This window comes from Psychromonas sp. SP041 (genome assembly GCF_000470315.2).
Lineage (GTDB): Bacteria > Pseudomonadota > Gammaproteobacteria > Enterobacterales > Psychromonadaceae > Psychromonas.
This window is the reverse complement of record NZ_CBRF02000011.1, coordinates 1-115,343: the sequence shown is the minus strand read 5'-3', so window position 1 is coordinate 115,343 and position 115,343 is coordinate 1. Positions and strand designations below refer to the sequence as shown.

The window sequence follows — 115,343 nt, the reverse complement described above, 5'->3', positions numbered from 1 at the left end:
TATTAGCTCTGGGCTTCGTTCATTATCTAGCATCTTAAGGACGGTTTTTTGTACGTCTAACTGCTCAATAAATAACGGTTCTTCTATTAATGTTGCCTCGTCAATTTCTTCATCTGTTTGTAACTCTATAAAGCTAGCTATCGTTGCAAAGCTCGTTTGGCTTGCATTTAATGCTTCTTCTTTAGACTTACTGGTGAACGAATTGAAAATACAATTGGTAATCACGCAATAATCGACAGCGGGATAAACACCATAAAATTCATGGTCACTAGCCTCTGGAATAATCGCATCAAAATTTTCTTCTTGGATAGTAAAATTGATTTTTGCACCTTTTACCGTCAGCTTTTCCCAAAAAAGCTGCAAGATATTTTCCGCTATAACATCATGTTCACTTTCTATTGCTTGACTGAACATTTTAAAGTGAGTGATATTTTGCTCAGCTAATGCCATACAAAATACGCTTTGTTGCCAAGCCTGTAAGTTTGTAAGTTGATCATTGATGGGAAGAGATAGCATAGTTGTCCTGTTTGCACCTTTAAAAGAAGCTAAGATTATAGGCTAATTTAATAACTGTCTTTAGATATTTAAGTATTTCTTTTGTTTATCAAAAGATAATGTCAATTATATTAAGTTTATGGGGATTTTCGATGAAAGGTTTAGGGATTTTTAATGTTTAATGCAATCAATCTTAAATTTTTAAGTATGACGATGACTAAACCCGTTGATATTTGAATGCGTTGCAATGAATGATGACATGGATAAATTGCAGGCATAAAAAAAGCGACTCATAGAATCGCTTTTTTATATTTTAAATAGCGGTAGAGCTTAGCCCATGCCGTATTTTTTTAATTTTTTACGTAATGTTCCACGGTTAATACCTAACATGGTTGCTGCACGTGTTTGATTACCACGAGTGTACTGCATAATGATATCTAACATTGGTGCTTCAACTTCAGCCAATACTAATTCATATAATTCAGTTGTATCTTGGCCGTTCAATTTTGCCACATAACCAGATACAGCTTGACGTACTGAGTCACGTAGTGGACGTTGAGTTATTTGCCCTGTAGCAGGAATACTAGTCGTTGTTGTCAGTGCTTCTTGAGAAATATTTTGTTCAAACATGGGTATTAACTCTTTTAATTACAATTGATTTAAATAAGTTTCTAATGCATTTAGTTGCTCGCTAGAGTTTTCTATTGCATTAAATTTACGCTTAAAATTACCTAACCTGTCTTGCTCCTGTAAATACCACCCGACGTGCTTCCTAGCGATTCGAGGGCCCATTACATCACCATAAAAACCGTGCAAAGCTTGCACATGATTCAATAGTATTTCTGTAATTTCCATTTGTGCTAAACACGGAGCATATTGCCCTGTCTTTAAGTAATGGTTAATTTCATTGAATATCCAAGGTGCACCTTGTGCGCCTCGTCCAATCATAATGGCATCTGCTCCTGTATGATCCAGCACATACTTGGCTTTCTCTACTGAAGTGATATCACCATTCGCAATCACAGGGATTGTTATACTTTCTTTAATTGCTTTTATTGTGTCGTACTCGGCTTCACCTTTAAAAAGGCACTGACGTGTACGACCATGCACTGATAGTGCTTGGATACCTGCTTGCTCAGCGATCTGTGCAATCTCTAATCCATTTCTATTTTCTGGATCCCAACCTGTGCGAATTTTCAAAGTCACGGGCACATCAACTGCATCAACAACACTTTCTAGAATAGCTTTCACTAATTCAGGATGTGGCAATAATGCTGAGCCTGCTTTCTTCTTATTCACCTTTTTGGCGGGACAACCCATATTAATATCAACGATCTGAGCACCTAGCTGTACAGTCAATTGTGCAGCGTTGGCCATTGCTAACGGATCTGCGCCAGCAATTTGTACAGAACGAATACCTGATTCGTCATGGTAGTCCATTCGTAACTTAGATTTAGTGCTATTCCAAACACGAGGATTTGATGACAACATCTCTGACACTGCTAATCCAGCACCTTGCTTGCGGCAAAGTTCTCTGAATGGGCGGTCGGTGACACCTGCCATCGGCGCTAAAATAAGATTATTGTCTAATTGATACTTTCCAATGCGCATATTCTAAGCGTTCTCTAAGTTAAGGCGGCGTAGTCTACGCATTTTTTCAACCAGAATAAAGGTTAATAATTAACCATTTTGAAATTATTTCGCTTGCAAACTAAGCAACACTTTGTTCTCAGTTATTTAGAACGGCTTTAAGCGTGCTTAATTCCAGACAAACGAGCCCATTCATCTTTGATTTTTGCTGAATCCATATCAAACCATTGGCCATAAACTGTCAGTAATTCATCTGCTTGTTGTTCTAAAATACCTGATAACGCTAATTTACCATTGGCTTTAACTAGGCATTCAATACTTGCTGATAATTCACGTAATGGACCCGCTAAAATATTAGCAACCACGACATCGGCAATAATACCTTCTGGTGCATCTTCAGGTAAGTACAGTTCAAGTTGGTCTGATACATTATTGCGTTGTGCATTATCGCGGCTAGCAGTGATTGCTTGTGGGTCAATATCAATACCGATAACACGTTTTGCACCTAATTTAAGAGCTGCAATGGCTAATATGCCTGAACCACAACCAAAATCGATAACCACTTTATCTTGTAGATCTTGTGCATCTAACCAAGCTAAACAAAGTGCGGTTGTTGGGTGAGTACCTGTACCAAAAGCAAGGCCAGGATCTAACATTACATTCACTGCATTCTCGTCTGGAACAGGTTTCCAACTTGGACAAATCCATAAACGTTCGCCAAATTTCATTGGGTGGAAGTTATCCATCCATTCACGAACCCAATCTTTATCTTCTAATTGTTCTATTTTAAAAGCAAAATCATCTGCTAGTAATTCACTGCCTTTTAATACTGCAATAACAGGTAACATGTCAGTTTCTGCTTCATACAATCCGGTCACGTCAGTATCACCCCATAAACGAGTTTCTCCTGGCATAGGTTCAAAAATAGGCGTGTCTTGCGAATCAGTGAAGGTTGCCGATAGAGCTCCATTGTCCATTAGTAATTCGCCAATTTCTTCTGCATTTACGTTATTTGCATTTAATTTAAGCTGGATCCAAGGCATGATTTTCTCTTTTTTTATTGGGGTAGATAGATAGGGCGCAAGAATACAGGGAATTAATAAATTAATATAGCGATTGAAAAAGTATTCTGGTGGGCATGTATTAGCTCAAAAATCGTATTTTTTGTTCTTTTTTTGCAAAAGCTTTCTACTTTTAGGTAGCTCTTTTTTTGTTTATATACCGTAAAATAATAGAAAGGTTATTTTCATTATCAGTAGACTATTTTAATAAGATTATTACCATAGCTTACTTAAAGACTTGTTTTATTTTATAAAAATTTAACAAATAGTTTGCTCATAATTCAGTATGATGAATAAGTATTGAACAGTATTAGTAATATCATTAAAAATGACAACTTGTTACGAAAAGGGTATTTCGATGAACAAAATAGTGATTATTGATGATCATCAGTTATTTTTATATGGCTTAAAGTTAACCTTAGAAAATGAAAATAATGCGGTGACAACGTTTGATAACCCAATTAAGGCATTGGCTGAAATAAAAAGCATTCAACCAGACCTCATTTTGATGGATTTATATATGCCTGAAATGAATGGGTTACAAATGATTGAAGCATTAGTAGAAGCAGAAATTGCTTCTCCTGTGGTTGTTTTATCTGCCTGTGAAGATTATCAGGATGTACATTATGCTCTGCAAAAAGGTGCGATGGGATTTATTCCAAAATCTTATGCGCCTAATGATATGCTGGCCGCTTTAGAAGATATTTTTACAGGTGAGGTTTTTGTCCCTGAAAATGTTTTATTAGCAATTGAAAATATTGTGCTGCAAGAAGAAAAAAATAAGCAAACGTGTCATTTGTCTGAAAGACAAACACAAATTTTGCAATTGATTCATGATGGAAAGAAGAATCGAGAAATTGCAGACGAATTATGTATTTCACAAGACACGGTTAAATTTCATCAAAAAGGCTTATATACAGCATTAGAAGTGTCTGGATCATCCAGCCGCATCAAAGCAGTTGAAAAGGCTCTCTCTATTGGTTTGCTTAAAGGTTAAGAGCCTTTGAACCTTAGATTCGCTAAGGTCTTACAGTGAAAGTAGCAGAAAGGAACGCAGAAAGGGTGATTGAAATGTCTCTTTAAGAGAATTCTTATGTCTTTGCTTCGATACTATAAAGCTTTGGCATTGTAAATTCTTGTGTAGACACTTATTAAATATATATTTGAACAGTATTATTTAATAAGTGTTACTTTCAACATAGCTGCTTTATGAGCAACTCTCTTCGTTTTTATCATCTTAATCTTTATCATTTTAGCTACAATTATTTTAGCGTTTATCACTTTAATAACTGCTTTAATAAAAATCTTAATGAGGCTGGTTTCACTGGTTTATTGAGAATTTTATAATTTATTTCTTTACCTATTGCTTGAACTTCTTGTAATTTACCTGGATCGGCTTCTCCTGTTAATAAGACGGCAGGGATATCACCTTGTTCTTTAATCTTTTTAATAATATCTAATCCGGTCTTTTGATTCGGCAGACGATAATCAGATATAACTAAATCATAATGACTTGAATGGAATTTCTCTAATCCTATTTCAGCCGTATCAGCACATTCAACGGTATAACCCCAGTTTTCAAGCAACATGCTTAATGCGTTAAGAATACCTTGGTCATCGTCAATTAATAGTATTTTGTAGTCAACTGAGTGATTCGATAGTTTATTTAAATCAATAGGTTTCTTAGTATTTTCTACTATATCCACAGCAAAGCTAAAACGACTACCACGTTGATTACTGATCACTTCAATTTTGGTATCGCACAGCACCGCTTTGCGTTGAGCAATAGGTAACCCTAAGCCAATACCTTTGCTTTTATTGTGCAAAGGATTATCAGCCAATAATATTTCATCAAATAAATCATCAAAAAGAGAGGACTCAATTTGTGGACCTTGATTCCACACTTGTAGTAATGCTTTACCTTGATGATGGCGAACACTCAATAATATCTGTGTCCCTTTTTGTTGACTGCCGTGAATAATGGCATTATTGAGTAACGTTTCTACTATCTCTATAAATAATCGTTTATCGGTTTTAATGGTTAAATCGGGTAAGCGAGTAATAATTTGGATCCCGAGTTCGAATGCTTGAAATTGATATTTTTTGATCGAAGGTAATAATGTTGATGTTAATGTGAACTCACTTATTTTGGGGTCAATGGTACTGCTGTCCATACGCGCTAAATCTAACAAACTAGATAACCATCTATCTAACTCTTCTGAGGCTAACTTAATATTTTTAGCTAATTGTAGTTCTGGAGTATCTGTAAGCTTATTTTCTAATAAATGGCCGTATAAAGATAAGCTACTCAAAGGTTGTCTTATATCGTGAATAATGCGTTTTAAATAGTCTCCAGTTTTGTGGTCAATTATGTTTGACTGATCGTGCTTTATTTCTACTGGCTCTTTACTTCTTTTATTACTGCGTAATTGCGTGAAAATAGTGAGATAACATACGGTCATTAAGAATGTGCTGTTGAATAGAAAGACCAGAGAATCGGTATTACCAATGATTGAAGCAAATATATAACAAATCACTAAAAACATATTATTAATGATTAAATTTTTTGTGCTGTAAGCAAATAAATAAGAGTAAAAGAGTGGTAGTAATAGCACTAAGTATAGAAAGCTACTCACGTATAAATGTTCTTGAAAGTGACTATTGACTGCAACAAAGAAGGTAATTGATAAACAATTAAAGGGCATTAATATTTGTACTACTTTATCTTTTTTAGCAATGACGCCCATTAAATTTATTATCGATATTAAGAGAATGATCGCGGGAATAAATAATGGCGTTATAAATGTCGGAGAGGCATCAAATACAGTGTAGCTTTGTCCTATTCCAATGATAAAAAAGAAAACAAATGAGCAAAGAATGATGATATTAAAGGGGCGTAACGATTGCCATCTTAGTTGGCTTTTTATTGGTGTTGCTTCCTGCATTACGCTCTCTATTTGAAAATATTAAGTAAGTGATACATTTATATACCTATATTTAGTCTGATTTCCAAGTTTTAAGGTCTCAATATGAGGTATTAATGGGGATAATGATTGAACTGCTTAATAAACTGCAGACAAAAAAAAGCCTAACAAAGTTAGGCTCGCCTGTAATATGTCTTTTTATTACAAATTTGAATAAAAAATCCATTTAAATTGGCATTAAGTTGGGTGTACTACTATGCCTCAATTCCTTAAGACAGATATACAATGCCTCAAGCCTAATAATAAAGTAACTACCCGATCGGGTAGTTTTAACTCTTACTACTCTTTTTAGGCATTGTTTGATTGTTTTGTGAGCGCTTCAATCTTTTGAGGTAGTGAATTGTGCGGCACTTTGTAAAGCAAATGAATAGCCTTTAGCGCCCATTCCACAAATGACTGCACATGCAACATCAGATAAGTATGAGTGATGTCTAAATTTTTCACGTTTATGAATATTAGACAGATGTACTTCTACAAAAGGAATAGCAACGCCTAATAAGGCATCACGAAGTGCTACGCTAGTATGAGTAAAAGCAGCTGGGTTAATAATAATGAAATCAATCTCTCCAGCACTTTCATGAATTTTCTCAATGAGTTCATATTCGCGATTAGATTGAAGGTGTGATAATTGAATATTTAAGTCAGCGGCTTCTAAGTGAAGAGATTCAATAATATCTGTTAAGGTCTGGCTACCGTAAACTTCTGGCTCACGTTTACCTAGTAAATTAAGGTTAGGTCCATTTAATACTAATACTTTCACTTTCTGCTCCTGTTGAACTTAGGCCACATAAAAAAACGCCTCGATAACAGAACCGTTATCGAGGCGTTTAGTATAACCAGAAAAATCACACTTAGTTAATTTCTTGATTCTCTTTGATTAATTTATCCACCACACTTGGATCGGCCAATGTGGATGTATCACCAAGTTGATCACTTTCTCCCGTTGCAATCTTACGTAATATACGACGCATGATTTTACCTGAGCGCGTTTTCGGTAAACCCTCTGCCCAATGTAAAATGTCAGGTGTTGCAATCGCGCCAATCTCTTTACGTACCCATTGTTTTACTTCAGCATATAGTTCAGGAGAAGAGTATTCACCAGAGTTTAGCGTGACATAAGCATAAATACCTTGGCCTTTGATTGCATGCGGCACACCCACTACGGCTGCTTCTGCAATTTTAGGGTGTGAAACTAATGCACTTTCTATTTCAGCAGTCCCCATTCGGTGCCCAGATACGTTTAATACATCATCTACGCGACCAGTGATCCAGTAATAACCATCTTCATCGCGACGTGCACCATCACCGGTAAAGTACATATTCTTAAAGGTTGAAAAGTAAGTTTGTTCAAAGCGATCATGATTACCATAAAGCGTACGCATTTGACCCGGCCAACTATCAAGCATGACTAAGTTACCTTCAATCGCACCTTCTAGAATGGCACCTTCGTTATCAACTAATGCAGGTTGTACCCCAAAGAATGGGCGTGTTGCTGAACCTGGTTTAAGATCAGTCGCACCAGGTAGTGGGGTAATTAAAATACCACCTGTTTCTGTTTGCCACCATGTATCAACGATTGGGCATTGTTTGTTACCAATTTTATCGTAATACCACTGCCATGCTTCAGGGTTAATTGGTTCTCCTACCGAGCCTAGAATACGAAGTGAGTTACGATTGGTGCCTTTTATTGCTTCATCACCTTTTGCCATCAATGCACGAATTGCAGTAGGTGCGGTATATAGTAAAGTGACTTGATGCTTATCAACCACTTCACTCATACGTGCTGGAGTAGGGTAGTTTGGTACACCTTCAAATAATAGGGTCGTCGCACCATTTGCTAATGGACCGTAAACTAAGTAACTATGTCCAGTGATCCAACCTACATCTGCCGTACACCAATAAATATCACCTTCTTGATAATCGAACACATATTTGAAGGTCATTGCGGCATACACTAAATACCCGCCTGTGGTATGTAATACACCTTTTGGTGTACCAGTAGAGCCTGATGTGTAAAGAATGAACAGTGGATCTTCAGCATTCATTGCTTCTGGTTCACAATCCGTTGGTTGTGATTGTGTAACTGTTGTCCAATCTAAATCTCGACCTTCAATCCAATTAACATCACCGCCCGTATTTTTAAATACGATGACATGTTCAACACAATCGGTACCGTCACGTGTTAACGCTTCGTCAACATTGGCTTTTAATGGCACAGTACGACCACCACGTCGACCTTCATCGGCTGTGATCACTAATTTTGAACTACTATCGATGATACGGCCTGCAATGGCATCAGGAGAGAAACCACCAAAAACAATAGAATGTACAGCGCCTATACGTGTACAGGCTAGCATTGCCACAGCAGCTTCCGGTGTCATAGGCATGTATAAACAAACGACATCGCCTTTTTTAATACCTTGTTCTTTTAAAGTGTTAGCAAACTGACATACCTGTGTATATAACTCTTGATAAGTGATTTTGGCATCTTGGTCAGGAGAATCCCCTTCCCATAATAGTGCGACTTGATCTGCTTTGGTTGCTAAGTGACGGTCAATACAGTTAACAGAAACATTTAATTGACCATCTTCGAACCATTTAATATTAACATTGCCTGGAGCATAAGAACTGTTTTTGACTTTAGTGTAAGGTTTAATCCAATCTAAAATTTTACCTTTCTCACCCCAAAATGCGTCTGGATCTTCAATAGATGCTTTATATTCAGATAAATATTGGTCATTGGTTAGCAAGCTTTTTGATGCTAGTTCTGGTGAAACAGGGTAAATATTATTTCTGCTCATTGTTCGCTCCGTTATTACATAATAATCAATTGCTCATATTTTTATTGTTTGTATCGTTATTAATAATGCTGTTACTGGTGTTGCTATGGTTCTGTTTAATAAATCATCATTTTATTCTAATTGAGAGATTAAATCGTTATTGTGAGGAATGCCTCTGTTGTTAAATAAATGTTAAAACTCACCTGCTTAGCTGTAATTTTGAGATCAACATCAATAAAAAGTTAATGATTGCTAAAAATATTATTTGTATTTTTATTAACGTTTTTGATTTTTACCACTAAGCTCTAATGACACCTTTAGTTGCTGTAAAGTTGTTTTAGCGGAGAAAACCTAAGGGCGTTAGTTTGTATAAACAAACTAAAGTGTGAGGGGGAAGGATGAAAAAACAACAGCAGCAGGGTTTTGCCGTATTAACAACGGTAGTTATATTAAGTATCGCGAGTATTGCTTATACGACGCACATGGCATATTTACAATTAATCGATAACAAAGTGTTGGCTAATTATTATCGTAACAATGAAGCTTTTGCTAATGCAGAATCTGGCGTTAATTTAATTCTAAGTAAATTAAATACGGTGACTATTGCTACAGAGATGATCGACAACCTGCCTTTTACGTATCCTAATCAAGTCATTTCTACGACACCTTATCAAGTTACAGTCAGTGCAATAACAACCAATAAATTGCAGGTCTCTTCTATTGGATATTCAGAAGATGGTTCTGCATTACGTAACATATCTGTCGAGGTTTATTATTATATTGATTTTGACACACCCATTGCGCCACTTCTTAGTAACGGAAAGTTAAAAATTAATGCTTCAGATTCGATTAATGATGGATGTGGTGGATTATCTGCCTCTGAATGTCGTGCTCCTGGCAATATTGCCAGAAAAGTAACCGTTAGCCATCCCGCTTCTAGTCCAATAACTTCTAGCCAAGCAATGCCTAATGAATCCATTATTAATGAAGCTGATATGGATGTTGTTAGCCTAATTGACTCCAATACAACAGCGATCTCTACACTTTGTTTGGGTGATATTGAAGGTACTGGAAATAGTCTTAATTTAAATGCGATTTATGGCCCGCTTGTTGATGAAGAAGGAGCAACTCGATTTCAGGAGGTCAGCGATAATCAGTGGGGAGCGGTTGCTTCAATAACCAGTCCTATTTTTGATGAGATCGCTTTAATCGAAGATGCCACTCATGCAGGATCTTTGTTTGAAAGTACCTTTGGTGTAACTTGGGAAAGTGCAAAAACGCAATTTATTCATTCAGAATCTGTTGCATATATTGATATGACGAGCATAAATACAGTGAGTTGTTCTGAAGAGCTACAATATATTGATGATGAAATTAATCTTATTTATATCAAGGGTGATTGCGTTATCGATCCACTAGATACTCTAACGAGCAATGCTTCTGGTATGACGGCGGATAATCATTTTACGATTGGCTCAACGGATAACCCTAAAATGATCTTCATTGAAGGTGGGGCATTTGTTGCCCCAGTTAATATAGCCAGCACAGTGATTGGTATGTTGTATCTAATACCTGCTACTTACGATGTTGTAGATACTAATGGCAATGCTGTTTATATTGATGGCATTAAACAAACTCAACAAGAGCAAGATATTGATATCGCCGGTATGCATGTCAATGGTTCTTTATTGAGTGAATATAATTGCACGGCAAGCGTTGCTGACAATGTCGATAATGGAATTCAAAAGCACTTCTCAACTCGTTATGATAAACATGTTTTAAACTCATTATATAAACAGTTAGGCATGACACCTTCAGAAAGTCACTCTCAATTAGTGGCTGGAACATGGAGGGATTTCTAATGCGTTTAAAAGTAAAAGGATTTACATTTATAGAGGTTTTAGTGTCATTAATTATTGTGAGTTTAACTGCGGTGAGTATTAGTGGCTTGCAAATAAAAGTGGCAGAACAACAAGGTCATAATATTGCTCATGCTTCAGCCATTTCAATGGCGACAGCCAAGATAGAGAAAATGATCAGCATTATTGATCCTGATGATCTAATCGCATTACATGAGACGTCAGAAACTAATGTACAAATAGCGAATACAACATTCTCCATCTTATGGAATATTAATGACGTTATTGGTGGGCACAATGCGGGAGATGATTTTAAACAAGTTAAAATGAATATTTCTTGGGTTAATAATCAAGGAAATCTGCAACACTTTGTTCATCTGCAACAAATTGACTTAGGAACTCTATTATCAAATGCTAGTGAATTATTTCCTACTATTATTACCACTGACTTATCGTCTGATGAAATTATTTATTTTGATCCTAAAGTAGAATATCAAGAAGGAGCATTTGTTATTTATGATAGTTATTTGTATCAAGCAACATCTGACTATTTAATTGGGAATGAACCACCTGAAGCTGTTGTCGATTCCTCCACTGGATTGTTTATAAGTCATGCTGGTTGGCAAAGCTATGGTCAAATAGACGGTACTAATTTAATAAATAACAATGGCTTAGCCTCGTTATTTTAAAAATAATAACAATGTTATGATTTTGTGATAAATAAGCTATTATCACTGTGTTATTATTGAACTATTAAAGAGTAAAGATGCCCTTAATTTATATATCTTATTTGAAGGAATGTTTGGCCAATGATTGAAAGCCAACTTATTATATTACAACAAGCTAAGCATTATTTGGCCTCTGTCTCGCAACAACAATATACAGAAGTTATTACGCCAACTTTTATGAGTTCTGCGGGCGCGCACATGCGTCATATTTTAGACCATTATTATTCGGTGATAAATGGTTTTCCTGAAGGCCTAATTGATTACGACAAACGTAGTCGTGGTGGTGTTGTCGAAAGCAGTCCAAAAGCGGCACAAGAAGCCATTGAAGCGATCTCTACTTTTTTAAAATCACTAACTACTGAACAACTTCAAAAAACAGTAAAATTATCCACTGAAATATCAGTAGTTGATAAACAAGTTGCCATTGTTGATACAACACTTGGTCGAGAAGTTATTTTTGTTGGGAGCCATGCAGTTCATCATTTAGCAACAATTAAGCATATTGCACAGGCACAAGAAGTGAAAGTAGAAGGTGACTTAGGTATTGCACCTGCAACGGCGACTTTTTTACGCACAGGTTAAATAACCTCAGTTCTGGATAAGCAAAGCGATATAACACCGCTATTTCCGCGGATTTCTGCGTTAAATTATCTCGCAATAACCCGTTATTGCTTCAATAATTCTCCTTGAACGACACAAAACTAACGGCACTATATAAATAAGAAATAATAGTATCTTATGATTTTAAATATAATTCCGCTTTCGTTAACCAGAATTGAGGTTAAGACATTATGTGTACATTAACTTTTCGTTTAACCGAGCAAGGTTACCAACTCTTTTTTAATCGAGATGAACAACGCACTCGACCCCAAGCTATTCAACCAACTAAAAACACTTTATTAAAATCTGTTTATCCTATCGACCCTACTGGTGGTGGTACATGGATTGCCGTTCATGAAAGTGGAGTCAGCTTAGCGTTATTAAATTATTACCAAGCCCAAATAGACCCTAGCGTCAAAAAATTTGTTAGCCGTGGTGTTATCATTCCTCACTTGTTATCTCATATTGATGATATTCATCAGCAATTATTAAATATGGACTTAAGTGTTTATCAAGCTTTCCAGTTATGTGTGTTCAATCATGACTTATCTGTTCAAGATAATAAAATGGAACAGGCTTGCCAATATGTTTGGGATGGACAGCAACTTACTTTCGTAACATTATCCGCTGAAACGTCACTACCGATTACTTCATCTGGGGTCGATTTTGAAACAGTTTCAGCTTATCGACAACAACAGTTCAATCATTTAATTAGTGCAAAACAAGCAACAGCTGCTGACTATATCAATTACCATCAGCATCAAGGAGAATCAGGGAAGTGTTCAGTTAAGATGTATCGAGAAGATGCAAAAACAGTGAGTTTTACGCAGATTGAAGTGAACCAAGAGATGAGCTTAGGCAGTAAGGTTAACGTTGAATACGTCGATTATCTAACATCACTTCCTAATCAGGTTTTATCACTTACTCTCTAAATTTATTTAGTAGAGAGTAAGTTACTTGCATTACAAGTACAGTATAAAAGAACCGTTAACTCTTTCTTCTTTAATAATGCGGTGGGCGCATTTCTTCTTTTTCAGAAGCGAGTTGGTTCGGCTCACTTTCTTTTAGTTTAACCGCTAATAAAGCAACTTGTTCAATAAGCTGCAGAGTACGTCGTTGTTGTTCAAAGATTTCTTTATTCAATGTATCGATATTATCTTCTTGAAACGCTATTTTCATTTCTAATTGCTCGATACGCTCTTCTAATTCTACTTGTATGCTATTCATTGTCTCTCTTATAAAGGCGCTAACGGCCAAATCTCTAATAATCCTGCAGAACTTTCAGTTACAATCGCTGAATCGTCCCATAATGTTGCAGAGTATACTACAGCTGTTTTAGGGCGTGTTTCTTTTCTTGGGGTAACCATCCAATCTTGTTTTTTTAAGCCTGTGTTGGTATCCCATAATGTAACTGACTTAGTGGCATTACCGGTTAATAAATATTGACCGTCTTTAACAAAGCGTACCGATGAAAAAATCGATTGGCGTTGATTATAAATAAGCGAACTTTTAAGTTTACCCGTTTTTAAATCCCATATTTGCGATGCCTTTTGCGTGTCTGCAATAAAAGCAAAGCGCCCATTCTTTTCTAGCCTCACCATGCTAATACGTTGATCAAATTGAAATTGTTGTATGACCTGTGCTGTTTTTGTATCCCATAAAAACGCTTGATGATCATTACCGCCAGATAAGACATAACGACCATTGCTCGACATATCAATACTGTTTATTTTTTCTCGATGTAAAGGCGCTTCTAAACGTCGCCCGTTACGTAGGTTTATATGAACTAATTTACCGTTGACCTGTCCATACACTACATATTGGCCATTCTCAGATAATTGGATATCACGTATCGGCGAGTCAGATACTTTATAAAAGCCTAGCGATTTTCCTGTTTTTGTATCCCAAAGGGCAAATTCATTACGACTTGCAGATAAGGCTACGCTATTATTTGACGATAAACGTACAATAAATACATCATTAACTTGATTGTTATGGTGATACCAATTAAATAGTAGTTTATTGTTACGGTTATCCCATAGACTGATACCGTGGCGAATGGAAGAAATAAGCGAATAATCTCCATTTTGAGATATATCGGCACTAAACGCGCCCTGAACAGCATGTTCAAACTGCTGTGAAGGTTGTGGGTATTGCTCACAAGCAGATAATAATAGGGTGCTTACGAGTAAAAGGGATTTAAAAGTATTAGCTAATTGCATGATTAAATTGTCTTTGTTGATAAACAGCTTTAAGGTTAGTATAAGTTAACTGTTTTAGATACTGCTTTACAATTTTTTGAAGTGAAATCAAAGCTATTTGTTTTAATTTAATATTTGGAGTAACAATGAAAAACATTTTTAAAGTTTCTTTATTAGCAGCCGCTGTTGCATTAACCGTTGGTTGTAATGAAAAAGAAGAGCAAGCTGCACCGACTCAAGAAGCTGCTGCCGCAACATTTAAAGATGCTAACGAAAAAGCAGCCTATGCAATTGGTGCTTCATTTTCTCGTTACGTTTCGACTACATTAGAGAAACAAGCTGAATTCGGTATGGCATTAGATAAAGAAATTATCCTACAAGGTATTACAGATACTTTACGTGATAACTCTAAATTAACTGATGAAGAGATGATCGAAACATTAAAAGCTTACGATACAGAAGTAAAAGCAGCTGCTGCAAAGCAACAGCTTGAATTAACTGAAAAATCAGCAGCTGAAGCAAAAGCATTTTTAGAAGAAAATGCGAAAGCAGAAGGCGTAACAGTCACTGATTCTGGTTTACAATACTCAGTGGTCACTGAAGCTGAAGGTCCAAAACCTGCTGCAGAAGATACAGTAACGGTACATTACGTAGGTACACTACTTGATGGCACTGAGTTTGATAGCTCAGTTGCACGTGGTGAACCAGCTAAATTCCCACTTAACCGCGTAATTCCAGGTTGGACTGAAGGTGTTCAATTAATGAGTGTTGGTGAGAAGTATAAATTTGTTATCCCTGCTGACTTAGCATACGGAGAGCAAGGTGCTGGTTCAATTCCACCTGATGCGACACTTATCTTTGAAGTTGAATTACTAGGTATCGAGCCAAAAGCTGATGCTGAAGCTAAAGAAGAAGCAGCTAAATAATTAATAGCTAACTATCTTCTATTAAAAAAGGCCACTGATGTGGCCTTTTTTATATCTCATTTATTTTTAACATTAGATGGATGAGAATAAATTTTTGAAAAGCCAAATAAAAAACAGCATAAATCTATTTCTATCTCTATCTCTATTAATCTATTTCTCTTAACCTATTACTATTAAGAAAGATCATTACGTTCGATACTTTGTAATACCCACTTTCCAGATTTAAATGATAAATGACAGACACTGGCATTATGAATATTAAATTGACGAGGGGCATCTACCGGAATATGTAGAATCTTTTTAATTAACATCACAATTGATAAGCCATGTGTTATCACCGCAATAGATTGACCTGAATGTGCCGCTTCAATTTCATTGATCTTCTTAAATAAACGCATTTGCACTTCTGCTAACGTTTCGCCTTTGCCAATCCGATAATTTAATTCAGCCGAAAATAAACGTGTTAACTTATGTTTATCTTCTTCTGTTAATTGGCGTTTAGCTTGTCCATCCAAATAGTCATAACTAATTTCTCGTAATCTAGGGCAAGTTTGTAGTGGTAGTTTTTTTGCATCTGAAAGCGGTGTTGCAGAGATTATTGCTCTACCTAAGTCACTACAATAAAGTTGCTGTAATGGTATCGCCTTAAAGTAACTCACTAGACTTAAAGCTTGTTGCTGCCCAACCTCAGTTAATGGACTATCTGAATGACCTTGAAAGCAACCAAGTTGATTAAATAAGGTTTCACCGTGGCGAATTAAATATAAATCAGTCATCACTTTCCTTAATATAAATGAGCACTAATATTAGCACCTAAAAAAAGCAAATAGTGTATCCTATGCGATAATTTTTAGTGCGACGTTTACAAGGTTTTAGGTGGATAATGTGATTGGTTTTGATGTGATTATTATTGGCGCAGGTGCGTCTGGTTTAATGTGTGCAATTGAAGCGGGTAAACGTGGACGTAAGGTCTTGTTAATTGAACATGCAAAGCGCATTGGCCAAAAAATAATAATGAGTGGAGGCGGGCGTTGTAACTTCACTAACTTATATGTTGAGCCAAGTAACTTCCTATGTAGTAATCCACATTTTGTAAAATCAGCACTAAGCCGTTACACACAATGGGACTTTATTGCGCTGGTGGACAAACATAATATCGCTTGGCATGAGCGTGACCACGGGCAATTATTCTGTGATGATAGCGCAAAGCAAATTGTAGGCATGTTATTAGATGAAGCGAAAGCCGCTAACGTCACCATCAAAACACAATGCGAAGTAACGGAACATCAGCAAGTCGCTGATAATCATTTCACCGTGAAAACCACGCATGGTGAGTTCGAGTGCCAATCGTTAGTCGTAGCAACCGGTGGATTATCTCTTCCTAAACTAGGCGCAACCCCTTTTGCTTATCAGTTAGCTGAAAAATATAATCTACCCGTTAAACCAACTCGTGCAGGGCTCGTTCCTTTTACACTACAACCTGTACTCAAAGACAAGCTAACAGAACTTTCAGGTATAAGCCTTCCTGCAACCGCTACAGCAATAAAAAAGAATGCGACAAAGAAAGGCTCTCCAATGAGTTTTAGTGAAGCACTTTTATTCACACATCGCGGTTTAAGTGGGCCTGTTATTTTACAAATATCTAACTATTGGCAAGCGGGCGATACTATCTCAATTGACCTTTTACCAGGTGAAGATCTAAACCAACTACTTACTCAAACACAACAATCACGACCTGAGTTAGCGCTAAAAACCGTTTTATCACAACATTTACCGAAACGTGTAGTGGAATGTTTATTAGGCTTCGCTGAAATCGAAAGCCGCCCATTAAAACAGTTTAATGAAAAAGAACTATTACAAGTGGTTGAGCTCTTCCACCAATGGCAACCACTGATCAATGGCACCGAAGGCTACAGAACAGCAGAAGTGACGTTAGGCGGTATCGATACTGATGTTATCTCTTCTAAAACCATGGAATGTAAATCGGTTAAAGGATTATATTTTGTCGGTGAAGCAATGGATGTAACCGGTTGGCTCGGAGGCTTTAACTTCGCATGGTGTTGGAGCTGCGGCTGGGCTGCTGGGCAAGAGGTTTAGTGTATTCGTGGAATTAAAACGAAGGCACTTGGAATAAAACGAAGACAATCTTTTAGTTAGTAAAATAGCTAAACCATTTTATTTAATAAAAAGGTTTACTTCGTTAATATGGAAAAGAAAATAATGTAAATGAATTAGAATGATAAGCTAACTACTAGAGCTTTGTAGCCTCTATGAAATATTGATCTACTTTATCTAACGAATCTATCGACCTATAATTAAGCTTAATTGCTTTACTGACATCATCCATTGAAATCTCATTTACATCCTTCAAATAAATCTTTATTTTTCAATCGTTTGATGCGGAACAGGCATTTCGTGCAATGCTGCATAACCCGTTGTAAGCTTTTGAAACTCTAGAACATTGGTTAACGAAGTGTAATGGTAATCATCTCGATAATTTTATAGGTGACTAAAGTGAGCTGTAATACTTTACACCTAACCACAGTTTCAAAAGGTAACTAACTACTCTTTTTTTGGTTGACGTGATTAAAACAATTGAAGTAAATCTTTATAAGTTTCATGGGTTACAATTGTTCTATTTTCTAACTTTAGATGATGCTGAAGGTAATGATAAATAGAGATATCATTAGCGATTTTGTGAGCTAATTGCAGTGGTGTTTTACCATCAAAATCCTCAATGAAGGCCAACTCTGGAAAGTGTTTTAATAATATCCTTGTAATATTAACTTCACCGAGTCGAACAGATGTATGTAGTGCAGTTGATCCTTCAAAATTAGCTATAGCTCCATCAATACCATTTTCAATCAGAAGGTTCGCTGATTTTGAACATCGACTTGCACAAGCTGCGTGCAGAGCCGTTCTTCCCGTTATGTCTTTTAAATTAGGGTTGGCTTTTGCATTTAATAATACTTCAACTGTTTTGTAATCTTTGTAATTTGCAGCAAGCATAAGAGGTGTTTGCTGCTTGAAATCAGAAAGATCCACAATTTCTGGCCATTCTTGAATTACAGCTCTAATTACGTGGATACTTTTCTTAAAGATTGATTTAGCTTCTAACATGATTTCTTGTTGAATGTTAATTCTAGTTTCGTGCTCCTTAAATTTAGCGAACATATCATAGCTGACTTTCATTAATAAAAAGATAATACTGTCGGATTGAGGGTGTTTAAGTTGTTTGTTTTTTAAATGTTTATGTTTCTTTAATACTTTATCGATAGCCGTGCCAGCCTTGATATGAGGTGCAATATCATTTAAAAACAGTTTAAAGTCATTCTGTGAGTTAGAAAATAATGGAGTGTAATTTGGATAACACTTATATAAGTTATTCCAAAAGTATTCATGAAGTTCGCGTGAAACATCAAAAATTGAAGGAAGACTTGCATTACTTGATTTTGGAGCCTCTAAACCACCCCAAAAAATTATATCTCTGAAATATTTTTCATGGTTATTCGGAATAAGCTTTTGGTTCGATATTGCAATAGCAAAAGCATCTCGTGCCAACTCACCACGGAGGGGGCCAAAGTTAAAGTTTTTACACTCATCCATCGCTTGATTGAAAAGTCTTTCAGCCTCTTTGAAATTGTTTTTCCCAATATGATGGTATGCATTAAATCTCAGTAAGGTGGGGCTCCAAAAATCATACTCTGTATTCGTACTGGCTTGCTCTAGAAGAATTTTCACAGAATTTTCGGTACTGTTATTGAATTTTTTTATTGTAAATATTTCGTTTAATTCAAGAATTATTTTTTTTATTTTATGGGTTTCTGTTAGTGCTAGTTCTGACAATCGTTTTAAAATTAATGGTTTAATGTTTGGGTTGGAATAACTTGCATTAAATGTTTCATAGACTAAATCAAAATCATTTATATTTTTGAGTGTTTTGAACGGTGCTTTATTCTGTTGTAATATATCTGTTAATTCATTGCATTTTTTTTCAAAAAGCACGTCTTGTTTTAAATTTTTTCTGTATGTTTTATTGCTGAGTTCAATGCCTTCTTTAGAAGTAGGAAATATGTCATCAATCCTCTCCTCCTCTCCTTTTTTTGAAAATTTTTTATTTAATAATGGCGCAACTAACGGAATAGTTGGATATTTCTCATAGCTGAAACAAAGTAATAAGTCATATCTTAAAAGTGGAGGCAAATGCTGGGTAAAATATTCATTTTCGGCCTTTTGTCTTAAATGATAATCTTCAATATAAGTTTCAACGTGCGCCTCCATTGTTTTGTTGTAGACCATTTCATATAAATGTATGAGTTGTAAGGTTTTGTTTTTCTCAAAATCTACATTGAATTTATCAATTTTTGGGGTTAAAAATTTTATTAACCGTTGATAACCTTCTTGTACTGCTCTAGCAACTAACAACCTTTGTCGAATCGTTTGTGACGAAGGTTTTTGATATCTTTCCTGTAATTTTAAAGTAAATTCTATTTTATCATGTTCAGAGCATTCTGATTTTAATATTTTTTTTAAATCTTTAAGATTAATGTCTATCTCATGCTGAAGTATTTCTGCGGAAAGGCCTTTATTATTAATAAAATTCAATGCTTGTATAAAATCTGGCTCGGTTCCTTTTAGTATAAAGCTGCCTTTAAATGTTAACTCTACTTCATCTGGAAATGTATTTTTTATTGAAGATATTTCAGGCATGTTTTTAGCTTTTTGCCAATTGTGAAGGTTTCTGAGAACAGTCCCTGAATTACTATATATGCGCAGATCAGATTCAATTTTTTTCGCTACATTTGCTCTTGGTTCTTCAATTAAATCGATTAACCATTCTAATACATGTTGAACAGGCAATTGAATTTTTTTATCGCTATTGATAACAGGTAAGTACCAAAATCGCCCTCCTGGCATACCTGTATCAACCTTTGATTCAATTTGCCAAAAAACAGCATGTCTGGCTATGGTCGGTATGAATATTCTTACAAGGTAGTTCCATAGTATTTTTTGTTTTGAAGCTTTAAAGGTAAAAATCTCGAGTTCAATGATTTTATGAATTTGAAAAGAATGTTCTATATTTACTATTAAATCATCTGCTACTTCTTGATTTAACCCTAAGGCATTTGAAATATCACTTAAAATGCTTTTCCATGTTGAATGCATATTCTCCAGTGACATCTCAGTATTTTTGAATTTTTGTTTCTTCTTGGTCTGTATCCCTTTATTTACCCCTAACGCACTGGCAATTTCAATTAGAACCGATTCGAATGTTGGAAAAGTAGCCATATAATTCCTTGTTTTATAATTTACTTTATCGTTTTAAATAGGGGGGGGGGACGGCACTTTTCATTTTTTAGTTGGGTCAGGTTATTGATACTTAGGCACCAACTAAAAAGGAGTAAAAAATGACAATTAATAATATTAAAGCAAATAAGATTAAAGAGTTAGTCATAAATTGGCATATAACGGAAGCTTGTAATTATAAATGCAATTATTGTTTTGCTAAGTGGGGAAAACCAAATGAGTTGCATCGTTCGCTTAGTGCTGTTGATAAATTACTCAGTAACTTATCAGAATATTTTATAAGGAGTGATTCTTCTTTAAAGGCAAAGCTAAAATATGATGAAGTGCGAATTAATATTGCTGGAGGAGAACCGATGATGTTAGGTGATACATTTTTAAATATTTTACGATTAGCAAAAAAGAAAGGATTCAAAACATCGGTCATTACTAATGGTCATTATTTGTTAAATAATAAAATTAATCTTCCTGAGAATATATTAGATATGGTCGGAATAAGTTTCGACAGTCAAAACTACGCAACAAGGCAATTGATTGGTAGAGCTGATAGAAAAGGAAATTCATTAGGTGCTGATGATTTAAAAGTTGTTTTAATGGAGCTAACTCGGACACAAAAAGGTATTAAAACTAAAATTAATACAGTGGTAAATATACATAATTGGCAAGAAAATTTTACTGAATTAATTTCTGAAATAAAACCCGATAAGTGGAAAGTGTTACATGTTATGCCCTATGGCTCTGATGAACTTCTTATTTCAGATGAGCAATTTAATTCTTTTATTGAAAAGCATCGTAATGAAAGTTTATCTATTTATGCAGAGTCAAACCTAGCAATGACCGAGTCCTATTTAATGATAGATCCCAAAGGTTGTTTTTATCAAAACGTTTCTAATATTTCTGGTTATAAATACAGTGAAGCTATAAATGATGTAGGGGTTGAAGTTGCTTTAAAACAAGTCAATTTTAATCAAGCCGTTTTTAGTGCTCGTTACTTTCCAATTGAAGCAAGCTTATGCGAAATTTAGGAGAGTATAAATGAAAAGTGATACATGTTTTGGAAAAAAATCTGGGCAACATTTAAATCAATATTATGATGAGTATGAAGCCATTGATGCCGCTAATTATTCAAGGGAGCAATACAATAATTATTTGATTCCTTATCAATGTGCTAAATGTAGTTTTTGGCATTTATCACCTAAAGCAAGAATAACACCCAGTAAAAAGTGCAATAAATGCACTGCTGGAGATGGGACTTTCAAAGATACTTATAGAGTAAAAAAAGAAGCGTATGTTAGGGCTAATATTATTTATAACGAGCATGGAATTGACCTGCAAGTTTATGAATGTAGTTTTGGTAATGGCTGGCATTTAACTAAACGTTTTTAATGCACTTATGTAATTTATTTGGTTATTTAAGACGCATATAGCCAATGATTAAAATGGAATATTATATTATGAATAAATTGAATTTCGCAGTACTTGTCGATGGTGAGAATGCTTCTCATAATGATTATGCTTTAATTTTAGAAGAGGTAGAGAAATATGGATTAGTTGCTATTAAGTGGGTCTATGCTGACTGGACGTCCCCCCAACAAAGTGGTTGGATGAATATCCTTCGTAATACTGCTTCAAGTCCTAAGCAACAGTTTCATTATGGCAAAGATGCAGCTGATCACGCACTCGTTATGGATGCTATAGAATTAATTAATAAAAATTCTAGAATTAATGCTGTTTGTATAGTCTCTAGTGATGGTGGTTTTTATAGTCTAGCGCAGCGAATTCGTGAGCATGGACTTCATGTCATGGCGATAGGACAAGAAAAAACACCTGAACGGTTTCGAAAGGCTTGCCATAATTTTGTGTATACAACAAATCTCTTAGCTCCTGAAGAAGTGCTTGAAAAAGAAGATGATATCGATTCGTTGTTAATTGCTGCATATAAAAAATGTGCACAAGTAAATGAACCGGTGTACTTAGGTGATATGGGAACAATGCTTAAAATACTCGATTCATCATTTGATCCTCGAACTTATCAATGCACTAGTTTAAAAAAATTAATCAAAGATAAGGATGATATTTTTAATATTGTTGATGAACAAATTGACCGATGTTTTATCGAGTTGAAAAAGAAAGATCTAACTTCAGGGTATAAACTGCTACAAGGAAAAGTTCGTAAGTGGGAACGTTTAAAGCAATTTGGCTTTATTGATACTGCAAAAGGAAGTTTCCATTTTAATTCTAATGAACTGCAAATGAATGAAAAGGATATTGCTGTTGGGCTTATTGTTAATTTTAAAGCCGTTGTTGAACAAGGGACTAATAAAAAATCAAATAATAAGTGCCCATCAGCATTTGATATTTCTCTATAAGATGCCAACCCCTCCTGCTTTTATGCATATTTGTTATGGAATCAGTGGGAGCATAACAATGAAGTACGAAATTCTATGCTTATGGTGATTATTTAATTAAATCAGTATTTTGGGATTGTCTTCGTTTTGATTTCATTTATAGGTGTTTTATAACACTATAAGATAAGGGCTTGTGAGGAATCTTTATCTTCGTTTTTATTTAACGAATACAATAATTTGTAAGAAAGTCTTATAAAGCTTTATTCTCAATCAGTATCATGGTTTCAGAAACTGAAAAATAGACGTTGAAACTAACACTCAAAATTTTAAAGAAGAGCTTGAGCATTTAACATCTGGCGTTAGTAATGATGGTGCGCCAGATGATTTAGATTTTTAGCTCAAGCTCCCTTTTGTTTATAGTCGGCTATAGATTAAATCCATCATATTAGTAGCAGTATTGCGAACGTCTTCGATACTCATTTCCATTAATACGTGCATTGGTGGGTTGAAAGTTGTTCTGAATGAGTGTATTTCTTGCGCGACTGCTTCTGAAATTACGTTATTGTCTTTCAGTGTATCAATGCACACAGAAAAGTCCGTTCTCAGAGTTGCTCCATTGGCTCTAAGCTGGTCTTTATATCTATGACGAAGTTCTGTTTCCAAGAATGGTCTTAGCTTGAGAATCTTGTTGTCATTGACTTCATTGTTAACAAACGCTGTAATTTCGTTGTAAGCGTCGTCATGCTCTGTAGCTGTCATCTCTGCTTCTGTGGTGCGCGCAAAGTCCGAACCGTTCGCCACTTTTACTATTTTTAGCGCACTTGTATTTGCGAACTTCTTAATAGCAGTAGCAGCCATTCCACGGTAGTGGGTTGTTATGAAAAGTTGTTTTATTGATGGTGAAATCTCATAAAGTTTATTCAAAATGCTAGAGATTCGTTCATTGTCAAAGCTAGTAACAGGGTCATCCATTACCAGTATAGCTTTGGCTTTGTCTTCATCCGGCAGCTTGTTAATTTTAGCTAGGTAGATGCATAGCGCCAAAGCGCGTCTATCAGACTCACTGAATAAGCAGTTCATTTTGTTTCTTGGAACCGGTGTACCGTTGAAACTGACCTCTAAGTCATAGACAATTTTTCGGCCGTTATTATTTTGCTTTCTGCTAATGTTGAAATTTCTAGAGCCAAGATTTTGGAATAGCAGGTTAATCTCATCAAAGTAGATATCTAGAAATGCTTCTTGAGAATCTTCTAATACTGTCTTGTTGTTATCGTAGGTCTCTTGGTCTTGCTCAACTTGAGTGCTTAGTTGTCGATATGTCGCACATTTTTCTTCTAGGGTATGACGTAGCTTTTTACTCTCAAGTGCTTTCTGATTTACGTTCTCTGTTGCTTTGTCAGTAGTTAAAGCATCCGAATCGAGGCCACCTTTAAATTCAGTAAGCTTTTCATTTACCGAGTTGATAACGACCTTATAGGCTTCTTTAGCTTCATTAAACGAGTCAATAGCCAACTGTAGAGGAGAGAAGTCAATTGCTTCAATAGAATTGTATGCTGTTTCGATTTTTACATTTAGAAGCTCTAGAACTTGAGGTTTCAACTCTTCATGCTTTTCGTTCAGTTTTTCAATGGCCGACTTAACCACCTCATGCGTATCATCAATAAGTTGCTTATTATCAGCAGTTTGCTCAACAACAACCTGCTCTAGATATAGCTCAAGCACTCTCTTGTTTTCTTCATGGAGCTGGTTGATAGCTTGTTCATCAATAGAAATCAATTGCTTCGTAAGCAGTTGTGTAGCACCCGCTTTAGTTTCTTTAATGAAGTTGGCGAAAGCTTCATTGAATGCAACTTTGTAGCTATTAATTAGCTCTAGGGAATCTCCCTCAAACTCTTGACCACAGAATGGACAGTCATCTTCTAAATGAGCTAAGCCGTTAGAGACCCATCCTTTAAAGCCGTTTTGCTCTTTCAGACGTGCCATGTGCTCTTGTACCAGAGCCTGCGCATCGGTGTGAGCTTCTTCCATGCTAGTTTCTAAGCACTCATTAATTTCATTACTTGTATCTGTGATATCAAAAGAAGTAGAAATTTCTTTTAAGTTGCATCGAGCTTTAGATTGAGTGACGTTGCCAATTTGCACGGTTAACGAATCTTGCTCAGCGATAGATTCTGCAATCGCTGTATTCAACTCATCGATAGACTCTGTTGGAAGGTCAGAAACAACATATGTAGCTACGTCGTTAACCCCACTCGCCTCTAGCTCGGTTTTGGCGCTCTTAAGGTTTGCTTTAGTAATAGTTAGAGTTTCTTTTTCAGTTTTAAGGGTCTCAAAAAGCTCAGTGTTGTCTTCGCCTAGAATAAAGTTTGAAATGTTCTCTGAGTTTTCTCGATTGTTGACAGTGCCACTCATTACATTTCGATGAATGAAGTTGTGGTCAAAGATATGTAGCTCACAATCGGCGGGTAATGCAGTCGCCCAAGTTTCGTTTGAAAAAACACAGGTTGGTGCATTAGCGAATTGAAACTCGACTTTCATAGGGTTAGCCGCTGTACCTTGTCTTGGTATCGCCTTGCGGTCTTTGATTAATTCAGGGTTATTAGACGCAGAGAATAGAAAATGTCACACAGCGTACTTTTACCGTTACGGTTTTCACCATAGATTATATTCACGTCAGAAAATTGCGTGTCACCAGCTCTTGCGCTGTGATAGCTACCGATACCTTCAATTTTTTGTATTCTTCTTAGCATTATGAACCCTATTTAATCGATGATGATTCATGTTACCACAGGCACAGATATGGAATGCGGTGGTTGGTCAATAATAAACGATAAAACAATAACAATCAGTAGGTTGGCTAATTGAAATGAAGCTATAGACAGTTTGGGCATAACGCCACTGTATTTTCAATACAATCAAGTCCACCAGCAGAAAGCATCTTTATATGATGTACTTTAAGGTAAGGGCTGTTGTCTCGCTTACGCGCAAATGGTGCTTTGGCCTTGCAGTTTTCACATACACCTAGTGCTCTGTATAGAGTTTTAGCTACCACGTCGGGATTGCGTCGGTAGAGCTTGGTTCGTGCCTCAATTAAAATAGGTTCTTTAGGTGCAGATTCTAATCTTAATCTTCTGTTTTCTGAACTGTCATTACTTGCAATTTGAACCGTTTTTTCTAAGTCGCTTTGTACCCCCAAGCGCCTTAGTTAATCAATTTCACGCACGTTCAATTCGCGGGGATGTTTAATTATATTTGCTGTTTTTCAATGAGTGATTCTATTCAAGTGTGGTGGGCAACTAATTTTCGCCACTTAGTTAGAGAATAATCACAAACATCATTTTTTAGAAAACAGGCTAGTTATGTAAAAAGGTAAAAAGGTAAAAAGGTAAAAAGGTAAAAAGGTAAAAAGGTAAAAAGGTAAAAAGCTAAAATGAAAGACTCTGTGAAGTTTTTATAATGCCCAAACAAAAAAACGCAGCGTAAGCTGCGTTTTAAGAGGGTTCTTTAATAAAGTAGGTTAATTTTAGTTAATTTCTTCTTCTACTTCATCCGTACTTTCAGGTTCAATCAGTTCAGGCTTTTCATGTAAATCTGCTTTTAATTGACCTTTACGGTGTTTTAACACGGTATCTAATTTTTTAGCGGCACTTGTAATAGCAGGGTACATAACTGGGTCATTACCTTTAGCAGCAAGGCTAGTTCCTTCATAATTGGTGCGAATTTCAACATTAAACTCACCATGCTCTTTGGAAATGATAATATCGAGCGAGATAAGCGAGGGAAAGTGAGTAGATACTTTAGCGAATTTTTCTTCTAAGTGCTCTTTAATGCTATCAGTAATATCAACATGGTGACCGGAAGTATTTATTTTCATAGATTGCCCTTAATAGGTTTAACGTACACTACCCCTGTATACTTGCATAAATAAAATCTCTATACAAATACAAACATATATAATTAGAAATCAAATAAATAGATTGTCTTATCCTACTCTACGTCCACACTATTAACATAGTGCCCATAGTATTAATTAAAAAATAAGAGAGCCAATAGGACCTAAAAATATCTCAATTGGTAAAATCAACATGATCTCTTTTCTCAAAAGCAAGCTTCACATTGGTAAATTAACTTGGTCACTATCTTTATGATTTGTAAGTCGTGATATGCTCGACATCCACTTAGATTATTTCGAGAGCATAGTTCAATGCCAGTCTTATAATGGTTAATGGATTCAGATGGGTATCTGAAGTTTCTAAACAGGTATTAGGGGAAAAGTGAGTTACTCAATAAGCTGTTAAAGTTTGCCTTCGTTTTAATTCCATCAAATTCATTACCTTAGCTCTTAGTGTTTTTTAAAAGCCGCCTTTAAATTTTTTACTATGCCAATACACTACCTCATGTGAAAGGTAATAATGGGTATTCTTCAACATTGCGATGACAAAACTTAAACCGTTAATATTAGGTTAGTATTATTAATTTCTATTAAACATGATGCTAAATAAAAATATTAGAAGCGATTAGCCAGAAAATTATTACCATTTTACTTTTTACTTTTTACTTTTTTTAGGGATTATTGGCGGCTTGTGACAACAAACTTCTTTGTGATCTTTTTGCTCCATAATATTTTGATCAACAAATTTATAGTAACTTTCCTTTGTTCGATTCCACCAATTTTTTGTTACACTGATATCATGTACAGATAGTATATTCTCAATTGTGATTAAATTAATATGGGTGGCGTCATAACTGATATCTAATTTATTTGAGAGTAAATCTATACTTATCCTATCTACCCCAAAAGTCTTGTTGATTTCAGCATAAATAAAAGAATAATTTTGTTCATTAACCCCTGTTAATTGTAATTTTCGGTTGACGATATTTTCTTCATTAACACCAACTCTGTGATTGAAGTTATTCATATTTTAACTCCTAAATTTAATGATGATGTGAAAATTTCCAACATATTAGGACTAAATGAAAAGCTAATAATAATTTAAGTTATATTGATTATTTGTACGCTAGCTTATTAACAAACTAAATCATCTGCTCTATATTTTCATCGTTTATTGAAAGGGTCTGAGAACGTATCAGCGATGTCTCTTATGATAGTTATATCGTGACTCTCTATCGCTGTTTATTCTTATCTTTCTATTGTATTTATATTGCTCAATAAAAATAACCCTTACCCTAGGGGGATGGTCAAGAAAGTTTCAATAAAAAAATAAATTTTGAATATGACTCTTTTGTCATTTTAATGACCTAAAAGCGTCAGCTAAGTATTGTTATTCTGGAAGGGAATTAAAGAGAGATACAATCAAACATACCATTATATTTTAAGGATATACCATGAAAGCTATTATTACTGCATTATTACTAACGTCAAGCCTATCTCTAATAAGTACACAAGCATTGGCTCATACACAATTTAATAACAGTCATTATTCAACTCGTAACAATGATAGACAGATAATTACTCCTTTTGTGAGCAGTAAGTCAGAAGCTTATGAAAATGGTTACAATAAGCTACAAGTATTAATAAAAAAATCTAGTGTTGAATTAGGTCAAGAATTAAAAGTATGGAATGCTTTACAATCAAGTATTCATTTAGATAACTCTTATGTTTCGGTAGATGAATCGATGAATAAAAATGGCCAAATTGTTTATCAGGGAGTTGTTAACACTAAATTCCACTACCAAGAAAAAGATTAATAAATTGATAAATTAGAGAGTATTTATTGAAGTACTCTCTTTGTTACTCAATTAATAACTCATTTTTAGTTATTACATTTTTAACGTGAATCTAAAATACTTCATTGAGAACAATAATACTGACTAGCCCTTCATTTTCTGTCTTTGTGTAAGTAACCCTCATTATTTTTTGCCATTTTATATGACAGAAGAATGCGTTATATGAATATATCCGTTTGTATCTGTTCATATAGAACATTTCTACTATAAAAATTTAAATATTCACTTTTTCTACTGAGTATATGAATAACACTAATAAAGTGTAGTTTTTCTGTTTATTTTTATATCTTCGCCTCAATAAAGTGAAAATGACAACATTGTCATTTTGCTGTCACTTTATAGAAGGGAAACACTCTTTAATATTAGTAAAACATAATGCTATTGAATAAATGTGTCGGTGATCAATAGTAGTGTTTAGCTTCTAAACTTTTAACTCGTTGGACAAAGGGGCTAAGCTAATAACAAAGATAGTATGACGGTAGTTATTGACAATAAATTTGAGAGCTTCGGTACTATTGAAGTTACTTTAAATGGCATTGCTCGTTCAAGACCTATACTCATTATGATAGTGCTATTGTATTGAATACATGCGGTACTAAAATAAGGAGCCTAATTGTGAGTTTAATAAAACTTGAATCTGTCAAATAATAATAAGGCATTTTCTTGTTTATGATCAGGACAATCAGAATCAGCTCTGAAAAGGAAACTTTTCATAATAAATATATTATAAAAGAGCCCATAAAAATAATGTATGAAAGGAATGATTGAATGAAGATATTAATTGTCGAAGACGAATCTAAAACAGGCAAATATCTACAGCAAGGATTAACAGAATCAGGGTTTGTAACAAACTTAGCAAAAAATGGAATTGATGGTTTATTTTACGCTTCAACTGAATCTTATGACTTAATCATACTTGATGTCATGCTTCCGGATATTTCTGGTTGGGACATTCTTGGAAAGCTTCGAAATAAAGGTATTGAAACACCTGTTATATTTTTAACTGCACGCGATAAGGTTGAAGACAGGGTTCGAGGTTTAGAGCTTGGCGCTGATGACTATTTAGTAAAGCCTTTTTCTTTTTCAGAACTGCTTGCACGTATACGGATCATTTTAAAAAGAGGCAATAATAGTAAAGATGTAAATATATTAACGATTGCAGATTTAGATTTAGATCTATTACGTCGCCGAGTCCAACGAGCAGGTAATAACATTGCATTAACAGCGAAAGAGTTTGTTTTATTAGAGTTATTTATGCGCCATCAAGGAGAAGTATTATCTCGAGCGTTGATCGCCTCAGAGGTCTGGGATATGAACTTTGACAGTGATACAAATGTTATTGATGTTTCAATTCGTCGTTTACGTAATAAAATAGATGCACCCTATGAAACTAAGCTATTACAAACTATTCGTGGAATGGGGTATGTCCTAGAGACACAAGAAAGGATTTAATCAATGTTAAAGCATTCTCTAACTTTACGTATTAGCTTTTTTTTTAGCCTTGCCATTATTATTGTATTAACGGGTATTGCATTCTTGATCAACAACGCTATTGAAGACCATTTTGTTGAGCAGGATAAGTTAGTACTTGAGGATAAAATTAGCACTTTAAAAGAATTATATAATGAAACTGCTGAAGATAATCTTTTTAGTATTATAGATAGTATGCAACGTCATGCAGGGCTTGTTATTTTAATCAAAAATGAAATGCAAACCTTATATAGTAGTGAAGGAGTGAATTTTGTTCAAAGTAATTTAGGTTTAAAAATTAATATCCAAAATAAACAAGCGACTACTTGGGAGGATGGTGGAAATCATTATCTAAGTGTAAATTTCATATTAGAAAAGTCAGGTGAGTTTAATAGAATGTTAATTGGAACATTAGCGATTAATATTAATCATCATCAACAATTTCTGGGAGTTTTTAATAATATATTAATTAAATTCACTATTTTTGCTGGGGTAGTGAGTGCATTACTAGGGTGGTTAATTACTCGCCAAGGCTTATTACCGCTTATTAGATTAAGTGAACAAGCATCGATTATTTCAATGAAAGATCTTAGTCGACGTATGCCAACTAAGCAGTTACCAATTGAAATTCAATCATTATCATATACATTAAATAATATGCTTGAGCGGCTAGAAGTTGCGATTGAAAGGCTATCAAATTTCTCATCTGATATTGCACATGAGTTACGATCACCTGTAAATAATTTAATGACACAAACACAAGTTTGTTTAAGTAAAAATAGAACGAGTAAGGAATATGTAGATATATTAGCATCGAATTCTGAAGAGTATGAACGCTTATCTAGAATGATAACGGATATGCTATTTTTAGCTAAATCAGATAATCATCATTTAATGCTAACCAAAAAAGAGCTTAAAATTGAACAGGAAGTTCAGGATCTTTTTGATTTTTATGAGGCGCTTGCAGAAGATAAAAATATAACTCTAGTAATTAGTGGCTCTGCCAAAATAATTGCCGACCAATTAATGCTGCGTCGTGCATTTAGCAACATACTTTCTAATGCAATTCGACATAGCTATGAGAATAGTAAAATACATGTAAGCATCTTTGACTTACCTAATTCAATCTCGATTGATTTTGAAAACCAAGGTAATACCATTGATAAAAAAGATTTAATCCATTTATTTGAGCGCTTTTATCGGGTTGATAAATCTCGTACTCATGGGAAACATGAAGGTGTAGGTTTAGGGTTAGCAATTACTCGCTCTATTATTGATGCTCATAACGCTACATTATCAGTATGCTCTGAAAATAAACTAACGACATTTTCAATTAAATTTATTAAAGATAAGTTAATTTTAAAATGAAATTATTACATTATGTTAATCAATAATATAAGTCGTATGTTCATCTTAAAATGCGTGTGATTTACAAATAAGATAGGAATTATGAGGCCCAAAATGAAAAAAATCAGAAAAATATTATTAATCGTTTCTTTTTTTAGCACTGCAGCAGTAGCTACAGAGTTAACCGTATATAAATCTCCTTTTTGTGGTTGCTGTACTGCTTGGGCGGAACAAATGAAAGACGCTGGTTTTAAAATAATTATTGTTGAGCAAAATAATAACAATGAAATAAATAAAAAGCTTGGAGTTACACCTGAGCTTGTATCTTGCCATACCGCTGTTATTGAAGGTTATACAATTGAAGGACATGTACCCGTTCAAGATATTAAACGACTATTGCGAGATAAGCCTTCTGTTGCTGGGCTTGCTGTTCCTGGAATGCCTGCGTCTTCTCCTGGTATGGATGTACCTGGTAATACGGACTCATATCAGGTGATTGCATTTAATATGGATGGTAAAAATCAAGTTTATAGTCAATATCATATCAATTAGTACCGATTAAAGAGGGCTGTTTTTATGGTATTTAGTAATAAACCTTGAGCCTTAATACAAGTTCTATTTTCAGCTCTCTCAGATAAGCCCTCCCATTAAAAAATTATTTAAAGGTTGATATAAAAACGCCCTCACCATTGGATTACTAATTGAAGATGTATTTTTTTAATTAGTATATCTCACCTCTTGATTACAACTTTGTCATGTTAACGTCATGTTCAAGACATGTTGCTTCTCTATATTTACTCTATATTTATTATACATACAAAGGAGTAAGGAAATGGGGTATAAAAAATCATTACAACATGTTTCCACGCCACGAAGACGATTTGTTCAAGGATTAATTGCAGGTGGTGTACTTGCTGCTTTCCCTAGTATATTAAATGCTACATCATCTCTAACATCAGGAACAATAACAGGCACTGTGCCCGAACTTAGCGGTAAAGTCATTGATCTGGTTATAGATGAATCGCCGGTTAACTTTACTGGCGTAGTACGTATGGCGACAACTATCAATGGGTCTATTCCCGGCCCTACCTTGCGCCTCAGAGAAGGTGATGACGTTACTATTAGAGTAACAAATAAGTTATCAGTACCGAGTTCAATTCATTGGCATGGCATTATTTTACCGTATCAAATGGATGGCGTACCAGGTATCAGCTTTAAAGGCATTATGCCGGGCGAAACCTTTGTTTATAAATTTAAACTACAACAAAGCGGTACATATTGGTATCACTCACATAGTGACTTTCAAGAAATGACAGGTATGTACGGTGCCTTAATTATTGAGCCGCGAGAAAACGATATTATTAGTGCAGATAACGAGCATGTTATTCAATTATCTGATTGGACTGATGATGACCCAATGGCGCTGTTCCGTAAATTAAAAGTACAGAGTGATGTATTTAACTTCAATCAACCCACTGTTCCAGAGTTTTTCGATGACGTTTCAAGCAGCAGTATTTCAAATGCTCTACAGCGCCGAAAAATGTGGAATCAGATGCGAATGAACCCTACAGATTTAGCTGATTTATCTGCATCAGCAATGACTTTTTTAATGAACGGTAGTACTCCAATGGCAAACTGGCGTGGATTATTTAAAGTCGGTGAAAAGCTTAGGTTAAGGTTTATTAATGGCTCTAGTAATAGCTTTTTTGACGTGCGTATCCCCGAGCTAAAGCTCACGGTTGTACAAGCAGATGGGCAAAACGTTGAACCAGTGACAGTTGATGAATTTAGATTCGGCCCTGGTGAAACCTACGACGTAATTGTTGAGCCTAAAAATGATGCCTATACGATTTTTGCTCAAAGTATGGATCGCTCTGGTTACGCAAAAGGGACTTTATCAACCTCGCCTAATATTGATGCGCCAGTACCTGCACTTGACCCTGTTGAATGGTTAACGATGACCGATATGATGGGCAATATGACCCACGGCGGTGAGCATTCTGCAATGGCTGGTATGGCAGACATGTCAGGTATGAACTCTAAAGAAATGGATCATAGCGCTATGGGGCACGGTGCAATGGCGATGGATCATAGCAAACATGGAATGTCTGAAAACCCATTGGCGGTTGCCAGCTCTAAAGTGCGTCATGCAAAAACGGAGTATGGAGCTTCAGTTGATATGCGCGTTGATATGCCTAGAACAAATCTTGATGATCCCGGTATTGGTTTACGTAAAAATGGTCGCCATGTTTTAACACTTGCAGATTTACACTCACTTGAGGGTATCGCTAACCAGCAAGAGCCAGAAGCTGAAATTGAGCTGCATTTAACCGGCAACATGGAGCGTTATAGCTGGTCATTTGATGGCTTAGAGTTTGGTAAAAGCTCGCCAGTACACATGAAGCATAACCAACGTTTAAGAGTTATTTTGCAAAACGATACCATGATGACACACCCTATGCATTTGCATGGTATGTGGAGTGATTTAGAAAATGAGCAAGGTGATGTACAAGTTCGACGCCATACGATTCCTGTTCAACCCGCACAAAGAATCAGCTTTTTAACCACCCCTCACGATGTGGGGCGCTGGGCTTGGCATTGCCATTTATTATTCCATATGGATGCGGGTATGTTTAGAGAGGTAGTCGTATCATGAAACAATTAAAACTATCTAAATCATTAAGTTTTTTAATGTTAACTGGAGCTTCATTAATTAGTTTCCCTTTATTAGCGCAAAATGAAATGGCACAAATGAATAGCGCTATGATGCAACCACAAGCAGGAGATGCACCTGAAGATGCAAGAGACCCTCATGCTTACTCTGCGGGAACAACTTTAACAGAAGGCCCATATGCGCTTGAAGGTAACGAGCGATTAACACTCGCTGATGAGCATCTATTTTATGCATTAATAGGGGACCGCTTTGAATACAACGAGCAAGCCAATGCAGGTGTATTTGACTTACAAGCATGGTACGGCACTACCTTTGACCGATTGGTAATTAAAACCGAGGGTGATTTTAGCGAAGGAAGTCTTGAAGAAAACCAAACCGATATTTTATGGGGACACGCCGTATCAGCATATTGGGATACTCAAGCAGGTGTTCGCCTTGATTACAATAAAGAAGGTGAAAATCGTCAATGGTTGGCTTTTGGCTTACAAGGTTTAGCGCCCTACTGGTTTGAACTTGATATGACAGCGTATGTCGGTGAGGGAGGCAATACCGCTCTTACGTTGGAAGCCGAATATGAGCTACTACTCACGCAAAAGCTAATTATACAACCACGTGCTGAAATTACGCTATATGGCAAAGATGATAAACAAAATGATTTAGGAAGCGGTTTATCATCAAGTGCACTTGGCTTTCGGATGCGTTATGAGTTTACTCGTCAATTTGCACCTTATGTAGGTGTTGAATGGACAAATATGTTCGGCAGCACCGCTGACTTTGCCAAAGAAAATGGACAAAGTAGTCACGATACCGCTCTCGTTGTGGGTCTTAAATTTTGGTTTTAATTATTTTTAAATAAGAGGTAAATATGAATTTTTTTAATATTACAGCAGCAACGTTAGGTTTAGCATTAACTTTTTCGGCGTCAGCGCATATATCACTTAAGGAGTCGGTACCTGCACAACAGGCAATGTTAATGCAAAGCCCTGAGCAACTTACATTAACTTTTAGTAGCGATATAAGATTAGCAAAAGTCACTATTAACAACGTAAATAATCAACCGGTTAATTTTGGTTTTGAGCCAAGTTCTACACCTAACAGTAAGTTTATCTGGTCATTACCAAGCTTAGAGCAAGGTAATTATACCGTTAAATGGATAGCTTTAGGTGATGATGGTCATAAGATGTCTGAGACGTTTGGTTTTATGGTACATAAGATGGAACCTAATAAAAAAGGAATGCATGGGCAATCTACAGCACACAGCGCGCACAGTAATTAAGACGTAATATGATGCAATTAAATGAATGGTCAGTGCTTTTGCTTTTGTTAAAACTAGCAAGTTATTTTTCAACCGCAACACTGGCGGGTACTTTATTAATACGCTTTATGAGCGCTAGATGTAATATTGAGCAAAAACAAGCAACCAGCTTTTATCAATATTTAAAGCGCTATCAGATTACGTGTTTGGCAATTGGCAGTATTTCTGTTTTATTGCAAGTACCGATAGAAGCTGGATCAATGGCTGAGTCAGGCTTTGTAGGAATATTTGATCCTTTTATGCTTGAAATGACTTGGGAGTCGGTTATAGGTGAACAGGCAGCCGTTAGAATCCCAGTATTTATTGTTGCTTTAATTGTTACATTTATGTGGAATGTTGAAACTAAAAGTCATTTTTCCAGTTATAGCAACAATCTTATTATGCTAATAACTCTTTGCATTATGGCTTATACATTCACTTTTACAGGACATAGTGCTGGAGAAAATAATTTAATAAAAATCATATTAATTTTTCATCTTCTTGTTGTTGCTAGTTGGGCTGGTTCATTGTTGCCCCTTTATAAAACCTGCACGTTATTGCCTGTTAGAGATGTAAAACGTTTAATGCATTATTTTGGTAAATTAGCTATTGGGATTGTGTTTATATTAATCATTTCAGGCTTAACTTTACTGTGGAAGTATTTACATTCATTTTCAACCTTATTTACTTCAAGCTATGGGCAGTTAATTTTATTAAAGCTACTGCTCGTTAGTCTTATGCTATTGCTTGGCGCATTACATAAGTTCTTGTTAGTTCCTAAAATAACTGAAAAAAAACATGTGGATAAATTGAAGTTATCTATTGGGGTGGAAATATTTATTGTGTTTTTTGTACTTATTATTACCGGCATATTTACAACGTTTGTTGGACCGCCTAATTAATACCAACTCCGATAAATAGCTGATCTATTTTGCTTGTTAAAACAACTCACTTCTTTGTTGTAAATTTGGTAAAAAAGAACAACCATTTACTTCAATTTACGCCTCGAATTGTATTGTTTTTTCTGCGCTAAATTTAGATTTCTGCAATCGTAAAAGGATTATCAAACCTTTTGATTTAGTGATGTCACCGATAACGGCTTTGGGTGATAAATCAGTAGGTATAGCCACTGATTTACACCGTTATTTTGTGAAACTGACAGAAGTCTTGTTAGATAACTACTGGTGATTTATTACTATTGTAATAAATAAAGTGCCATTGAGTCATTAATCTGTTTGTTTTTTAGCGGCTAAAATAGCGTCTACCAATTGGTTTGGAATGTCTGCTTTATCTGTATCATTTGCAAATATGGATTTACTTAATTGGATACGGTACTCATAATTTTTTAAATATACTCTACAAGCCGGGCATTCATTTAAATGATGTATAAAAATGCGTTTTTGGTTATCTTGTAAGTTATCGTCTATATAATCAACGATAAAGGTGTCGAAGCTTTCGCAACTAATCGAATGCTCTTGTGATGGATAACTTGATTTATCTTCTATATTCATAATAGCTCAACGTAATTGATGTTCGATCTTTTTCTTTAATAATAATCTTGCGCGATGTAAACCCGTTTTAACTGAAGGTAAAGAAATATCCAATAATTCAGCTATTTCTTTTGTGCTATAACCTTCTATATCCTTTAATAATAAAAGGTTTTTCGCCATTTGAGGAAGCTGAGTTATTTGGGTTTTAATATATTCTCGTTGGCTATCATCAGCCATTAATTTTTCCAGTGATAATGTGATTTCAGTCTCTGTTTCAATTCGTTTACCATTAGCATCAAAGAAAGAAGCATTATCATCGATCAACTCAACAAGTCTACGTTTGTTTGAACGTATCTTCATTAAGGAAATATTAATGACAATTCGATGCAACCAACTTTTTAAGCTAGAACGTCCTTCAAAGGTTACAATAGCACTAAACACGTGTAAATAAGTATCTTGTACCGCATCCTGAGCATCTGCTTCACTGGTTAGATATCGTTTTGCAATGATTAATAAATAGCCACCGTATTCTCTTACAATAAATTCAAAGCTGTCAACATTGCCTTTTTTTAGTTGAACTATTAATTCATCTTCACTTAAATCCGTATTAATTCTTTTAGACAAATCCATTCGTTTATATAGCCAATTTTAATGATAATAAAAGTTTAAGTTTATTATGGTACACAAAAACTTTAATTATACATTCGATTATTATTGTTAAAATGCTCAACTATCTATTTTTATAATATTAAGTCACAGAATCAATAATTTTTATCCATTAATTAAACTAACTTTTATGGAAAAATCCAGAAACTAAGGTATACAAGAAAGCGCTGTTGGGAGTGTTGTGACTATATAATCGATGAAATTATTAACTTCATGACATTAAGGATAAATATTAAAATTTTAAATTGTTTTTTAAAGAAACTAACAAGAGAGGAAGCTAAGCCTTTATTAAAAAGACTTAGCTGAATAACTTTATTTAATTTTAGCTGAACCTAAAGAAACGCTAAATTGGTCACACCAAATAAAAACTTCGTCAAAGTTATTAACATCAACAGATGCAGGGATTATATAAGCTGATTGTCCATTGTGAGAAATCAACTTTCCTAATAGTGCTTTTGGATCATATTGACCATTTTTACCTAAACCAACTTTAGGATCTGGAGCACCATCAAGCGAAAAATCAGAACCTAAAACGACTGCATAACCTTCAGGTGTTTGCACAAGGCTTACTTGGCCTGTAGTAATATGATCATTAGCGCCACTAAATTCACCGGTTTTTACAGCTGTTGCTGCATTACCCATTAAAGAAAATGTCATTAAAGATAGTGCAACTAAAAAACCTGCGACCGTTTTAATTTTTAATAAAGATTTCATTGATAACTCCAAAATAATAAATAATTAATTAGCAACTAAAGTGTTGTTATGTATTAGATGCCGCTCGTTAAAGTTTGGTTACAATTAATTAGCATTTATTTTTAAATTATTTTTAATCAGATTAAAAAACATGAAAAATTTATTCAATGAAGTGCCAAAGTTGTATTGGTTTTCCTAAAGCGAACACGTTTTTTCATTGACGTATTGCTCGACAGAATCCAATTTTATTAGCCTTAATAATGTTTACTTTTTTAATAGTAGTGCACTTTTAAAAGTTAAATGACCGTATGGTAGCTTAGTTATCTATCAGAATAAGGTAGTCCAGTAATTCAACTCACTGTAAATAGACCAAAAATTATTAATTGTAATGTCTGCTCTATCGGATTTCCTGTCATACTTTTCAGTCTAAAAATATAATTTATTTTTTGGTTGTCATTTTATCGTGAGAGCTGCTCATTTATTGAAATGAATGTTTTCACTCTTTTCAAATCGTATCTGAGCATTTGAAAAGAGTGAAACACGATGTGGTTATTTTAATATTGCTTGAATATCTTGCCAATCAACTATTTTGAAGTTCTGATTTAAAGGTTGGTATTGATCACTTAGATTGTAAAAATCTTGGGCAATGAATACACCTTGTGGATAATCTGAGCCTAAGTTGTATGAGGCAGCGTGAATACCATCAGTATCACTGGTGCCATCGACTCCTTTACTATCATCACCAATAATCGCGAAGTGGCTGATAAATTTTCCTTGGTTATTAAGGTCAAAAGCCGCATAGGTATTATTACCTTGGCTAGAAGCTAATAACAGATTTTGCTTTTCTGTTTGGTAAATAGTTAACCCCTCGATATCGTCCACAAGATGGTCACCATCAACACTAGCAAATAAGGTGGCTTCAGAGCTGCCTTGCTCTGTTGCATCAAACTCCCAAATTGCAACGTCTTCTTCACCAACGTAAAGTTTTTGTGTTCTATCATCGACGACACATCCTTCAGGTTGGCTCGATACCTTTAACGTTCTAACTAAAGTTCCGGTCGCTTTATTGTTATTAACGGTAATTTTCCATTGCTCTATTGCACCATTCTTACTGTTAATAAAGACATACGGGACACCTTCTGGTGATTGCCCCATACATAAACCATAAATGTCTTCCATTGAAGAGGTGATTTCAGGCGCTTCGTTATGACGATTTTTACCGACAACCTCAAGTATGCTCATTAGTTTATTATCTGACGAGTCGTTCTTAGTGGCATAAGGTGTAATGGCATAAAGCGCAATGGTGTTAAGTGTTCGATTAGAGGCCGCAGCGATATCATATAAACGACCATCTTCACCTTTGATATTTTGGCGAACATCAACATTATTGACTTTACTGCCTTTGATATATTGCACTTCTTTACCGTGGAGATCGTAAGCTAATAAACCGCCTTTTTTATTGGTTGCAATGATAAGGCTCTGTTCTGGTTGAGTTTGGTTGTACCACAGTGCTGGATCATCCGCTGCATCCCCGCCTTTATTAACCTGATCGGTTTCACCTGAGGCTTTGACCATTTTTAGATCTGAGGTTTTAAGTTCTGCATTATTGAGCCATTCGGCACTCTGTTCATACTGAGTATGAGCCAACCCAAGCTTAGCTAATGCTTGAAAAGATAATGTCTGATAAATTGGATTATCTAACTCTGTATTACCAATCCAAAGTCCGTTGTTTGATACGGTAACGAGTTTTGCTTCTTCTATACCATCAATATTAAATTGATTAAGAAAAGCTTTACTGCCTCGGTCATAAAGTAAAAAACCTTCTTGTTGATCGGCGACAATAATTAACCCCTTACCGTCCTTTTGGTAAGCAATATCAATGCTTTCTATTTCACGTATGTGTCCAATAGGTTTTGTAACATCGAGTAAGTTACGCTCTTTTACATCTTCAGGATCTGCTCCATATTCCCATATACCGAGATTTTGCTCCGCTAAATAAAGTGTTGAAGTACCGTCATCGACAACACAAGCACTTAATTTACCACCTACTTTAGTTGACCTTACTGGTAGTGGTTGTCCGTCATTCTCTATCGCACTGTGAATGGCTTTACCATCGTATTTTAATTTGAATTGTACCCAGTCACCTTCAGCGGAAAAACCATTGACGTAAACATCACCAGTTGTAATATTTTTGGCTAAACAAACACCTTCAAGCTTTATCGACGCACTGAACTGTCCAATTTTATGCAGAGGCTTATTACTGTTTGAATCAATTTGGTAAAAAGCAAACGCGTTTTCATCCACTAAAGCGACAGCCGCAATATCTATTTTATGACCATCGCTTGCTGTAATGCCATAGCGCACATCAACACCTGCGACATTATTCGAGGTGATATGTTGGACTTGTTTGCCTTGATCATTAAAGACTGCAATACCATCTTCTTCTAATGTACTTATAAGCTACGAGGTCTCGTTATTACTAGACTGCCAATGAGCGCTGTCTGCAATATCGTCATAACTCGTATCCGTTACGGTTGCATAACTCATTGTTGATGCCGTGACTGCAATGGCGATTAAACTCATTTTAAAATAATTCATATATTTCTTATCCTTTAAATAGCGACTTAATAGTTAGGTTCTTTTTTGATTGGAGACTTTAAAAGTATTAGATTACATTTTAGTGACAATTTATTTTTTTTGAACATTACAACACAATTTATGAAAATTTAGAGTTATGTTTATTAAGTCGACATTTTATTTAATGAATAAATCGATCGATAAAATTTCAAACGAATAAGCTAAACTTGAAATAAGTAATACAATGCAACATCCGAGGTTGTTGAAGTTAAATGAACAATTAATGATTTATTGTGATTTGAATAATTAAGTGTGAGTTATATTCAATTAAGTAATGAGGTTGAAAACCGTTATAAAGATTGAATCTTGTCATTCTTTATTAGTAAACCCGCTAAGTATTCGTTGGTTATATAATATCAATCTCACGAATAAAGCTAATAAATTGACGAGTTGCTTTGGTTAAATACCTCCCTTTTCGTACACATAATACAGTCGTGCTTTTTGGAAAGACGCCTTCATTAATGTTAATCACCTTCATACTATGATTTTGAGCTTCCGTGATTAAGGAATAATCCGGCAAAATAGTGGCTCCATTAGTCGATAAAACAAATTGCTTAAGTATTTCGATATTATCTAATTCGAAAGTAATGTTAAATGATAAGCCATTACGAGTGCTTAAGGTATCTAATAAATGCCGGGTATGAAAGCCTTCACACAGCATAGCTAAAGGAAAGGGAGCTAACTCTTCTAGCTCTAATGTGTCACGATCAGCTAGCTTATGATTAGGTGATAATGCGATTTTAAAGCCTGTTTTAAATCGTTTAATAACGTCAACTTCATGAGGGATATCATGTTCTAGTGCGATGCCAAGATCAACCTGATCTGTTGTTAATGATTGATAAACAGTATCAGAGGGATATATTCTTCCATTGAATTTAATGCCTGTATAACGGGTTTGAAATTCAGCAATAGCAGGTAACATCCATGAATCAAGTACTCCTTCTATCGTAGAATAGTTAATTGTACCTGTTAATAAACCATGTATTTCATCAATTTCTACTTGCGCTACTTCCATTTCTCTCATCGTTCTACGCATGTGTTTTTCTATAATGCGTCCTTCTTCTGTCAGCGTCATACCTAACGCTTTACGTTCAAAGAGAGTTGATTTGAAATTGTGCTCTAAGTTTTGAATTTGCCTACTAATCGCTGATGGGCTGACATGCAGATCCTTCGCAGCTTGGCGAACAGAGCCTGTTTCAGCAACGGCTAAAAAATATTTAAATGAAGAAACTTTCAAATCAATGTCCACCTGTTTTTAGATCGATATCCATCATACACACCTGTTGCATTATTGAGAACACTATGTGCTAATAATTAATATATTCGCAACATGGTAAAGCAAGTAGTATAAAAAATGAATGGAATCACCTTCACTCTATTAATCAACCTACCTTAAGAGGTTTAGCAATGAAGACAATAAGAGTACTTATATGGATAATTATGTGCGTATGTTTAATATTAACTTTTATGCCATATTTAGATATTTTTAACGCACCAGTCATGATCGCTGGTTTACCTATGCCATTAGCTCTAACACTTGGCTGCAATCTTATTTTAACGTTATGCGTTATCGCTCTCTACCCACTGTATTTCAAACCTTTTATGAAAGCGTTAAAAAACAAACCAATCAGTGAGGAGAAATATAATGGGTAATGTCATTACTATTTCAATATTAGCCGTATTCATTGGCGTCTTTATTTTTATTTCTTTCCTATCTAAACGTAATGCTAAGCAATCTGAAAATGATGCTGCAGAAGATTTTGTTATTGGCGGTCGTAGTATGGGGACCGTTGTATTATTACTTTCAATGGGGGCAACTTATTTTTCAACGTGGACATTATTAGGCTCTTTTGGTGCTTATTATCGAGAAGGTGTTTGGTTTATTGGGTTTGCCGTGTGGACTATTTTCCATGCTGTTTTTATATGGCTTTTTGGTGCAAGAATTTGGCTAGCAGGAAAACGCTTTGGTTTTATTACGCCAGGGCAAATGGTTGAACATTATTATGAAAGTAAACGCTTACGAACCTTGGTAGCAGTGATTGGTATCTTTGCATTAGTGCCAGTGATGTTAATTCAAGTAAGTGGCGGTGCGCTTGCTTTAGACACGATGACCGACGGTGCTGTGCCTTATGTGGTGGGTGTTGTTATTACTTCAGTTATGGTTGGTGTCATTGTTTTATGGGCCGGCTTTAAAGGCACTGCATGGACAGATACCTTTATGGGTGTTTTCTTTGCCACTATTTTAATTTGTACTGCTATCTATGTTTGTAATTTAGCTGGCGGGTTTAATATGTTTGCAAATGTTGCAGCCTATAAGCCTGAGCTATTAGTGAATAATGGCAAGCCAATGAAGATGGTTGAAATATGGCTTGGTCTTGGTTTTGGTGCTTGGGTTCTACCACATATGTGGCAAAAGTTTTACTCTGCGGCTTCACCTGAAGTATTAGGAAAAGTGGCTGTAATGACACCTTTTTGGAACTCATGGATGATGGCTATCATACCTTTAGTGATAGGTACTGCTGCTGTTATTCCTGGTATTGCACCAGGTGTCAGTAAAGAAACAAGTGACACAATTTTACCGTTGGTTTTTGCCGAACATGCTCCTATCTTAGGTGCTTTTGTGGTGGCAGGTATTTTAGCCGCTGCTATTTCAACGATTAATAGTCAACTTTTATCCTCTGCCAGTATTGTCGCTGAAGATGTTGTTAATAGCTTACGTAGTGAACCACTTTCAAGCACTCAAAGTACCAAGGTGACGCGTATTGTTGTGGCAAGCTTAACGACCTTAATACTTGTATTGGCACTTGCACCTGGTGGCGCTGGTTTATTAGTCCCTATTGCTGCATTAGGCTTTGGTTTAGGTTTACAACTGGTTCCATCTGCTCTTGGTATGTTGCATTTCCGTTTTGTCACTGAAAAAGGCGCTTTCTTTGGTTTGATCGGTGGCGCTGGTTTAATGATTATTATGGCAATATTTAAACCAGATATTCCATTAGGCCCTGGCTTTGCAGGTTTTATGTTTAATATTCTTGTCACTTTATGTGTGAGCCGTTTTACCTCTTCTGTATCGGCTAAGTCACTTGAAAACTATCACGATATGTTTGACGAATATATGCGAAATAACACTTCTTCTGATAAAAAACCGTCTTTAGTAACGACAAAATAAAAGGAAAGTAACCATGAAATCACAATGTAAAGTGGCTGTTGTTCAAGATAGTAGTATTCCCTTTGATGCAATCGCAACGGCAAAAAAAACCTGTAAATTAGCAGAAGAAGCAGCAAATAACGGTGCTGAATTAGTTGTTTTCCCAGAGGCGTTTCTCGGAACTTATCCTAAAGGTTTGAATTTTGATGCGCCTATCGGCAAGCGTTTGCCAGAAGGGCGCGAGGACTTTATGCGTTATTACGATGGCGCTGTGGATATGGATGGCGAGGAGTTACGATCAATAGAAGAATGTGCAACTCAACATAATATATTTATTGTGTTAGGCATTATTGAACGAGGCGGTTCAACGCTCTATTGCACTGTTGTATTTATTGACCCTAAAAAAGGTATCGTAGGCAAACGCAGAAAACTGATGCCGACAGGTTCTGAACGCTTAATATGGGGCTTTGGTGACGGCTCAACTTTAGATGTAGTGGATAGTGAGCTAGGTAAAATAGGTGCAGTTATTTGTTGGGAAAATTATATGCCTGCATTACGCTCTGCTATGTATGCTCAACACGTTGAAATATATTGCACACCAACAGCTGATGACCGAGATACTTGGTTATCAACCATTCAACATATTGCGATGGAAGGACGCTGTTATGTGCTTAGTGCTTGTCAGTACATTACAAGAGATGAGTTTAGCGAAGATTATCGCAGTGTGTTACCTGATAACCCTGATGGTGTAATGATGCGCGGTGGTAGTGCGATCATCGGACCGCTTGGTGAGGTTATCGTTGGACCTGTTTTTAATGAAAAAACGATTGTGTATGCTGAGTTAGATAGAGCAACATTGATTAAAAGTAAAATGGATTTTGATCCTGTTGGCCACTATTCTCGCCCTGATGTATTTTCAATTTCAGTTGATAAAGAAGCGAAAGAAGCGGTTAAATACTGAAGCTTTAAGAAAGTAATATAACAATAAATAGCAACATTTAATATGTGCTAACGAGCTATAAATAATACCTTTTTATATATTACTAAGGTCAAATTTTATTGTTTGTTAGTGCATTTTTTTTGCTGAAATTTAAGAGATGTAATAATAGTAAATTATGTTGTTAATCGATTCAGGCTAGAAGTTATGGTTTACAGGATACGGTAATAAAGTCCTGTTTGAGAGAATTCATTGCAAAGCGTCTTGATAAAAAGCCGATAAACAAGCTTTAACTGGTATAAAGCTCATTTATCGGTAAAAACTTACTGCATTTGTAATTGAAACTGTTCGATAATCTGTTTGTGTTTTTGTGCTAATGCACCTGCTTTAACTGGAGGAATCCGCGTTAAATCTACTTGTTGATTAGTTTTAGAAAACTCACTGGCAAAATGTGCTGCTAATTCATGTTTACGGCTTTGTTGTGACAAGTCTGCAATCTCTGCAATGTCGATAGTCGGATCAAAACGATGAAACCCTTTATAACTGAAATGCTTATCTACTTGTAGATCGCTAAGGCGAACAAACTCGTCCATTAAGGCACGACTTAATGTGTTTAAAGATATCTCTTCAAGCATTAAATAAAGTGTCACATCAGTCATTTCAGATAAAGTACTGCGTTCAGTCTGGTGTATTTTTATATCAACTAACCATAGACCATTCGGACGTTGTTGCACGTCATCAAGGCTTAAGTGGCTATGATCGTAGGTGATTTTTTCAAGTATATTATTAATATTTTCTTGAGTGCTTATTTCTGTTTCATGTTCTGTTGTGCATTCTTGGTTATTGTTAACCTTACTTTCGTAACCTTTACGCTCATTGCCTTTGCTATCGTAGCTTTTGCTATCATAAAACTCGGCCATTAACGGTAAATCAATATGCGTATTAAAAGGCGTTGTTGTGCTGTGGTTAAGTGTTAATTTAAATAACTCACGGACTTCATGCTCACGTGATTTTTTAATGGCTAGAAAAACACTTTGAATAACCTCTGATGTTGGTAATTCTTTTTCTACACGCCATTTACGACCAAATAATAGCTTTTCTTGATTTGGTTTCTGTGATGATTTTTTATGGTAGTTATCATGCCCTACAACGCCGACTTGGATATAAATATCACCTAGATCTTGGGCGGCAAAAACAACGTATCTTGGATCATATTCAATATCGCAAATAATCGCCTCCACACTTTGTAAAGTATGGTGATAAGTTAAGTAATGTTGAGGGATACAGTAATTACCATTACTCAGTAAAACCTTTGGTGCTTCAGGCATTACCTTTTCCCCTAAGCGCAACGGAATTTCTTTTACCATCTGAGAAACCTTATTATATTTATTTAAAATTAATACGTAGTTCAAACCTGTAAGGTTCACTCATCTAGAAAAAAGACCAATCCGATCAACAAATAATTTCATTCTTTGAAAATTTTTTATAAAAAAGCCAACCGTCATTACTTTATCGAACGATACCTTTTGTGCCTCTTTCTTGCTAAAGGCGAACAGGTGAAGAGATGAACAGAATATAAGGAATCAATATTATAAGTTTATTACGATGTTCAATAACCGAAACGGGTTGCTTCAAAACGGTTTAATAACTGATGTATCGTGCGACATAAGAATAAGGTCAAAACAATCGCGACTGCAATACTACTGATACGGTAAAAAGCACTAAATATTAAATCATTATCGGGTGTTAAATATTGTCCGAACAAAATACCTAATGTTGTCATAGCCCCGAAACCAATACTTGAACCTCCACCTTCACGCACATGAAACTGGCTAAATAATAAAAGACTAATCCACAATAAAGGAATAACTAACAACAACATGCTCGACCATTCGTAGAGTAAAAATTGTAATGCTATTCCAACGGAAACTCCAAGTATCGTACCGATGGCCCGTTTCCGCGCATAATCAATTACACCATTCCAATGCATAGGAAAAAGAATCAATATCGTACTGGCTTGTGCTGACATCGAATCCTGTAAATCTAATACCTGAAAAGCAATGAATGACATAGTGGCGATAGTCGCTCCTAACAATGTTTCATGGCGCATTCTATGCGGTGCTTTAACGCCTGGTGTTGGAGGTGTTCTTGGGGCTACATCAGGACAGAGGATCGTCATTAAATAAGCAATAAAGACAGATAATACCGTTGCCCAAAAGTTGCTAAACAGTAAGTCATTTAAATTAGTATTAGGGTAACTCGCATAATGGAGCATGATACTCAGCATGAGTACACCATAGGCGCCAAATAGGAAGAGACTACCTTTTGACATCGCCGCAAAACGATATAAAAACAAACAAAATACAATTGGCAACATCATGCCTGGTGAACCTCCCAGTAAGCTAGTGAGTAACCCAACCTCTAAGATTGCCATTGTTGATGCTGCTATTATTTGTTTCATTGCTTGCATATTCATTACTGGGACAAAGCCAAGTAATAGCATCGGTGTGACGGTAAAAAATACACCATAATGCCAATCGAATATTTTACATAAAGTAAAACCGATTGTTGCACCCGTAGTAATACGAATACATTGACGTAAGTCGTTTGCGGTTAAAGGGCGGTGGTTTGCTAACATGCTTATTACCTTGATTACTTTTAAATACAGATGAACAATATCCATCGTTATTCGTTATAAACGATGGATATTGAGCCTTTGTTTGGAGTCGTTAATATATTTCTCGCTGAAGCGTTTAATATATTTAGCAGGATCGTCTAATATATTTCGCTGAAGCGTTTAATATATATAGTGCAGAAAACTGATGAGCTTAATTTGCGCTACTGCAAATAGATTAAAGAAAATATTATCAGGTAATAGTTGAACAGTGGCTCTCGCGCCAGCCGGTAAGTTATGCATGGCAGCATCGTCTAAAGATAAATGCAGTCTTAATCTTTGCGCATCTCTCACCCATCGAGTTGATTCTTGCGGTTCCGCTAAACGTCCATTTGCATCAAATTGTCCCGCACTAACACCTGCATCTATGTTGCTTACGGTGGCAGAATATAAATCACCAGGCACACCATCAAAGGCAATTAAGGCTGAGGATGTCGCCTTTACATTTCGTAGATTTTTCTCTCTAAAATCAGCAATAATATCGACTTTGTCAGATATCACGGCAAGAAGGGGCTGGCCTACGGTCGCAAAACTACCGACTTCTAACTGTAAGTTGGTGACTATGCCATCTTGGTCTGCGTGTATCTCTGTGTAAGATAAGTTGAGTTTAGCTTGTGCTAGATTATTTTGTGCTCTACGTAATTTAAGGTTTTTCTCACCATAGCTTCCGCGGCTGACTTGAAGTTTTTTTAAACGAGCATTAGCCGATAAAAAATTTGCATTTGCAGTTGCAGCATCACTACTCGCCTGATCTTTTTGTTGTTGCGATATACCATGAGAAGCATAAAGAGAGTCAAGGCGTTTAGCTTCACTACGCTTTTGTTGTGCTGTTGCTTTACTGGCGTTTATATCGGCTTTTGCAGCTAATAAAGACGCATCTAATTCAGCGTTATCTTGCCTTGCTTGTTCTAACGCTAATTGTGCTTCAGATATTGCTAATTGGTAAGGGGCAGGATCGATTGCAAATAACAAGTCACCTTTTTTAACTGGCTGATTATTAGTGACCGCTATTGTTTGGATTTTACCTGATATTTGCGGTGTTACTTTTGTGACAACGCGTGTTGCCATTGCTTGAGGTGTTAACGGGATAATATTGTCAGCAAGTAAAAAGTACCCAAATAATATAACGAATCCAAAGGTAGCGATTCTTACTAGGCGGGTAAATTGTTGATCTGGTGTCATGTTATTTCTCATATAAGGTGTGTTGTTGATATGTCTAATTTTGTTAGTTTTTTATTGGCATTATCACTAATGATGTTCATTACTCGTTCAAGTTCAAAGAGTTCATCCATACTGACGCCTGCCAGCAACTCAATACGTACTTCAATAATACGAGCTTCTATTTTCTTTAATAAATCCTTACCGGTTTTCGTTAACGTAACAATTCTTGCGCGCTTATCTTTACGACAAGCGTGGCGCTCAATCAGTCCTTGTGATTCTAATTGCCCTAAGGTACGCATTAGCGAAGCAACCTCTATTTCTAATGCATTAGCTAAGACCTTTTGACTTACGTTGTCACCCAAACGTAAAAGCTTCCACAGTGCGGTCCAACGCGGATAGGTCAATTCCAATGGACTTAGTTCAACATCGACAACATTACGCCAGATACGATATAAGCGTCCGAAGTCTTCAGCTAGCGATAGTTCCTTTAATTGCTCTATGTCTTTTGGCATTTTTCTTACCTATTGGATTTATTTAATTGAAATTATCAGTTATTACTTAGCGTGCTAAGTATTTTACTTGCTTAGCACGCTAAGTAAATAGGAAATAGAGCATTATTGCTTAAATGGTTTTAATTAATAGGAATAAGCCATTAGTAAATAAGCGATTTGGCTTTCTTATACCAATGGAATTAAATAAGTGATTAGAAATTGCGCAGGAAAAATTAACACTAATAAGGCGTGAGTTGTAGAAGATAGTTGTTCTCACTTCAAAACTCAAAACTCAGAACGCAGTTAGGGGTGATTTTAACCAGCAAGAATGATCACCTTATTAATTCTTTTAGTATTATAAAGGAGGAGGGGAATGAATAGGATATGAAAGATTATTTTGTTCAGTGAAGTTGATTGAGTATTAGAACGATTTATTCAGCGCTTAGTGTGATTAATGAGTTATTCGCGTATTGTCTGAGTTATAAAGGAAGGTGTAGATGCAAATAATGGCAATTAATTCGCATCTACATTTATATTTACATCTACATCGATACTTATATCTACATCTATACCTTTACATCTACTTAAACCAGTACCGTTTTTATTATCGCCTTTCGACCATCTTGTTTTTTGTTAGAGCTTCATTTTAGCTGTTTGTTTTTAAAGGATTAACGCGCAATGAAAGTACTATTTTAATTTAAAGTAACTGACAGAAGTAAGTAGTTCCTTACTGAGATCTGAAAGTGAAGAAGCGGATGCCATCGAGACTTGCGCTCGGTTACTATTTTCTTCGGCTACTTGGTTAACATCATGTACGTTGGTTTGAATTTCATCCAACGTATTGGTTTGCAAAGATGAGACTGCTGACGTTTCTTTAGAAATATCTTTAATCTGTTCAACAGAAACATTAATCTCATCGATTACATGGCCTGTATTCGACACATATTCAACACTTTCTAATGATTTACTGTGGCTGTGATTGATCACCGATACGGCACTTAATGTACTGCGTTTAAGGGTTTCTAATGTTAATTGAATTTCACCTGTCGCATCTTGTGTTCGTTTTGCTAAATTCCTTACTTCATCTGCTACAACGGCAAAACCACGACCTTGTTCGCCAGCGCGAGCAGCTTCAATTGCTGCATTTAGGGCTAGTAAGTTAGTTTGATCGGCAATACTTTTAATCACTTCAACTATATTGGTAATGTTATCGGCTTCGGTATCGAGTTGTTGAATCGCGGTGACTGAGTTCTCAATCTCACCCGCTAATCCTTCAATAGAATGAATCGTCGCGTTAACGATTTCTTTGCCTTTTTGTGCCGACTCAATAGCACCGTCTGATTTTGAAACTGCATTATCTGCATGTTCAGAAAGTTGTGTCGAAACAGCGTATAACTCATCTACTGAGTTTGATAATTTAGCCATTTGTGAGCGTTGAAACTCGGCATCATTAATACGTTGTTTATTATCGCTGAGTAAACCATCGGTTGAAGTATCTAAGTTATTCGCTAATGAAATGAAGGACTTGAAAATGCTTTTTAGATTGTTGGTCATGCTGAAAATGGATCTTTTTATTTCACTAATCTCATCTTTATTCTCACCGACTTCAATGGTTCTGCTTAAGTCTCCTTTTGCTAAAGAAGAGGTCACTGACACAATAGAAGATAAGTCTTTTTTGAGCTTTCTGAGCATTAATACAGAAACAATAATAACAATGATAAAGATACTGATAGCTAAAATAGTTGATTGAACTTCGATTTTATTTTCTTCCGCTATTATTCTTTCTGAGCGTAAAGCGACTAATGTGTCATGCATATCGTTGATGTTATTAATGCTGTCGTTAATAGGTACAAAAGCTTGGGAGACCTCTTTTTCTGCTTTTTTTCGTGCGACAAAAGTCGCTTGGGTTAACCAAACATTAGTGAGTGAAGATAATGCTTTGTTAAGCTGATGCACTTCTTTTATAAGTTGATCTCTGACTTGAATAAGACCTTGATTTTCTTCGAGTTCGAGAGTTGTATTCCATTCACTTTCCAAATTTTCACTGGTTATCGATAAGCTGTTGGCATAATCATCAATAAGTGTTTTTGTTTGATTAGTGGCATCTTCTAAGTCTTGTTGTTCGATTGCTCTCGCTGAAAATAACATGCCTATATCTTCTGATAGTTGGTAAGACTTGTTAATGTTTTTCCATTTATTATTAACGTTTGCATAAAACATACGAATATCTGAGTCTAATGTGACGTTATCTACGATCGTTCGACTATTGGTGACAAGGTTGATGGACATAAATAGCAGGGCACACAGCAGTAGTATGACAAGGCTAGAAATTTTAAATGATAGCGTTAGGTTTCTAAATAAATTCAAACTAAATCCTTATAGTATAAACATTATTGTGGAAAGTGACTTTTCGACTGTAGCATTGCTACCTATAAAGTGTGAGTTCTATTTTGCAAATAGAGAGCAAAAAAATAGCAATTTTATGTATAAAGCTCGTACAAACCGTTCAATAAAGATCCATTAATTGGTTTAGTAATGAGCAGGTGAACAAAATGCTATATCACTGTTTTATAATATTTTGTTTTTCGAATATTTTATTTTGTAGAATACAAGCGTTGAATATTTTAAGTGTCATTTTTAACCGTGTGCGACGGTTCTTTATTCACTTATGAATTATGTTGAGACAAAGCTTAAATTAGTGAGGCAATTTGAAGTAAGTGAAGGCACATGCGCCTTCACTATATCGGCTTTAAAGACAGGAACTTAACTACTTTATTTAACTGTTTTTGATTAAACCTAAATTGATAGCGTGAAATCGTAAATGCGATTCAATAAAACTGCTGATGAAGTAATAACTGTGGTCATATCCTTCACGCATATTAAGTTGAAATATATTTAGCTTAGAATCGGCTATTGCCGTTAAGCTTTCTGGCTTTAACTGGTCTTGTAGAAACGAATCATTACTACCTTGATCAATTAAAATAGGTTGATGCTTTTTGTGATTAGCTAATAACTCACTGCTGTCATAAGCTTTCCACTCTTCAATATTATCGCCTAAATAAGCGCTAAATGCCTTTTGGCCCCATGCACAATTGATCGGGTTACAAATTAGACTGAATGCACTCATTGATTGGTATAAATCAGGGTTACGTAAACCAATAGTTAATGCGCCATGACCGCCCATCGAATGCCCACTAATAACGCGTTCTTTAGTGACAGGGAAGTTAGCTTCTATCAATTGTGGTAATTCATTCACAATGTAGTCGTACATTTGGTAATGTTTATTCCACGGAGCTTGCGTTGCATTAACATAAAAACCAGCCCCTAATCCTAGGTCATAAGCTTTGTTGTTATCGTCGGCAACACTCTCACCTCGTGGGCTAGTGTCTGGTGCCACAATCGCAATACCTAACTCTGCTGCTAGTTTTTGTGCGCCAGCTTTTTGCATAAAGTTTTCATCGCTACAGGTTAAGCCTGATAACCAGTACATTACTGGAACAGGTGTATTACTGCTTGCTTGTGGAGGCAGGTAGATAGCAAAGCGCATTTCACAATTAAGCACACTTGATGAGTGAGTATATTGTTTATGCCAACCTTCAAATAGTTTATTACTGCTGATATTTTCAAGGATCATCATGTTGTCCATATAGAAGTTGTTCAGTTTGAATGTAAGCCATTCAGGTGGAGTTATTACTCGTATTGAAAATGGCTCAATTTGAAAGCAGTCAGATTAAGTTTCTACGCCTAATCTGACTAAGCAGGTCAGTCTATTTATGGTCGAAGTGAATAACACTACGAATACTTTCACCGCTATGCATTAAATCGAATGATTTATTGATATCTTCAAGTGGCATAGTATGAGTAATAAAATCACTTAATTTGAATTCACCCGCTAAGTATTGTTCAACAATCGCAGGTAACTGTGAGCGACCTTTAACACCACCAAATGCCGTTCCACGCCAAACACGCCCAGTCACTAGTTGGAATGGACGGGTCGAGATTTCTTTACCTGCACCAGCAACACCAACAATCACTGATTCGCCCCAACCTTTATGACAACATTCAAGTGCACTTCGCATCACATCAACATTACCGATACATTCAAACGAGTATTCAACACCGCCATCAGTCATTTCAACAATCACATCTTGGATTGGCTTATCGTGGTCTTTTGGATTAATACAATCCGTTGCACCCAGTTGTTTTGCTAGTTCAAACTTACTTTCATTGATATCGATACCAATAATCTTATTGGCGCCAGCCATTTTTGCACCGATAATCGCTGACAAGCCAATGCCGCCTAATCCGAAGATCGCAACGTTATCGCCTTTCTCAACTTTAGCTGTATTTAATACCGCGCCCATACCGGTTGTAACACCACAACCTAATAAACACACTTCTTCAAGCGGTGCATCTTTATTAACTTTCGCTAATGATATTTCTGGTAACACAGTATATTCAGAGAACGTAGAACAACCCATGTAATGGAAGATTGGTTGACCGTCTTTGTAGAAACGACTAGTACCGTCTGGCATTACGCCACGGCCTTGCGTTTCACGTACTGCGCTACATAAGTTAGTTTTACCTGAGGTACAGAACTTACAGACACCACATTCAGCAGTGTAAAGCGGAATAACATGGTCGCCAACGCTCACACTAGTGACACCTTCGCCGATTTGCTCAACGATACCGCCACCTTCATGACCTAAAATAACTGGGAATAAACCTTCAGGATCTTGACCTGATAACGTAAATGCATCCGTATGGCAGACACCAGAGGCAATCACTTTAACTAATACTTCGCCTTTTCTAGGTAGCATTACATCAACTTCTTCAACCACTAATGGTTGATTTGGACCCCACGCTACAGCCGCTTTTGATTTAATAAATTTATCCGTCATATCTACTCCAATTATGTGTGTATGGCATTTTTATGTATCTATTATATTTGTTTCTACAATAATGATAATCTACCTAAAATGAAAATTACTTTTACCAGGTGGTAACAATGAAGTGGCTGGGCATCAACGAATTTGTAGCAGTAGCTGAAAATCAAAGCTTCTCATTAGCCGCTAAAAATCTCAAAATTTCTACTGCACAAGTGAGTCGTCAAATCAGTGCACTGGAAAAGCGACTACAGGTAAAGTTATTTTACCGTACCACACGCAAAGTATCGCTAACACAGGAAGCGCAGTTGTTTTATCAACATTGCCGTCATTTGTTAGATGGGCTAGATACCGCTGAACAAGCCATCACCAACCTACAGAGTAAACCGCAAGGTAAAATAAAGCTAACTGCACCTGTTACTTATGGAGAGCAGAAAATCTTACCGTTAATCAATGATTTTGTTGCTTTGAACAGTGATATTGAAGTAACAACTGAGCTAACCAATAACCGAGTCGATTTAATTGATGGCGGTTTTGATGTCGCTATTCGCCTAGGGCAGTTGCAAGATTCAAGTTTGATTGCTAAAAAGCTCAGCCAACGTTCTAACTTTGTTTGTGTCTCTGAAAACTACTTACAAAAACACGGTGAAGCACATTCACTATCCGAGCTTAAACATCATAATTGTTTATTAGGTACGCGTGACTATTGGCGTTTCACCGAGCAAAATAAAGAGAAGAACATCAGAGTTAAAGGTAATTTACGATGTAATAGTGGGCTCGCACTAGTTGATGCCGCATTAAAAGATATCGGTATCGTGCAATTGCCAGATTACTACGTGCAATCCTATATAGAGTCAGGTCAGTTAGTGACTATTTTAGATCAGTTCAGAGAACCTGCGGAAGGTATTTGGGCGGTGTATCCTCAGAATCGTTATTTGTCACCGAAGATAAGGTTGTTGATTGATCATCTTGCCGAGCATTTACAGTTATAAAGTTTTTACTTTCCTTGTATTGATACAAAACTTAATATCGCGATTAATGAATAACTTGAAATTTTTTTGAATTTTTATCGATTGTGTCATGGTTTTAATAAAAATTAACAGCCTTCTTAATATTATTAAAAATCGTCAATAAACCTCTTAACTATTTGTTTTAAAATATAATAAATAGTTATTAATTGATCGTGAATTTAATTAACACCATAAAAACCATAAGCGCCATTGATTCATCGCGTTTAATTGTTTCGTCTCACATTTCCATTCCTAGCCTATCAGTATGCTTACAAAATCAGTTCATTCATTTAACAAATAAAACACATTTATTTAACGCATCAAATGAATACTAGGTTTTTACAAAGGATCTATTCTGAGAATAAAAATAAAACGAGGGTAAGAGCTATTCGCTCAATACTTTTTATATTTAGGAAATAAGCAAAGGATGTAAGTTGATGATTAAATTAAAACAGCTTTTAACAAGTGCCGTGATTGCAACCACTACACTTCTCTCGGTGAACTCTGCGATGGCAGCAGATTATCCTCCTCATACTATTAATATGGTTGCGCCTTCAGGGGCTGGTGGCGGTTGGGATTTAACCATTCGTACCGTAGGTAAAGTGTTAAAAGATACAGGTCTCGTTGATGCGAATATGCCTGTAGTGAATCGTCCCGGTGGTGGTGGTGCTGTTAACTTAGCTTACATGCAAACTCAAAAAGGCAAAGGTGATCTTATTTCAGTATATTCTCCGCCTATTTTGCTAACGAACCTAACGGGGCTGACTCAATACAGTTATAAAGATACAACACCTATTGCACGTCTTATCACTGACTATGCTGCTTTTGTGGTACCAGAAAATTCAAAGTACAAAACGATTAAAGAAGTCATGGACGCGCTTAAAAAAGATCCTAAATCGGTCAAGATTGGTGGAACATCTGCCGCAGGATCGATGGATCATATTCAATTCTTATTAGTTGCTAAAGCTGCGGGTGTTGAGAATCTTCGTAATATTGATTATATCTCTTTTCAAAACGGTAGCTTAATCGCACAAGCGCTAGGTGGTCATGTTGACCTTATTTCTACTGGTTTAGGCGATGTTGCGGGACTGGTTGAAAGTGGAAAATTACACGCGTTAGCACAAACGGCAGACAAGCGTATTGGTAGTGGCTTAATCGCGGAAATTCCAACAGTAAAAGAAGAAGGCATTAACGTTACGTTTGAAAACTGGCGTGGTTTATTTGGCCCGAAAGATATGCCAGAAGAAGCGGTTGCGTATTGGCGTGATGCTTTACAGAAAATGGTTGAAACAACTGAATGGAAAGAAGCACTCAAACGTAATGGTTGGGACAATGCTTACCAAAATGACCAAGACTTCACCACGTTCTTAGGTAAAACGAACGAACAATATAAAGGATTGATTAAAGAAGTATTTGGTCGATAAGCCTCGATATTAATTAAATGAAAGAGATTATTTATGTAAACAAGTAAGTGTTCTTTCATTAAACAGGTTTGATATCAGTACTGAATTTTTATAAATCAATAACGATTCTATTTTAAAAATACAATAAAGCTTTGTGTAAAAAGCAAAGCTTACTTCCTTATGATTATGCCAAGAAACAAAGTCGTTTTAGCCACCGTTTCCATATAAAAAAAGCATAACTTAATAAACTCGATTATTTGGTAGAGGTGTAACGTGTCAAATATAAAATCCAATTGGGATGGCCTGACAGGACTATTTAGTATCACATTTGGTCTAGCATACGGAGGCTATGCATATAGCTTACCTCAGCCGATGTTTGGTAATCCATTAGAAGCTATTTTCTTACCACTTGCGGTGTCGGCCATTGCTATTTTTATTGGTGTATTACTGATCTTTACTGGTGGGATCTCACCTTCAATAATGGCTATCAAAGCATTATTGAATGAAAGCTCACAACGAAAAGAGGATCGCAGAAAAATAGCTATTACTTGTGTTATTTGCATTTTTTACGCGATGCTATTTGAACATGCTGGTTACGTGATCAGTACTTCTTTATTTATGTTTTCGACGTTGACGGTGACTTGCGGCAAAGGTTTTTGGAAAAAAAGCGCTTTAATTTCAATTATTTTTGCTGGTGGCATTTTTATTACTTTTAATGAATTGCTGTCAGTTAATCTCCCTCCATTCCCATTTTTTAATTAATAGAGCTGAGCATAATGGATATTTTAACGAATTTAATGAATGGCTTTAGTGTTGCTCTTCAGCCTTATTACTTATTTTTAATCTTAGTTGGCGGTATTTTAGGGACTGTGATTGGCATGCTTCCGGGGCTTGGGCCTGCAACTGGTGTCGCTATTTTATTACCAATGACATTTTCAATGGGGCCAACGGCTTCACTTATCACTATGATGGGCGTTTATATTGGCGCCATGTTTGGCGGGTCTCGAAGCTCAATTTTAATTAATACCCCCGGCGATGGTGCGGCACTGGCTGCAACCTTTGATGGGTACCCCATGGCAATGAAAGGCAAAGCAGAGTCCGCACTTGCTATATCTGCTATTGCGTCATTAATTGGCGGTACTATTGCGGCTGTATTAATGACATTAATGGCTGAACCTGTTGCTGGTTTGGCTGTTAAATTTGGCCCTGCTGAATACTTTTTATTAATGGTTGCTGCGCTTTCTATGACGGTTTCTATGTCGAAAGGAAATATGCTGAAAGGCTTTTTATCGATGTGTATTGGACTCGCGATATCGACCGTGGGGATTGACGGACAGTCAGGTTTACAACGTTTTACTTTTGGAGTGTTAGAGCTTCAAACAGGTATCGATTTCTTAGTGGTTATTATTGGTATTTATGCTTTAGGTGAAGTATTTAAAAGTTTCCGAACCTTGAGTGAAGGAGGCAAAAAAGCACAAACTAAGTTTAAGCGAATTTGGATAAGCAAAGAAGAATGGAAGCGTTCAAAATGGCCGATTCTTCGTAGCGCACCTGTTGGCTTCATTATTGGTGCACTGCCTGGTGCAGGCGGTACGATGGCATCGCTGATGTGTTACAACAACGAAAAGCAACTATCTAAAAATAAAGAAGAATTTGGTCATGGCGCAATTGAAGGGTTAGCAGCACCAGAGTCAGCAAACAATGCGGCTTCTATTGGTGCAATGATTCCAATGTTATCACTGGGTGTGCCGGGTTCGGGAACGACTGCGGTAATGATGGGCGCACTATTAATGCTTGGCATTCAACCTGGGCCACTATTGTTCGCGCAGCATCCAGATACGGCTTGGGGACTCATTGCGAGTATGTTTGTTGCTAATGTAATTTTGGCTATTGTGAATATTCCACTTGCAGGTGTATTAGTACGCTTATTAGCGATTCCGCCAAAAGTACTTTATCCCATTGTACTTAGCTTAGCTTTTGTAGGTTGTTATGCGATCAGTGCTTCTGTTGTCGATTTCTACATCTTAATCATTTTAGGTGTTGCTGGAGTTATTATGGGACGTCTTGATATTCCTACTTCTCCAATGATTTTAGCTGCCATTGTCGGTGGACAAATGGAGCAATCTTTCCGTCAGGGTTACAGAATATCGAACCAAGACCTAAGTGTTTTCATGAACTCTGGTATCGCTAAAGGATTATTAGTCGTTATATTACTCTCGATATTGTTACCTATTATTAGCGCTATTCGAGCCAAAGCCGCTAAAAGAAAGGTAGCAGCTTAAAATATCAGTTACTCAAGTTGCTAAATTAATCGATTACCCAAGTTACCCAAATAACGTAAGTTGTAATGACGATGCGTTATTTGGGTTCTTTTTTATGTCTAAAAGTGAACAATTACGTTGTACACATAAAACACTGTTTTTATTAGAAAATATTCATTAATAGGTAATAAATAAATTCTAAAGCGAGTAAAGCGTCACTGTCTTTATTCTTATTTTAATTTAACATTTACGTTTCAAATCAGTTACAAATTAAACTCACTACTTCTGACTCATTACTCAGTATTCACTTCGGTTAGACTTTATGAAAAACACTTTTTCTTCTTTCTGTAAATTGACCTTTCGTATCAAAATATTTTTATTACTATTTGGTCTACTTATGCTGCAAATGCCAGTGATGGTATGGCATTTTGAAAGTACATTATATAAATCTATCAAACATCAAGTGGGCACTCGCGCACTTATCCAAGCTAAAGAAATTTCTAGTGATCCCGTGCTCATTAAACAAATTGTGTCAAAAGATCTGGTCGCTCTAAATATCAATATCAATCGATTATCAGCGATATCAGATGCCAGTTTTATTGTGATTGGTGATGAAAATGGCATTCGCTTATCACATCCGGTAGAGGAGCGTATCGGTTTTCCAATGAGAGGAGGTGATAACGCCGGTGCGCTAGAGCGTGGTGAGTCTTATATCTCCTTAAGGGAGGGAAGTTTGGGTTATGGTGTGCGGGGAAAGGCACCTATTTTTGATAGTCATCATAATATTATCGGGGTTATTTCTGTTGGTTATTTACTGAACCGTTTTGACCAATGGCTTGATGTGTATATGACTCCCTTACTTATCGAGGTGTTCAGTCTTTTTGCGCTGACTTTAGCGGCTGCTTGGGGGTTTTCTCATCATATTCAAAAGAAAATGAATAATATGGAGCCAGAAGAAATTGCACTTGCATTGAACTTACAAAACACAATTCTAAGCTCAGTGTATGAGGGAGTCATTGCTATTGATCGTGAAGGTCATTTTCTCACTATGAACAAATCAGCTCGTAAGTTATTGGGCGCTGAGTATGATATTAACTACCTAAAAACACGGAAAATTTTTGAATATGTTTCAAACTCAGAATTCTTTTTTCGCCAACCACTGAATGAAAGCCTAAAAGATGAAATGATCCGTTTGAATGAACACAGTTTAATTGCCAACCGCGTGGCCATTTTTAAACAAAATGAATTGATTGGTTGGGTCGTTAGTTTTCGTGAAAAAAGTGATATTGATTCTCTGACCAATGAACTTACTCAAGTTCAGCAACATACTGATAGTTTACGAGTATTACGACATGAGTTTTCTAATCGTTTGGCGACCATCTCTGGTCTGATTCAAATGGGGAGATTAGATGAAGTACAGCAACTGATTGCACAGGAAAATACCAGTAAACAAAAATTGCTAGATTTCATTCATCAGCATATTCATTTGCCACAAGTCGCAGGTTTACTATTAGGGAAGTCATTACGCGCAAAAGAGCTGAACATTTCATTGATGTTTGACTCGACTTGCCAACTCCACCCGCTTAATTCTACATTAAGCGAAACTGAACTGTGTGCCATCCTCGGTAACTTAATTGATAATGCCTTCGATGCGACCCAACGTAACCCTGATAGTAACTGTATTGTTAACGTTTTAATCACTGATGCAGGGGACGATTTGGTGATTGAAATAAGCGATAACGGTACTGGTTTAGCGGCTGATTTAATGGATGAAATCTGGAAGAAGGGCGTCTCTAATAAACAAGACCGTTATAACCATGGCATTGGCTTATATTTAGTTCACCGCTATGTCACTCATGCTAATGGCTTTATACTCGCTGATAATGCTGAGCCACAAGGTTGTATCTTTTCTGTCTTTATCCCCAACAACTGTAAAAACGACCCAATCAATATAGAAGGTAAACTAAATGGATCTCATTGATGTATTAATCGTGGAAGATGATGCAAGAATTGCACAAATTCACAGTCAAATTTTACGTCAAACGCCTCGTTTTAACCCTATAGGGATTGCTGAAAATCTACAAATGGCAAGAACGATGGTAAAAATACATAAACCGAATGTCATTATCTTAGATAACTATTTACCTGACGGTACTGGTATTGATTTATTCCGCGAGATCATTGCCGATAAAACGACCCATAAAACCAGTGTGGTGCTAATTACTGCTTCAGATGATATTGATACGGTTAAAACGGCAATGAAGCTAGGTTGCTTTGATTATTTACTTAAACCAGTGTCATACGAACGCTTGCAAGAAACACTCAATCGCTATTTAACATTAAACACGGCAATGGATGCATACGATAACCTTGAACAACGTCAAATTGACGAACTCTTCAATATCCAACTGCGTGACAAATACCAGCAATTATTACCGAAAGGAATAGAAAGCATTACGTTAGAAACAATCAAACGGGTATTTTCTCAAAATGTTGGCGTAAAATTTACCGTTGATCGCTTAGTTCAAAAAACGGGTATTAGTAAAACCACCGCTCGTCGCTATTTAGAATACTGCTCTGCCAATGGTTTATTAACCGCAGAAAATGAGTATGGGAAGGTCGGACGACCAGAAAGAGTGTATTTAAAGCAAAGTACTTAAAAATTAATTAGTTAAAAGTTAAGTCGTTAAAAATTCAATGGCTAAGAGTCAAATTGATAAAAATTAAAAGAATAGATTCAGAGCCTTTAATTTCTATCAATTTATAGTTTATAAATTCATATCCTATGAGACATAGTTTATAAAGCTATGCTTAATAAATTTAAACTACAAAAATATGTTTGAATCAGCCTTATACCAATGGAATTAAATAAGTGATCAGGGATTGCGCAGGAAAAATTAACACTAATAAGGCGTGAGTTGTAGGAGATAGTTGTTCTCACTTCAAAACTCACAACGCAGTTAGGGGGGATTTTAACCAGCAAGAATGATCACCTTATTAATTTTTTTGGTATTACTTCAATACTTTTTGTAGCCAAGTTGAAATATCTGCTAACTGCTCTGCGACTACAGAATGTGGCATCGCATAAGATTGCCATTGTGGTTGATAACCTGCACCCATTAATAACGAATTCGCCATGCTACCTGCACTAATAGGCACGACTTCATCTTGCTCACCGTGATGTTGCAAAATCGGCGTTTTTTGATTTGCTGGTGATAGATCTGTAGGCAGTGCATCTGGGTTTGGTAGGTAACAAGACATCGCTAGAATACCGGCTAATTTTTGTGGATATCTTAATCCTGAAAATAAACTAATTACGCCACCTTGGCTAAAACCGGCTAACACAATTTTGTCCGCTGGAATGCCACTGTCAATTTGCTCTTGTATTAAAGCATGCAATCTTTTTTCTGATGCCATGACACCACTAAGATCCGCGCGATTATGTAGGTCCATGCTTTTAATATCATACCAAGATCGCATCACTGCACCTTGGTTGATAGTGACTGCTTGCTCTGGTGCATGCGGAAAGATAAAACGGATCTGATGATCTTTTGGTAGATTTAATGCGGGTACTACAGGTGAAAATCCCGCACCTGAATCGCCTAAACCATGTAGCCAAATAACACAGCTTGTTGCGTCTGAAGATGGGTTAATAATGATTTTTTCTAATGCTACTGACATGTTCATATCCTTTATAAATTGCTCTGTAAATAAGTTACTTTTTAAGTGAATGAGTCTAATAATTAAATGATCTTACTCTTATTTTATTAATCGAGCGGTAATGCTGTTTTCTTAATGACCTCACGTAAAACAAAACTAGAGTGTACGCCTGTTACGCCTTCTAGTTTGGTGATATGACCTAATAGGAATTGTTCATAATGTTGCATATCCCGTACGATCACTTTTAATAAAAAGTCAGCCGATTGGCCTGTCACAATTAAGCACTCTAATACTTCTGGTAATAGGCTAACTGATGTTTGGAAGTTTTCAAAACGCTCTGGCGTATGCCTGTCCATACTAATACCTATCATGGCTGTTAGGTTTAAACCTAAAGCAGAAGGTTTTAATAGGGTGACATGTTTATCGATAATGCCTGATTCTTCTAAGCGTTTAACACGACGAGAGCAGGGGGTTGGTGATAAACCAACACTGTCGGCTAATTCTAAATTACTAATGCGAGCATTGGCTTGCATCAGTTGCAATATTTGCTTATCTATACGGTCTAATTTTACGATTGATTGCATAGTTATTTCTCAATATGTATTTAATCACTACGTTTTTTTGTTTTTGTAGTTATTTGTTGCAATATTTTGCAATTATAAGGGTAACTTTGCAACCATTCTCTCATTATAATTCGCTATAGTTTACAGCATGAATAGCGAGCGAAGTTTCTTACCGGAAATGGGTGGCAATAACCTTATCATGCTGAGCCAACTCGCTAATTCGTATAAACTACGCTTTACTGTTGCTTTATCGTTATAATGATAACAATCATATCAAAAAATAGTTTTAGGGAATCTCTTATGCCAGTGAATAGCAATCAACCATCTAGTTTTAATCATAAAAAATACCGTGCTTTTGCGCCTATTCAAAAAACCGATAGACGTTGGCCTAACCATGTTATTAGTGTTGCACCCGATTGGTGTAGTGTTGATTTAAGAGATGGTAACCAAGCACTTATTGAGCCAATGAGCCCAAGCCAAAAACTAGAAATGTTTAAGCTATTAGTTGATGTTGGTTTTAAAGAAATTGAAGTAGGTTTCCCTGCAGCCTCTGCACCTGACTTTGATTTTGTTCGTCAATTGATTGAAGAAGATCTAATCCCTGACGATGTAACAATACAAGTGTTAACACAAGCAAGAGAGCCGTTGATTGCACGTAGCTTTGAGTCATTAAAAGGCGCTAAGAAAGCGATTGTTCATTTATATAATTCAACGTCTACAGTACAACGTGAACAAGTTTTCAAAAAATCATGTGAAGAAATTAAAGCCATTGCCATTCAAGGTGCGCAATGGGTAAAAGAGATGGCTTCTCAACAGCCTGATACACATTGGTCTTTCCAGTATTCCCCTGAGAGTTTTACGGGAACAGAAATGGATTACGCACTAGAAGTGTGTGATGCCGTGATTAACGTATGGCAACCAACGCCTGATAATAAAGTGATCATCAATCTACCTGCAACAGTCGAAGTGTCTACTCCGAATGTTTATGCCGATCAAATTGAGTGGATTAATGACAATATCAGTCATCGTGAAGCCGTTAGAATTAGTTTACATACTCATAATGACCGTGGTTGTGGTGTTGCTGCTGCTGAGCTAGGTGTGTTAGCAGGTGCTGACCGTATTGAAGGTACATTATTAGGTAACGGTGAACGTACGGGTAATATGGATATCGTGACCATGGCGATGAACATTTACAGCCAAGGTATTGACCCAGAATTAAACTTATCTGATATGGACCGTATTATTTCTACCGTTGAACGTTGTACTCAACTAGCCGTTCATCCACGTCATGCTTATGCTGGTGAATTAGTCTTTGCTGCTTTCTCTGGTAGCCATCAAGATGCGATTAACAAGTGTATGAGTATTGATGCTGAGCAACGTAAAGAAGACCCTGATGCGCATTGGCAAGTGGCTTACTTACCGATTGACCCTCGTGATTTAGGTCGTAGTTATCAGCAAGTGATCCGCATTAATAGTCAATCAGGTAAAGGCGGTGTCGCTTATGTACTTGAACAGGATTATGGCATTCAAATGCCGCGTTGGATGCAGGTTGATTTCAGCCCGCATATTCAAGCGTTCGCTGAGAAAAGTGAAGCAGAAGTAGGGCCTCAAGTAATACATGAAATATTCTCAAACACCTACTTAAATCCAGTACATGCAGTTAATATTGAGAGTTACCAGCTTAACCGCGAAGGTAGCGTTGATACGTTACAAGCACAGTTGACAACACAGAACCAAACACTTGAATTAAAGGGTAAAGGTAAAGGTGTGTTAGATGCATTCGTGAAAGGCTTAAGCGCCGCCATTGGCCATGACATTGTGTTAATTGATTACACAGAGCATGCGTTACCAAGCAAGTTAGGTGCTGAAAATGAACAAGCTGAAGCAATGGCTTATGTGCAAATTAGTATTCAAGGAAATCGTTACTGTGCAGCGTCTACTTGCCACGATATCTTAACGGCTTCTATGCAAGCGGTATTGAATGCTTTAGGTCGTAGTGACGTTAATGTGGCATCGTCTATTTCATTATCTGCTTAATCGTTTTTAATGATTAGTTATGAATACTTACTAATTAGTTATAAATAATTAGCCATAAATATGGTTTCATGAAGCGTAAAGTCATGAAGCCATATTGACATATTTTCCACTTATCCCTTTTAACTAATTCTTTTAACTAACTCCTTTAACTTCCTTTAACTAACTCTCTTCAAATAAGTTTTTAGCTAATTCTCTTCAATTAAATTTTTAATTAATATTTTCATTAAGTTTCATAAATTAAATTCCTTTCAATAGCTGATTAATTTTACGAATTAAAACAGTTATCTAGTGCATTTATTTTTTATAAAAATAACCAAGTATTTACATTTCGCTTTGTCTTTTATTTATTTTTCTACGTGAATTTTTACTGGCAAGCTGAATCGTAATGTTATCACTTTTAAAACACGACAAAAAATAAGTCAGATTAACAACCAGTAAACGCAGAAATAAGTAAAAGATTTATCTGATTGTTACCAAAGAGATATTGATAAAGTTAACCCTTAAAAGTAGAATACGAATCATTATCGTCCAGGGAGGTTGTTATGTCTTATATCGTGGTGGTTAGTGATAATCTGCAAAGCAGAAGGTTATTAACACAAGTGCTCACTAAAGCTGCTCATCAGGTCACTTGTCTTAGTGATGCTAAAAGCACTTTAACTCACTTACAGCAGCAAGGTGCTGATGTTGTCATATTAGATAATGAGTTTTCTAATGACTCACTGATGGATACTTTCACTACTAATACGTTATCTTCTAACGTTGAAAATGCTCACGATCTGTCAACTAATCTTTCAAGCAAGAAATCTTCTGATAGTCATCAATCTGATGCTTATGTGGTCGCTAAAGAAACACACAAATTAATTTCAACAATATGTAAACGTTTCGCTACACCTATCTTATTATTGAGCGAAACTGGAGATCAAGAAAATCTATTAGATAAGTTAAAGGCAGGTGCAGATCAATACCTTAACAAGCCTTATTCAGAGCAAGCTTTATTAGTACATATCGAAGTGCTCTTACGTCGTGTAGCATTAGAAAAACAACGTGCTACATTTGATAATTGCACTGAACGTTTTTCATTTAAAATATCGCGTCTGCCATTAACAGATACGGAAGTGCAGTTAGTGCAATATTTAAGCAAAAATGACGGTGATATTATCTCTAAAGCAACGCTACAAAAAGAAGTGCTGAAAAGAGAGTTATCCGCTTTTGATAGAAACTTGGATGTTCATATCAGTAATATTCGTCGTAAAATGTGTAATGCGGGTTTATCCAAATTACATATAAAAACAGTACATGGTAAAGGTTACGCTTTCAGCGAGAAGGTTGCACAATTGTCTTGTATGCTTATGTGCTTTTTAACCTCTTCAAATTTCCTACCTTCATTTTTCATCTGATTTAATCCTCAGTTTATCTCAATGTTACTTTTGAATACGTTTGTTTAGTTTTAAATATTTGCACTTCTCATTATTTTTCCTTAACAAATGTAAAGAATGTAATTTTATTGTTATTGATAACTATTACCATGTAATTTTGAACTTTGTATCTATCAGCTAATGCGATTCATCACTCAAATGGAATTGCTATAAATAATCATTAATGCAAAGGGAGAAATGGGAAATGTTTAAAAGAAGTCAGTTGTCTATGTTAATAGGTGCGACGCTTGCCTCATCTATAATTTATGTCAATGCTGCTGAAAATTCAGGTATCGAAGCCGATCCTGAAAAGTTAATGGTAGTGACTGGTGAACGCGCTAATTATAAAGCAGACAGTAATACTGGTTCTATGCGCATGGAGATGACTCAACTTGAAACACCGGGGCAAGTCACGGTGATTGATGAGCAATTAATTGATGAGCAACGTGCAACCAAGTTGAGTGATGTATTAAAAAATGATTCAAGTGTTTCAGCATTAGGCGATAGTCGTAATCGTGAACGTTTCGCTTTACGCGGTTTTGAACTAAGCAGTAGCTCTGGCTACTTGCGAGACGGCAAACAACATTGGTCTCATTATCGCCAACCTGTTGAATTATTACAATCTGTTGAAATATTGAAAGGCCCTGCTGGTTTGCTATACGGTCAATCAGCACCGGGTGGTCTTATTAACATGGTGACTAAAAAACCAACGGCAGAGACGCATGTTGTCTTTAGCCAAGACTTAGGTTCAAATAATTCGACTCGTAGTACATTGGATATTAGTGGTGCTTTAAATAATGAAAAAACATTACGTAGTCGTTTAGTGTTATCACAACAAAATTACGACTCATGGCGCAATTATAGTGATGGCTCATCACCTTCAACGGATCGTTTTGTAGGCGGTCTATTTGTTGATTACGATCTCAATGATGCCGTGACTATTTCTGCACATTATGACCGTACAACAGATGACGGCGGCGTTGACTCTGGTGCTTATGTTGTTGCTGGTAAGTCAGTTTTAGGCGATAAATATATTTGGGATACACAGTGGTCAAATATCGATAACGAAGTTGAGAATGTCGGTGTTGGTATTGATGCTCAGTTAAATGATAATTGGTCATTAAACGTGAGCTATAACCATCAAGACTTTAAACGTCATGATGTTGAAAGTTATCCTGTTGAAACAACTTTTGATGGCACAACGTATACACAAGCCGGTAGTGATCGTAGTGATAACTGGATCTTCCAAACAGCAAGTGCCGATTTAGTCGGTGAATTCAAAACAGGCGATATCGGTCATAAAGTCTTAATCGGCAGTAACTGGTTGGGTTATAGTTATGAGCGCGAACAGTATTCATTAGTTGGGTCTACAACGACAGTGGGTGAACCAAACTCATCAGCGACGATTAATACATCTGCGAATGTGGTAACAAGTGATAGTACGTACAACAGTTATGGTTTCTATGTACAAGATATGGTGACTTTTAATGACCAATGGCAAGCACTTGCTGGTCTACGTTATGATTTAAAAGTAACGCCTGGTGATGATGGCGAATCAGATGAAAGATTAGATGCAATAGTGCCTAAAGTTGCTTTAATCTACCACCCAACAAGTAACGGTTCTATTTACTTAACTTACTCTGAAAGCTTTGAACCTCAGTCTGATGTATCTGATAGTAATGCTACAAATGATGGCGCATCACTTGACCCTGTGAACGGTAAACTTTATGAGTTAGGCACTAAATGGGAATTGTTTGATAAACAATTATTTGCTTCTGGTGCCGTTTTTGAAATTACTGAAGAAAATTCAACGATTAATGTGGGTAGTGCAGATTCTTATGAAGTCACACAAACAGGTGAACGTGTTCATCGTGGTGTTGAATTAGCATTCCAAGGTAACATTACTGATGATTTTTCATTAAGTGGTACAGGTACTTATCTTGATGCTGAATACACAACAGATGCTAATTACCAAGGTAATCGTCCTGCTGACGTGCCGAAGTTCGCTGCTAGTCTTTGGTCTCGTTACCAAGTAACTCATAATACTGACCTTAACTTAGGGGCTACTTATGTGGGGTCTCGTTATGGCGATGCGGCAAATACCTTTAAGAAAGATGGTTATACTCGTTTTGATTTAGGGCTTGCTCATCACTTTCAATATGATCAAAACCTAGAAATGGTATTTCGCTTTAACGTAGAAAACCTACTTGATACTGATTACTACGCTGGCGGTGGTTCAACAGGTGATGACTACGCAACAAATGGTGCACAAAACGTTGTTGTTGGTGAAGGTCGTAACTTTATGGCAACAGTTCAAGTTCGTTATTAAAGTCGTTTGATTTATTAACTGCTATTTATAAATAATGTAACGGCTAGGAAACTAGCCGTTTTTATTTGCTAAACCCATTGTTATTAACACTGCTATTTTATTCTTCTTTTGTTCTCCTTTTAAACTCTAACGTTTTGTTTATTGCTTTTCCTAATCTCCTTAGCTTACTTAATTTTCATAACTTGAATGTTTTTCATACTTCAAATGTAAAGATTGTAATTTAATTTTGAGTGATAATTATTCTCATATAAGTTGTGCGCCTTTCTTAGACCATGAGTGTTATAGCGGGACAGATAACACGATAGTCACAATAAAAATAACAATAAAAATAAATGCGTTGGAGCAATGGAATATGTTTAAGAGAAGTCAATTAGCGATATTAATTGGGGCAACCTTTGTATCATCAAATATTTATGCAGACACCACTGATAATGAGGCGATTGATCCTGAAAAGTTAATGGTGGTGACTGGTGAGCGCGCTAATTATAAAGCAGATGCGAACACTGGTTCTATGCGTATGGAAATGACACAACTTGAAACGCCAGGACAAGTAACAGTACTTGATCAGCAATTAATTGAAGATCAACGAGCAACGACATTAGGTGACGTATTAAAAAATGATTCGAGTGTGTCTACCGGTAGCTTAAACAATAACTTCGAACGTTTTTCTATACGTGGTTTTGATCTCAGTACCAGTTCGGGTTACTTACGTGATGGCAAGCAGCATTTCTCATATTACCGACAACCTATTGAATTATTAGACTCTATTGAAGTATTGAAAGGACCTGCTGGTTTATTATATGGGCAATCAGCGCCCGGCGGTTTAATTAATATGGTGTCTAAAAAACCAACTAAAGAAACGCATATTGTTTTTAGTCAAGACCTTGGGTCTGACAATGAAACGCGAACCAGTATAGACGTAAGTGGTTCATTAAATGAAGAAGAATCATTACGTGCACGCTTGGTTTTATCTCAACAGAACTATGACTCTTGGCGTAATTACAGTGATGGATCAAGTCCATCAACGGATCGTTTTGTAGGCGGATTATTCGTTGAATACGATATCAATGACGATGTCACTGTTTCTGCTCACTATGACCGTACAACCGATGATTCTGGTGCTGACTCAGGCTCTTATATTGTTGATGGTGAAACGGTACTTGGTGACGATTATATTTGGGACGCACAGTGGTCGAATACATCAATTGAAGTTGAGAATGTTGGAGTGGGTATTGCCGCACAACTTAATGAAACTTGGACTGTAAAAGCGAGTTTTAACAACCAAGATTACAAACGTAACGATGTAGAAAGTTACCCCGATGAAACGACTTATAATGCTGATACTGGAACATACTCACATGCAAGTTATGCCAGCGATCGTACTGATAATTGGATCTTTCAAACAGCGAGTGTTGATTTAGTTGGCGAATTTAAAACAGGCAGTATCGATCATACATTGTTAATTGGGACAAATTGGGTCGGTTATAGCTATGAGCAAAGCAAATACACACTCTCAGTAGAAGACACGACAGTAGGGGAAGCAACTGCTGCAGCGACTTATCCTGATACACCGTCAACGAGTAGCAGTAAATATAATTCTTATGGTTTATATGTACAAGATATGATGACCTTTAACGAACAATGGCAAGTACTGGCCGGTCTGCGTTATGACATCAAAGTGACGCCTGGTGATGACGGTGAAGCAGATGAAAAGTTAGATGCTATTGTGCCTAAGTTTGCTGTTATTTATCATCCTGTCAGTAATGGTTCTATTTACTTAACTTACTCTGAAAGTTTTGAACCACAATCAGATGTGTCAGATAGTTCAGCGACGAACTTTGGTGCAGAACTTGACCCTGTCACAGGTACGCTTTACGAGCTTGGTAGTAAGTGGGAACTAATGGATGACCAATTATTTTTGTCGGGTGCTTTATTCCAAATTACGCAAGAAAATTCAACCATTGACTCTTATAACTCCGATGGTACTTATGAAGTTGCACAAATAGGTGAACGAGTGCATCGAGGTGCTGAAATCGCTTTCCAAGGTAACCTAACTGATGATTTATCATTAAGCGGTAGCGGTACTTATCTTGATGCTAAATACACAGTCGATGAAGATTACCAAGGGAATCGCCCTGCCGATGTACCTGAGTTTTCTGCTACGTTGTGGTCTCGCTATCAAGTAACAGAAGATACTGATGTGAATTTAGGCATTATTTATGTGGGTTCGCGTTACGGTGATAAGGACAATACCTTCAAAAAAGGTGCTTACACACGTTTTGATGCAGGTATTGCTCATTCTTTTCAATATGACCAAAACTTAGAAATGGTTTTTCGTTTCAATGTTGAAAACCTACTCGATACTGACTACTACGCTGGTGGATCTACAACTAATGGTGATTACGGATTAAATGGCTCACAAAATGTAGTGATTGGCGAGGAGCGTAATTTTATCGCTTCTGTACAAGTTCGTTATTAAACATTTGAATTTAATTATTCATCACTTATTAATTATTATTTATTAGTAGTGTAACGGCTAGGAAACTAGCCGTTTTTTATTCCCTACACTTCCTCTTCTTTTATTAATTCCATTTTATCTCATTTTCTTTTTTATAATCATGATGTCATTTATTGATTTTCTTTACTTACCTGAGTGCTATTCATACTGCAAATGTAAAGAATGTAATTTAATTGGTATTGATAACTATTATCACTAAAATCCTTTTCAGATTTTCTTCCTCACTTTTTATAAATATTTTTATGAGATTAAAACAAATTGTCTGTGAATACTTAAATCAGCAAATATATATTTGTCGTTTTTGATATGTTGAAAATAAATAGCGTTATGTACTTAAGTTTGTTGTGCAAACTTATCTAAAAGGAAATATTAGAAGATGTCTAACAAGTTTTTAAAAAAATCAAAGCCAATCACTAACTTGGCGATTGGATCAGCATTAATTACTGCTTTATCGCCTGCTTCATTTGCTGCGGATATAGAACCTGAAGTAACTAATATGGACGTAGTGACGGTGACTGGGAAGTCAGAGCAAGGAATTAATGCCGTCGATAATACCGCTACAAAAATGAATTTATCTTTGAAAGACACTGGTCGTTCTGTTGTAAAAGTAACAAAAGAGCAAATCGAGGATATGTCTGCAGAAGATGTTAAAGATATTGCTGAGTACGCGACTAGTATCAATACCAGTAGTTCTGCTGATCGTAACGTGATTATTCGTGGTATATCAACAAATCTTGATAACTTCATGGTGAATGGCTTACGTTCACTTCAAGGTGGTGAAGCAGGTTCTGGTTCTCGTTCTCCTAGTACTTATAACGTAGAGTCTGTAACAATACTGAACGGTTCTGACGCTATCTTATATGGTTCAGGTGTTGGTGGCGGTATGGTTAATATCATTACTAAAAAACCTCAAGAAGAATCAGAAACAACATTAGGTTTAAAAACAAGATCTTATGTGTCTGGTGATACGGCTAACTTTAAAAGAAACCAAGTATCAGTCAGTATTGATTCAACTGGTGAGTTAGTTGACGATAAAGTGTTATATCGAGTTAATGCAGAATTAACACCTGATGGAGAAGAGTACCAAGAAGGGCGCTCAACAGATGAACAAGCTATCGATGTTTCTTTGACCTTTAAAATTGGTGATAACACACGTATTACACCGCGTTTTGAATATATTAATCGTGAGACGACGGGCGGTAGTAGTTATGGCGATGGTGTTTACACCACTAACCTTGCTAATGGCACATTAGGTAATACGACAGATAGTTTTGGTAGCATTCTTAACCGTAGTTTTTATTATGGTAGTCCGTTAGATAAAGGCGCTAATAAATCAACCACTTTTGAATTAAGCGCTGAACATCAATTACAAAATTGGACGTTAAATGCAACTGCTGCAGCGGTCAATACTAAGTCAAGCGCGCAAGATCTCTATGCCAGCAGTAGTAGTGGTTTAGGTAATGCTATTGGTGATTCAACATTAGAAAGAAAGTGGGTTTATGCTCAAGGCGAAGACCAATATTTTTTACTTGATACCAATACTGAAGGGAAATTTGAGACGGGTATTTTTAAACATCATTTATTAACGGGCGTGAATATCCGTAATAAAAAAGTTAAATTTATGCGTAACTTCCAAGATAATGAAGATGCAATTGGCAATAATACAATCAATGTATATAACCCAGATGATCAAATTTATACTCAAATGCCCGACTCTTTAAAAGACGGCAACTATTCAACAACAACCGATAATGAAATCAATTTATATTTAAAAGATCGTATTAGTCTTGGTGATTTCACATTAGCGTTAGGGCTGGGGTATACAAGATTTGAAGGCGAAGAAACGAGTTCAGATGATTCAGATTATGATCAAAGCACTTCTAACTTTATCTATGATGCAGGTGTTGTTTATAAACTAACTCCAGATGTGAATCTATTTGCGTCTTATAGCCAAGCTTATGAACCGATTGATACGTCGACGTTGGTACAATATGGCCAAGATGGTGTTAGCTACGATCCAGAAGAAAGTGATAACTATGAACTAGGCTTTAAAGGTGACTTTTTCGATGATAAGTTAAGTACTAGTGTGACACTATTTTATATCAATACTAAAAATCAAACAGAGTATGAAACGATTGATGGTGATAGAGCGTTAGTACAGCGTTCAGGTGAAGCGTTCAGATCGACAGGGGTTGAAGTTAATGCGTTACTTCATATCACAGACCAAATTTCTAGCCGTATAAGTTACGCATACACTGACGCGTCTGATACTTCGGGTGACGATAAAGGCGTACAAGCAGATTACACACCTTATAACTCTCTTTCTATTTGGAATAGTTATAAGATGGATAGCGAACCAGTTCGTTTTGCATTAGGTATGAGAGCTGAATCAGGTAGTAATGATGGTGATTACAAGGTACCTGGATATGCAGAATTTGATTTTGGAACTTACTATGAACTAGAAAATTGGGATATCTCATTAGTGGTTCGTAATATGTTTGATAAAAGTCGCGTTGCTTCAACACCAAACTGGGTGTTGGCAGAAGGGAATGACCCTCGCTCTCTTAACTTAAATTTTAAATACCGTTTATAAGTGTCTTGTTATAAACACACTAAATAGTATTTTTAAATAACGATAAAGCGGACATATTAGTGTCCGCTTTTTTATAGAAAGGTTATTCGTTAATGATCACTATTCTTGAAAATGTTCTTTCTGAAGATGAACTAAAACAAATACATCAGACTTTGAGCCGTGGGACATTTCACGCAGGTGATGAAACGGCTGGTTGGGCTGCTAAGTCAGTCAAAAAGAATCTTCAATGGTATGCCGATCCTGAGTTAGAAACTGATCTTTCTAACACGATGACCACTAAATTAGTCACACATCCTGATTTTGCAACGACAACTTACGCTAAAAAAATTGCACCTTTCTTATTTAGCGAGAGTAAAGATTCTGGCGGTTATGGAAATCATGTTGATGATGCGCTAATGGGCGCTGATTCTATTATTCGTTCTGATATCTCTTGTACGATTTTCCTTTCTGATCCAAAAGATTATAACGGCGGAGAGTTGGTGTTTTCTATTGGAGCGCAAGCGTTAAGTTATAAATTGTCTGCAGGCCAAGCTATTATTTATCCATCTACCACACTGCACCGCGTAGAACCTGTGACAGAGGGGGTAAGAAGTGTTGCCGTTACTTGGTTAGAAAGCTATGTGCGTGATACTGAGAAACGAGGGATTCTTGGTGACCTTGACTTGGCTCGACGAAATATAATGACAACACAAGGTAAAAATTCAGCCTTCGACCAAGTGAGCCGCTCTCATGCAAACCTGTTACGACTATGGGCTGAAACCTAATCATTAAGCAATCACTCTAATTATTAGCCTCGCTATATAAATCTATTCAGCTAAAGCAAATGTAAAGAATGTAAGTTTCATTATTTTTTAAATGAGAATGAATTACATTTGCATCTTTATTGTCAACCTCGTTATGAATATGTCTAATATCGTTACCAATTCGCTCAAAAATAAGAAAGTACAGTTATGGGCTCGCCGTTTACATATTTATGTTTCGATGGCGTTATTACTGGTGGTGTTGTTCTTTTCACTGACAGGAATCACCTTAAATCGTCCGCATCTTTATGTGAGTGACTCTCCGAATGTTGATCGTAATATTTTATCAATACCAGACCGATTCTTTGTATTAGAACAAGGGAAGTTCAGCGTTGATAAAACACCATTATTAAATTATTTAGCCACTGAAGGAAAGTTGTCAGGAAAGCCTTCAGCGATGCAGATGTTCAGTGAAGTTGAAGAAGGCGAGCTAGTCGAAGGAGAGCTTTCCTTAGATTATAAAGGACCAGGTTATAACAGCACTGTTTTCATCGATATGGTGACTCAAGAAGCTGAAATTGAAATAACACATTACGGTGCAATCGCAGTCTTAAATGATCTGCATAAAGGCCGGAACAGTGGTGAAGTTTGGGCTTGGTTTATTGATATTAGCGCCTTACTCATGGTGTTTTTTGTCTTAACGGGTGTGTGTTTATTAGTGCCTAAAAAGAAGAGTTTTAGCTTGGGTCTAAAATGGACGGCTTTTGGTTCGATGGTCACGCTATTGATTTACCTGTTTGCTGTGCCTTAGCTTGACCGATTTAAAAAAAACCGAAAAAGAATCAAAAAAAAGAGCCTAAAAACAAGAACCTAAAAACGAGAGTCTACCAATGAAAGTTAAAAATTTAACGTGTTTACTGTTTAGTTTATGTATCGCTTTACCAAGCTGGGCTAAAAGCATTCCAGAAACAGCAACCATGGATATTGAGTTTGTTATACCGAATATCGAAGCGAGTATTTATGCACGCCCTTACGTTGCCGTTTGGATTGAAGACAAGCAACGTAAACCTGTCCGCACCATACAACTGTGGGTCGGTGAAGACGAATGGTTAAAAGACCTTCGTAGCTGGTGGAGAAAGGTGGGTCGTAACGATCGCGCGGTGGTTGATGCTGTTACTTCTGCAACAAGACCTGTCGGTCAATATCGCTTTAGTTGGGATGGGTTAGATCAACAAGGTAAACGTGTAGAGCAAGGTGATTACACTTTTTATGTGGAAGTGGTACGAGAGCACGGTGGACGTAATTATATACGTCAAAAAATACAGCTAGCAGAAGAGGGCTTTAACATGCAGTTAGAGCCTACTGAAGAAACAGGGTTAATCACCTTAGATTATCACCTGTAGACGTTGCTGAAACACTGTTTTTGAAATGTACGATGAAGTTATTTTGATTACCCAATTTTATTTTAAATTAGTTATTAAGAGAGAGAGAAATGTTGAATAAAAAAATAAACACACTGATTGTCCTTTGTTCTATTCTAGCTGGAAGCATGTTGTCTAGTGTTGCTAACGCACATCCTCGATGGGTATTGCCCTCACACTTTACTATTTCTAAAGAAGGTGGTGATTGGTTGACCTTTGATGTAACGGCATCTCACGGTACTTTTGTAATGGATAAACCAGCGGGTAGTGAAACGGCACAAATCATCATGCCTGATGGTCGTCAAGAGCGTCCTGATTTTGTATTACGTGGCAAACGCCGCTCAGTGTTTGATTTCTTCTTTTCTGAAGAAGGGACACATCGAGTGCAAATCAATAACGTACCAGGTTACGTAACACATTATAAAGCGGGTAAACGAGACACGGTAAAAAGAATACGAGCGAACAAAGTGGAACGTTCAAACTTATTACCTGAAACATCACGAGATATCAGCACAACGGTTATGTTCACTCGTGCAGAAACGTATATCACAGTCGGTAAACCAAGTGATAAAGCATTCCCATTAGAAGGCAAATTCTTAGAGTTACAACCTATTACTAAACCTGCTGATATTGTGGCTACTGAACCTGTTCGTTTTCAATTTTTCTTTAATGGCAAAGCACAAGCTGGTGTAAAAGCTGAAATTACACGTGACGGTACTTTATATCGTAACCAACAAGATCAAATTGATGTAGTCAGTGATGAGCAAGGTTTTATTGAGTTTACACCAGAGATTGCTGGTCGTTATATTCTAAAAGCGTCTCATACTGATAAGTTAGCTGACAGCCCATTAGCCGATAAAATGAATGCAAGCGTACACCTTACTTTCGAAGCAATACTTCCGTAGTGGGGGACTTAGCAATGACCTTTAAAAAGTCTTTTAAAACCTATTTTAAAACCTTAAGTGGCGCTGCGTTATTATTCTCAAGCAGCGCAGCCTTCGCTCACTTTCCTTTGATGCATTGCGTATCTGTTGGAGAGGCTATTGAGTGTGAAGCAGGTTACAGTGATGGTAGTAAAGCGATTGATTCTCGAGTCAGTATGTTTGATTACGATGACAACTTAATTGCTAAGGTAAAAACCGATAAACGCTCTGTGGCAACGTTTAAAAAAACAGCCGAAGAGTTTTATATTGTCTTTGATTCTGGACATGAAAGCCCTGTTGAAGTTGACAGTGTTGAGATAACAGAGAAATGATAATACAACAGACCGTTGTAAGTGAAAATAGGGGACATGAAGGCTATTGGATTGCTTTTTTATGTGCCCTTATTTTAATGATTGGCGCGCTGTTATTGCCTTATAACAGCGTTAACCACCAACATAATAACCTTCAAGCACATCAAGTGTTGATTACAGAATTAACACCCCCTCCTTTATCAATGATTGCAGAATTACGCCTTGCCTATGAAGAGATACATTACTTTCATGAAGCGAATCAAGCTTGGTTATCGGTACAGCAGTTAGAAGCAGACTGGATTGCACCTTTTGTAAAAGATAAAAGTTGGGCGCACCAAGGTGAACATCAATGGTCGCAAATAGCCCCTGGTATTTATCAAAGTAAACCGGCACAGGGCGGTCCTCGTTATTTATTAAATAGCCAAGATCAGGTGCTCGATATTTGGATTGATTTTAAAAACACAACACCACAAGCAAGCATTGTTAAAGTAAACGTTAATGCACAAGCTAATAGCGATGTTAAAGCAGAAGTTGCACGACCTAACACGCTTGATACAACATCATTAATTAAAGCAGGTTGGACTCAAGTGGTTTTTGAATCAGAACAAAACACATCCGAACACGGTCATTAACATCATTCACGAGACTCTCTATCATGTTTAAAACATTCTCTTTAGGTTTACTATTGATGTTAAGCAGCAGCTTAAGTCAGGCAGAAAAATTAACCGTTGGTATTACATTACAACCTTATTACAGTTACGTAAAAGCCGTAGTCGGAGACCTCGTTGAGGTATTACCGTTAGTTGATGAAGGTTTTAATCCTCATAACTATCAACCACAAGCAAATGATTTACGCCGTTTAAATATGATGGATGTCATTGTTATTAATGGCATTGGGCACGATGACTTTGCATTAAAAGTGATTAAAGCGGCTAACCGCGATGATTTGATTATTATAAAAGCCAATAAAGACGTGCCGTTATTACCTGCAATGGGGCAATCAGTTGGCAGTGGCGTAGTGAATCCACATACCTTTGTTGGTGTTTCAACCACCATTCAAAAGGTTTATACGATTGCTAATGAGATGGCAAAAATAGACCCTGATAACGCCAAGCAATACCGAGCGAATGCGCGTCAATATGCGTTAAAGTTTAGAAAGATGAAGCACCAAGCAATGCTGGCATTAAGCGATATTGATACTGCTGGCATGAAAGTAGCAACCACACATAATGCTTACGGCTATATCTTGCAAGAATTTGGTGTCGAAGTCAGTGCAGTTATTGAGCCTGCACATGGTGTTGAACCGAGTGCGAGCCAACTACAAGAAACCATTGAAAAAATCCGCGCCTCAGGCATTGATGTATTGTTCTACGAGCTTAATATGCCGAATCGTTATGTTGATACGATTGAGAAAGAAACAGGTATAAAGTTGTACCGTTTTTCTCACATGACTCATGGTGCTTATGAGGAAGATAAAGTAGAAGTCGAAATGTGTAAGAATTTAAATACCTTAGTGGAAGCGATGAAGTTTACTGCACAGCAAAAAGGCGGTGCGTAGTGGGACCTTCAATTTCATTGAACGATGTTGGTTTACGTTATGAAAATAACATCGTATTACAGGATATTTCTGTTTCACTTGATGCGGGAAAATGTCACGTGATCATGGGGCCAAACGGCGGTGGTAAAACCTCTTTATTACGCTCAATCTTAGGGTTAACGCCTTTTAAAGGTGAGATAAATGTTAATTGGACCGATAGCAAGGGGAAGATCGGTTATGTGCCACAAAAGGCGACCTTTGAACCGAGCTTACCGTTAACCGTACTTGATTTTATTCTACTCAACCAAAGTCGTTCTCCGCTATTTTTTAACTTTAATAAAAAACACAAAGTGAAAGCACTAGCACAATTAGCACGTTTGGGTATGGCAGACCGCGCTATGTTTCGCATGGGGCAATTGTCAGGCGGTGAACAGCAACGTGTTCTGTTTGCTCAAGCATTATTAGACAATCCCGACTTACTTATTTTAGATGAACCCACCAATGGCATGGACGATCAAGGAGTACGTTACTTTGAGTCTTTGATCAGTGATTTAGTGAAAGAGCAGAAAACAATTCTTGTGGTACATCATGATATCAGTGCAGTGCGCCGTTTAGAGGCAACTGTACACGTGGTAAATGGTGTATTAATTGAAAGTGGTGACGCGAGTGAGGTATTGCAAACCAATAAGATAGAGCAACTCTTTAATCATTATCGTAGTACGCCAGTGGCCGATGTTGTTAATGACTCAACGGTTAATAGTGAGGTGGCATAGTGGATACGTTACGTTTATTAGCAAGCCAAGGCGCTGAAGCCGGTTGGTTAAGTGAAAGCTTCTCCTATGCGTTTATGGTAAATGCATTAGTGGCGGCATTATTAGTTGGGCCGCTATTAGGTGGGTTAGGCACCTTAGTGATTGCCAAGCGCTTAGCGTTCTTTTCAGAAGCGGTTGGTCATGCAGCTTTAACGGGTATTGCGATTGGTGTGTTATTAGGTGAACCTCCTGAGAATCCGATCATTGGTTTGTTTTGTTTTTGCATGATTTTTGCGTTGTTATTACATTTTGTGCGCAACCGAACGGCTGTTCCTTACGATACGTTAGTCGGCGTTTTTCTTGCTGTTGCATTAGCTGGTGGGGCGGCATTACTGATGTACGTTGCCCGTAAAATTAATATTCACATGTTAGAGAATGTTTTATTTGGTTCTATTTTAACTATTACTGATTTTGATTTATTAGTGTTAGGCGTCAGTTGTTTACTGATTATTGTTGGTCTTATGTTTACGTTTAATCGCATTTTATTAGCATCGATTAGCCCTGATATTGCGAAGGTACGCGGTTATAACACGCATTTTTATGATTACTTATTCGTTATGATGATTACCTTAGTGACCATTGCAGCGGTTAAAATTGTAGGTGCTGTATTAGTGGGGGCATTATTGCTTATTCCGGGGGCTACGGCGCGTTTAATGACAAAAAGCATGGGTAGTTTTGTGCTGTTATCTTCGTTATTAGCGACTCTGAGTTGCTTGATTGGTACGTTATTACCAATGGAGTTAAAACTCCCTATTCCCTCTGGCGCATCGATCATTTTAGTCGCTGCTAGTTTCTTTTTAATCGCGACTCTTTATCGCATTATTGGTGGGCGTTCATAATGAAAAAAGTACTCAACTCATTTATACCTAAAGCATCTAAAACCTCTAAAATTTCTTTATATAAAACATTCAACAGACTGAGTAAGTTATCTCGCTATGTTGTTATGTTTGCTGGGCTATTCGTACTATTACCAAGTCAGTTAATGGCCAAGGATATTTTAACCACCACACCGATCACCTATCTGTTAGCGACCCAATTAATGAAAGGTTCGCCAATCACTACCACTTACCTTGCTCCAAAGCGTTATGGCTTGGAACGATTAAATAATTGGTATGCGACTAAAGGAGAGGCGAAGGCATTAGAGGCAGGTAAAACAGCAACGGTTGCGATTACGCTAAAGGCATTATGGCCACAGGATCCTCTCTTTGTTTATGCGCGACAGGGCAATATTAATTTAATTGAAATCGATGCATCACAATCTATTTCACCACGTGCGCGCGGCATTGCAAGTGTGCAATTAAGTGATGGTAGTAGCTCTATTTATGCTTGGCTTAACCCGAATAATATCGGCACTATGCTTAGTATTGTGAGTGAAGATCTAAAACGAATTTGGCCTGAATATAGTGGTTTAATTGAGAAGAATCAGCAGCAGTTATTAGTTGATACTCGTTTGCTTATCAATCAACAACAGCAAGCTTTATTCGATAAAGAGATTGATTCAGTGGTGCTATTATCCGACCAATTGGAAGACTTTGCTTCAGCTAATCAACTGTTTGTTGTGCAGCGCTTATTCAAAGCAGAGTTAGAATGGACTGAACAAGATAAGTCTGCACTGAAAGCATTATTACAAGAGTCACCGCATTTATGGTTATTAACCACGAAGAAAGTATCTCAACAACTTAAGCAATTATTACCTGATTTCTCAAATATATTAGTGGTTGATAGTATCGATCGTTGGGGTGGTTCAGGCATCAAGCTAGAGAAACCATTACAACGTTGGTTGTTTTAAAAGTGGCATTGATTGCGTTAAAGCGACATTAATGATGAGCGCGTTAAAATTAACTTAAGGAGTTATTAACTTAAGCACTTATTAACTTAAGTATTTATTAATCTGGCCATGATTAAACAAAAATGCCGTTTAGCTTTAATAAGTTAAACGGCATTTTTATAGGCTCAGAAAACATTAAGCATTAAGCATTAAACATTAAAGGCGTCGTTTAATATGCATTAAAGAGTACAGTGTCGATTGTAATTTCTTATCTGCTTTATCTTTAATTTTCGCTTCGCCTGCTTTTTCTATTTCTATAATCCCTGAGCGGTTTAAAGTGATCCGGTAACGTTCAAATTGTGCTTGATACTGACCTTGGTCTAAGGCAACAATCACGTTAATTTGGTAACGTCGTTCAATCGACGTCGTTTGGATCTTTTCTCTATTCGCCGTTGTATCTAAACGTTCATAGACTTTACCTGTACCACCTTCTGCATAACGTGTTAATGGACGTAAACTAAAGAATATGTTTTCTTCCATCGTATCGTAACCCGCTTGGAAACCTTGCTTACTGACTCGCGTTTCAATACGGTAATGCAATAGCTGCGCACTTTGTTTGTTTTGAGAGTGACGCTCTGCTAGTAAGTCTTTACTCTGTTGCGGTAGTTTTTTACTGATGCTGTAATCTAACCAGACTTTCTGCTTTGCTATCTCTACTTGGCTAGTTGAATCATATAAAGTACGCGCCCATTTAGGTTTTCCTCGTCGTATCCATCGCCATAATATGTTTTTAAATTCATCTTTAAAGACTTCACGTACCCCATAAATGATCGCTAATAAGAAGATCATTAAAGTGGTTAATTGGCTGAATGCACCTTGAGTTTTAATGATCAACACTAATACCACACTCATTAACAAAGCAGTCGCAACACCCGTCACCATTTTCTTAGTGTGATTGCCGAGTACGAGTGTTTTACTTTTAAAAATCACCCCATATTCAATCAAGCGTCGTAATAAACGCATTTTGTTGGCAATACGGTTAGGATCCTTTAAAGTAGCTTCAGAGTTATAACCTTTTTTCTTGCGGTATTGACTCTCTTCATCACAAATAGCGAGTAACGCTAAACGTGTTTCAGAAAATTCGCTTGGGCGTGACTTTTTAACCAACATGCGCATAATGGTTTGTTCGGTATACCATGATAAATAGTTATCTACATTGTCATAGATAGAGGTTAGTTTGGCGCTTTTAGGTTGATGGCTACGATGCTTTTTTAGAATGTCTAAACAGTGCTCAGTCAATTCAACGGCAGCATCATAAAAGTCCGCTAAACTCTCGCTATCATTAATCGCTAATACTTCATTAGCATCAGTATCTAATGCTGAGATATATTGGTAAGCAAATAGGTTTAGGTTACTTTTATACTCTGATGCTGAGCGTTTCATACGGCTTGCAAAACGACGGTGTAATAGAGGCAAATGTAAGCCTTTAGTATGGTAAGCGCGACGCCCATTGATACCCGCATTGAAGTAATCTGTTTCCGATAAGGTATCTTTATTTATGCCCATCTCTTTTGGTAATGAAAAATATAAATCAATACGCCTAAACGTCCCTTGTTTCATGTGATGGGTCAATTTAATTGATAATTTTTCGTCTTGCTTTAAAGTGAAGTTGGGCAATTTTTCCTCCTTAGTTGGCAGCAGTATATCTGTATTGTAAAGCGTTGTAATGATCAAGAACGTAATTTTCTAAAGTTTTCACATACTCATTTATTGGTTTTTTCTTATTTAAAATAGATATAGAAATAAAACCTTTGTTATTGATTTTATGACTTTTAATAACCCTACTTATTGTAGACATTAACTGCTTTATATGAGTGCTTAATCACACCATTTTATGGCATGTTTATTAACATTAAATGAATGCCCTTATATTGATCCCCATTAAATTAGTACTTTAAGGTTGGCATGATTTTGGCTATATTACCGATGCTTTTGGTGATTTTCGGTTGTTAATAATAAAACGCTTGAAACAAGGACTCAGTTATTGTGAGTCAAAAATCATAGTTGTCATTTAATTTGACGTTATTTAACGCAACCTGAATAAATCTAACTATGGGCATTCTTTATGATTCAACAATCAAATACAGTTATTCGCGCCAGCTTTTTACATTTTATTAACGATCCAGCCAAAGTAGAAAATATTGACGATGCTTATCAATATATTTCTGATGGTTTACTGGTTATTGAAAATGGCAAAGTAAAGTCATTGACACCATTTAATGATAAAAGTGCAGACTTATATCCTCACCTTGAAGATAAACGCGGGCAATTAATCATGCCTGGGTTTATCGATACGCATATCCATTATCCACAAACAGAAATGATTGCAGCCTACGGTGAGCAACTTTTAGAATGGTTAGAGACTTATACGTTTCCAACCGAGAAACAGTTTAAAGATAAATTATATGCACAAAAAATATCGCAGTTTTTTATTAACGAACTATTAAAAAATGGCACCACTAGCGCATTAGTTTTCGGGACGGTTCATCCTGAATCTGTTGATGCGTTATTTGAAGAAGCTGAAAAAATAGATATGCGCATGATCGCCGGTAAAGTGATGATGGATCGCAATGCACCGAATTACTTATTAGATACTGCGCAATCAAGCTATGACCAATCTAAAGTATTGATTGAAAAATGGCATAATAAAGGGCGTTTACAATACGCTATTACCCCACGATTTGCACCCACCTCAACACCAGAGCAGTTAACATTAGCTGGCAAATTAAAAGCAGAATACCCAGATGTGTATGTACAGACTCATTTATCTGAAAACATAGATGAGATCGAATGGGTTAAATCGCTTTTCCCTGAGCGAGAAGGTTACCTAGATGTGTATGAGCATTATGGCCTAACAGGTGAAAAATCAGTCTTTGCACATTGTATTCATTTGACTGATAAAGAATGGGATACATTAGCGAAAACTAAGTCAGTGATTGCATTTTGCCCAACTTCTAATTTGTTTTTAGGCAGTGGTTTATTCAATTTAGATAAAGCAGATGAGCATCATGTACCTGTTGGTCTTGCGACTGATGTGGGTGGTGGTACGAGCTTTTCACAATTACGTTCATTAAGTGAAGCTTACAAAATAATGCAGCTACAAGGTAAAAAATTATCTGTTTTTAAAGGGTTATATTTAGCGACATTAGGCAGTGCACAATCACTTAGTTTAGACCATAAAGTGGGTAACTTTGAAAAAGGAAAAGAAGCAGACTTTATTGTATTAGATTGGGCTGCAACGGAATTACAAACATTACGTCTTGAAAATTCAAACAGTTTACAAGATAAATTATTTGCCTTAATGATGTTAGGTGATGAACGAAATATTCATTCAACTTATGTTGCAGGGAAATTAGTTTATAGCGTCGCTGATTAAGTCTATTTGCTCCGTTCTCCTGCCTATAATCGAGTGAAGAATTTAGTTATAATCAGATTCAGATGTTATAACTAATTTTATAATCAACTTTGTTACAGGTAGGAAATTTCATGAAATTAACTCAATTATCGACTGCTATTTACGAAAAATTGTATGCCGATATCACTCAGTTCAGAGAAACCTTTGATCTAGCTTGCGCCGCGCCAGAAACGTTAGATGATAAAGCGGATGAGTTACATACTTCATTAATTATCGAAGAGCTCACAGAGTTAGCAGAAGCGCCTTGTAAGGTTGAGCAGGCTGATGCGATTGTTGATAGTGTTTACGTATTAATGGGGCGTTTAGTGCATTTAGGCGATACTAAAGTTGAAGATAACCTTGCCATTAGTTACCTGATAGATTTGTTCTTAAATGTAGCGAAACAACGCAAGATTGATTTTATCACTTGTTGGGATGAAGTACATTCAAGCAATATGAGCAAAGTATGTCGTAATCAACAAGAATACACAGATACTGTTGCGTTTTATGCAAAGCAAGGCGTGACGCTAACTGAAAGTATAAAAGGTGAGTTTATCATCGCTAAATGTGCTGAAGACGTGCAGATGGAAAGTAAATTAGTGCGTAAAGGTAAGGTATTAAAATCTGTTTATTATCGACCTGCTGACTTAGCGCCTTTAGTTAATCTATAAGCTGTTAGTAAAAATATGCTATTAAGCGTTTAGCTAAACCTAAAACGATTACCTTTAAGTTATGCTTAAGTGATGTCTAAGTTTAGCGGAGCGCTTTTTTGTTAACTGCTACCAAGCTATTTTCTATATCAGCTATCTTCTATAAAAATAAACGTATTTGAATCGTGTTTTTAATGATCAATCATTACGAAAAATCAATCTCTACATAATGCCCATCGTCTGTTGCTATATTCTTATATTGCCAATCATAGTGTTGTATTAAACGTTCTGTTAGCTCTAAACCTAAACCAAACCCTAGCTCATTTTTGAGTTGGTTTTCTGTTTTTGGAATGTCATTAATGTCTTGAGAATCAAACTCTCGATTATTAATGATTAAGTTACTGCCTGCTTGAATAATACAAATTTTACCTTCCGTAGTATGCTGTAGGGCGTTACGAAGTAAATTACTAATGACAATACGACATAAAGCTTGAGGTAATAACAACATAGTTTCATCTGTTGTAATCTTTACTTTTACACTTTTGCCATTGAGTAAATAAGACAGTTCTTCTAATAATTGTTCTGTGAATCCACCAATAGAAATACTTATTAATGGAATAGATTTATCTGTTTTTCTGTTTAACCATAATAGAGTCTCAGTGAGATCTGTCATATTAAAACTAGCACGCTCAATACGTTCTAATACCTGTAGCTGCTTATCTACACTGATATCTTTTTCTATCATTTTACGTAACAACTCAGTATTCGTACGAGTAACCGCAATTGGTGTGCGTAATTCATGGCTCGCATAACCTAAAAAGCGATGCTCTCTATCTAAACTTTCTTGTACCGAACGTAAACTAGATTGAACAATATTAGCTAAACTATTGAGCTCACTAAAGTGGAAGTCAGGTATTGGCTGCATTAGTTGTTCTTTATTTAAATTTTTAGTCCACGCCATTAATTTTTCAATGGGATTAGCCACTTTTCGTATCATTAAATAGGGGACTAATGCAAACAATGCCATTAGCACTAAAGCAATTAAAGAGAGATATAAAAATGGTGGTATTTGCTCTTGTTTAGTCTGTTCAATATCTTTCCACTTTGGGGAAGTAAACATAGAAGAAACATAACGTACTTTATCTTCTCGTGTTACTTTCAATACAAAGTAGCCAGCTTCAGGCGCTGAAAATATTGGATTACCATCAATACTTTTAAGTAACAAATTATCGATAAGATCCTCTTGATTCAGTCTCTCCTTTATTTTCGGTGGTAAGTCTTCCCAGCGAGAGGCGACAATAAAATCATGAATCTCTACAGGGTGCCCATCTGATACTGGCACTTTATAAGCTTGTGAACGCATCGCATTGCGCATAGAAAAGTCGATACCCGTTAAAAAGTAATTGAAACTCACTGCTGACATGATCGAAATAGTCGTCACGCCAGTAATAATTATCATGATCAAAAAATATACTTTTAAGCTTGGTCTTATTTTCATACTAGCTGCTCGTTTTTAATACAAAACCATGGCCTACTAAGGTATGGACTAATTTTTGATGGCTTGGTTTATAAGTATTATCTAAATTACCATCGACGACTTTTCTTAAATTAAACATGTGTACTTTTAAGCTATTACTATCAGGTTGTTGATCTCCCCATACACTTTGTATGAGTTTATCTCTACTGACTGGATTTGGACTGGCTAATATTAATGTTTCTAGAATTTTAAAGCTGGTTGGAGATAACTTTAAAGGCACTGAATCACGCGTAATCATTTGTTGTTTACAATCTAATTCGAGTCCACATGCATTGACCTTTTTCGTTTCCCCGCTGCGTCTGCGCGATAAAACCTGTACACGAGCAATCAACTCTTCCATTGCAAAAGGTTTAACTAAGTAATCATCCACTCCTTTTGAGAAACCCTGTAATTTATCGTCGAGTGTGTCTTTAGCTGTTAGCATTAAAATAGGTACATCAATACCTTGTGAACGTAATGTTTCACATACTTCTAAACCATTCATTTTTGGCATATTTAAATCTAAAATAACCACATCATAGTTATTTGATTTGATTAGATTAAAACCAGATAAACCATTTGCAGCATGATCACATTTTATTTTTTCAAGTTCAAAATAATCAATAACGGCAGTCGCTAAGTCAATGTCATCTTCGACTAATAATAACTGCAGTTTATCTAAATCCATGCTCAAATCTCACTTATAATGTAGGTACTTTATTTTATTGGAATAAATTAACAATAGTTCGGTTAACGAATGGTTAAGTTATTTTTATTATTTTTTTGAAATATATTGGTGGTTATCCCTTTCTTCTAAAAGCACTGTATCGTTTAAACTAATATTGTCATTCAATTTGCTAATCTAATGGCGAGAATGAAATCGCATATTTATATGTTATGTTAAAAATAGTTGATTATATAGAAACCACATTAATGACGGGCTATTTGTAAAAAGTAAACTTTAGAGGAGATTACATGATTGATAACACTGCGGATAATATGTTTGAAAGTATTTTTGAAGATAATCAAACACAACAAAAAATTGACGAGATTGCTAAAAAGTCAGGCATGAGTTCAATCTTAGTCATGAAGTCTCATGATAATGAAATGGAAGTGGTATTAAGCGGTGGCGATACCGGTAAAGAAATTTATCATGCCCGAGATAAAGGGAAAAAGAGCACTCACTCTGAAGGAAAGCATGCGTTATATTGTGAACGAGTGGTTAATACCAATGATGTACTAGAAGTACAAAATGCCGCTAAAGATCTTAATTGGAAAGATAACGAAGATTTAACTGAGTTCGGATTGGGCACTTATTTAGGTGTACCTATTGAAAAAGATGGCAAAGTTGTAGGTACCGTGTGCGCTTTGAACAATGAATCTATCGATTTTGAAAATGAACAATACAATGTATTAGAGCAGCTACAAAAAGTGAAAGGTGATATTGAAAGTAAAATTTGATTTATTGCTTAAAACACCGTGCTAAAAATCACGATTAAATAATGATGTTAAACATGTCTTTTGGTTGTGAGAGCATCAAATAAAGAATAAAAAAAAGCGATTCAATGAATCGCTTTTTTAATATATGCAGATTGCTTAAGCTAGTTATACTCTAGCTTTTATTTTTTATTAACGTACACCCACCAAGATTAGTCCAGGTAATATGAAGAAAGTACCAACAACATATCCTAAAGCTAATAATTTATTTTTTGTACCTACGTCTGCTAACTTCTCTGCTCCTTTTAACGGTAATTCACGTAAGAAAGGAATACCGTAAATAACGACGACTGCTAAGAAGTTAAACAAAAAGTGAACTAAAGCAATGGTTAATGCGGCTTCAGCCATTGGACCTGAAATAGCGGTTGCTGCTAACAATGCTGTTATTGTTGTTCCAATATTTGCACCCAGTGTGAAAGGGTATATTTGACGTGTTGTAAACATGCCGCTACCCGCTAATGGAATCATTAAGCTGGTTGTTGTTGATGAAGATTGCACCATCACGGTCATTAATGCACCAGAGGTAATACCAGCGATTGGACCTTTACCTAACGCATTATGCAATATCGCTTTAGCACGACCGACTAATACTTTTTTCAGTACTTTACCTAAGAAAGTCACAGAGAATAAAATAAGCACAACACCGGCTACAACCATCGCAATACCGGCCATTTTACCTGGGACAATTGATGCCATATCAGAAATAATGTTGACGCCTGGTTTAGTTAAAGGCTTCATAAAGTTAAAACCTTTCATCGACATATCAGCACTACCTACAAGCAAGTGCGAAGCTGCGCCTGCCATTTTTTCTAATAAGCCAAACATCAATTCTAACGGTAGGAAAATGAATACCGCAATTAAGTTAAAGAAGTCATGAACTGTTGCTGCACTGAAAGCACGTTTAAAGTCTTCATTGTTACGAACGTGACCAATTGAAACAATCGAGTTTGTAATAGTAGTACCAATATTTGCACCCATAATTAATGGAATGGCAATTGAAACAGGTAAACCGCCAGCGACTAAGCCGACTGTTACTGCTGTTACAGTCGAAGAAGATTGTACTAACGCTGTTGCTAATGTACCTAAAATCAATGCAACTAGTGGATTACTTGCAAACTGGAATATTTCAGCGGCGCCAGCTGCACCACCTGAGAATAATTTAAAGCCACTGCTCACACTACTGACAGCGACTAACATGCAATACACTAAAAAAACGACAGCAGTCCAATTAAAGAACTGATTCATTGTTGTATTATTATTTGGAGTATTCATTTTTAAAGCCTATTCAATTAAGCGACTATTACGCAATGATGTTAATTATTTAAGTACGGTGATTAAAACAGAGTTTTGTTACAGAAATATTTCAATTGTCATAAAAGATTCGTTAAACTGAAATAATTTTTGTTTTATTAAGTTTTTGCTCTGAATGTAGAACCGAAAAAATTAACTTAGTTTTAATTAACTTAGCTTTAATCAACTTACTTCTAATTAATGAAGGTTTAGTCGCCAGAGTCGGCATGTTGATTGGTAATATTTATCAGTAATATTAATGAGTGATGTTTATAAGCAAGGTTAATACGCGATATTGGTTAATTAGGCTAATAGAGCAAAGTAATCGGTAAGAGTAGAAATTAGAACAACAAAAAAGGGACAAAATGTCCCTTCATATATTTACTCGTTGAGCCAAGTTCAATAAGCATCGTCGGTTATTTATAACTGTTCTTTTAGTTCATAAAGCATTGCTAATGCTTGCTTAGGCGTTAACTCGTCTGGATCGACTCCTTCAAGTAAAACCACCGCTTTATGTTTTTCAGACTCTGAGAAGTTTAAGCTACTTTGAACTTGAACTTCGGCAATATTGTCTATCGTTTGCTGGTTATTTGTTTGGTTTTCAAAAGATTGAGACTGTTTAGAGGACGCTTCTAATTGCGCAAGTTTTTGCTTTGCGTTATCTAACACTGATTTAGGAACACCTGCTAATGCAGCTACCTGTAACCCATAGCTTTTATTCGCAGCGCCTTCTTGTAATGCGTGTAAAAAGGCAATGGTATCGCCATGCTCTACGGCATCTAAATGCACATTTACTAATTCTGGAATCGTTTCAGGTAAACGTGTTAATTCAAAGTAGTGTGTTGCAAATAAAGTATAGGCTTGAATTTTTTCAGCCAATTGCTCTGCACAGGCCCAAGCTAACGATAAACCATCAAAAGTACTGGTGCCTCGGCCAATTTCATCCATTAGCACCAGTGAGTTAGGCGTTGCATTATGTAATATATTCGCTGTTTCAGTCATTTCTACCATGAAGGTTGAACGGCCACTGGCGAGATCGTCTGATGCACCTATACGAGTGAAAATACGATCAATAGGGCCTATTTTTGCACTTTGAGCAGGAATGAAACTACCAATGTGTGCCATCAATACCATTAACGCAACTTGACGCATATAGGTCGATTTACCACCCATGTTAGGGCCAGTGATAATCAGCATACGACGTTGGTTATGTAAGTTAACAGGGTTCGCAATAAAAGGCGTTTTACTCACTTGCTCAACAACAGGATGTCGACCTTCTTCAATCTCGATACCGTTTTCTTGTTGTAACACCGGGCGAACATAATTTAAGGTTAACGCGCGCTCTGTTAACGTATTTAATACATCCAATTCTGCTAATGCTTTTGCCGTGAATTGTAAGCTTTTTAAATGTGGCAATAACAAATCAATTAATTGCTCGTAGAGTTTTTTCTCTAATGCGAGTGCTTTACCTTGGCTAGATAATACTTTTTCTTCGTGTTCTTTTAGTTCTGCAATGATGTAACGCTCAGCACCTTTAAGTGTTTGGCGACGTACATAATGCTCCGGTACATGCTCAGATTGATTTCGGCTTATCTCAATAAAGTAACCGTGTACTCGGTTATAACCGACTTTTAAAGTGCTAATGCCAGTACTTTCACGTTCACGTTTTTCAAGTGCATCTAAGTAGTCCGTTGCGCCTTTTGAAAGGTTACGCCAATGATCTAACTCTTCGTTATAACCCGCTTTGATCACGCCGCCGTCACGTATTAATACAGGTGGGTTATCGATCACTGCCGTTTCTAATAAGGTTAATAGTTCAGGATAGTTACCCATTTCTTGGCTTAATGTCGACACGAGTTCAGAAGGTAATTCTGCAATTAAATGCTGTAATTCAGGTAACAAAGAAAAAGCACAGCGTAAACGCGTTAAATCACGAGGGCGTGCAGAACGTAATGCTAAACGTGCAATTACGCGCTCAATATCACCAATCTGTTTCAGTGGCAGAGAAAGTGCATCAGTTAAATCAAAATCCATTAACGTTTGGATCATGGTTTGACGGTAATTTAAGACCGTTAAATTACGAATCGGCTGATGTATCCAACGTTTTAATAAACGGCTACCCATTGGGGTTACTGTGGTATCTAATATTTGCGCTAGCGTATTATCGGTCCCGCCTGCCAAATTAAAGGTTAACTCTAAGTTACGGCGTGTGGCCGCATCTAAAATAACCGTATCAGTGCTTTGCTCTAATGTAATTGATTGAATATGGGTAAGCACTGTACGTTGAGTATCTTTTAAATATTGTAATAACGCACCAGCAGCACAAATTGCAAAGTGTGCTTTTTCAATACCAAAACCCACGAGATCTTTAGTACCTAATTGCTGAGTTAATAGTTTTTTGCAGGTACCTAACTCAAATTCCCATTCAGGGCGACGACGAATCGTAGGTAAATGTTCAATTAGCTCCAAACATTCAAAGTTATCTGGGTATAAGAGTTCAGCTGGATTTAGGCGTTGTATTTCTGCTTGTAAAGATTCAGCTTTGTTTAACTCATTAACAATAAAACGACCACTGCCAATATCTAGTGAAGCAATACCAAAGGTGTCACCCTGTTGGTAGACTGAACATAATAAGTTATCTTGTTTATCATCTAATAACGCTTCATCAGTGATCGTGCCAGGGGTAATGATACGTACTATCTTACGTTCAACAGGGCCTTTGCTTGTGGCAGGATCGCCAATTTGCTCACAAATCGCAATCGATTCACCAAGGGCAATCAATTTTGCCAAGTAGCCTTCAACACTATGGTAGGGAACACCGGCCATTGGAATGGCATTACCGCCAGTTTTTCCACGTTGAGTAAGGGAAATACCTAATAATTGTGACGCTTTACGGGCATCATCAAAAAACAGTTCGTAGAAATCACCCATACGATAAAAGAGTAAGGTGTCTGGCACTTCACTTTTTAAGGTTAAAAACTGTTGCATCATCGGAGTATGTTGTTTTAATTCTTGCGCTGTTGGCTTCATAATGAATACACTTAATAACTATTTCTAAAAAAAGGCGGAAAATGATGTTTACTGAAAAAACCGTTAAAGAATTGGCGCAAGTATTAGGCGAAAAACTGACTAATGCTGGCTTGGTTGCTACAACCGCTGAATCCTGTACCGGAGGTGGTGTAGCATACGCTATTACAGAAATTTCTGGAAGTTCGCTGTGGTTTGACCGTAGTTTTGTTACTTATAGCAATGGTGCTAAAACACAGATGTTAGGTGTTGAAGACCTGTTGATTCAAGAGTTTGGGGCGGTCTCCAAAGAAGTGGTTAATGCTATGGCTATTGGCGCCATAAAAAATTCAGATGCCGATATTGCTGTTGCAATAAGCGGGATTGCAGGACCTGATGGCGGCAGCGAAGAAAAACCAGTTGGTACGGTTTGTATTGCTTGGTATAACGCACATAGTGGACATAAAACTGAAACCTATTTATTTGTAGGTGATCGCTCTGAAGTGAGAACACAAGCAATTCGTTTAGCACTTTTAGGGCTAATAGATAACGTTGATATGCTAAACTAAATAAATATCATCATATTTTTAATAAAAAACTTGATACTGTATAAATGAGCAGTATACTGCATGCATATACAGTAAAACATAAGAAAAACACTGGAGAAGACATGAGTCAGGACGCAAATAAAGATAAAGCATTAGCAGCTGCATTAGGCCAAATTGAGAAACAATTTGGTAAAGGTTCAATCATGCGTCTAGGAGACGGTGCTGCAGCAATGGAAATTGAATCTGTTTCAACTGGCTCATTAGGTTTAGATGTTGCTCTTGGAATAGGTGGTTTACCGTACGGTCGTGTTGTTGAAATATACGGTCCAGAAAGTTCTGGTAAAACGACGCTAACATTACAAGTTATTGCTGAAGCACAAAAACAAGGTAAAACTTGTGCGTTTATCGATGCTGAGCATGCGTTAGACCCTAGCTACGCAAAAAAATTAGGTGTTAATGTTGATGATCTTCTTATCTCGCAACCTGATACTGGTGAGCAAGCATTAGAAATCTGTGACATGTTAGTACGTTCAGGTGCTGTTGGTGTAGTGATTGTCGATTCTGTTGCTGCCTTAACACCAAAAGCGGAAATTGAAGGTGACATGGGTGATTCACACATGGGTCTTCAAGCACGTTTAATGTCTCAAGCATTACGTAAACTAACCGGTAACATTAAACAAACGAATACGATGGTTATCTTTATTAACCAAATCCGTATGAAAATTGGTGTTATGTTTGGTAACCCAGAAACAACTACTGGTGGTAATGCATTAAAATTCTATGCATCAGTTCGTTTAGACATTCGTCGTATTGGCGCTGTTAAAAACGGTGACGAAATCACGGGTAATGAAACACGCGTTAAAGTAGTTAAAAACAAAGTATCACCACCGTTTAAACAAGCTGAATTCCAAATTTTATACGGTCAAGGTATTAATAACTACGGTGAGCTGATCGATTTAGGTGTTAAGCAAGAGCTAGTTGAGAAATCTGGATCTTGGTATTCATATAACGGTAATAAAATTGGCCAAGGTAAAACTAATGCATGTAAATTCTTAGATGAAAATCCAGTTTCAGCTAAAGAGTTAGATGCTAAATTACGTGAAATTTTATTAGCAAAACCAGAAGTTGTACCTGAAACTAAAGATGTAGAAACTGAAGCGCCTGAGTAAGTTAATCTATAAAGCTAAAAGTACCTTTGTACTAATGATAATATCAACTATTTTAAATAAGCTGTGTTAAAGAGGCTATGTTAAATAAGCTATTTTAACCAGTAAAATAGCTTATTTAATTAGTGCGATTGATATAATTAGCTAAGATAAAAACCGATGCCTACAAGCATCGGTTTTTTTGTCTGTTTTTTTTGAGTTAGTCTGCACGAAAAGATTGAAGCCTCTTAAGCAATTAATAACTTCAACAGTAAAAAAACTAACATACCAAAGAAGATCGTTTTTAATAAACTCTTAGTCACCAGGCTGATCACGACACTAATAATTGCCGCTAATAAATAAACATTAGTAAAGCTTATATCCATATCCCCATAGGGCATAACGACTGCGGGCACTATGATTGCTGTTAATACTGCTGGAGGCACAAATTTTAATGATTGTTGCATCCAAACTGGAAAAGTGATTTTCCCTGCAAAAGCAAACATAACAAAACGAATACCAAATGTAATGGCAAACATACCTAAAATTAACCAGACTTCATTCATATTTTCTTCTCCTGATTATTAATAGACATTTTTTGCATACGCATCACTGATAAGCCTGCGCCAACGCCTATTAATGCACTAATAATGAGTCCAAGCTTATTAGGTAAATAAGAAAAATATAAAGAGGCTATTGCAGCACTGAACGTTGCACTTAACATTGCTTTACTATTTACATAAGGCACTACCATACCGATAAAAGTAACGGACATAGCAAACTCTAGCCCCCAACTTGTCATATCAGGAATGATGTTACCAAGTACTAAACCGAGAGCAGTGGCAGAAGACCATGTTGTATAAAAACTGAATATAGAACCAATATAAAAATAATGAGCGTATTGATGATCATTACCTAATGGCGAGTCAGGTTGATAACGTTGACTCATGTTGGCAAAGGTCTCGTCAGTTAAGCCAAAGGCTAAAAAAGCACGTAAAGCTATCGGTAAATGTGCAACCCTAGGCACCAATGCCGTTGCGTATAACAGGTGGCGTAAATTAACAACAAATGTAGTTAATAAAATAATTTCTAATGGTGCTTGAACAGCAATTAATGCAAGTACAATAAATTGAGCTGAACCAGCAAAAACAAATAATGACATTGCCATCGTTGCCCATACCGAAAGTCCACTGGTGGGGGCTAATGTTCCAAATAAAATACCAAAAGGGATCGCACCTATTATCAATGGAATGGCGGCTTTGCAACCCGCTTTAAATTCGGCCTTTTTAAGCTGTTGATGATTGATAATACTCACCTTCTTTAAGTTGATAAAATAATGACAGTATTTGACCACAGCTGAATGATTTAATAAAACTTTTTGAATAAATTATCAATTTAATTCGTTTTGATTAATGACATTGACCTATCGATACTAATACCAAAAGAATTAATAAGGTGATCATTCTTGCTGGTTAAAATCACCCCTAACTGTGTTCTGAGTTTTGAAGTGAGAACAACTATCTTCTACAACTCACGCCTTATTAGTGTTAATTTTTCCCATTGAAAATTGGTGCGATTGGAATATTTATATCGACCTGTTGTTAGAGATAAGTGACATAAATCATAAGCAGTTAACGAATATTGTTTAAATAATAATTTATGATGCTAATTTGAATCTGCGAATTAAAAAAATAAATAAATTAAATGAGATAGTGGTAGATAGTTTTACACTTTAAAAAGGAACATAAATGACAAACCTGACTATTGTAGCGAGTATTAATGTTAAACAAGATAAGATCGACTTTGTAAAAGATGAAATGATTAAGCTGATAGGTAAAACGTTATTGGAAGAGGGATGTGTTCAGTATCGTTTACATCAAGATAATAACAATCCAGCTCACTTTCTATTTTATGAATGTTGGGAGTCTCGTGAGTTATGGCAAATACACAGAGAAAATACACATATGGTTGCATATCGCGCGGTGGTTGAAGGTGCTATTGAATCCTTTGATGTCAGCGAAATGACTGAATTAAGCTAAGCTAAAGTGAGTTAAACCTATCTATATCAGTTGTATTCTTCTCAGGAGGAATACATTACTACCATTATTTATTAATACCAAAAGAATTAATAAGGTGATCATTCTTGCTGGTTAAAATCAACCCTAACTGCGTTCTGAGTTTTGAAGTGAGAACAACTATCTTCTACAACTCACGCCTTATTAGTGTTAATTTTTCCTGCGCAATTTCTGATCACTTATTTAATTCCATTGGTATAATAATCTTTCGGTTAAGCATTAATAATTTTTGGGTTGAATTTTGTTAAACCTTCGACCAAATATAATTGCCCCTTCGTTTACTGCATTGTCATTTTTATTGTAGGTTATCCCACAGCGGTTTTTGTGCAAATTTCTCACTGATAAAATCGATCAATAAACGACAGCGTTGTGATAAAAAACGAGTCTGAGGATAAACCGCATAAGCATGAAGAGTCGGTAATTGATGATCCGTTAATATCGGCACTAATTGCCCTTGAGTAATGGCTTGATGAGTAATAAAAAGCGGTAAAGCGACAATACCCTGTCCATTAATTGCGACCATTTTTAAAAAATCGCCATTGTTGGCCTTAATTTTTGCAGTAACATCAAGTTGATGTTGTTTTTGCTGAGGGTCTGTAATGTGTAATTTATGATGATCATTTTGTGTGTATTGCAATATACGGTGTTGGCTCAATTGGTCGAGATTGGTAGGTTGACCATGTTGCTTTAAATAATCTGGACTCGCACATAAAAAATGACGAATGCTGGTCAGACGCTTGGCTTTTAACGTCGAGTTTTTTAAGTTTGAAATACGAATCGCTAATTCATAACCTTCTTCAACCAAATCAACATGACGATCAGAGAAGTCAATATCAATGCAGAGGTTTGTGTGTCGTTGACTAAATTCATCAATAATTGGTGCAAGGTGTGTTAATCCAAAAGACAAAGGCGCAGTTAGCTTTAAAGTGCCTTCTATATTGGTGCTAATACCACTTGTTTGCGCATTTAACTCTGCGACATCATTTAAAATGGTTAATGCTTTTTGATAATAAATACGGCCTGCATCAGTGAGATGAGACTGGCGAGTTGTACGAGAAAGGAGTTGGGTATCAAGTTGTTTTTCTAGTTCGACTAAGCGCCTACTTACCGCAGATTTGGCAATGTCTAATTGTGCTGCTGCTTTACCGATACCGCCAGCCTCTACGATCCTAACAAAGAGCGCCATATTTTCCATTTGCCCCATCTATTGTTCTCCATTTAGCAATTATAAATTGAAATTATTGCTGTTTATTCTCCATAGTTCAACAGCTATGATTTGTTCATCTCAATAACTGAGAGCAATACCTGAGATAAATAACTAAGAACAATAACTAAGAACAATAACTAAGAACAATAACTAAGAACAGTAACTAAGAACAGTAACAGAGGTGAAATATGAATCATATAACAAATACCGCAATGCATAACGCCCTGCAAAGCTCAGTAAAACCGAGTGAGCGTAGTGTTAAAAAAATTGTTTCTGGTGTTAAAACTTCTGATGGTGACGGCGTTAAGTTAACGCGTATTATAGGCTCTCCGCAGCTGGAGATGTTGGATCCCTTTTTGTTACTAGACTGTTTTGAAAGTGACCAAGCTGAAGATTATATTGGTGGTTTTCCAACGCATCCTCATCGAGGGTTTGAAACCGTGACTTATTTACTGAATGGAAAAATGCGTCACAAAGACAGTGCTGGCAATGAAGGTGTCATTGAGCCGGGTGGTGTGCAATGGATGACCGCAGGTAAAGGTATTTTGCATTCAGAAATGCCAGAGCAAGAAGATGGTTTATTAAAAGGTTTTCAGTTATGGGTGAATCTACCGAGCCATGCAAAAATGAATGAACCTCAATACCAAGAATTTTTACCACATTCGATGGCGTGCGAACAATTAACGAATGGCGGCCAAATAAATGTTATTGCAGGGACAACCAATCAAGGCACGATAGGCGCTGTAACCAATGTTCATAGCGAACCTTTATATTTGGATGTTCATTTATCTGCAGGGCAAGTGTTAACACAATCGATTACGCTAGATCATAATGCATTCATCTATGTTATCGAAGGTGAAGTGACTGTTCAAAGTGAACAAAGCAACACTGCTATAGAAGCACAGAAGTTAGCTGTTTTAACTAACGGAGAGCAAGTTTGTTTGCAAAGCGGGGTAGAGGGAAGTCGATTTTTGTTAATTGCTGGCAAACCTTTCAATGAACCTATTGCGCGTCATGGCCCTTTTGTTATGAATACAAGGGATCAACTATTGCAAGCTTTTGACGATTTTAATCAAGGTAAATTTGCTTAAGTTAATTTAAGCAAAAGCCAATGAATTGGCATGTATATGAAATATAAAACTCAGTGTGCATTTTTAATTTAAATGTTCAGAAGTTTTAAATGGTCAGAAACTTTAAATGATCGAGTGATTTAAATGGACAGAAACTTTAAATGATCACTGAAGTGTTATGAAAAAACAGATAGTGAGGAGTAAGTCATGGGGTTATTAGTAGACGGGCAGTGGCATAACCAATGGTACGATACCAAATCAAGCAATGGTAAATTTGTGAGGAGTGAAGCACAATTTAGAAACTGGATCACAGCAGATGGTCAAGCAGGGCCAACGGGTAAAGCCGGCTTTAAAGCAGAAGCAGGGCGTTATCATTTATATGTTTCGTTAGCTTGTCCTTGGGCGCATCGCACTTTGATCTTTAGAGAGCTAAAAGGTTTGCAATCAATGATTGATATCTCTGTCGTGAATTCTCTAATGGCTGAGCAGGGTTGGACCTTTAAGCCGGGACCGGGTGTTATTAAAGATACTGTTAATCATGTTTCATTGGTTTATGAGTTATATACCTTGGCAGATCCCACTTATTCAGGGCGTGTCACGGTACCCATTTTATGGGATAAACAGCAACAAACGATCGTCAGCAACGAGTCGGCAGATATTATTCGTATGTTTAATAGTGCATTTGATGGTGTTGGCGCCTCTGAAGGAGATTATTATCCTGAACATGCTCAAGATGAGATTAATGAAGTAAACGATTGGATATACCGAGATATTAATAATGGGGTTTACCGTGCAGGTTTTGCTACCACTCAAGCGGCTTATGAAGGAGCTGTTGATGCCGTGTTTGAGGCGTTAGATAAAGTAGAGTTGCGTTTAAGGACACAGCGTTATTTGTTGGGTAAGCAGTTAACAGAAGCTGATTGGCGTTTATTTACTACTTTAATACGTTTTGATGCTGCCTATGTTGGGCACTTTAAATGTAATAAAAAGCGAATTGCTGATTATCCCTCTCTGTCGAATTATGTTCGTGATTTATACCAACATGAAGGCATTGCAAGTACCGTCGATATTGATTATATCAAAGCGCATTATTATGGTTCACATGAAACCATTAACCCAACTCGTATTATTCCTGTTGGTCCTGTAGTTGACTTTATGCAAGCGCATGATCGGTCTCGTTTTGCTTAATATTTTGCATCACATTTTATATGTCATTTTACATAATGCGCTGCGTTAATCATTAAAACCGTTACTAGGTCGGAATGAAATAGTAACGGTTATTTTTCTGAAAAATCCATGGAAGTCTAACAATAAGCTCTTTAGTGAGGGCTAATTACTCCATAAAAATGGTTAACAATTCATTTAAGTATCGATGCCCGAAAGGAGTTACTTGGCACGTATCCTCTGCAACGGTTATTAAATTTTTATTGATCGCTTCTTGTAATTGCTTGTCTAATACACTGCGCTGTAAACCGGTGTAATCTTCAAATTCTGAAAATGGAATTGCTTCCATCAAGCGCAATCGATTCATCATATATTCAAAGACAAGATCCTCTTTTTGCACGGTATTATAATCATCCATATAAGCGCGTTGTGGATCTAAGTATCCTTTAGGGTGCTTTATCTTTGTCGTTCGTAATATCTTGTTTTCTAGCGGTAATGATATTTTGCCGTGTGCACCACAACCAATACCTAAATAATCACCAAAGCGCCAATAATTTAAATTATGCTGACATTCCCAGTTCTCTTGACTATAACCAGAAATTTCATATTGTTGATAACCATGCTCAGCTAATAGTTTTACCCCTTCCAGTTGTATAGCCCACAGTGTTTCATCATCAGGCAATGTAGGAGGGTGTGAAAAATATTGGGTATTCGGTTCAATGGTCAGTTGGTACCATGAAAGGTGAGTGGGTTTTAAGGCAATTGCCGTTTCTAAATCGCTCATCGCATCTTCTAGGCTTTGGTCTGGCAAGCCATGCATCAAATCAAGATTAAATGTTTTCATGCCGACATGATGTGCTTGTTTAGCCGCTGTTTTTGCTTCTTCTACACCATGTATTCGGCCTAGTTTAGTCAACTTTTCTTGCTGAAAACTTTGAACGCCAAATGAAAAACGATTAACGCCGGCTTCTTTAAAATCAGCAATTTTTTGATTCTCAATCGCACCTGGATTTGCTTCTAGCGTTATTTCAATATCGGCCTTAAAGGGAATCAAGTTCTGAACGTTTTCCAGCAACCATTTAATACCCGCAGCAGATATTAAGCTAGGCGTACCTCCTCCAATAAAAATACTGAATAAATCACGTCCTTGAACAAAACTGAGGTCTTGTCTTAGGTCATCAATAAGCGCGGTTAAATATTCTTTCTCTGGGATTTCACCGCGTAGTTTATGAGAGTTAAAGTCGCAATAAGGACATTTTTCAATGCACCATGGAATATGAATATATAAACTGAGAGGGGGTAGCTGTAACATGATTTATCCAATCTAAAAAGCGACCTAAATGGTCGCTTCAAAATGTAATGCAATTAATAATGTAAACTGCAAAGTGTAAAGAAAAAACAATAGCGCTAAGCTGATAACTGTTCTTTTAACAAATTAACTAATTGTGTTAATGCTTTACCGCGATGACTTAATTCACTTTTACGTTGCTTGTCTAATTGTGCTGAAGTAGATTGCTCGCTTTCAATCCAAAACACAGGGTCATAACCAAACCCATTCTTACCTTCAACACTTTCAGTAATACTGCCTTCCCAAGTACCTTGGCATATAATCGGTGTAGGATCTAACGCGTGACGTAGGTACACTAGAACACATTGGAAGCGTGCTTTACGTTGTTCTGGGTTAATACCTTCAAGCTTATTAAGTAGCTTATCAATATTGTCTTGGTCTGTTGCTGTTTCACCTGCATAACGAGCAGAATAAATGCCCGGTTGGCCATTCAGAAAATCCACCTCTAACCCTGAATCATCAGCAATAGCTGGTAAGCCCGTTAATTTTGATGCATGGCGAGCTTTGATAATCGCATTCTCTACAAAAGTAGTACCTGTTTCAGGGACATCTGGCACATTAAATTGGCTTTGTGGTAATACTTCAATTGAAAAGCTGTTTAATAGCTCACTCATCTCTTTTACTTTGCCTTGATTGCCGGTGGCAAGTACCCATTTTTGTTTCATGTGTTTTCCTTAATCAACATAGAATTTATGTTGAAATTTAAGCGTATTCGATTTTGTTTCTGTTTTTAGGTTAATTTCAAAATTAACGATTTCTTCATTAGTAAAAGGGTATTCAGCAATATAATAAATCGCCTTGCCTTCTTTTATTTGTGTAAATGTTAGTTGATGAGTTTGACCAATTAAGTTTTTGCCTGTGCCTTTCAACGTGGCAGCTACCGCTTGGTTATTTTGTCTCGTATCAAGTATCGAAATATTTAATAAACCATTATTTTTACTTCGTATGATTTTGTATTGTGTTGCAACTTCAGGCTGAATAAAGGTGCTTGGAATGGCGATGTAATGAACCTCAAGGTTAGCAAACTTTTTAAATTGTTCAGCTGTTACCATTGAACTGGTTAATAATAGTAAACTTAAAAACAACGTTTTAAATATAATCATTGAGCGAAACATATAATCCCTTATTGCGAAAAAAGTGAAGGTAGGTTTTTAGGTTGTTTAATTCGAACATAATTTATGTCGACTTTGTAAGCCTTTTTCTACACTAATTGCACTTTTTGCTACGTTAAATTGTTTACTTAAAAACTTCACTAAATGCGCATTAGCTTTACCATCAATAGGTGGTGCTGTAATCGCTATTTTCAATTCTTCACCATGCTGGCCAACAAATTGATCTCGGCTAGCTTTAGGTTGTAGATATAGGCGAAGCAATAAATCTTCGCCTTGATATGAATAATAGTCGCTCATTAAAATATGCTCATTACTATTCTTTGCTTGTTAATAGCTGGAACATTAGTGCTTTGAACATTCATGCTTTGAACATTCATGCTTTGAACATTCATGCTTTGAATATTAATCGTCATTTAACCTAATAACTGTGCAAGCAAGTCGGTCACTAGTTTTTCTACAAACTGAAGCCCCAGTAATACAACAAGCATTGATAAGTCTAAACCACCCATTGAAGGAATAATGCGACGAACAGGGCTTAATAATGGTTCAGTTAATTGAATCATCACCGCTTCAATTGGATTTTGACCTTTACTCACCCAGCTTAAGATTGCGCGTATCACTAATATCCAGAATAATAGTTTGAACACTGCGGTGATCAAAATAAACAAGGCTGATATTAATATAACCATTGGGTCAATTGAGTAATTTAATATGGCACTCAATACCAATATCTTTCCGGCAGCGACAACAAATGCAAACAATATAGTCGCAATATCTAAACCACCATAACCTGGTATGAAACGACGTAATGGCGCGACAATAGGCTGGGTTGCTTTTACAATAAATTGGCTAAAGGGATTATAAAAATCCGCACGAGCTAATTGTAACCAAACTCGTAACAATACAATCATCAAATACAGGTCAAACACAGTATCGATTAAAAAATTAACAGCATTCATTTATTTACTACCTTTTATACGACTATTACATATTTGATTTATCAAGTTCGGTACTTTAAATACCGCGTTATTAAACTCAAGTTTTTACAATACTGACTTTAAAATACAGAACCATTAAATACAGCTATTAAAACAATTTTTCCATTTCAGCGCCACGGTCTGACGCAGCTTGCATTGCTTTTCCTACAATTTCAGGCAAAGCTAATTCGTTAAAAGTACGCACAGCCTCTGCTGTTGTGCCGCCTTTTGAAATGACGTTATTACGCAGTGTTGCTAAATCCAATTGTGGGTTTTGTTTTACCATTTCAGCACTACCAATAGCAGCTTGCTGTACTAGTAAGCGTGCATCTTCTTCACTAAAACCCATTTCCATTGCTTTAGTTTGCATTGCTTCCATAAATAAGAAGAAATAAGCAGGAGCCGAACCTGCCGCTGCAATTACACCATTAATTTGAGCTTCTTCTTCTACCCAAACTATTTCGCCTACTGCCGCCATTAATTCACCAGAAAATGCTTTATCTTCTTTTGATACTTGTTGTGAGGCAAATAAGCCTGTCATACCCTTTTGCAATAATGACGGTGTATTTGGCATGGTGCGGATCACCGCGGTATTGTCACCTAATATTGATTGTAATCGTGCAACAGAAACACCAGCAGCAATTGATATTACTAATTTGTTAGAAAAATCAACGCCTGCATCCACTAAAGTATGACAAACGGTTGCCATCATTTGTGGTTTAACACCTAAGACAACAACATCAGCCCATTGCGCTGATTGGTTATTATCTTGGCTATTTAGTATTGAAAGTTCATCAGCTAATTTTTGTGTGTTGGTTAAACTAGGTGCAGAAGCACAAATTTGCTTTGCAGGGTAGCCGCTCTTAACTAAACCATTAATGATGCTGCCTGCCATGTTACCTGCACCAATGAAGGTGATGTTTTTATGTTGCATTTAATTATTCCTTACTATTAATTTTTATCTTGAACCAAAAATATCAGTACCAATACGAACCATCGTACTGCCGCATTTAATTGCACTTTCTAAATCACCGCTCATGCCCATGGATAAGGTATCAATGTCGGGATACTGCTGTTGTAACGTTTGATATATTTTATGTAATGCTAGAAATTGTTGTTCGACAACTTCTGGGTCATTACTCTTTTGTGGAATCGCCATAATACCACGAAGTTTTAACCGTGGAAGATCTTGCACTTGTGATGCTAATTCAATTACTTGTGATAAAGTAGTACCCGATTTGCTTTCTTCTCCACTAATATTAACTTGTAAGCAAATATTGAGAACTGGCAAGCTTTCTGGGCGTTGCTCATTCAATCTTTGTGCTATCTTTAAACGGTCTACACTTTGTACCCAATCAAAATTTTCTGCCACTGGGCGAGTCTTGTTGGATTGTAGTGGACCAATAAAATACCAATGAATTGGTCTATCAAAATAACTATCTGTTTTGATTTGTTGAATTTTTTCTATACTTTCTTGCACATAATTTTCTCCAAAGTGAGATAAACCTTGTGCAAATGCTTGTTTAATTAATGAAACCGGTTTGGTTTTACTGACTGCTAATAACCGCACTGTGTCTTGGCGTTGTGCATTTGTACTAGCTTGAGCTATTTTTTGTTCAACAGCTACGATATTGTTAGGTATATTAGTCATATTATTAGGATTTTAAATTATGGATATAACGGAATTATTAGCCTTTAGTGTAAAGCATAAAGCATCAGATCTACACCTTTCTGCAGGTGTTCCTCCAATGATTCGTGTAGATGGTGAAGTACGTAAAATAAATATGCCCGCATTAGAGCATAAAGAAGTACATAGTTTAATATATGACATCATGAATGATAAGCAGCGTAAGGACTTTGAAGAGCAGCTTGAAACCGATTTTTCTTTTGAAATTAAAGAGCTAGCACGTTTTCGTGTTAATGCCTTTAATCAAAACCGTGGTGCAGCCGCTGTATTTCGTACTATTCCTAGTGAAGTATTAACATTAGATGACATTAACGCGCCTGCTATCTTTAAAGATATTTCAGATTATCCTCGTGGTTTAGTGTTAGTTACTGGTCCTACTGGTTCGGGTAAATCGACGACACTTGCAGCAATGATTGACTACATTAATGAATCTCGAAATGAACATATCCTAACCATTGAAGATCCTATCGAGTTTGTTCACTCTACTAAAAAATCATTAATTAACCAACGTGAAATACATAAAGATACCTTAAGTTTTGATATGGCATTACGTAGTGCATTACGTGAAGATCCCGATGTTATTCTTATTGGTGAAATGCGTGACCTTGAAACAATTCGTTTAGCATTAACTGCGGCTGAAACCGGTCATTTAGTGTTTGGTACTTTGCATACAACATCTGCTGCTAAAACCATTAGTCGTATTGTCGATGTATTCCCTGCTGCAGAAAAAGCGATGGTACGTTCAATGTTATCTGAGTCGCTACGTGCTGTTATTTCACAAACATTATTGAAAAAGAATGGTGGGGGGCGAGTTGCTGCACATGAAATCATGATTTGTGTTCCGGCTATTCGAAACTTAATCCGTGAAGATAAAGTCGCGCAAATGTATTCAGTTATTCAAACTGGTAAAATACACGGCATGCAAACACTTGATCAATGTCTTCGTGACTTAGTTGCTCAAGGAGTCGCATCTTATGAAGATGCCGCATCAAAAGCGATGGATCCTAAAACATTTTAAGAGGTAACTATGTTAGATAGATTATTAAGTTATTTACATAAATCAAAAGGATCTGACTTATATATTTCTGTTGGCCTTCCTCCAACTATTAAATTAAATGGTCGGTTAGAGTCGTTATCAGAAGATGACCTTATGGCCGATGATATTTATGATTTATTAGAAAGTGCATTGGACGACGATAGCTTCATTGAATTTAAACGTAAAAAAGAAGCTAACTTTGCACTACATATTCCAAGTATCGGACGTTTTCGTATTAGTGCTTTTATGCAAAAAGACTCGCCAGGTATGGTGGTACGTCGAATCCAAGAAAAAATCCCCACTTTTAATGACCTACTATTACCTGAGCAATTAAAAGATGCTTGCATGGCTAAACGCGGTTTAATCTTATTTGTTGGAGCGACAGGTGCCGGTAAATCAAGTACCCAAGCAGCAATGATTGGTTACCGCAATACACATGCATCGGGACATATTTTTACTGTTGAAGATCCGATTGAATTTATACATGAACATGCTCGCTCTGTTATTACACAAAGAGAAGTTGGGTTAGATACTGAATCTTTCGACGAAGCATTGCGTAACTCATTGCGTCAAGCGCCAGATGTCATTGTTCAAGGTGAAATCAGAACGCGTGAAACGATGGAGTTCGCTTTAAATTTTGCTGGGACAGGGCACCTTTGTATGGCGACTCTGCATGCAAATAATGCAAACCAAGCGTTAGACCGCATTTTACATTTAGTACCTAAAGAAGTGCACCGCCAATTTTTGTATGATTTGTCTGTTAACTTAAAAGCGATTGTGGCTCAACAATTAATTCCTACGCCAGATGGTAAAGGGAGCAGAGCAGCCTTTGAAATTTTATTTAATACGCCGACGGTTGCAAATGCCATTCGTAAAGGTGAATTACATGAACTGAAACAGATCATGACGTCATCGACAGAACATGGAATGCAAACCTTTGACCAAGCTTTATTTAAATTATATTCAGATGGTAGAATAAGTTATGTTGAAGCATTAGCTCATGCGGATTCAGAAAATGATTTACGTTTGATGATTAAATTGGAAATAGGTACTGAATCAAAACCCAACAGTTTAAGTCATTTAACCATTAACTGATATTGATAGATTAGGAAAAAATATGATAGTTGTTATCTCTCCGGCTAAAACGTTAGATTTTGAAACACCGGCGACGACTTCTGAATTTACAGAAGCAAATTTATTAAAACAAAGTCAGTTATTAATAAACCGTTGCCAAGAATTATCAATGCAAGATGTCGCTTCATTAATGAAAGTAAGCGATAAAATTGCAGGATTAAATGTAGCGCGTTTTGCAGAATGGAAAACACCTTTTTCATTAACTAAAGATGCTAAACAATGTTTGTTCGCTTTTAAAGGTGATGTTTATACTGGTTTAGATGCCGAAACGTTAAATGAAACTGCATTGCAATATGCACAACAGAACTTACGCATTCTATCCGGTTTATATGGTTTATTACGCCCTTTAGATTTAATGCTAGCGTACAGACTTGAAATGGGGACTCGTTTAGATAATGAACGTGGTACAAACCTTTATCAATTCTGGGGTGATTTAATCACTGAGCAATTAAATAAACAGCTAGCAGCTCAAGATTCTGCATATTTAGTTAACTTAGCTTCTAATGAGTACTTTAAAGCCGTTAAAACTAAAGCGTTAAAAGCAACAGTGATAACGCCTATTTTTAAAGATCAAAAAAATGGACAGTATAAAGTTATTAGTTTCTATGCAAAGAAAGCACGCGGTTTAATGGCGCGTTATATCATGGAAAACGAAATAACGGATATTGAGCAATTAAAAGGCTTCACTATTGGTGGTTATTATTTTGTTGAAGCCGCTTCAACAACAACTGATTTAGTTTTTCAGCGTGATGAACAATAATAACTGAGTAGCTTTATAGCTTACATACGCAGCTTGGCTTAGTTAAAGCCCCATTCTGTTATTTATACGGAATGGGGCTTTAATGTTTTAGATAGAAACGTTTAGATATTTAAAAGCTTAAAAGCTTAAAGGTTTAGACACTCCAATATTAGCGCTTAATGATCTAATTTAAAGCAACGCTTAAAATTGCATCTATCTTAATCGCAACACCATGCTCTTTGGATGATTGAGTGATTTCGGCATCGGGTAGTGCATTTAAAAGATCTTGTTGTGAGTTAGCCATTAGTATCGGTTTACCAACTACTTTTAACATTTCAACGTCATTCATTCCATCACCAAAAGCAATTGCTTGTTGAGTGGTTAAATCCATTTTCTTAAGGATTGCATTTACCGCTGCACCCTTATTGGTATTCGCTTCCATGACTTCTAAGCATTTATCCAATGAGAAAGTAAGGTTAACCCTATCTGCAAATTGTTCATGTAATGTTTCATAAATCACATCTAATTTTTCTCTATCACCCCAAAAGAAAATTTTAATGGTGTTCGACTTATCGATTACTTTTAAGTCCGTTGCTTGGCAATGAAAACCTGTATCGATACTCATGCTTGTTAACGCTTGTATTGAAAAGTTAGCGAACCACTCTTGATCTGTAAATAAGTTTATTTGTACTGACGGATCGAAACTACTTTCACAGATGGTCGTTGCGATATCACTGGGTAAGTTTTGCTTTAGCATAATATTGCCATGTTGATCATGTATGCGTGCACCATTTGAAGTGATCAGTGGAATTGGCTCACCTAACTCATCTTGAATTTTTTTGGCCTCTATGTAATGGCGCCCAGTGGCGATAACAAACTTTCTACCGCTGTTTTTCCATTGCTGAATACTTTCTTTAGTTTTACTTGAAACTTTATGGTCTGGTCCAAGTAAGGTTCCATCAAGATCTGAGATGGCTATTTTATACATGACAGTTTACCTTGTTGAGATTGTTGAAAGAAATCGAGTGCTTCATTTATTGCTGGTATTCTGTATTGATCTTGCTCTAACAATAATTCATGTTGTGCACCTTCAATACGTATTAATTTATTACTCTTGCAATGTTTTGTATTGGCAAAAAAAGCATCTTGGCCTTGTTCTGTTACAACGGTATCTGCGCTTCCTCTTATCACCATCATAGGGATATTGATTTTCGACGCGTTGTTAATGGCTTTTTCGGTTGCAAATAAACTTTCATTTATCCAGCGCATTGTCGGCCCACCAAGTTGAGTTTCAGGTGCATCATTAAACGTATTTGAACTCGATTGGAAGCGTTTGGAGCTACTAGTTAATGCGTTGTGTTCAAAAGGGGATTGTTTATAAGCACCGACACCTGGTGCATAGCAGGCGATATCACTAAACCAATTGCATATTAGGTTACTGATATAAGTGATTATCTTTGCAACAAAAACAGGGAGGGCTCCTAGATTAATAGAAAACATAGGGCTGAATAAAACAGCTGCAGAGAAAGGGTGTGGTTGTTCTTCTAAATATAAAGCGCTTATTGCACTACCCATTGAGTGAGCCAAAATAAAACGAGACTGGTAATGTTGTTCTAACTGTAATGAGTCTACAAAGGTGGTTAGGTCGGTAACATAATCATCAAACTCTTGAACATGGCCGCGATGTGGGTCTCCTCCTAAACGACTTGAAAATCCTTGACCGCGATGATCGATTAAAAAAACGTCATAGCCTTGGTGACTTAAATCAAAGGCTAATTCTTTATATTTTAATACGGACTCATTACGTCCTTGGCTTATCACAACTGCATTTGGTTGGCCTGTTTTAATGTGAACAGTATTAATAGTGCCACCGACTTCACTGTCGAATGTCTTTATTTGAGCATGTTTATCCCAAAAAGCATTAATAGCAGGAGAAAAATGGTTATCAAGATTCGCTTCTGTATTGAGTTGATATTTATTATCTAAGCTGCTGTTTAAGTTACTGTTTAGTTTGCTCTCTAACATTGGGGTATCAGCCTGACCTGCTATAGGTAATAAAGTGAAAAGAAAAGGTAAGAATAAAACCCTTAAAAAGTATGTCATATAAACCCTATTTTGATTAAGTGGTCACTAGGCTTTAACTAAGAGAGTGTTAATATTAATCTAATTTACTATGAATAAAGTTGAATAAAAAGAGTAAGGAGGCTGTTGAGTTATTCTAAAAGGAAATTTAGTGAAAAAAAACCACGCGGTAAAGGCGTGGTTTTAATCAATAGATATTGAAAGGTTAAATTTTATTTAAGCAAATTTTGCTTTAATAAATTCAATCACTTCTTCAATTTTAACTTCTTGTTTCTCACCAGAAGCACGATCTTTATATTCAATAACACCGTTATCAATACTACGATCGCCAATGACGAGTGTATGTGGGATACCGATTAGTTCAGCATCTGCAAACATAATACCAGGGCGTTCTTTACGGTCATCTAGTAGTACTTCAATACCCGCTGCTTTTAATTCAGCATAATATTGCTCTGCTAAGTCAGCAACACGATGAGATTTTTTCATATTCATTGGTACAATAACGACAGAGAAAGGCGCTAATGCATCATTCCAAATAATACCGTTTTGATCATTGTTTTGTTCAATCGCGGCAGCAACGATACGTGAAATACCAATTCCGTAACAACCCATGGTCATTACTTGGTTTTTACCTTGTTGGTTTAATACAGCTGCATTCATTGATTTTGCGTATGTATCACCTAATTGGAAAATATGACCAACTTCGATGCCGCGTGCAATTGATAGTGTACCTTGTCCACATGGGCTTGGATCGCCTTCAACTACTTCACGTAAATCTGCAACTTCATAGTCGCTAATATCACGATCCCAGTTAACGCCTGTTAAGTGTTTACCGTTTTCATTAGCACCACAAATAAAATCTGCTAATTTTTCAGCACTGCGATCAACTATTGTACGAATAGTTAAACCTTTAGGACCGATAGAACCGGCTTCACAATTCGCTGCATCTAAAATTTGTTGATCGCCTGCAAAGCGTAATGGACTTGCAATCCCTTCAATATGTTCAACTTTAACTTCATTTAAGTTGTGATCGCCGCGTAATACTAATGCGATTACTGGAGCCATTTCACCTTCTTCAGCATCACCTTCAACTAATAATGTTTTCACTGTCTTTGATGCTTCAACATTAAGTAAGTTACATACTTCTTCAATAGTATGTGCGTTAGGTGTATCAACTACTGTTAACTCTGCAATTGCTGCTGGGCGGTCAAAGGCAGGTGCTAATGCTTCTGCTTTTTCAATATTTGCTGCGTAGTCACTTTTGTCAGAGAATACAATTGCATCTTCACCGCTTTGCGCTAATACGTGGAACTCATGAGAAGCACTGCCACCGATACTACCGGTATCAGCAATAACTGGACGATATTCTAATCCTAAACGATCAAATATTTTACAATAAGCATCAAACATATTTTGATATGTTTTTTCTAAACATTCTTGCTCAAGGTGGAAAGAGTAAGCGTCTTTCATTGTAAATTCACGAGCTCGCATCACACCAAAACGAGGGCGGGTTTCATCGCGAAATTTAGTTTGAATTTGAAATAAGTTAAGTGGTAGCTGTTTGTAACTATTGACTTCTTTACGTACTAACTCTGTTACTACTTCTTCATGTGTTGGACCTAAAACGAAATCACGGTTGTTACGATCTTTAATACGTAGTAACTCACCGCCAAATTTATCCCAACGACCTGTTTCATGCCATAAGTCAGCAGGTTGTACTACAGGCATTAAAATCTCAACAACGCCGGCACGTTCCATTTCTTCACGTACAATGTTTTCTACTTTACGTAAAACGCGTAAACCAGTCGGCAACCAAGTGTATAGACCTGATGCTAATTTACGGATCATACCTGCGCGTAACATCAGCTGGTGGCTGGCAATTACTGCATCACTTGGTGCTTCTTTTTGAGTGGATAATAAATAATTGGTAGTACGCATGGTGATCCTTGTTGATAGTTTTCTATCGATTGCTTATATAAAAGTTGGCTGATTTTAGCAGTCGATTGCTATGGACTAAAGCATTGTTAACTGTTTTATCTAAATAATGTTGTGTTTTTATCCTAAATTTAGTTAGTTTTACATAATCTTTAAGAGGAACCTATATGCAACGATATCTAAAACCAGCAAAACATAGTTTAGCGATTATGTTGTTCTGTGCCATTTTATTACTTATTAATAGTATTTTTACCGTTAATCGCTTTGGTATTGCTCCGCGAGAAGCGAGTCATTTATCGGGAATACTCTTCGCCCCATTTTTACATGGTGGTTGGGCGCATCTGATTAGTAACTTTTTTCCTTTTGTTATTTTTTCAAGCTTAATTGGGTTACATAGCTTAAGGCGTTTTTGGCTTGTCTTTATATTGTCCATATTAAGCACTGGTACTTTAGTGTGGTTATTTGCTCGAGGTGGCAGTATTCATATTGGGATGAGTGGGGTCGTTTATGCCATGTGGGGATATTTAATTGTTTACGGATTTAGACAAAGGCATTTTAGGGATATCATTATCTCGGTATTAGTCTTAATAGTATATGGAGGGTTAGTCTTTGGTGTATTACCGAGCTCGCCAAATGTCTCTTATGAAAGCCATTTATTTGGTGCTTTAGCGGGTGGTGTTATTGGTTATCTTTTATCAAAGTCCAAAATAAGAGTATAAAACCAGAACGACCTAATGACAATGATGATACTTACCATTAGGTCGATACAAACTAAGTTTTTAAACTCTGGATCTTTAAGAGTTAATCCTTTAAAACTAATTCTTTAAAAATCAACTTTTAAAATTAAGTTAAACCAATTCAATAGATAAAACAGTGATCGTCTCCAATGTGCATTGCCACTTAATATTAAAGTCAGAAAGGTGCATTGCATAAACTTTTGTATCAGGCTTTAGTTTTTTATAAGCCGGTCGTGGATCTTGTTGTAACACTTCAATAATGAATTGTTGTAAATCTTGATATTGTTCAGATAACGCTTGAAGTTGTAAGCAAGCTTTTTCATTAAAACTCACTGCTAATGTTAGTTCTGGTGATTTTTGCGCAAAGCCAGCTTTAGCCTCAGGTATCGCATCTGCATAAGGAATATAAGGTTTAATATCGACAATAGGTGTGCCATCGACTAAATCTATATTACTTAATGAAAGAAATAACTTCCCATCGCGTTGAATCAATCCATGAAACTCTACTAATGATAAACCAATTGAATTAGGACGGTTTGGACTACGAGTCGCAAATACACCGAGTCGCTTATTACCCCCTAAGCGCGGAGGGCGCACAGTCGGAGACCACCCATTTTCAATATCAGTGGTTGCTATATTTTTATGGAATTCAAAGATTAACCACAAATGACTAAAATCATCTAACCCATTAAAAGCATTAATATCATTATAGGGCGGTAATATCTCTAATTCAGCTTTTGCACTAGGCACTAAGCCGGGCTGTCTTGGCACTGCAAACTTCTCTTTATAAGGAGAGTGAATCGTTGCTATAACCTGATGATTAAAATTATTCATCAACAGGTATTTCTACATCTAATGCACGTCCGTAACAAATTACATTACTGACACAGGTTTCATCTCGTTCAATATTGAGACAAGAGTGAAATATAATACCGTTAGCATTCATATCAGCGGCATTGAATCTTGCTTTAGTACGCGCTTCTCGTTCACTTGCAGGAACATCTATTTCAGCTTCCTGACAACTACTCCCTTCTACTGCACCTAAAACAGTATATTCGAGATCTAATAATTGTTTTTTATCATAAACCGTTACTTGAGATGGTTTAAAGTACGTTTCAACATTTTCTTTATCAATATTGGAATGAAATTGATAATTACTGCAGCCAGAAACCAAGGCAATAAAAATAATAACAATAAGTCTATTCATAGTAGGTACTCTTTATTGATAGTAGGAGATAATAATGGATGGCATAATAACATCATTAAACAACGCTGAAATAGAGAAGTAAAATGAGTAATGCAAAACCCGCAATATTTTTAGACCGAGATGGTGTCATTAATAAAGATAATGGCTATGTTTCACAGAGAGATGATTTCGAATTTATTGAAGGCACTATTGAAGCCTGTATTGAACTTCAGAAAAAAGGTTACCTGCTAGTTGTCATTACAAACCAATCAGGTATTGCACGTGGTTTATTCACTGAAGAGCAATTTAATACATTAACCGAATGGATGGACTGGTCAATGTCTGATCGTGGTGTCGATTTAGATGGTATTTATTATTGTCCTCACCATAGCGAAGAAGGTAAAGGTGAATTTAAAATCGATTGTGATTGTCGTAAACCAAAACCTGGCATGTTAATAAATGCGATTGAAGACCTTAATATAGATATAGAAGCATCAATTTTGGTAGGCGATAAAGTTTCTGACCTACAAGCTGGTATCGCAGCGGGGGTTAAAACTAACTATTTAGTACGTTCAGGCAAAGATATCACTGAACAGGGGGAATCATTAGCAACAGCTGTATTCGATAATCTTGCTGCAATTGCTAAGACTATTTAATAACTCTGTGGATAACTTGGTCATTTTTGTGCGTAACTTGTGGCCAAAGTAAGTATAAAAATTAATTGTAAATAATCGTTATAAAACGCTTGCCAATAGTTCAACGATCCCTATAATGCGCCCCACAGACACGGGATGTAGCGCAAGTTACTGACCAAGTCCGAACCAACAAACTCAGCGAGTTTGAGCCAACAAAAACTTTTAAAGTTAATTGTTGACAAGGTTCAAGGTTAGCGTAATATACGCCGCCTAGCCGAAAGGCACGCTCTTTAACAATTTAATCAAACAATCTGTGTGAGCACTTGTTGTTGATGTGATTTCAAAAAAAATCAAAGTCCTTTCTTGTAAAGGCAACATCAATAATAGTGACACACGAAATAATTCATTATTTCAGAATAATAAATTGTTAATTGCTTATATTTATATAAGTCATTAGCAGTAAGTTTTAGTCAGTAGTATTGAGTCGCACTTTTAATTAAGTGCAAATTAAACTTTAAATTGAAGAGTTTGATCATGGCTCAGATTGAACGCTGGCGGCAGGCTTAACACATGCAAGTCGAACGGTAACAGAAAGTAGCTTGCTACTTTGCTGACGAGTGGCG

General features: G+C 36.4%; 104 protein-coding genes, 1 rRNA gene and 2 pseudogenes (1 of these 107 running past the window's edge). 56 read left to right on the top strand and 51 right to left on the bottom strand.

Going from position 1 to position 115,343, the window contains the following annotated elements; translation table 11 throughout:
* The 4 genes from SP041_RS08215 to prmA all read right to left on the bottom strand — a co-directional run.
* A protein-coding gene (locus SP041_RS08215) for a YjaG family protein (protein WP_025563270.1) crosses the window boundary here: on the bottom strand, positions 1–516 show its 5' portion. It extends 63 nt beyond the left edge of the window; the window shows 516 of its 579 coding nt (coding positions 1–516); it begins with the start codon at positions 514–516; its stop codon lies beyond the left edge, outside the window.
* A 309-nt stretch (positions 517–825) separates the two neighbouring features.
* Positions 826–1,125 carry a DNA-binding transcriptional regulator Fis gene (gene fis, locus SP041_RS08210; protein ID WP_025563271.1) on the bottom strand — a complete coding sequence of 100 codons (300 nt, stop codon included), beginning with the start codon at positions 1,123–1,125 and terminating at the stop codon, positions 826–828.
* Between the two features lie 18 nt (positions 1,126–1,143).
* Positions 1,144–2,106 carry a tRNA dihydrouridine synthase DusB gene (dusB, locus tag SP041_RS08205; protein WP_025563272.1) on the bottom strand — a complete coding sequence of 321 codons (963 nt, stop codon included), beginning with the start codon at positions 2,104–2,106 and terminating at the stop codon, positions 1,144–1,146.
* A gap of 137 nt (positions 2,107–2,243) precedes the next feature.
* Positions 2,244–3,128, bottom strand: a complete 885-nt coding sequence (gene prmA, locus SP041_RS08200) for a 50S ribosomal protein L11 methyltransferase (RefSeq protein WP_025563273.1) — start codon at positions 3,126–3,128, stop codon at positions 2,244–2,246.
* Between the two features lie 376 nt (positions 3,129–3,504).
* Between prmA and SP041_RS08195 the strand changes: the two genes are divergently transcribed.
* Positions 3,505–4,143 (top strand): response regulator transcription factor, encoded by a 639-nt coding sequence (locus SP041_RS08195; RefSeq protein ID WP_025563274.1) that lies wholly within the window; start codon positions 3,505–3,507, stop codon positions 4,141–4,143.
* Between the two features lie 280 nt (positions 4,144–4,423).
* On the opposite strand, the gene SP041_RS08190 is transcribed toward SP041_RS08195, so the two are convergent.
* From SP041_RS08190 to acs, 3 genes are all read right to left on the bottom strand, one after another.
* The gene (locus SP041_RS08190) at positions 4,424–6,091 is read right to left on the bottom strand and encodes a hybrid sensor histidine kinase/response regulator (protein WP_025563275.1); all 1,668 of its coding nucleotides are present in this window, start codon (positions 6,089–6,091) and stop codon (positions 4,424–4,426) included.
* A gap of 358 nt (positions 6,092–6,449) precedes the next feature.
* Positions 6,450–6,890, bottom strand: a complete 441-nt coding sequence (gene aroQ / locus SP041_RS08185) for a type II 3-dehydroquinate dehydratase (protein ID WP_025563276.1) — start codon at positions 6,888–6,890, stop codon at positions 6,450–6,452.
* A gap of 91 nt (positions 6,891–6,981) precedes the next feature.
* Positions 6,982–8,931, bottom strand: coding sequence for an acetate--CoA ligase (gene acs / locus SP041_RS08180; protein WP_025563277.1), 1,950 nt, complete (start codon positions 8,929–8,931; stop codon positions 6,982–6,984).
* 377 nt (positions 8,932–9,308) lie between these two features.
* Here acs and SP041_RS08175 point away from each other — a divergent pair, with 377 nt between their 5' ends.
* The 4 genes from SP041_RS08175 (at position 9,309) to SP041_RS08160 (ending at position 13,029) form a co-directional block, all read left to right on the top strand.
* Positions 9,309–10,772, top strand: a complete 1,464-nt coding sequence (locus tag SP041_RS08175; RefSeq protein WP_025563278.1) for a hypothetical protein — start codon at positions 9,309–9,311, stop codon at positions 10,770–10,772.
* Entirely contained in the window at positions 10,772–11,458 is a 687-nt protein-coding gene (locus SP041_RS08170; protein WP_025563279.1) for a prepilin-type N-terminal cleavage/methylation domain-containing protein, read from the top strand. The genes SP041_RS08175 and SP041_RS08170 overlap by 1 nt, the downstream gene beginning before the upstream one ends.
* A gap of 120 nt (positions 11,459–11,578) precedes the next feature.
* A complete protein-coding gene (locus tag SP041_RS08165; RefSeq protein WP_025563280.1) occupies positions 11,579–12,079 on the top strand; it encodes a DinB family protein in 501 nt (166 codons plus the stop codon).
* 209 nt (positions 12,080–12,288) lie between these two features.
* Positions 12,289–13,029 (top strand): NRDE family protein, encoded by a 741-nt coding sequence (locus SP041_RS08160; protein ID WP_025563281.1) that lies wholly within the window; start codon positions 12,289–12,291, stop codon positions 13,027–13,029.
* Positions 13,030–13,099: 70 nt separating this feature from the next.
* Here the strand turns inward: SP041_RS08160 and SP041_RS08155 are convergent, their stop codons facing one another.
* Entirely contained in the window at positions 13,100–13,324 is a 225-nt protein-coding gene (locus SP041_RS08155) for a SlyX family protein (protein ID WP_025563282.1), read from the bottom strand.
* Positions 13,325–13,332: 8 nt separating this feature from the next.
* Positions 13,333–14,319, bottom strand: coding sequence for a hypothetical protein (locus SP041_RS08150; RefSeq protein WP_025563283.1), 987 nt, complete (start codon positions 14,317–14,319; stop codon positions 13,333–13,335).
* Between the two features lie 125 nt (positions 14,320–14,444).
* Here SP041_RS08150 and fkpA point away from each other — a divergent pair, with 125 nt between their 5' ends.
* Positions 14,445–15,224: an FKBP-type peptidyl-prolyl cis-trans isomerase gene (gene fkpA / locus SP041_RS08145; RefSeq protein ID WP_025563284.1), complete on the top strand. Its 780-nt coding sequence runs from the start codon at positions 14,445–14,447 to the stop codon at positions 15,222–15,224.
* 173 nt (positions 15,225–15,397) lie between these two features.
* On the opposite strand, the gene SP041_RS08140 is transcribed toward fkpA, so the two are convergent.
* Positions 15,398–16,000, bottom strand: a complete 603-nt coding sequence (locus tag SP041_RS08140) for a histidine phosphatase family protein (protein ID WP_025563285.1) — start codon at positions 15,998–16,000, stop codon at positions 15,398–15,400.
* A gap of 109 nt (positions 16,001–16,109) precedes the next feature.
* On the opposite strand from SP041_RS08140, the gene SP041_RS08135 reads away from it, so the two are divergent.
* Positions 16,110–17,321, top strand: a complete 1,212-nt coding sequence (locus SP041_RS08135; RefSeq protein WP_037048221.1) for an NAD(P)/FAD-dependent oxidoreductase — start codon at positions 16,110–16,112, stop codon at positions 17,319–17,321.
* A gap of 489 nt (positions 17,322–17,810) precedes the next feature.
* On the opposite strand, the gene SP041_RS08130 is transcribed toward SP041_RS08135, so the two are convergent.
* On the bottom strand, positions 17,811–20,513 hold the full coding sequence (locus SP041_RS08130; protein WP_025563287.1) for an ankyrin repeat domain-containing protein: 2,703 nt from the start codon (positions 20,511–20,513) through the stop codon (positions 17,811–17,813).
* Between the two features lie 119 nt (positions 20,514–20,632).
* Here SP041_RS08130 and SP041_RS08125 point away from each other — a divergent pair, with 119 nt between their 5' ends.
* From SP041_RS08125 to SP041_RS08115, 3 genes are all read left to right on the top strand, one after another.
* Positions 20,633–21,553, top strand: coding sequence for a viperin family antiviral radical SAM protein (locus tag SP041_RS08125; protein WP_025563288.1), 921 nt, complete (start codon positions 20,633–20,635; stop codon positions 21,551–21,553).
* 10 nt (positions 21,554–21,563) lie between these two features.
* Positions 21,564–21,914, top strand: coding sequence for a hypothetical protein (locus tag SP041_RS08120; protein WP_025563289.1), 351 nt, complete (start codon positions 21,564–21,566; stop codon positions 21,912–21,914).
* A 68-nt stretch (positions 21,915–21,982) separates the two neighbouring features.
* On the top strand, positions 21,983–22,897 hold the full coding sequence (locus SP041_RS08115; protein ID WP_025563290.1) for an NYN domain-containing protein: 915 nt from the start codon (positions 21,983–21,985) through the stop codon (positions 22,895–22,897).
* A gap of 393 nt (positions 22,898–23,290) precedes the next feature.
* Here SP041_RS08115 and SP041_RS08110 read toward each other — a convergent pair whose 3' ends face one another.
* From SP041_RS08110 to SP041_RS08095, 5 genes are all read right to left on the bottom strand, one after another.
* The gene (locus SP041_RS08110) at positions 23,291–25,414 is read right to left on the bottom strand and encodes an AAA family ATPase (protein WP_037048212.1); all 2,124 of its coding nucleotides are present in this window, start codon (positions 25,412–25,414) and stop codon (positions 23,291–23,293) included.
* 47 nt (positions 25,415–25,461) lie between these two features.
* Positions 25,462–25,626 carry a hypothetical protein gene (locus SP041_RS20850; RefSeq protein WP_170968532.1) on the bottom strand — a complete coding sequence of 55 codons (165 nt, stop codon included), beginning with the start codon at positions 25,624–25,626 and terminating at the stop codon, positions 25,462–25,464.
* Positions 25,627–25,748: 122 nt separating this feature from the next.
* A complete protein-coding gene (locus SP041_RS08105) occupies positions 25,749–26,072 on the bottom strand; it encodes an HNH endonuclease signature motif containing protein (RefSeq protein WP_025563291.1) in 324 nt (107 codons plus the stop codon).
* Positions 26,073–26,399: 327 nt separating this feature from the next.
* Positions 26,400–26,750 (bottom strand): ribosome-associated translation inhibitor RaiA, encoded by a 351-nt coding sequence (gene raiA / locus SP041_RS08100; RefSeq protein WP_037048215.1) that lies wholly within the window; start codon positions 26,748–26,750, stop codon positions 26,400–26,402.
* Between the two features lie 673 nt (positions 26,751–27,423).
* Positions 27,424–27,795 (bottom strand): hypothetical protein, encoded by a 372-nt coding sequence (locus tag SP041_RS08095; RefSeq protein ID WP_025563292.1) that lies wholly within the window; start codon positions 27,793–27,795, stop codon positions 27,424–27,426.
* A gap of 427 nt (positions 27,796–28,222) precedes the next feature.
* On the opposite strand from SP041_RS08095, the gene SP041_RS08090 reads away from it, so the two are divergent.
* From SP041_RS08090 to SP041_RS08050, 9 genes and pseudogenes are all read left to right on the top strand, one after another.
* A complete protein-coding gene (locus tag SP041_RS08090; RefSeq protein WP_137297552.1) occupies positions 28,223–28,585 on the top strand; it encodes a DUF3316 domain-containing protein in 363 nt (120 codons plus the stop codon).
* An 807-nt stretch (positions 28,586–29,392) separates the two neighbouring features.
* A complete protein-coding gene (locus tag SP041_RS08085; protein WP_137297551.1) occupies positions 29,393–30,076 on the top strand; it encodes a heavy metal response regulator transcription factor in 684 nt (227 codons plus the stop codon).
* Between the two features lie 3 nt (positions 30,077–30,079).
* Positions 30,080–31,462 carry a heavy metal sensor histidine kinase gene (locus SP041_RS08080; protein WP_137297550.1) on the top strand — a complete coding sequence of 461 codons (1,383 nt, stop codon included), beginning with the start codon at positions 30,080–30,082 and terminating at the stop codon, positions 31,460–31,462.
* A gap of 93 nt (positions 31,463–31,555) precedes the next feature.
* The gene (locus tag SP041_RS08075) at positions 31,556–31,993 is read left to right on the top strand and encodes a DUF411 domain-containing protein (protein WP_137297549.1); all 438 of its coding nucleotides are present in this window, start codon (positions 31,556–31,558) and stop codon (positions 31,991–31,993) included.
* 280 nt (positions 31,994–32,273) lie between these two features.
* Positions 32,274–34,097: a copper resistance system multicopper oxidase gene (locus SP041_RS08070; protein WP_137297548.1), complete on the top strand. Its 1,824-nt coding sequence runs from the start codon at positions 32,274–32,276 to the stop codon at positions 34,095–34,097.
* Entirely contained in the window at positions 34,094–34,957 is an 864-nt protein-coding gene (locus SP041_RS08065; RefSeq protein WP_137297547.1) for a copper resistance protein B, read from the top strand. Before SP041_RS08070 ends, SP041_RS08065 begins: the two co-directional genes overlap by 4 nt.
* A gap of 23 nt (positions 34,958–34,980) precedes the next feature.
* A complete protein-coding gene (locus SP041_RS08060; RefSeq protein ID WP_137297546.1) occupies positions 34,981–35,391 on the top strand; it encodes a copper resistance CopC family protein in 411 nt (136 codons plus the stop codon).
* An 8-nt stretch (positions 35,392–35,399) separates the two neighbouring features.
* A complete protein-coding gene (locus SP041_RS08055) occupies positions 35,400–36,311 on the top strand; it encodes a CopD family protein (protein WP_240791437.1) in 912 nt (303 codons plus the stop codon).
* 133 nt (positions 36,312–36,444) lie between these two features.
* Positions 36,445–36,573 (top strand): annotated as a pseudogene (locus SP041_RS08050) (IS4 family transposase); the annotation flags it as partial.
* A gap of 62 nt (positions 36,574–36,635) precedes the next feature.
* Here the strand turns inward: SP041_RS08050 and SP041_RS08045 are convergent.
* The 6 genes from SP041_RS08045 to SP041_RS08025 all read right to left on the bottom strand — a co-directional run bounded on the left by SP041_RS08045 (position 36,636) and on the right by SP041_RS08025 (position 42,132).
* Positions 36,636–36,920: a zf-HC2 domain-containing protein gene (locus tag SP041_RS08045; RefSeq protein ID WP_137297545.1), complete on the bottom strand. Its 285-nt coding sequence runs from the start codon at positions 36,918–36,920 to the stop codon at positions 36,636–36,638.
* 6 nt (positions 36,921–36,926) lie between these two features.
* Positions 36,927–37,523 carry a sigma-70 family RNA polymerase sigma factor gene (locus SP041_RS08040; protein WP_170968531.1) on the bottom strand — a complete coding sequence of 199 codons (597 nt, stop codon included), beginning with the start codon at positions 37,521–37,523 and terminating at the stop codon, positions 36,927–36,929.
* A 354-nt stretch (positions 37,524–37,877) separates the two neighbouring features.
* Positions 37,878–38,279, bottom strand: coding sequence for a DM13 domain-containing protein (locus SP041_RS08035; protein WP_137297543.1), 402 nt, complete (start codon positions 38,277–38,279; stop codon positions 37,878–37,880).
* A 528-nt stretch (positions 38,280–38,807) separates the two neighbouring features.
* A complete protein-coding gene (locus SP041_RS08030) occupies positions 38,808–40,715 on the bottom strand; it encodes a phytase (protein WP_276607146.1) in 1,908 nt (635 codons plus the stop codon).
* 3 nt (positions 40,716–40,718) lie between these two features.
* A complete protein-coding gene (locus tag SP041_RS21050; protein ID WP_205961185.1) occupies positions 40,719–40,856 on the bottom strand; it encodes a hypothetical protein in 138 nt (45 codons plus the stop codon).
* 385 nt (positions 40,857–41,241) lie between these two features.
* Positions 41,242–42,132, bottom strand: coding sequence for a LysR family transcriptional regulator (locus SP041_RS08025; protein ID WP_137297542.1), 891 nt, complete (start codon positions 42,130–42,132; stop codon positions 41,242–41,244).
* Positions 42,133–42,540: 408 nt separating this feature from the next.
* On the opposite strand from SP041_RS08025, the gene SP041_RS08020 reads away from it, so the two are divergent.
* Together SP041_RS08020 and SP041_RS08015 are read left to right on the top strand one after the other, a co-directional pair.
* Positions 42,541–44,061 (top strand): sodium:solute symporter family protein, encoded by a 1,521-nt coding sequence (locus tag SP041_RS08020; RefSeq protein WP_205961184.1) that lies wholly within the window; start codon positions 42,541–42,543, stop codon positions 44,059–44,061.
* A gap of 13 nt (positions 44,062–44,074) precedes the next feature.
* The gene (locus SP041_RS08015; protein ID WP_137297541.1) at positions 44,075–45,001 is read left to right on the top strand and encodes a carbon-nitrogen hydrolase family protein; all 927 of its coding nucleotides are present in this window, start codon (positions 44,075–44,077) and stop codon (positions 44,999–45,001) included.
* A 299-nt stretch (positions 45,002–45,300) separates the two neighbouring features.
* Here the strand turns inward: SP041_RS08015 and SP041_RS08010 are convergent, their stop codons facing one another.
* The 7 genes from SP041_RS08010 to SP041_RS07980 form a co-directional block, all read right to left on the bottom strand.
* Positions 45,301–46,344 (bottom strand): hypothetical protein, encoded by a 1,044-nt coding sequence (locus tag SP041_RS08010; protein ID WP_137297540.1) that lies wholly within the window; start codon positions 46,342–46,344, stop codon positions 45,301–45,303.
* Positions 46,345–46,586: 242 nt separating this feature from the next.
* Positions 46,587–47,615: a DUF2955 domain-containing protein gene (locus SP041_RS08005; RefSeq protein ID WP_137297539.1), complete on the bottom strand. Its 1,029-nt coding sequence runs from the start codon at positions 47,613–47,615 to the stop codon at positions 46,587–46,589.
* A 159-nt stretch (positions 47,616–47,774) separates the two neighbouring features.
* The gene (locus SP041_RS08000; RefSeq protein ID WP_137297538.1) at positions 47,775–48,833 is read right to left on the bottom strand and encodes an HlyD family secretion protein; all 1,059 of its coding nucleotides are present in this window, start codon (positions 48,831–48,833) and stop codon (positions 47,775–47,777) included.
* An 8-nt stretch (positions 48,834–48,841) separates the two neighbouring features.
* Positions 48,842–49,324: a transcriptional regulator SlyA gene (gene slyA, locus SP041_RS07995; RefSeq protein ID WP_137297537.1), complete on the bottom strand. Its 483-nt coding sequence runs from the start codon at positions 49,322–49,324 to the stop codon at positions 48,842–48,844.
* Between the two features lie 666 nt (positions 49,325–49,990).
* On the bottom strand, positions 49,991–51,592 hold the full coding sequence (locus SP041_RS07990) for a methyl-accepting chemotaxis protein (RefSeq protein WP_240791436.1): 1,602 nt from the start codon (positions 51,590–51,592) through the stop codon (positions 49,991–49,993).
* Positions 51,593–52,079: 487 nt separating this feature from the next.
* Entirely contained in the window at positions 52,080–52,937 is an 858-nt protein-coding gene (gene fghA / locus SP041_RS07985; protein WP_137297535.1) for an S-formylglutathione hydrolase, read from the bottom strand.
* 133 nt (positions 52,938–53,070) lie between these two features.
* On the bottom strand, positions 53,071–54,204 hold the full coding sequence (locus SP041_RS07980) for an S-(hydroxymethyl)glutathione dehydrogenase/class III alcohol dehydrogenase (protein WP_137297534.1): 1,134 nt from the start codon (positions 54,202–54,204) through the stop codon (positions 53,071–53,073).
* A 107-nt stretch (positions 54,205–54,311) separates the two neighbouring features.
* On the opposite strand from SP041_RS07980, the gene SP041_RS07975 reads away from it, so the two are divergent.
* The 6 genes from SP041_RS07975 to SP041_RS07950 all read left to right on the top strand — a co-directional run bounded on the left by SP041_RS07975 (position 54,312) and on the right by SP041_RS07950 (position 61,523).
* On the top strand, positions 54,312–55,181 hold the full coding sequence (locus SP041_RS07975; RefSeq protein WP_137297533.1) for a LysR substrate-binding domain-containing protein: 870 nt from the start codon (positions 54,312–54,314) through the stop codon (positions 55,179–55,181).
* Between the two features lie 455 nt (positions 55,182–55,636).
* On the top strand, positions 55,637–56,623 hold the full coding sequence (locus tag SP041_RS07970) for a tripartite tricarboxylate transporter substrate-binding protein (RefSeq protein ID WP_137297532.1): 987 nt from the start codon (positions 55,637–55,639) through the stop codon (positions 56,621–56,623).
* A gap of 252 nt (positions 56,624–56,875) precedes the next feature.
* Entirely contained in the window at positions 56,876–57,364 is a 489-nt protein-coding gene (locus SP041_RS07965; protein WP_137297531.1) for a tripartite tricarboxylate transporter TctB family protein, read from the top strand.
* A 14-nt stretch (positions 57,365–57,378) separates the two neighbouring features.
* Positions 57,379–58,884 (top strand): tripartite tricarboxylate transporter permease, encoded by a 1,506-nt coding sequence (locus SP041_RS07960; protein WP_170968530.1) that lies wholly within the window; start codon positions 57,379–57,381, stop codon positions 58,882–58,884.
* A 301-nt stretch (positions 58,885–59,185) separates the two neighbouring features.
* On the top strand, positions 59,186–60,844 hold the full coding sequence (locus tag SP041_RS07955) for a sensor histidine kinase (protein ID WP_137297529.1): 1,659 nt from the start codon (positions 59,186–59,188) through the stop codon (positions 60,842–60,844).
* Complete coding sequence (locus SP041_RS07950; RefSeq protein WP_137297528.1) at positions 60,831–61,523, top strand: response regulator; 693 nt, start codon at positions 60,831–60,833, stop codon at positions 61,521–61,523. Before SP041_RS07955 ends, SP041_RS07950 begins: the two co-directional genes overlap by 14 nt.
* 352 nt (positions 61,524–61,875) lie before the next feature.
* On the opposite strand, the gene SP041_RS07945 is transcribed toward SP041_RS07950, so the two are convergent.
* Positions 61,876–62,544, bottom strand: a complete 669-nt coding sequence (locus SP041_RS07945) for an alpha/beta hydrolase-fold protein (RefSeq protein ID WP_025564819.1) — start codon at positions 62,542–62,544, stop codon at positions 61,876–61,878.
* An 86-nt stretch (positions 62,545–62,630) separates the two neighbouring features.
* Positions 62,631–63,098 (bottom strand): Lrp/AsnC family transcriptional regulator, encoded by a 468-nt coding sequence (locus SP041_RS07940; protein ID WP_025564821.1) that lies wholly within the window; start codon positions 63,096–63,098, stop codon positions 62,631–62,633.
* A 288-nt stretch (positions 63,099–63,386) separates the two neighbouring features.
* On the opposite strand from SP041_RS07940, the gene leuA reads away from it, so the two are divergent.
* From leuA to SP041_RS07865, 15 genes are all read left to right on the top strand, one after another.
* Positions 63,387–65,123 carry a 2-isopropylmalate synthase gene (gene leuA / locus SP041_RS07935; RefSeq protein ID WP_037049354.1) on the top strand — a complete coding sequence of 579 codons (1,737 nt, stop codon included), beginning with the start codon at positions 63,387–63,389 and terminating at the stop codon, positions 65,121–65,123.
* 542 nt (positions 65,124–65,665) lie between these two features.
* Positions 65,666–66,520, top strand: coding sequence for a response regulator transcription factor (locus tag SP041_RS07930; RefSeq protein ID WP_025564823.1), 855 nt, complete (start codon positions 65,666–65,668; stop codon positions 66,518–66,520).
* Positions 66,521–66,743: 223 nt separating this feature from the next.
* A complete protein-coding gene (locus SP041_RS07925) occupies positions 66,744–68,867 on the top strand; it encodes a TonB-dependent siderophore receptor (RefSeq protein WP_025564824.1) in 2,124 nt (707 codons plus the stop codon).
* A 352-nt stretch (positions 68,868–69,219) separates the two neighbouring features.
* The gene (locus tag SP041_RS07920) at positions 69,220–71,346 is read left to right on the top strand and encodes a TonB-dependent siderophore receptor (RefSeq protein WP_025564825.1); all 2,127 of its coding nucleotides are present in this window, start codon (positions 69,220–69,222) and stop codon (positions 71,344–71,346) included.
* Between the two features lie 415 nt (positions 71,347–71,761).
* The gene (locus tag SP041_RS07915) at positions 71,762–73,978 is read left to right on the top strand and encodes a TonB-dependent receptor (RefSeq protein WP_025564826.1); all 2,217 of its coding nucleotides are present in this window, start codon (positions 71,762–71,764) and stop codon (positions 73,976–73,978) included.
* A 92-nt stretch (positions 73,979–74,070) separates the two neighbouring features.
* Positions 74,071–74,742: a Fe2+-dependent dioxygenase gene (locus SP041_RS07910; protein WP_025564827.1), complete on the top strand. Its 672-nt coding sequence runs from the start codon at positions 74,071–74,073 to the stop codon at positions 74,740–74,742.
* A 139-nt stretch (positions 74,743–74,881) separates the two neighbouring features.
* The gene (locus SP041_RS07905) at positions 74,882–75,529 is read left to right on the top strand and encodes a PepSY-associated TM helix domain-containing protein (protein ID WP_037049367.1); all 648 of its coding nucleotides are present in this window, start codon (positions 74,882–74,884) and stop codon (positions 75,527–75,529) included.
* A gap of 79 nt (positions 75,530–75,608) precedes the next feature.
* Complete coding sequence (locus SP041_RS07900) at positions 75,609–76,121, top strand: DUF2271 domain-containing protein (RefSeq protein ID WP_025564830.1); 513 nt, start codon at positions 75,609–75,611, stop codon at positions 76,119–76,121.
* 89 nt (positions 76,122–76,210) lie between these two features.
* Entirely contained in the window at positions 76,211–77,044 is an 834-nt protein-coding gene (locus tag SP041_RS07895) for a DUF4198 domain-containing protein (protein WP_025564831.1), read from the top strand.
* 14 nt (positions 77,045–77,058) lie between these two features.
* Positions 77,059–77,394, top strand: coding sequence for a hypothetical protein (locus tag SP041_RS07890; RefSeq protein WP_025564832.1), 336 nt, complete (start codon positions 77,059–77,061; stop codon positions 77,392–77,394).
* A complete protein-coding gene (locus SP041_RS07885) occupies positions 77,391–78,005 on the top strand; it encodes a hypothetical protein (protein ID WP_051368554.1) in 615 nt (204 codons plus the stop codon). The genes SP041_RS07890 and SP041_RS07885 overlap by 4 nt, the downstream gene beginning before the upstream one ends.
* 23 nt (positions 78,006–78,028) lie before the next feature.
* A complete protein-coding gene (locus SP041_RS07880; protein ID WP_037049358.1) occupies positions 78,029–78,931 on the top strand; it encodes a zinc ABC transporter substrate-binding protein in 903 nt (300 codons plus the stop codon).
* The gene (locus SP041_RS07875) at positions 78,931–79,683 is read left to right on the top strand and encodes a metal ABC transporter ATP-binding protein (protein WP_025564836.1); all 753 of its coding nucleotides are present in this window, start codon (positions 78,931–78,933) and stop codon (positions 79,681–79,683) included. The genes SP041_RS07880 and SP041_RS07875 overlap by 1 nt, the downstream gene beginning before the upstream one ends.
* Positions 79,683–80,561, top strand: a complete 879-nt coding sequence (locus SP041_RS07870; protein WP_025564837.1) for a metal ABC transporter permease — start codon at positions 79,683–79,685, stop codon at positions 80,559–80,561. The genes SP041_RS07875 and SP041_RS07870 overlap by 1 nt, the downstream gene beginning before the upstream one ends.
* Positions 80,561–81,511 carry an ABC transporter substrate-binding protein gene (locus SP041_RS07865; RefSeq protein WP_025564839.1) on the top strand — a complete coding sequence of 317 codons (951 nt, stop codon included), beginning with the start codon at positions 80,561–80,563 and terminating at the stop codon, positions 81,509–81,511. The genes SP041_RS07870 and SP041_RS07865 overlap by 1 nt, the downstream gene beginning before the upstream one ends.
* A 195-nt stretch (positions 81,512–81,706) precedes the next feature.
* On the opposite strand, the gene SP041_RS07860 is transcribed toward SP041_RS07865, so the two are convergent.
* On the bottom strand, positions 81,707–83,167 hold the full coding sequence (locus tag SP041_RS07860) for a hypothetical protein (protein WP_025564840.1): 1,461 nt from the start codon (positions 83,165–83,167) through the stop codon (positions 81,707–81,709).
* 448 nt (positions 83,168–83,615) lie between these two features.
* Here SP041_RS07860 and guaD point away from each other — a divergent pair, with 448 nt between their 5' ends.
* Both guaD and SP041_RS07850 read left to right on the top strand, forming a co-directional pair.
* The gene (gene guaD, locus SP041_RS07855; RefSeq protein ID WP_025564841.1) at positions 83,616–84,926 is read left to right on the top strand and encodes a guanine deaminase; all 1,311 of its coding nucleotides are present in this window, start codon (positions 83,616–83,618) and stop codon (positions 84,924–84,926) included.
* A 110-nt stretch (positions 84,927–85,036) separates the two neighbouring features.
* Complete coding sequence (locus tag SP041_RS07850; protein ID WP_025564842.1) at positions 85,037–85,615, top strand: nucleoside triphosphate pyrophosphohydrolase family protein; 579 nt, start codon at positions 85,037–85,039, stop codon at positions 85,613–85,615.
* Positions 85,616–85,799: 184 nt separating this feature from the next.
* Here SP041_RS07850 and SP041_RS07845 read toward each other — a convergent pair whose 3' ends face one another.
* Together SP041_RS07845 and SP041_RS07840 are read right to left on the bottom strand one after the other, a co-directional pair.
* Entirely contained in the window at positions 85,800–87,092 is a 1,293-nt protein-coding gene (locus SP041_RS07845) for a HAMP domain-containing sensor histidine kinase (RefSeq protein ID WP_025564843.1), read from the bottom strand.
* 1 nt (position 87,093) lies between these two features.
* Positions 87,094–87,798 carry a response regulator transcription factor gene (locus SP041_RS07840; protein WP_025564844.1) on the bottom strand — a complete coding sequence of 235 codons (705 nt, stop codon included), beginning with the start codon at positions 87,796–87,798 and terminating at the stop codon, positions 87,094–87,096.
* Positions 87,799–88,085: 287 nt separating this feature from the next.
* On the opposite strand from SP041_RS07840, the gene SP041_RS07835 reads away from it, so the two are divergent.
* Complete coding sequence (locus SP041_RS07835; RefSeq protein ID WP_025564845.1) at positions 88,086–88,571, top strand: GAF domain-containing protein; 486 nt, start codon at positions 88,086–88,088, stop codon at positions 88,569–88,571.
* Positions 88,572–88,739: 168 nt separating this feature from the next.
* On the opposite strand, the gene SP041_RS07830 is transcribed toward SP041_RS07835, so the two are convergent.
* Together SP041_RS07830 and mutS are read right to left on the bottom strand one after the other, a co-directional pair.
* Positions 88,740–89,879, bottom strand: a complete 1,140-nt coding sequence (locus SP041_RS07830) for a sodium:phosphate symporter (RefSeq protein WP_025564846.1) — start codon at positions 89,877–89,879, stop codon at positions 88,740–88,742.
* Between the two features lie 438 nt (positions 89,880–90,317).
* Positions 90,318–92,927: a DNA mismatch repair protein MutS gene (gene mutS, locus SP041_RS07825; protein ID WP_025564847.1), complete on the bottom strand. Its 2,610-nt coding sequence runs from the start codon at positions 92,925–92,927 to the stop codon at positions 90,318–90,320.
* 44 nt (positions 92,928–92,971) lie between these two features.
* On the opposite strand from mutS, the gene SP041_RS07820 reads away from it, so the two are divergent.
* Both SP041_RS07820 and recA read left to right on the top strand, forming a co-directional pair.
* Positions 92,972–93,472: a nicotinamide-nucleotide amidohydrolase family protein gene (locus tag SP041_RS07820; RefSeq protein WP_025564848.1), complete on the top strand. Its 501-nt coding sequence runs from the start codon at positions 92,972–92,974 to the stop codon at positions 93,470–93,472.
* A 101-nt stretch (positions 93,473–93,573) separates the two neighbouring features.
* On the top strand, positions 93,574–94,620 hold the full coding sequence (gene recA / locus SP041_RS07815; RefSeq protein WP_137297526.1) for a recombinase RecA: 1,047 nt from the start codon (positions 93,574–93,576) through the stop codon (positions 94,618–94,620).
* A 224-nt stretch (positions 94,621–94,844) separates the two neighbouring features.
* On the opposite strand, the gene SP041_RS07810 is transcribed toward recA, so the two are convergent.
* On the bottom strand, positions 94,845–95,162 hold the full coding sequence (locus SP041_RS07810) for an AzlD domain-containing protein (protein WP_137297525.1): 318 nt from the start codon (positions 95,160–95,162) through the stop codon (positions 94,845–94,847).
* Entirely contained in the window at positions 95,159–95,911 is a 753-nt protein-coding gene (locus SP041_RS07805; RefSeq protein ID WP_240791435.1) for an AzlC family ABC transporter permease, read from the bottom strand. Before SP041_RS07805 ends, SP041_RS07810 begins: the two co-directional genes overlap by 4 nt.
* Before the next feature lie 433 nt (positions 95,912–96,344).
* On the opposite strand from SP041_RS07805, the gene SP041_RS07800 reads away from it, so the two are divergent.
* Positions 96,345–96,635: a putative quinol monooxygenase gene (locus SP041_RS07800; RefSeq protein WP_025565996.1), complete on the top strand. Its 291-nt coding sequence runs from the start codon at positions 96,345–96,347 to the stop codon at positions 96,633–96,635.
* Between the two features lie 331 nt (positions 96,636–96,966).
* Here the strand turns inward: SP041_RS07800 and SP041_RS07795 are convergent, their stop codons facing one another.
* On the bottom strand, positions 96,967–97,875 hold the full coding sequence (locus tag SP041_RS07795) for a LysR family transcriptional regulator (RefSeq protein ID WP_025565444.1): 909 nt from the start codon (positions 97,873–97,875) through the stop codon (positions 96,967–96,969).
* A 191-nt stretch (positions 97,876–98,066) separates the two neighbouring features.
* Between SP041_RS07795 and SP041_RS07790 the strand changes: the two genes are divergently transcribed.
* Together SP041_RS07790 and SP041_RS07785 are read left to right on the top strand one after the other, a co-directional pair.
* A complete protein-coding gene (locus SP041_RS07790; RefSeq protein ID WP_025565443.1) occupies positions 98,067–98,969 on the top strand; it encodes a pirin family protein in 903 nt (300 codons plus the stop codon).
* Positions 98,970–99,155: 186 nt separating this feature from the next.
* Positions 99,156–100,136 (top strand): glutathione S-transferase family protein, encoded by a 981-nt coding sequence (locus tag SP041_RS07785; RefSeq protein WP_025565442.1) that lies wholly within the window; start codon positions 99,156–99,158, stop codon positions 100,134–100,136.
* Positions 100,137–100,281: 145 nt separating this feature from the next.
* On the opposite strand, the gene hemW is transcribed toward SP041_RS07785, so the two are convergent.
* From hemW to SP041_RS07750, 7 genes and pseudogenes are all read right to left on the bottom strand, one after another.
* The gene (hemW, locus tag SP041_RS07780) at positions 100,282–101,424 is read right to left on the bottom strand and encodes a radical SAM family heme chaperone HemW (RefSeq protein ID WP_025565441.1); all 1,143 of its coding nucleotides are present in this window, start codon (positions 101,422–101,424) and stop codon (positions 100,282–100,284) included.
* A 95-nt stretch (positions 101,425–101,519) separates the two neighbouring features.
* A complete protein-coding gene (locus SP041_RS07775) occupies positions 101,520–102,125 on the bottom strand; it encodes an XTP/dITP diphosphatase (RefSeq protein WP_025565440.1) in 606 nt (201 codons plus the stop codon).
* A gap of 9 nt (positions 102,126–102,134) precedes the next feature.
* The gene (locus SP041_RS07770; RefSeq protein WP_137297524.1) at positions 102,135–102,575 is read right to left on the bottom strand and encodes a DUF4426 domain-containing protein; all 441 of its coding nucleotides are present in this window, start codon (positions 102,573–102,575) and stop codon (positions 102,135–102,137) included.
* Between the two features lie 8 nt (positions 102,576–102,583).
* Positions 102,584–102,869: pseudogene (gene yggU / locus SP041_RS07765) on the bottom strand (DUF167 family protein YggU).
* A gap of 116 nt (positions 102,870–102,985) precedes the next feature.
* On the bottom strand, positions 102,986–103,531 hold the full coding sequence (locus SP041_RS07760) for a YggT family protein (RefSeq protein WP_025565438.1): 546 nt from the start codon (positions 103,529–103,531) through the stop codon (positions 102,986–102,988).
* Positions 103,532–103,658: 127 nt separating this feature from the next.
* Complete coding sequence (gene proC / locus SP041_RS07755; RefSeq protein ID WP_025565437.1) at positions 103,659–104,483, bottom strand: pyrroline-5-carboxylate reductase; 825 nt, start codon at positions 104,481–104,483, stop codon at positions 103,659–103,661.
* A gap of 24 nt (positions 104,484–104,507) precedes the next feature.
* A complete protein-coding gene (locus SP041_RS07750) occupies positions 104,508–105,200 on the bottom strand; it encodes a YggS family pyridoxal phosphate-dependent enzyme (protein WP_025565436.1) in 693 nt (230 codons plus the stop codon).
* Between the two features lie 19 nt (positions 105,201–105,219).
* Between SP041_RS07750 and SP041_RS07745 the strand changes: the two genes are divergently transcribed.
* Genes SP041_RS07745 through yaaA form a run of 3 tightly spaced genes read left to right on the top strand, consistent with a single transcriptional unit; the run spans position 105,220 to position 108,166 of the window.
* On the top strand, positions 105,220–106,254 hold the full coding sequence (locus tag SP041_RS07745) for a type IV pilus twitching motility protein PilT (RefSeq protein WP_025565435.1): 1,035 nt from the start codon (positions 105,220–105,222) through the stop codon (positions 106,252–106,254).
* Between the two features lie 9 nt (positions 106,255–106,263).
* Positions 106,264–107,367 carry a PilT/PilU family type 4a pilus ATPase gene (locus tag SP041_RS07740; RefSeq protein ID WP_025565434.1) on the top strand — a complete coding sequence of 368 codons (1,104 nt, stop codon included), beginning with the start codon at positions 106,264–106,266 and terminating at the stop codon, positions 107,365–107,367.
* A gap of 22 nt (positions 107,368–107,389) precedes the next feature.
* Positions 107,390–108,166, top strand: a complete 777-nt coding sequence (gene yaaA / locus SP041_RS07735) for a peroxide stress protein YaaA (RefSeq protein ID WP_025565433.1) — start codon at positions 107,390–107,392, stop codon at positions 108,164–108,166.
* A gap of 163 nt (positions 108,167–108,329) precedes the next feature.
* Here yaaA and SP041_RS07730 read toward each other — a convergent pair whose 3' ends face one another.
* The 3 genes from SP041_RS07730 to SP041_RS07720 form a co-directional block, all read right to left on the bottom strand.
* Positions 108,330–109,133: a Cof-type HAD-IIB family hydrolase gene (locus SP041_RS07730; protein WP_025565432.1), complete on the bottom strand. Its 804-nt coding sequence runs from the start codon at positions 109,131–109,133 to the stop codon at positions 108,330–108,332.
* Positions 109,121–110,248: an alpha/beta fold hydrolase gene (locus tag SP041_RS07725; protein WP_025565430.1), complete on the bottom strand. Its 1,128-nt coding sequence runs from the start codon at positions 110,246–110,248 to the stop codon at positions 109,121–109,123. Before SP041_RS07725 ends, SP041_RS07730 begins: the two co-directional genes overlap by 13 nt.
* A 195-nt stretch (positions 110,249–110,443) precedes the next feature.
* Positions 110,444–112,165, bottom strand: a complete 1,722-nt coding sequence (locus SP041_RS07720) for a proline--tRNA ligase (RefSeq protein WP_025565429.1) — start codon at positions 112,163–112,165, stop codon at positions 110,444–110,446.
* A gap of 164 nt (positions 112,166–112,329) precedes the next feature.
* Between SP041_RS07720 and SP041_RS07715 the strand changes: the two genes are divergently transcribed.
* Positions 112,330–112,881 carry a rhomboid family intramembrane serine protease gene (locus SP041_RS07715; protein ID WP_025565428.1) on the top strand — a complete coding sequence of 184 codons (552 nt, stop codon included), beginning with the start codon at positions 112,330–112,332 and terminating at the stop codon, positions 112,879–112,881.
* Positions 112,882–113,010: 129 nt separating this feature from the next.
* Here SP041_RS07715 and tsaA read toward each other — a convergent pair whose 3' ends face one another.
* Together tsaA and rcsF are read right to left on the bottom strand one after the other, a co-directional pair.
* On the bottom strand, positions 113,011–113,733 hold the full coding sequence (gene tsaA, locus SP041_RS07710) for a tRNA (N6-threonylcarbamoyladenosine(37)-N6)-methyltransferase TrmO (RefSeq protein ID WP_025565427.1): 723 nt from the start codon (positions 113,731–113,733) through the stop codon (positions 113,011–113,013).
* Positions 113,726–114,106 (bottom strand): Rcs stress response system protein RcsF, encoded by a 381-nt coding sequence (gene rcsF / locus SP041_RS07705; RefSeq protein WP_025565426.1) that lies wholly within the window; start codon positions 114,104–114,106, stop codon positions 113,726–113,728. Before rcsF ends, tsaA begins: the two co-directional genes overlap by 8 nt.
* 83 nt (positions 114,107–114,189) lie before the next feature.
* On the opposite strand from rcsF, the gene gmhB reads away from it, so the two are divergent.
* Positions 114,190–114,741 carry a D-glycero-beta-D-manno-heptose 1,7-bisphosphate 7-phosphatase gene (gene gmhB / locus SP041_RS07700; RefSeq protein ID WP_025565425.1) on the top strand — a complete coding sequence of 184 codons (552 nt, stop codon included), beginning with the start codon at positions 114,190–114,192 and terminating at the stop codon, positions 114,739–114,741.
* 495 nt (positions 114,742–115,236) lie between these two features.
* Positions 115,237–115,343, top strand: a 16S ribosomal RNA gene (locus SP041_RS07695); the annotation flags it as partial.

What these genes read in the sequence shown, in the direction of transcription:
- fis (WP_025563271.1), bottom strand. Translation starts at nt 1,125, where the DNA reads ATGTTTGAACAAAATATTTCTCAAGAAGCACTGACAACAACGACTAGT.
- dusB (WP_025563272.1), bottom strand. Translation starts at nt 2,106, where the DNA reads ATGCGCATTGGAAAGTATCAATTAGACAATAATCTTATTTTAGCGCCG.
- prmA (WP_025563273.1), bottom strand. Translation starts at nt 3,128, where the DNA reads ATGCCTTGGATCCAGCTTAAATTAAATGCAAATAACGTAAATGCAGAA.
- SP041_RS08195 (WP_025563274.1), top strand. Translation starts at nt 3,505, where the DNA reads ATGAACAAAATAGTGATTATTGATGATCATCAGTTATTTTTATATGGC.
- SP041_RS08190 (WP_025563275.1), bottom strand. Translation starts at nt 6,091, where the DNA reads ATGCAGGAAGCAACACCAATAAAAAGCCAACTAAGATGGCAATCGTTA.
- acs (WP_025563277.1), bottom strand. Translation starts at nt 8,931, where the DNA reads ATGAGCAGAAATAATATTTACCCTGTTTCACCAGAACTAGCATCAAAA.
- SP041_RS08175 (WP_025563278.1), top strand. Translation starts at nt 9,309, where the DNA reads ATGAAAAAACAACAGCAGCAGGGTTTTGCCGTATTAACAACGGTAGTT.
- SP041_RS08170 (WP_025563279.1), top strand. Translation starts at nt 10,772, where the DNA reads ATGCGTTTAAAAGTAAAAGGATTTACATTTATAGAGGTTTTAGTGTCA.
- SP041_RS08165 (WP_025563280.1), top strand. Translation starts at nt 11,579, where the DNA reads ATGATTGAAAGCCAACTTATTATATTACAACAAGCTAAGCATTATTTG.
- SP041_RS08160 (WP_025563281.1), top strand. Translation starts at nt 12,289, where the DNA reads ATGTGTACATTAACTTTTCGTTTAACCGAGCAAGGTTACCAACTCTTT.
- SP041_RS08155 (WP_025563282.1), bottom strand. Translation starts at nt 13,324, where the DNA reads ATGAATAGCATACAAGTAGAATTAGAAGAGCGTATCGAGCAATTAGAA.
- SP041_RS08150 (WP_025563283.1), bottom strand. Translation starts at nt 14,319, where the DNA reads ATGCAATTAGCTAATACTTTTAAATCCCTTTTACTCGTAAGCACCCTA.
- fkpA (WP_025563284.1), top strand. Translation starts at nt 14,445, where the DNA reads ATGAAAAACATTTTTAAAGTTTCTTTATTAGCAGCCGCTGTTGCATTA.
- SP041_RS08140 (WP_025563285.1), bottom strand. Translation starts at nt 16,000, where the DNA reads ATGACTGATTTATATTTAATTCGCCACGGTGAAACCTTATTTAATCAA.
- SP041_RS08130 (WP_025563287.1), bottom strand. Translation starts at nt 20,513, where the DNA reads ATGGCTACTTTTCCAACATTCGAATCGGTTCTAATTGAAATTGCCAGT.
- SP041_RS08125 (WP_025563288.1), top strand. Translation starts at nt 20,633, where the DNA reads ATGACAATTAATAATATTAAAGCAAATAAGATTAAAGAGTTAGTCATA.
- SP041_RS08120 (WP_025563289.1), top strand. Translation starts at nt 21,564, where the DNA reads ATGAAAAGTGATACATGTTTTGGAAAAAAATCTGGGCAACATTTAAAT.
- SP041_RS08115 (WP_025563290.1), top strand. Translation starts at nt 21,983, where the DNA reads ATGAATAAATTGAATTTCGCAGTACTTGTCGATGGTGAGAATGCTTCT.
- SP041_RS08110 (WP_037048212.1), bottom strand. Translation starts at nt 25,414, where the DNA reads ATGAAAGTCGAGTTTCAATTCGCTAATGCACCAACCTGTGTTTTTTCA.
- SP041_RS20850 (WP_170968532.1), bottom strand. Translation starts at nt 25,626, where the DNA reads ATGCTAAGAAGAATACAAAAAATTGAAGGTATCGGTAGCTATCACAGC.
- raiA (WP_037048215.1), bottom strand. Translation starts at nt 26,750, where the DNA reads ATGAAAATAAATACTTCCGGTCACCATGTTGATATTACTGATAGCATT.
- SP041_RS08095 (WP_025563292.1), bottom strand. Translation starts at nt 27,795, where the DNA reads ATGAATAACTTCAATCACAGAGTTGGTGTTAATGAAGAAAATATCGTC.
- SP041_RS08090 (WP_137297552.1), top strand. Translation starts at nt 28,223, where the DNA reads ATGAAAGCTATTATTACTGCATTATTACTAACGTCAAGCCTATCTCTA.
- SP041_RS08085 (WP_137297551.1), top strand. Translation starts at nt 29,393, where the DNA reads ATGAAGATATTAATTGTCGAAGACGAATCTAAAACAGGCAAATATCTA.
- SP041_RS08080 (WP_137297550.1), top strand. Translation starts at nt 30,080, where the DNA reads ATGTTAAAGCATTCTCTAACTTTACGTATTAGCTTTTTTTTTAGCCTT.
- SP041_RS08075 (WP_137297549.1), top strand. Translation starts at nt 31,556, where the DNA reads ATGAAAAAAATCAGAAAAATATTATTAATCGTTTCTTTTTTTAGCACT.
- SP041_RS08070 (WP_137297548.1), top strand. Translation starts at nt 32,274, where the DNA reads ATGGGGTATAAAAAATCATTACAACATGTTTCCACGCCACGAAGACGA.
- SP041_RS08065 (WP_137297547.1), top strand. Translation starts at nt 34,094, where the DNA reads ATGAAACAATTAAAACTATCTAAATCATTAAGTTTTTTAATGTTAACT.
- SP041_RS08060 (WP_137297546.1), top strand. Translation starts at nt 34,981, where the DNA reads ATGAATTTTTTTAATATTACAGCAGCAACGTTAGGTTTAGCATTAACT.
- SP041_RS08055 (WP_240791437.1), top strand. Translation starts at nt 35,400, where the DNA reads ATGATGCAATTAAATGAATGGTCAGTGCTTTTGCTTTTGTTAAAACTA.
- SP041_RS08045 (WP_137297545.1), bottom strand. Translation starts at nt 36,920, where the DNA reads ATGAATATAGAAGATAAATCAAGTTATCCATCACAAGAGCATTCGATT.
- SP041_RS08035 (WP_137297543.1), bottom strand. Translation starts at nt 38,279, where the DNA reads ATGAAATCTTTATTAAAAATTAAAACGGTCGCAGGTTTTTTAGTTGCA.
- SP041_RS21050 (WP_205961185.1), bottom strand. Translation starts at nt 40,856, where the DNA reads ATGAATTATTTTAAAATGAGTTTAATCGCCATTGCAGTCACGGCATCA.
- SP041_RS08020 (WP_205961184.1), top strand. Translation starts at nt 42,541, where the DNA reads ATGGGTAATGTCATTACTATTTCAATATTAGCCGTATTCATTGGCGTC.
- SP041_RS08015 (WP_137297541.1), top strand. Translation starts at nt 44,075, where the DNA reads ATGAAATCACAATGTAAAGTGGCTGTTGTTCAAGATAGTAGTATTCCC.
- SP041_RS08010 (WP_137297540.1), bottom strand. Translation starts at nt 46,344, where the DNA reads ATGGTAAAAGAAATTCCGTTGCGCTTAGGGGAAAAGGTAATGCCTGAA.
- SP041_RS08005 (WP_137297539.1), bottom strand. Translation starts at nt 47,615, where the DNA reads ATGTTAGCAAACCACCGCCCTTTAACCGCAAACGACTTACGTCAATGT.
- SP041_RS08000 (WP_137297538.1), bottom strand. Translation starts at nt 48,833, where the DNA reads ATGACACCAGATCAACAATTTACCCGCCTAGTAAGAATCGCTACCTTT.
- slyA (WP_137297537.1), bottom strand. Translation starts at nt 49,324, where the DNA reads ATGCCAAAAGACATAGAGCAATTAAAGGAACTATCGCTAGCTGAAGAC.
- SP041_RS07990 (WP_240791436.1), bottom strand. Translation starts at nt 51,592, where the DNA reads ATGTCCATCAACCTTGTCACCAATAGTCGAACGATCGTAGATAACGTC.
- fghA (WP_137297535.1), bottom strand. Translation starts at nt 52,937, where the DNA reads ATGATCCTTGAAAATATCAGCAGTAATAAACTATTTGAAGGTTGGCAT.
- SP041_RS07980 (WP_137297534.1), bottom strand. Translation starts at nt 54,204, where the DNA reads ATGACGGATAAATTTATTAAATCAAAAGCGGCTGTAGCGTGGGGTCCA.
- SP041_RS07975 (WP_137297533.1), top strand. Translation starts at nt 54,312, where the DNA reads ATGAAGTGGCTGGGCATCAACGAATTTGTAGCAGTAGCTGAAAATCAA.
- SP041_RS07970 (WP_137297532.1), top strand. Translation starts at nt 55,637, where the DNA reads ATGATTAAATTAAAACAGCTTTTAACAAGTGCCGTGATTGCAACCACT.
- SP041_RS07960 (WP_170968530.1), top strand. Translation starts at nt 57,379, where the DNA reads ATGGATATTTTAACGAATTTAATGAATGGCTTTAGTGTTGCTCTTCAG.
- SP041_RS07955 (WP_137297529.1), top strand. Translation starts at nt 59,186, where the DNA reads ATGAAAAACACTTTTTCTTCTTTCTGTAAATTGACCTTTCGTATCAAA.
- SP041_RS07950 (WP_137297528.1), top strand. Translation starts at nt 60,831, where the DNA reads ATGGATCTCATTGATGTATTAATCGTGGAAGATGATGCAAGAATTGCA.
- SP041_RS07945 (WP_025564819.1), bottom strand. Translation starts at nt 62,544, where the DNA reads ATGTCAGTAGCATTAGAAAAAATCATTATTAACCCATCTTCAGACGCA.
- leuA (WP_037049354.1), top strand. Translation starts at nt 63,387, where the DNA reads ATGCCAGTGAATAGCAATCAACCATCTAGTTTTAATCATAAAAAATAC.
- SP041_RS07930 (WP_025564823.1), top strand. Translation starts at nt 65,666, where the DNA reads ATGTCTTATATCGTGGTGGTTAGTGATAATCTGCAAAGCAGAAGGTTA.
- SP041_RS07925 (WP_025564824.1), top strand. Translation starts at nt 66,744, where the DNA reads ATGTTTAAAAGAAGTCAGTTGTCTATGTTAATAGGTGCGACGCTTGCC.
- SP041_RS07920 (WP_025564825.1), top strand. Translation starts at nt 69,220, where the DNA reads ATGTTTAAGAGAAGTCAATTAGCGATATTAATTGGGGCAACCTTTGTA.
- SP041_RS07915 (WP_025564826.1), top strand. Translation starts at nt 71,762, where the DNA reads ATGTCTAACAAGTTTTTAAAAAAATCAAAGCCAATCACTAACTTGGCG.
- SP041_RS07910 (WP_025564827.1), top strand. Translation starts at nt 74,071, where the DNA reads ATGATCACTATTCTTGAAAATGTTCTTTCTGAAGATGAACTAAAACAA.
- SP041_RS07905 (WP_037049367.1), top strand. Translation starts at nt 74,882, where the DNA reads ATGTCTAATATCGTTACCAATTCGCTCAAAAATAAGAAAGTACAGTTA.
- SP041_RS07900 (WP_025564830.1), top strand. Translation starts at nt 75,609, where the DNA reads ATGAAAGTTAAAAATTTAACGTGTTTACTGTTTAGTTTATGTATCGCT.
- SP041_RS07895 (WP_025564831.1), top strand. Translation starts at nt 76,211, where the DNA reads ATGTTGAATAAAAAAATAAACACACTGATTGTCCTTTGTTCTATTCTA.
- SP041_RS07890 (WP_025564832.1), top strand. Translation starts at nt 77,059, where the DNA reads ATGACCTTTAAAAAGTCTTTTAAAACCTATTTTAAAACCTTAAGTGGC.
- SP041_RS07885 (WP_051368554.1), top strand. Translation starts at nt 77,391, where the DNA reads ATGATAATACAACAGACCGTTGTAAGTGAAAATAGGGGACATGAAGGC.
- SP041_RS07880 (WP_037049358.1), top strand. Translation starts at nt 78,029, where the DNA reads ATGTTTAAAACATTCTCTTTAGGTTTACTATTGATGTTAAGCAGCAGC.
- SP041_RS07865 (WP_025564839.1), top strand. Translation starts at nt 80,561, where the DNA reads ATGAAAAAAGTACTCAACTCATTTATACCTAAAGCATCTAAAACCTCT.
- guaD (WP_025564841.1), top strand. Translation starts at nt 83,616, where the DNA reads ATGATTCAACAATCAAATACAGTTATTCGCGCCAGCTTTTTACATTTT.
- SP041_RS07850 (WP_025564842.1), top strand. Translation starts at nt 85,037, where the DNA reads ATGAAATTAACTCAATTATCGACTGCTATTTACGAAAAATTGTATGCC.
- SP041_RS07845 (WP_025564843.1), bottom strand. Translation starts at nt 87,092, where the DNA reads ATGAAAATAAGACCAAGCTTAAAAGTATATTTTTTGATCATGATAATT.
- SP041_RS07840 (WP_025564844.1), bottom strand. Translation starts at nt 87,798, where the DNA reads ATGGATTTAGATAAACTGCAGTTATTATTAGTCGAAGATGACATTGAC.
- SP041_RS07835 (WP_025564845.1), top strand. Translation starts at nt 88,086, where the DNA reads ATGATTGATAACACTGCGGATAATATGTTTGAAAGTATTTTTGAAGAT.
- SP041_RS07830 (WP_025564846.1), bottom strand. Translation starts at nt 89,879, where the DNA reads ATGAATACTCCAAATAATAATACAACAATGAATCAGTTCTTTAATTGG.
- mutS (WP_025564847.1), bottom strand. Translation starts at nt 92,927, where the DNA reads ATGAAGCCAACAGCGCAAGAATTAAAACAACATACTCCGATGATGCAA.
- SP041_RS07820 (WP_025564848.1), top strand. Translation starts at nt 92,972, where the DNA reads ATGTTTACTGAAAAAACCGTTAAAGAATTGGCGCAAGTATTAGGCGAA.
- recA (WP_137297526.1), top strand. Translation starts at nt 93,574, where the DNA reads ATGAGTCAGGACGCAAATAAAGATAAAGCATTAGCAGCTGCATTAGGC.
- SP041_RS07810 (WP_137297525.1), bottom strand. Translation starts at nt 95,162, where the DNA reads ATGAATGAAGTCTGGTTAATTTTAGGTATGTTTGCCATTACATTTGGT.
- SP041_RS07800 (WP_025565996.1), top strand. Translation starts at nt 96,345, where the DNA reads ATGACAAACCTGACTATTGTAGCGAGTATTAATGTTAAACAAGATAAG.
- SP041_RS07795 (WP_025565444.1), bottom strand. Translation starts at nt 97,875, where the DNA reads ATGGGGCAAATGGAAAATATGGCGCTCTTTGTTAGGATCGTAGAGGCT.
- SP041_RS07790 (WP_025565443.1), top strand. Translation starts at nt 98,067, where the DNA reads ATGAATCATATAACAAATACCGCAATGCATAACGCCCTGCAAAGCTCA.
- SP041_RS07785 (WP_025565442.1), top strand. Translation starts at nt 99,156, where the DNA reads ATGGGGTTATTAGTAGACGGGCAGTGGCATAACCAATGGTACGATACC.
- hemW (WP_025565441.1), bottom strand. Translation starts at nt 101,424, where the DNA reads ATGTTACAGCTACCCCCTCTCAGTTTATATATTCATATTCCATGGTGC.
- SP041_RS07775 (WP_025565440.1), bottom strand. Translation starts at nt 102,125, where the DNA reads ATGAAACAAAAATGGGTACTTGCCACCGGCAATCAAGGCAAAGTAAAA.
- SP041_RS07770 (WP_137297524.1), bottom strand. Translation starts at nt 102,575, where the DNA reads ATGTTTCGCTCAATGATTATATTTAAAACGTTGTTTTTAAGTTTACTA.
- SP041_RS07760 (WP_025565438.1), bottom strand. Translation starts at nt 103,531, where the DNA reads ATGAATGCTGTTAATTTTTTAATCGATACTGTGTTTGACCTGTATTTG.
- proC (WP_025565437.1), bottom strand. Translation starts at nt 104,483, where the DNA reads ATGCAACATAAAAACATCACCTTCATTGGTGCAGGTAACATGGCAGGC.
- SP041_RS07750 (WP_025565436.1), bottom strand. Translation starts at nt 105,200, where the DNA reads ATGACTAATATACCTAACAATATCGTAGCTGTTGAACAAAAAATAGCT.
- SP041_RS07745 (WP_025565435.1), top strand. Translation starts at nt 105,220, where the DNA reads ATGGATATAACGGAATTATTAGCCTTTAGTGTAAAGCATAAAGCATCA.
- SP041_RS07740 (WP_025565434.1), top strand. Translation starts at nt 106,264, where the DNA reads ATGTTAGATAGATTATTAAGTTATTTACATAAATCAAAAGGATCTGAC.
- yaaA (WP_025565433.1), top strand. Translation starts at nt 107,390, where the DNA reads ATGATAGTTGTTATCTCTCCGGCTAAAACGTTAGATTTTGAAACACCG.
- SP041_RS07730 (WP_025565432.1), bottom strand. Translation starts at nt 109,133, where the DNA reads ATGTATAAAATAGCCATCTCAGATCTTGATGGAACCTTACTTGGACCA.
- SP041_RS07725 (WP_025565430.1), bottom strand. Translation starts at nt 110,248, where the DNA reads ATGACATACTTTTTAAGGGTTTTATTCTTACCTTTTCTTTTCACTTTA.
- SP041_RS07720 (WP_025565429.1), bottom strand. Translation starts at nt 112,165, where the DNA reads ATGCGTACTACCAATTATTTATTATCCACTCAAAAAGAAGCACCAAGT.
- SP041_RS07715 (WP_025565428.1), top strand. Translation starts at nt 112,330, where the DNA reads ATGCAACGATATCTAAAACCAGCAAAACATAGTTTAGCGATTATGTTG.
- tsaA (WP_025565427.1), bottom strand. Translation starts at nt 113,733, where the DNA reads ATGAATAATTTTAATCATCAGGTTATAGCAACGATTCACTCTCCTTAT.
- rcsF (WP_025565426.1), bottom strand. Translation starts at nt 114,106, where the DNA reads ATGAATAGACTTATTGTTATTATTTTTATTGCCTTGGTTTCTGGCTGC.
- gmhB (WP_025565425.1), top strand. Translation starts at nt 114,190, where the DNA reads ATGAGTAATGCAAAACCCGCAATATTTTTAGACCGAGATGGTGTCATT.